Genomic DNA, 111,557 nt, shown 5'->3' with positions numbered 1-111,557 from the left:
GCGGTAGACGAAGCGGTGCGCTGCACCGAACTGTGGCTGAGCGACGGGCTCACCAAAGCCACTAACCGTCTGCACGCATTCAAAGCGCAGTAAGCGACTTTTTCGCTGCGCAGCCGGGATTTACGCCCGCCGCGAACCACTTGCGTGTATAATAGCGGGCAAAATCGTATTAACGTCGATGAGTTAATACTAACTCTTTGATTAACAAGTTATTAAGGTGATGTAAACCATGGGATTTAAATGCGGTATCGTTGGCTTACCTAACGTGGGTAAATCCACGCTGTTCAATGCGCTGACCAAAGCGGGTATTGAAGCGGCGAACTTCCCGTTCTGTACCATTGAACCGAACACCGGCGTGGTGCCGATGCCGGACCCGCGTCTGGATAAGCTGGCGGAAATCGTTAAACCGCAGCGTATTCTGCCGACCACCATGGAGTTCGTGGACATCGCAGGCCTGGTTAAGGGCGCGTCCAAAGGTGAAGGCCTGGGTAACCAGTTCCTGACCAACATCCGCGAAACCGAAGCTATCGGCCACGTGGTGCGCTGCTTTGAGAACGACAACATCATCCACGTGAATAACAAAGTCGATCCGGCTGAAGATATTGACGTCATCAATACCGAGCTGGCGCTTTCCGACCTTGATACCTGCGAGCGCGCTATTCACCGCGTGCAGAAGAAAGCCAAAGGCGGCGACAAAGACGCGAAAGCTGAACTGGCCGCGCTGGAAAAATGCCTGCCGCACCTGGAAAACGCCGGTATGCTGCGCTCTCTGCCGCTGACGGACGAAGACAAAGCGGCGATCCGCTACCTGAGCTTCCTGACCCTGAAGCCGACCATGTACATCGCTAACGTCAACGAAGACGGTTTCGAAAACAACCCGTATCTGGATCAGGTGCGTGAGATCGCGGCTAAAGAAGGTTCCGTGGTGGTTGCCGTCTGCGCCGCCGTGGAGTCTGACATCGCCGAACTGGACGATGCCGATCGCGACGAATTTATGGCCGAGCTGGGTCTGGAAGAGCCGGGTCTGAACCGCGTCATCCGCGCCGGTTACGAGCTGCTGAACCTGCAGACCTACTTCACCGCTGGCGTGAAAGAAGTCCGTGCCTGGACCATCCCGGTTGGCGCGACTGCCCCGCAGGCCGCCGGTAAGATCCACACCGATTTCGAGAAAGGCTTTATCCGCGCCCAGACCATCGCCTATGAAGACTTCATCACCTACAAAGGCGAGCAAGGCGCGAAAGAAGCCGGCAAGATGCGCGCTGAAGGTAAAGACTACATCGTAAAAGATGGCGACGTGATGAACTTCCTGTTTAACGTCTGATTACTTACCAACGATGACGACAATCCACGCTCCGGCGTGGATTTTTTTTGCTGCTTTACCGGTGATATCGGGTAAACCCTGCCTGTAACCACCCTCCAGTTAAATTCACTCCACCCACACCAGCAGCTTCCCCTGCACCAGTAACACTACCGTGCGCACCAGCAGCAGCGCGATGATCAGGTTGGTGAAGATAAACAGCGGAATGGCCAGAGCATGGAAGAACCCCGCCAGGCTGTGGTGCCCGAGGTGCAGCCCGGTGCTGGCGAGGGCCGAGACGCCGAACGAGAAGCTCCAGAACGAGGCGTTGAACGGCTGCGAGAGCATCCAGGGCATCAGGCGCAGCATAAACAGCAGCTGTAACAGGCCGTAGCCGAACAGCATTTTAGCGAATACGTCCGCCTCACCGCCGTTGACCGCCAGCCAGGCATTGCAGGCCACCAGCGCCGGGGCGAGCTGGATACCAAGCGAGGTGCGCAGCGGAACAGGAAGTTCCCCGGCGCTGCGCAGGCGCTGCAGGATCGCTGGCTCCAGGCTCAGCCAGGAGAACACCCCGGCCCCCAGGAACACATAACCGGCGTCGTGAAACCCGAGCGCGCCGCAGGCCATGGCGCTGATGAAGTTGTTCGCCACGGTCGGCAGATAAAGCCCTGGCGTGGTGGCCTCAGCCGGATGGCTGCCGCGCCACAGCCCGGCCGACTGCCAGGCGGCGTAACCGAGCTGAAGCGTCACCCCGAGGCCAAACAGCACCAGCGCCAGCGGCCGACACCAGGGGACCAACCCCATCGCCACCAGCAGAGTGGTGGCCGGAAACAGACTGATAAAACTGCTCTGTACCGGGTGGCGTAGTTCGCTCAGCACGCTACGAGGCCACCGCACGGCGCGGGTGATAAACGCCGCCGTCAGCAGGCTCCAGATCAGCATCGCCAGCAGCACAAAGCCGTCGCCGATATGCGGACTGACCGGCCATATTGTGCTGGCATAGCGCCAGGCGAAGCCCATGCCGATGATGCCCAACACCATGCCAAAATAGCCCGCCGGTAAATTCAGGTGCTTACTTGGGGTCGCCGACTCACTCATCACGTCTGTTTATCCTCTGTGCTGACTGCCTGATAGCCGCAGTATCATGCCATCAGACGGCGTGGCCGACTATGATCCTGACCCGCTGCGCTTGCACTCCTTTACAAATCGCGGCTTGCCCGATACCGGCGCGCTCACTATCCTCATGCCGATGACTATCCGGACCGGCACCACCCACCAGAAAAACCGACAGCTAAAAGCGCTGATGCTTTTGGTCGTCGCCTGCTGCGTGATGCTCATCTGCCTGACCCAACGCGCGTCCGTATTGCAGCAGATGCAGGTGAAAGCCGCAGCCATCGTGCAGGTTGCCAGCGGCGGGCAGGAGATCGCCCCCGACGCGCTGTCGCCATGCCAGCTCAGCGCCCACTCCCTGCTCTGCGCCCAGCCGCTCCATTTTGATACCGTGCTGCTGTTGCCGGGCCTGCTGATGCTGCTGCTCACAGCGCTGGTTATTGTCCCGGTGCGTATCAGGCCCGACGCGGTTCCCCGCCCTCCCTTACTGCGAATACACCTCAAAAACTGCGTGTTCCGTGAATGACTGACCAGGCCGTACCTGTTTAGTTAATCATTCACGGAGAAAATTTATGAAAATGCTGTTCAGAAGCCTGTGGCTTCTGCTGTTATGCCTGTCTGCCGGTGCGGCAGCGGCCCCCGGCTGGCTGCCGTCCCCCAATAATGCCCATGCGCAGGTCGCGGTGCGCGCGGACGCGCCGTCCAACGGTAAGGTGCGCCTGCTGCTTGACGTCACGCTGGATCAGGGCTGGAAAACCTACTGGCGTACACCCGGTGACGGCGGCGTTAAGCCTGCCATCGCCTGGGCTGACGGGTCGCAAACTCACTGGCACTGGCCGCGCCCGGTGCGCTTCGACGCCGCCAGCTTCAGTTCGGTGGGCTATCAGGATCGCGTCACTTTCCCGCTGGAAGTGGCCACCTCAGCCTCCGGTACCCTGCGCGGCACCCTGACGCTCGCCACCTGCAGTAATCTGTGTGTGGTCAGCGACCTGCCGCTGGCGGTGGCGCTCCCGACTGCGTCATCCGCCGACTTTGCTGACGACTGGCAGGCGGCAATGGCAACGGTGCCCGCTGAGCGCGGAGCCATTACGCTGCGCGACGTCACTACCGCCAGCGCAACGATAACTCTGAGCGCCACCTCGCCTGACGGCTGGCCGCAGCCGGATCTGTTCCCCGATAATCCGCCGGGCGTGACGCTGTCGGTGCCTGAACTGCATACCGATGGCAACAGGCTCACCGCGCGCTTTCGGGCAGCAGATGAACAGGGCGAACCGCTGCGCGCTGCCGCGCTGCCGCCCCTGTCGCTGGTGTTGAGCACTGGCAGCGGCAGCCAGCAGATGCAGGTGGATGTCAGTTCACCCCTCGCCTTCTGGCAGACGGTGGCGGTGGCCCTGCTCGGCGGGCTGATCCTGAACCTGATGCCGTGCGTGCTGCCGGTGATGGGGATGAAACTGGCGTCGGTGATGACGCTGGCCGGTACGCCGCGCCGCCTGGTCCGGCTGCGTTTTCTCGCCACCAGCGGCGGAATGCTGTTCTCCTTCCTGGTGCTCGCCGCGCTGATGACCGGGCTGCGCCTCTCCGGTGCGTGGGTGGGCTGGGGCTTCCAGTTTCAGCATCCGGCCTTTATCGCCACCATGGCGCTGGTCACCTGGCTGTTCTGCTTCAGCCTGGCGGGCATGTTTGAGCTGCGTCTGCCGTCAGGCCTGAGCACCCGGCTGGCAACCGCCGGCGGAACCGGCATCGGTGGCAGTTTCCTTGAAGGCGCGTTTGCGACTCTGCTGGCGACGCCCTGCACCGCGCCGTTCCTCGGGACTGCGGTGGCCTTCGCACTGGCCGCGCCGCTGCCGCAGCTGTGGGGTATCTTCATTACGCTCGGCGTCGGGATGAGCCTGCCGTGGCTGCTGGTCACCCTGTTCCCCGGCGTGGCGCGCTGGCTGCCGAAGCCGGGTCCGTGGATGAGTAAGCTGCGCGCGGCGCTGGTAGTGCTGATGCTGGGCTCCAGCCTGTGGCTGATGTCGTTGCTGATTGCGCCGTGGGGCGCACGTCCCGTGCTGCTCATCGGCGGCGCGATGGTGGCATTTTTCCTCTACCGCTGTGCCGCCCGGCTGCCGCGCCACCGGGAGTCACTGCGCAGTCTCGGATTCGGGGTAGCCTTCGCGGCGGCGGTGTATGCTTTTCTCGCGCCACCTCCGGCCGGTAAAGATGACGGCCCACTCGCCTGGCAGCCGCTCAGCCAGACGGCGCTGGATGACGCCGTGGCCGATGGCAAACGCGTGCTGGTGGATGTCACCGCCGACTGGTGCCTGAACTGCCGGGTTAACGAGCTGCTGGTGCTGCATCGCCCCGATGTGGTGGCGGCGCTGAATGCGCCGGACGTGGTGCTGCTTCAGGGTAACTGGAGCCAGCCGTCGCCGGAGATCGAGCGCTTCCTGCGCCGTCACGGTGCCAGCGGTATTCCCTTCAACGCCGTGTTTGGCCCTGATACGCCTGAGGGCAGCGTGATGTCGCCGCTGCTGAATAAAGATGATTTACTGAACGCCCTGGCCCGCGCCGGTGCGGCTTCACCTGGAGAAATAAAATAATGAAAAAGACACTTATGCTCGCCGCCCTGACGGCAACCCTCAGCGCCCAGGCGCAAACCACGCCGCTGCCGGAACCGATCAAACAAATCGAAAAACAGGGGATTGAGATTATCAAACCCTTTACCGCGCCGGACGGCACTCAGGGCTGGCTGGGGACATTCCAGGGCACCGGGGTGACCATGTACCTGACGCCGGATAAAAAACATGTTATCTCCGGCTACATGTACGACGCGGCGGGCAACAACCTCAGCGAGAAGATCATCAACGAAGAGATCTACCTGCCGGCCGGCCGCGAAATGTGGAAGCAGCTCAGCGCCGCACCGGGCATTAAGGAGGGCAGCGACAAGGCCAGCTGCCAGGTGGTGGTGTTTTCTGACCCGTTCTGCCCCTACTGCAATAAGTTCTGGCATCAGGCGCAGCCGTACATCAAGGATGGCAGCATCAGCACCACTACGCTGCTGGTGGGGGTGATCCGCCCGGACAGCGGGCAGTACGCCGCGGCAGTGCTTGCGTCCAGCGACCCGCAAAAGACCTGGCACGCGCTGGAATCCTCCAACGGCAAGGTAAAACCGGCGCTCAACAGCAACACCCCGCCGGCGATATTCCGGCAGATCCAGCATAACCAGCAGCTGATGGAAGCGCTGGGGGCCAACGGCACCCCGGCGATCTACTACCTCAACAAAGAGCGGGCGCTGCAGCAGATTGTCGGTCTGCCCAACGCCCAACAGATGCAGGATCTGGTGGCCTGTAAGTAATTCGCAGCCCCCACGTTGCGGCGTGGGGGTTCGGTTATACGCCGTCTGCCCGGTACGCGTCCTGCTCCAGCGGCTCCATTTCATTCAGGCGCTGACGCAGCGCGTCACGGATGTGAGTGAACGCCGTACTGCCCAGCGGCAGACGCAGCGGCGGATGGGGGCTATCGCTATGGGCAATGATAAGCGCCACCGTGCGCGCGGCATCCCCCTTGATGGCAAACTCCCCGGAAGCCAGCGCGCGCCGCATCTCGCCGGAAGCCGTCTGCTGATAGCACGCCAGCGGCTCAGCGTAATCCAGCCCGCTGGCAAACCCGGTGCTCGTCGGGCCAGGTTCAGCAAGGATAAAATCGATGCCGAAAGCCGCCACCTCCTGCGCCACCGCCTCAACAAAGCCCTCGATCCCCCACTTCGTGGCGTGATAGAGGCTGAAATTCGGATAAGCGATCTGCCCGCCCTCAGAAGAAATTTGCACAATCCGCCCGCCGCCCTGCTGACGCAGCCGGGGAATGACGGCGCGGATAAGCTGAATCGAGCCGGTGAGATTGGTGGCAAGCTGCCGCGCGATCTGCGCATCGCTCAGCTCTTCCGCCGCCCCGAACAGGCCGTATCCGGCATTGCTGATCACCACATCAATGCGCGCGCCACCCGCGAAAGCCTGCTCAACCCCGGTGCGAATCGCCGCGCTGTCGGTCACATCCATCAGGATCACCTGTAAGCGCGCGCCGTACCGGGCGCTGAGCGCGTCCAGCGCTCCCGGTTTACGCACCGTTGCGACCACGCTGTCGCCCCGCTGCAGCAGTTGCTGACAACACTCATAACCCAGACCGGAGGATGCCCCGGTAATCAGCCATCTTTTCATTGCTCGCTCCCGTTGATTAACTCTGTTTCAGCGTACAGCGCAATCGCTGATATGATAATGCCCACTAAATGGCCTGTATTAGTGGTGATATTTCATCAATGAAACGACCTTCGTGGAACGAAACGGTGATGTTTATTACCGTTGCCGAGCAGACGAATTTCCGCCGCGCCGCAGAACTTCTGGGGATGAAACCCTCTACGCTCAGCCACGCCATCAAGGGGCTGGAGGCGCTGCTGCAGGTGCGCCTGTTCCATCGCACCACCCGCAGCGTGTCGCTTACCGAGGCGGGCCAGCATCTTTATCAGCGTCTGGTTCCCCTGTTGCGCGATATGGACGACACATTGAGCAGCGTGACCTCAATGGGTAACCGCCCGGGCGGCACGCTGCGTATCAACGGCAGCGAGGCCGCGCTGCGCCTGCTGCTGGCGGACGTGGTGCCTGAATTTAGCCAGCGCTATCCCGGTATTGAGCTGGATCTGGTTGCCGATAATCAGCTGAGCGATGTGATAAAGGAGGGCTTTGACGCGGGCATCCGGCTCTATGAAGACATTCCTCAGGACATGGTGGCGGTGCGGCTGAGCGACAGCATTCGCTTTCTGGCCCTCGCCTCACCGGGCTACCTGCGGCAGGCCCCACCGCTTACCGTGCCGCAGGATCTGCTGCACCACGTCTGCATCCGCCAGCGTCTGCCGGGCGGTCGGCGTTACGCCTGGGAATTTATCAACGGCGATGCGGCCTTTTCTCTCGATGTGCCGGGATCCATCACCCTTAATAACAGTCAGCTGATGATTGAAGCCGCCTGCGCCGGGCTGGGCGTGATTTACGTGCCGGATCTCAGCGCCGGCCCCTGGCTTACGGAGGGTCGGCTGGTCAGCGTGCTGGATGACTGGAGCCTGACATCACGCGGGCTGTATCTCTATTTTCCTCACAACCGCCACCAGACGCAGAGCATGACGCTATTTCTCGATGCGCTGCGTGCCGGGCTTGCCCATAAACCGTAACCCTTTTTTGCTCCCCTTCCGCATCATCCCTCAGCCCGAATGCTGAGGGATCACTTCTGTGAGTCAGCCCACACTCCGCCATGAAACCGGTTGCACAGAATATATCCGTTGTTAGCATGAAACCGGTTTCACACACAACGTCACGCAACCGATAACTAAAACCAGAGGTGAATAACATGGCTGTTATCAGGGATTACAATAAGTTAGCCGGTGATATCCTGCGCGAGGCAGGAGGCGAGGAAAATATCGTCAGCTTTACCCGCTGTGCCACCCGTCTGCGCCTGGTATTGAATGAAACGCCTGCCACTGCCAAAAGCGCGGTACAGAATTTACCTGGAGTGATCGCCGTGGTGGAGAGCGGCGGACAGTTCCAGGTGGTCATCGGCACCCACGTCGCCGATGTGTTCAGCGCAATGTCTGGCCTGCTGGGAGAAAACCACAGCGGCGGCGAGAGCAAGCAGAAAACGCGCTGGCTGGATGCGGTGATCGCGACCATGTCGGCGGTGTTTGCTCCCATCGTCTATATCCTTGCCGCTGCCGGGATTTTGCAGGGGATACTGATCGTTGTCGGCCTGATTGACGAAGGCATCAAAACCTCCGGGGCGTACAGCATCCTTAACTTTATGTCCTGGACCCCGTTCGCGTTTCTGCCGGCGTTTATCGCCATCACCGCCGCGCGGCACTTCAAGTGCAACCCGTTTATCGCCCTGCTGTGCTGCTGCGCCCTGATCAACCCGGAGTGGACCGCGATGGCGGGCCGCATCGCCAATGGCGAAAGCATCAGCTTTCTGTTCTTCCCACTCTCCGAAACGGTTTATACCTCATCGGTGCTGCCGCCGCTGTTCCTGGTATGGGCGCTGTCGTGGCTGGAGAAGCGCGTGGAGCGCCTGCTGCCGGAGGTGATAAGCCCGCTGTTTACCCCGCTGGTGTGCTTTGTCATTATCGTGCCGCTGACGCTGATTGTGATTGGCCCGGTCACCAACTGGGTGGCGATGACCATTGCCGGTGGCTACAACGCGCTGTTTGACACTGCTCCGGCACTGGCGGCGGCGCTGATCGGCGGCGTATGGCAGATCATCGTCATCTTTGGCGTGCACTGGGGGATTACCCCGGTGATCATGGCCAACTTCGACACCCAGGGCTATGACTCCTTCCAGGCGTACCAGACCATCGCCGTGATCGGCCAGATGGCAGCGGTGTTCGGCGTGTTCCTGAAAACCCGCAACCGCGCCCTGAAAGCCACCTCGCTCTCCGCGGGCGTGACCGCAATCTTCGGTATCACCGAGCCTGCCATCTACGGCGTGACCCTGCGCTTCAAGAAGCCGTTTATCTGCGGCTGCATCGGCGGCGCAGTGGGTGCGGTGGTCGCCAGCCTGTTTGGTTCGCTCTACTACGCGTATGCGGCGCTGCCGGGGCTGTTCACGCTGGTGAATGCCATCAGCCCGGAGGCGCCGATGTCGTTTATCGGCGAGCTGGTGGGCAGCGCCACGGCCATTATTCTCACAATTGTTATGGTGCAGTTCGTGGGCTTTGACGATCCGGTAGAGGAAGAAACCCTGACGCCAGCGGAGCCGCAGCAACCGGCCGCCGCACCGATCGCTGCGCCTGCGGCGGCGACCTCCGGCCTGAGCCTGTTCAGCCCGCTCAACGGCGAGGTGATCGCGCTGGAAACGGTGAACGATGAGGCGTTCTCCGGGAAAGCGCTCGGCGATGGCCTCGCCATCCGCCCCAGCACGGGCCAGGTTGTGGCACCCTGCGATGTCAGGGTTGAGACCCTGATCGCCTCGCACCACGCCATTGGCCTGTCGTGCGACAATGGCGCGGAGCTGCTGATCCACGTCGGGCTGAACACCGTCGAGCTGCAGGGTCAGCATTTCCGGCCGCTGGTAAAAGAAGGCGATGTGGTGAAGGCCGGGACGCCGCTGCTGGAGTTTGACAGAGAGGCGATTGTGCAGGCCGGTTACGACCTCACCACCCCGGTGCTGGTGGTCAACAGCGACGATTTCCGGCTGACGAAGCTGCACGAGGCGGGCGATATTCGTCAGCAGATGCCGCTGATGCAGCTGGCATAGCCTCGACCGGTGACCCAGGGCGGGCGCAGCGCACAGCGTAGCGCGCCCGCCATTGGCGCACCGCACCGCCTGCACTATGATGTCCCCGCCGCGTCAGGCGCACTGCCCGGCGCGATGCGTCACTGTTACTGAGGATGTTATGGTCACAATACTGGACGTCGCCAGAAAAGCTGGCGTCTCAAAAGCCACGGTTTCCCGGGCGCTGAACGGCAAAGTGTTCGTCAGCGACGAGGTGAGAGCGCGCATCGACAAGGCGATTGCCGAAACGGGCTACCGCCCTAACCTGCTGGCGCGCAAGCTGGCGACCCGCGAATCTAACTCGGTGGGGCTGGTGATCACCAACCGCCTGTATAACGGCCCGTTCTTCTCCGGCATGATCTATCAGGCCGCCACCCTCAGCGAACGCAACCAGCGCCAGTTGATCCTCGCCGACGGCAAAAACAGCAGCCAGGATGAGCGCGACGCCATCGCCTTTCTCCAGCAGCTGCGCTGCGACGCCATCATGATCTACCCTAAGTTTCTCAGCGTTGAGGAGCTGGACACGCTGATCGATACCGCCAGCGTGCCGGTGGTGGTGATCAACCGCGAGCTTAATCGCCACCGCGCCAGTTCGGTATTCGTCGATCACCGGGAAGGCAGCCAGCGCATGACGCGCTACCTGATTAGCCAGGGCCATCAGCGCATCGCGTTTATCGCTGGCGCGCCCGATTCCCCCACCGGTGACAGCCGCCTTGCCGGTTATCAGGACGCGCTGCGCGAAGCCGGTATTGCCTGTGATGAGGCGCTGATCCTGCCGGGCAGCTGGACCACTGAAAGCGGCTACGAAGCCGGACGCATGCTGCTGGCAAGCGGTATTGCGGTGACCTGCGTGCTGGCCGCCAATGACGATATGGCCATCGGCGCGGCGAAAGCCATCAGCGAGTCCGGGCGCCGTATACCGCAGGATATCTCCCTTGCCGGATTCGATGATTCGATTATTGGCCGCTATTACACACCCGCGTTAACCACACTACACATTCCTATGGATGAGATGATCAGCGACGCGGTGCGCATTCTGTTGGCCACCGACGAACCCAGCAGCGCACGGCGTCATGAAGGCACGCTGATCCTGCGTGAATCGGTGGCGGTGATAAGCAAGACGGCACGCGAATAATTCACCGGAATTATTAATAAAGTCTGGCTTATCATTACCAGCCTGGACGTAAATTGACTGCCGCCATCGCCATTATTTTGCCGCCGCAATCCACAGGTCGCATTTAATGCTGTGCCGGGGCAATAACGGCATTGAATTGTCAATCAGGCTATGTAAAATCACGGCTATCATTTATTACCCGGGCGATAACGTGCTGGTTCAGCGGGAAACAATTCCTGATGAACGGCGGCGACAGCATCGACCGGGCTGATTCCCCGTCGTGGCATTTCTTGCGCCTCACTCCCGCACGCCACGGCAGTCGGGTTTACACCATCTATCCAGGGAAAGTCACGATGAAATTGCGTAATGTATTAGCACTTCTTATTGTTGCCAGCGTAGTCGGCTGTAAAGCGCCCGCGCCCAAAATGACCGACGATACCATTGTGACCAGTGAAATTAACGGCGTGACCCTCACGCACCGTTACGCCGTCAGCCCCCCGACGGAGTTCACCCCGGTTAATGCCAGCTACCGCGCGCTCTATCCCGGCTATGTGATGAGCAAGCCCGATTTCGGCGGCAAGGTGATCTCCCAGCTGGAAAACGGCCAGACCTACACCGTACTGGGTCAGGTGGAGCATAACTGGCTGGCAGTGGCCGAGCAGGATCAGGAGCAGCTTATTGGCTACGTGCCGCTGCGCGCGCTGGTGAAAAGCGAGTTGTATGCGCAGACCATCAAAAGCGACCGTCCGAAACCGCGTCGTGCCGCGAAGAAATCAACCTGCGTGGCGATCGACGGTGCCAGCAAAGCCTGTCAGAACGCCAACAGCGGTACCTGGATTATCGATTAAACACCACGCGCAATATCTGCATGGTACCGGGCGTTACCCGCTTCGCCTGGTGCCATGTTTCCGGGCCTCCCCGACCCCGGCGCATGAAATTTGCAGTATGTCTATCAGAAATAGCCCTGGAAAATTAGCGTGAAAATCGGTAAAACAAGCAGTTACCGGACGCTTATCCGCTTGTGCCCGGTAAATTCGACGCAACGGCACCGCTTTTCGGCATCACTCATTCAGGTTAAGAAGGATTTTTATGAAAGTCTGGCTTTCAGGTCTGGCGCTGCTCCTGGCATCTTCCAGCGTCTGGGCAGGGAATTACCGTATCGTGCAGTCACCTTCCCAGAAGCTGGACGTCTGGATCGACAACATCAGCGATAACACGCCGCAAAGCTGGTGCGCCGCCGAACTGCCGCTGCGAATCGTCGCCAACGGCGAACAGGACGCCACCATCTTAAACGCCTTTATGCCGCGTCTCGGGGCGCTGCTGGAAAGCCAGTGCGCCAGGCTGCAGCTGGTGAACTGGCAGCTGACCACCCCGCAGGACAAACCCATCGCCCAAGGAACCGCCACCAAAGCCAGCGAGTGGGAGATCACCATCGCCCCTGGCCCGGCACTGGAAACCAATAGCGGTGAGCGCGCCGAAGATCTCTCTCCCCTTGCCGATCGTACTCCGTGGCTGGAGTTCACCCTTAAAGACGGCTGCCATCTGCGCACCTTCTGGCAGGGCGATGCCAACACCTCAGCGCTGTTTATTCCTGACGGTAAGTGTGAAAAAGGCGGCTGGCTAAACGGGCGTAGTGAAGTGGTTCAGCGCGGCCAGCACGGTGAAAAGCGGCTGGAAATGACCTTCGTGCACGGCTTCCCGGTGGTGGGCCTGCGTCGCGATGCCAATGCCGATACCCTTCTTATCACCACCCTGAATAATGAACGCATGGTGGTGAGCAACGAGCACGCCCCGCAAAGCTGGATGATTCTGCCCTATAACCCTCAACTCAACGGCTGGCAATCCACCGGCACCGTGGCGGTAGAGGTCTCGCGCGACATGGCTCTCGACGAGCCGCGTTTGCAGGCGCGCCTGAACGAGGTACGCAAGTTCTGGTCAGCCTGGCTTGAGCCGGATATCACCATCACGCTGCTGCTGATTGATTCTCTGCACCCGCAGCTGCGCGATCCGGCGGTTGGCGCCTGGCGCGCGCAGAAATAAACCTGAACTTTCGTTATTATCGAGCAGAGATCTTTCACCATGACAAACAACGATATCACCCCGCGCATTCCCGATGCTCTGCCGCCCGGTTATCAGTTTGATGAGTTTGAAATCCAGGAAGTGGTTGATTCCACCAACGAAGGCATCGTCTACCGCGCCTGGGACCGGCATCTGGAGCGCCAGGTGGCGCTGCGGGAATTTATGCCCCGCGCGCTGACGGTGCGTAACGACGATATGAACCTGGTGCTGCGCAGCAAACAGGATACCGCCGCGTTCACCAGTGGACTGAACAACTTCGTGCAGGAAGCGCGCCAGCTGGCGCAGTTCAACCACCCTAACCTGATTCAGGTACTGCGCTTCTGGCTGATTAACGAAACCGCTTACGCCGCCACCCCTTTTTACAGCGGCATTACCCTGGCGGAGCTACACCAGCAGCAGCCTGAAACCATCGACGAAGCCTGGATCCGCCGCATGTTGCCGATGGTGTGCGGGGCGCTGGATACCCTGCACCAGGGCGATTACATTCACCGCGACATCACCCTGAAAAGCATTCAGATCCAGGACAGCGGCATTCCGCTGCTACTCAACTCCGGGGCCTCGCGCCGCAACCTGACCGGCATTGCCGATAACAGCAAAAGCCTGCTGCACCCCGGCTTCGCGCCGCTTGAGCAGTACACCGATGACCTGGAAAGCCAGATTGGTCCCTGGACCGATATCTATGCCCTGGGGGCGGTGCTCTATACCCTGATTACCGGCACCTGCCCGCCGGCCAGCGTCACGCGCAGCATTCAGGACACCTGCAAACCGCTGACCGAGCTGCAGCCGCAGGGTTACTCCACCGCGCTGTTAACCGCGGTGGATCGCGCCCTGGCGCTGAAGCCCGAAGATCGCCCGCAGTCAATCGCCGCCTTCGCCGAGCTGGCGGATATTACGCCGTCCGCCGCCAGCAGCGCGCCGGGCATTACCCGCCCGGGCACTATGCTGGTGCCGGTAGAGGAAGAAAAAACCGAGGTCGCGCAGCCTGCCTGGAAACGTTACCTGACGCCGCTGCAGATCGCTGCCGGCGTGCTGGTGGGTGTGATTGCCGGTGCGCTGATTTTTGGCGGTGGCAGCGCGCCTGAGCAGGCGGCCCCCCCGGCACCGGCACACCCCGCGTCTGCCCCGGCAGCGCCTGCTGCAGACAGCGCTGCCCCAGCCGATGAAGATCGCACGGCCCGGGTCTACGTGCGCATGTACGAGGGCGAACAGCTGATCGTCAATGATAAAGTTCAGAAGGTGGTGCCTGCCGCTAACGGCTACGGTTTTGTGCAGCTCGCTCCCGGCAACTACCAGATTGAACTGCGCAGCCGCAGCCAGTCGCGCAGCGTCAGGCTGACCATCGGCACACCGGGTACCTGGTTGCTCAATCCACAATCCTGACACGCTGATGTACGCTTACCATCCACGCTACGGCGTGGATTTTTTTCACAGGTTACGTGCAACCAGCACGCAAGTTGCAGAATAAGATACCTACTAACGCTACCGAACCTTTCGATATAACAGGGAGCGTCGTAGTTGTAAAAACTAAAAACGAAACGCAAGCCGGGAAAATTACAACGATACCAATTGTAGGCACAAACTTTTTTGTGTCGGGGGATATAATTTTTCCGGACCGCCATTGTGGAATGGCACCAGTAATGTCGTTACCAGTTCCGTTGGCTGTCAGCTAAGTAAGCGCAATATTCAGGTTCCGTTTGGTAATATCGACAGCACCAGTTTTCAGAATACTGGTTACACCACCAGCGCACACACGTTTTCTGTCGATCTCACCTGGCAGTAACGCCGCACCCAGTTGCAAATAATTCGCATTTACATTAGCGTAACGGCTTTCATCGGATGAAGGTGATGCGCATGAACTGGATCACGCTGGGATTACTGACCGGAACGCTGATGGCTTCGGGCGAAGCACTGGCCTGCGAGCCTTTGCCCATTACCGGCAAAAAACAGGGGCACTTTGATGCCAGCGGTAAACTTTGCTTTACCCTGCCGGTAGTCGCTGAGAACTACGTTACCGCTGAATTAAGCGGGGCCATCGACGCCGGGCTGCGGCGTGGGGAGCAGCCATATCGCGAGCTGCTGCGCCACGGGCCGTCAGAAGGTAATCATCAGTTGCTGTTCGCGCTACCGCAACAGCAGACCACAACCCTGCGCCTCTCCGGTAAGCCAAACCAGCCGTGGAGTCTGAGCTGGCATATCAGGGCCGCCACGCCCCTTGAGCGTCGCCAGACTCCGGCTCCGGTCAGCCCCACGTTGCAACGTCTCAGCGCCCGCCTCGCCGCCGGGGAAAGCAGCGAGGCGTTCTGGCGCAGCATAGCGACCCGGGGCACGCCGCTGATAGAGCCTTACGATGCGCGCCACAAGCGGGTGACCTTCCTGTGGCGCGGCGACCAGCGCAATGTCTACCTGTTTGGCTCCCCGGCGGGGGATCAGGTGCCGCTGTTTCGCCTTGCCGACAGCGACGTCTGGTTTCGCAGCTTCGTTGTCCCCGCCGATACGCTGATGCAGTACCGTTTTTCCCCCGACGTACCGGCAATACCCGACTCGCCCCTCGCGCAGCATCGCGCGATTCTGGTCAATGCCCAGGCCGATCCGCTCAACCCGCGCAGCGGCAAACCGGGTTCCCACGACCGCTGGAACCACGCGTCCTTACTCGATCTCACCCGGCAGCGCGACTGCACTGCCGCAGCGATGGCACATCCGCTGACCGCAGGCGCACTGACCCGCAGCCGCTTCTACAGCGACCGACTGGACAACGAGCGTGATATTCAGATCTATCGTCCGCATCGGGCCGCGGCATGGACGCTGATGCTGTTCGACGGCAACGTCTACCAGCAGGAGCAGCGCATCGTTAACGTGCTGGATGCGCTTATTGCCCGCGGCGAACTCCCTCCGGTCAATCTGGTGCTGATCGACAGCCTCGATCTGGCGCGCCGCGCTCAGGAGCTGACCCCGAACCCGGTATTTGCCGATGTGATGGCGCAGGAGCTGCGTCCCTGGCTGAGCGCCCGTGGGCTGCCCCTGCATGCCTCGCACACGATCCTTTCCGGTTCCAGCTACGGTGGCCTCGCCGCGGCATGGGTGGCCCTGCGCTATCCGCAACTGTTCGGCAACGTCCTGAGCCTCTCCGGATCTTACTGGTGGGCGCCGAAAGGTGAACCCGCCAGCTGGCTCACCCGGGAATACCAGCGTGCGCCACGCAAGCCGATACGCTTCTGGCTGCAGGCTGGCACGTTCGAGATCGACGGTCCAGACAACGGCATCTACCTGAACAATCTTGAATTTGAGCAGGTGCTGCGCAGCAAAGGCTACCCGGTCAGTTTTCATCCCACCGCCAGCGGACATGATTACAGCGGCTGGTGCGAGGCGCTGGTGACGGGCCTGCAGCATTTTAGCGCACCGCGCTGACAAAAATGGCGCAGCGCGCCCCCGCGTCGGCAAAATTCGTCTAAGGTTTTCATTGGGTTGATCGCAATCGCAGTGGGTTCGGCAACCCACCCGAAAAGGAGATTTATCGATGACTACACCCGTTTTGCGTCGTTCCACCTCGCTGCTGTTTGCCGTACAACTGGCTCTGGGTGGCGCGTTCTTTATGCTTTCCACGCCGACTGCGCTGGCACAGGAAGCCCAGGCACAGAGTCAACCGCAGCCGCCTGACGTGCTGCTCGGCCCACTCTTTACTGCGGTACAAAGTGCGAAGCTGTTCCCGGATCAGAAAACCTTTGCCGACGCGGTGCCAAAAAGCGATCCGCTGATGATTCTGGCCGACTATCGCATGCAGCGTAACCAGTCCGGCTTCGATCTGCGCCACTTCGTCAACGTCAACTTCACGCTCCCTGCCGAGGGCGAAAAGTATGTGCCGCCGGAAGGCCAGAACCTGCGCGAGCATATTGACGGCCTGTGGCCGGTGCTGACGCGCACCACCGATACCGCCGGCAAGTGGGATTCCCTGCTGCCGCTGCCGGAGTCCTACGTGGTGCCGGGTGGACGTTTCCGCGAGATCTATTACTGGGACAGCTACTTCACCATGCTGGGCCTTGCCGAAAGTGGGCGCTGGGACAATATCGAAGACATGGTGGCGAACTTCGCCCATGAGATCGATGCCTGGGGACACATCCCTAACGGCAACCGCAGCTACTACCTGAGCCGCTCCCAGCCGCCATTCTTCTCCTTTATGGTCGAACTGCTGGCGACCCACGATAAGGACGCGCTGAAAACATACCTGCCGCAGCTCAAAAAAGAGTATGCGTACTGGATGGAAGGCAGCGATGCGCTGGCTCCGGGCGAAGCGCACAAACGGGTGGTGAAGCTGAAGGATGGCTCGCTGCTGAACCGCTACTGGGACGATCGCGACACACCGCGCACCGAATCCTGGCTCGATGATGTCACCACCGCGAAAAACAACCCGGATCGCCCGGCCACCGAAATCTATCGCGATTTGCGTGCCGGAGCGGCCTCGGGCTGGGACTTCAGCTCGCGCTGGATGGATAATCCGCAGCAGCTGGGGTCGATACACACCACGCACATCGTGCCGGTGGATCTCAACGCCCTGCTCTATCAGCTGGAGAAAACCCTTGCCAGCGCCAGTACTGCGGCAGGCGACAGCGCGGGTGCTGCACGCTATAACGCGCTGGCGAATGACCGCCAGCGGGCAATTGAAGCCAACCTGTGGAACGACAAACAGGGGTGGTATGCGGATTACGATCTGCGCAAGCAGGCGGTACGCGATCAGCTGACGGCAGCCGCCCTGTATCCGCTCTACGTGAAAGCCGCTGCCCGGGATCGCGCCGACAAAGTAGCCGCCGCCACGCGGGCGCAGTTGCTGAAAGCCGGCGGGCTGGCAACCACCACCGTGAACAGCGGTCAGCAGTGGGATGCCCCGAACGGCTGGGCGCCGCTGCAGTGGGTGGCGACCGAAGGGCTCATCAACTACGGGCAGAAGGACCTGGCGATGGACGTCACCTGGCGCTTCCTGACCAACGTCCAGCACACCTACAACCGCGAGCACAAGCTGGTGGAGAAATATGATATCAGCTCTACCGGCACCGGTGGCGGCGGCGGTGAATACCCGCTGCAGGACGGCTTTGGCTGGACCAACGGCGTGACGCTGAAAATGCTCGATCTGCTGTGTGGCAAAGAGACGCCGTGCGACGAGGTGCCGGAAACCCGTCCGGGCAGCACGCCGAGCACGACACCAGCACAGGCGGCGCAGCCCGCTGCACAACCGCAAACTGCCGCCCCGGCTTCCGCGCAGTAACCCCTCCCCCTGCTACCATTTCTGGTAGCAGGGTTTTTACCCCTTTTTACGCTCTCGCCTGACGTGCTGCGGGATTGCAGTTAAATCCGCAGTAAATCAACGGCTTTACGCTTCGCGTTTCAAACATTCACCGCTTGAAACCAACAAACAATAACGATAATAATTCGCATTCTGTTTTCACTTCTGCGTCTGCGGCCCGGTTTCACCGTGCGGCGGGCCTGTTTTGCCACCTTGATTCCAGGGATATGAACATGACGAAGGCTTTTCAACTTAAGCGCCCGGTGCTGCTGTGTGCGCTGGCGCTGTCCACCAGCCAGGTTTTTGCGGCGGAAGATACCGTGGTGGTCACCGCCGCACCGGCGCAGACCGCTACCTCTCCCACTGAGGGATATACGGTAAAGAGCAGCACCGGTGCTACCAAAACTGACCAGCCGCTGATCACCACTGCCCAGTCGGTGTCGGTGGTGACGCGTCAGCAGATGGAAGATCAGGGTGCCAGCAACTTTAACGAAGCGCTAAGCTACACCCCCGGCGTGTTCAGCAACATCGGCGGCGGCGCGTCACGTTTCGACGCCATCGGCCTGCGCGGTTTCCACGGCGGCGACGTCGATAACCTGTTCCTCGACGGTATGCGCCTGATGAGCGATGGCGGCAGCCATAATATTTTGCAGATCGATCCGTGGTTTATTGAGCGCGTGGACGTAATCAAGGGTCCGTCCTCGTCGCTGTACGGTCAGACTATCCCCGGCGGGCTGGTCAACCTGACCTCAAAGCGCCCGCAGTTCCGCTCTGAAGGCCACTTCCGCCTCTCCGCCGGGACGCAGAACACGAAATCCGGTGCCTTCGACTATACCGATGCCATCAACGACCAGTGGGCCTTCCGCATCACCGGCATCACGCGCAATACCGATACCCAGTACGACAACACCCGGGAAGAGCGCTACGCCATCTCCCCGTCGCTGCTGTGGCAGCCGAGCGAAGACACCAGCCTGCTGCTGCGCGCCTACCTGCAGAAAGATCCCTCCGGCGGCTATCACGGTTCGGCGCCGATCGAAGGGGCGCTGTATGCCCGTAACGGCCACAAGCTGCCCAACAGCTACAACGAAGGCGACCGCCTCGATGGCTACCAGCGCCGCGAACAGCTTTACAGCGTCGAGTTCAATCACCGCTTCGACGACGTCTGGTCGTTACACTCCAGCGGGAGCTACACCCACAGCAACGCGAATCTCGCCCAGGTGTACCGGAAAGGCTGGGACGGCGACAGTAATCTGCTGAACCGCGGCTACGTTGGCTCGCAGGACTCGCTCGATGCATGGTCCACCGATAACCGTCTGCAGGCCGATTTCGCTACCGGCGAGGTGAAGCACACCGTGACGCTGGGTGCGGAATATCACCGCTTCCGTAATGATATTCTTAGCACCGTAGGCAGCGCCGCGCTTCTGAACCCGTTCACCGGCGAAGCCACGCAAACGGGTCACGTCATCAACGATGCCTATACCAACGACAACAACCGCCGCTACTACCAGGCCGGGGTTTATCTGCAGGACGATCTGGAGTGGAACCGCTGGCACGTCGCGCTCTCCGGGCGCTACGATCGGGTGGTGTCGAAGCAGGTAAGCAATACCTTTAACACCGCATATCGCCGTTCAGACGATAAGGTCAGCGGCCGTGCATCGGTGCTCTACGCCTTTGAGAACGGCCTGTCGCCGTACCTGAGCTACAGCCAGGCGCTGACGCCGTCGATCCTGCAAAGCGCCACCGGCGAACTGCTGCAGCCGAGCACCGCCGAGCAGTACGAAGCCGGCCTGAAGTATCAGCCGCCAGGCACCAGTGATATGTACAGCATCGCCATCTTCGATCTCACCCAGGAAGATGTCTCCCAGCGTGATGAGAACGTAGAGCCAGCCACTTACTACGCGGCCGGGGACGTGCACTCCCAGGGCGTGGAGCTGGAAGCGCGCAACCAGATCACCCCGCGTCTGAGCACCATTGCGGGCTACACCTGGAACCGCGTCAAGTTTGAAAATTCGCTCGGCGGCAAAGACGGCAATACGCCGCTGATGACGCCGGATCAGATGGCCTCGTTCTGGGCGCACTATCAGTTCGACTACGGCATCAGCGCCGGCGCCGGGGTGCGTTACATCGGTAAACAGTGGGCGGAGGATCAGAACAGCAACCGTATCGGGTCAGTGACGCTGATGGATGCGATGGTGAAAGCGGATCTTGGCGCGTGGAACAGCGCCCTGAAAGGGGCGTTCGTGCAGGTTAATGCCAATAACCTCACCGACCGCGAGTACGTGTCGGGCTGCTACACCACTAACTGCTACTGGGGTGCCGAACGCACGGTAGTGGCAACCGTCGGCTACGACTTCTGATCAAAACGGCGTATTCGTGTTTCAGGGCGGGTAAGCCTGCGCCCCAGCTCCCCATACGAAAGTGGGCGCGCTGCGCTTACCCACCCTACGCATTAATGACCGAAGGCACGGTAGTGGCAACCGTCAGGGATGACGGGTGATAAAAAAAAACGGCCCAGCAGGGCCGTTTTCTTGTAAATGACGACTTAGTTGCGGCGCAGCAGTCGGAACACTGCCAGTACCACAATGGCACCAACAACCGCCACCATAAAGCTGCCTAAGTTGAAGCCGGTGACATCGCCGCCAATGCCGAAGAACGTGGCGAGCCAGCCGCCGACAACCGCACCCACGATACCGAGAATGATGGTCAGAATGAAACCGCCACCGTCACGGCCAGGCATGATGAATTTAGCGATAATACCTGCGATCAGGCCGAATACAATCCACGCCAGGATACCCATGTTTAACGTCCTCTTTTGTTGTGATTCCGGATGGCGTCTCAGACCAGACGCTGAGGCCGCCGTGAAGTAAGTATAGGCAAGGAATTGAAAAAGGTGAGGAATATCACGAATTGATATTAAGTGGGGCTACAAAAAAGTTAAGTAGTTTGTATTAAGTTTTCTGCTTCAGTGCCGATAACTGGCGCTGAGATTCTTTTTAAATTCTGGCGAGGCTTCTGGTGTGAGCAATTACAATGAGCAGTTTTTAAAACAACATCCCCTTGCCATATCAGGCGTGCTGCGGGATCTGCAAAAGCAGCAGGTTCCGGTGCGGCTGTCCTGGAGCGGCGGTCAGCTGATCAGCCGTATCCTTGATGCCAGCAGCGAACGGCTGGTGCTCGATTTTGGCAGCCAGACCTGGGAAAATCAGAGCATTCTACGTGCGGAACACATTGATGTTGGGGCTGAAACCGACGGCGCGAAGGTCGAATTTGCCCTTTCCGCTGTGGAGGCCGGGGAGTATCAGGGGCTACCGGCGTTTATTACCCCGTTGCCCGCCTCGCTGTGGTTCGTTCAGCGCCGCGAATTTTTCCGTATCAGCGCCCCGGTGCAACCCGCCTGCCACTGTACCGCCGTGATGCCGGACGGCAGCCGCCTGCGCTTTCGCGTGTCTGATATCTCGGTTGGCGGTATGGGGGCGCTGGTAGAAGGGGAAATGCCGGAGAATCTGACCGAAGGCATGATGTTTCCGCACTGTGAGGTCGATCTGCTGGATCGCGGGAAATACCATTTCGATATGCAACTGCTCACGCTCTCCAGCCGCACCTTTGTGGACAGCAAGAACCACACCGTCAGCACGCCCCGTCTGAGCTTCCGTTTCCTGAACGTGAACCCGGCGACGGAGCGTGAACTGCAGCGCATTATCTTCTCGCTGGAACGCGCGGCCCATGAGAAGGCCAGCCGCGTTCGCTGATCACATCGCTGCCATCGCCTGCTGGACCTTCCACAGATAACGTGGTGCCTGCGGCGATGGATGATTGTCTACCACGTGCTGGTAAAACTCCTGCGGACTGAGGTCGTTGATCTTCTCAATGGCCGCTTTGCGATCGGACGAGAAGGTGCGCAGCAGCGCGCCCGCGCCGTTTACATAGGACACCACCAGCGCATACTGCATGGTCTGCGGATCTTCAATCCCCGCCAGGATGCCATGCTCCAGCACGCTCAGATACGCGGTGCCAATAGCGATATTGCGCTGCGGATCTTTCAGCTCGCGGGTCGAAGGCTGTCCGGCCCATCCCATATGGCGATAGACCTCTTTTCCGGCGGTTGAGGCTTTAATCTGCATCAGACCGACCGCATTCGATGCGCTTACCAGCTCGGGTTTGCCCCCCGATTCGACGGCGATAATCGCCGTGATCAGGCGCGGGCTGACGCCGTACTCCTCGCCTGCCTGCTCGCTGAACGGCATCCACTGCAGTGCCCGGCTGGTCGGCGCCTGGGCCTGCCACGGCACACTTTTATAGTCCGGCTTGCTGCTACAGCCCGCCAGCAGCAACATCAGAACAATGATTCCACTAAACTTCACGCTTACTCCCTCATCACATCAGATAAACAGGCCCGCACAACATACTGCCTGGTGCCGCTGCGCCGCAAGGGCACGCGCTCCCAAAATGCCCAGACAGCGAAGCGGCTGGGCAGAAGTATAACCGGCGGATGACAAGCCGGACGCGACGCGGCATCATATTTCCCTCTTACCACTACGCAGGGAGTTGCCATGTCCGTATTTCATTTGATTGCCCCGTCAGGCTACTGCCTGCAACAGCTGGCTGCCCAGCGCGGCGTGGCGCGTCTGGAGGCGGAAGGCCATCGGGTGGAGCATCAGACAGCGATCGCGCGTCGCCACCAGCGTTTTGCCGGAACCGATGCCGAACGGCTGGCGGATCTCAATGCACTCGCTACACTTCCCTGCGCGGTGGATATTGTTATGCCGGTGCGCGGTGGCTATGGCATGAGCCGGCTGCTGGATGGCGTGGACTATGATGCTCTGCTGGCGCGTCAGGCGGCCGATCCGCTGCTTATCTGCGGTCACAGCGACTTTACCGCCTTCCAGCTGGCGCTGCTGGCTAAAGGGAATGCCATTACCTTCAGCGGGCCGATGCTGGCGGGAAATTTCGGCGCGGAGACTCTCGATGCCTTCACCCGGCACCACTTCTGGCTGGCGCTGCGCGAGCCGACCTTTACCCTTGCGTGGCAGGGCAGCGGCCCGGCCTGTACGGTCAGCGGCCAGGTGTGGGGCGGCAATCTGGCGATGATCGCCTCGCTGATGGGCACGCCGTGGATGCCGGCGATCGAGGGCGGCATTCTGGTGGTGGAAGATATCAACGAGCACCCGTTCCGCGTGGAACGCATGCTGCTCCAGCTGCTCTACGCCGGGGTGCTGGACAAGCAGCGCGCGCTGGTGCTGGGCAGCTTCAGCGGTTCGTCACCGAACGACTACGACGCGGGTTATGATTTCAATGAGATGTGTGCCGGGCTGCGGGCGCGGCTGCCAATCCCGGTGATTAGCGGTCTGGCGTTTGGACACGAGCCGCAGACGGTGACGCTGCCGCTCGGGGCGCAGGGCCATTTAGCCCATGACGGGGAGCAGACCACCCTTACCCTGACCGGCCATCCGGTGCTGCGCTGAGTGAAAAATCATATTCACCACGCTTATTGAACAATCACCTCGTTGATAATTGTGGTATACCCATAATGGTGCAGACCACGCGCGCCGCGCTGCCGCGGGTCTGATCACACCGGGTATCAGGTTTTACATTTGCTTTGAGGAGATGATGCACTTTGGACGCAGGGGCGGTCGTTAGTTTATTTATCATGGGTTCGGTACTGGTAACCTTCAGTATTCTTTTGAGTTCGTTTTCATCCCGTCTCGGTATCCCTATTCTGGTCATCTTTCTCGCCATCGGCATGCTGGCGGGTGAAGACGGTATCGGCGGTATTCCGTTCGATAACTACCCTTTCGCCTACCTGGTGAGTAACCTCGCGCTTGCGGTGATCCTGCTGGATGGCGGGATGCGCACCCAGGCCAGCTCCTTCCGGGTCGCCCTCGGTCCGGCGCTGTCGCTGGCCACCGTCGGCGTGCTTATTACCTCCGGTCTGACCGGGTTGGCCGCGGCGTGGCTGTTCAATCTGCCGATTATCGAAGGGCTGCTGATCGGCGCTATCGTCGGCTCGACCGATGCGGCAGCGGTCTTCTCGCTGCTGGGCGGCAAAGGCCTCAACGAGCGCGTCGGCGCGACGCTTGAGATCGAATCCGGCAGCAACGACCCGATGGCGGTCTTTCTCACCATCACGCTTATCGAAATGATCAAGCTGCATCACGTTCAGCTCGACTGGATGTTCGTGGTGCACATCATTCAGCAGTTTGGCCTGGGGATCGCGCTGGGGCTTGGCGGCGGCTATCTGATGCTGCAGACCATCAACCGCATCGACCTGCCGCAGGGGCTATACCCCCTGCTGGCGCTGAGCGGCGGTATTCTGGTATTTGCCGTTACCACCGCGCTGGAAGGCAGCGGCATTCTCGCGGTTTACCTGTGTGGTTTTATGCTGGGGAATCGCCCGATCCGCAACCGCTTCGGCATTCTGCAGACCTTCGACGGTATGGCCTGGCTGGCGCAGATTGGCATGTTCCTGGTGCTGGGCCTGCTGGTCACGCCCTCGGATCTGCTGCCGATTGCTCTCCCGGCCATTCTGCTTTCGGCCTGCATGATTTTCATCGCCCGTCCGCTGTCGGTGTTTGCGTCCCTGCTGCCGTTCCGCGGCTTCAACCTGCGCGAGCGCATCTTCATCAGCTGGGTGGGTCTGCGCGGTGCAGTGCCGATCATTCTTGCCGTCTTCCCGATGATGGCCGGTCTGGAGAATTCGCGCCTGTTCTTCAACGTCGCCTTCTTTGTGGTGCTGGTCTCGCTGCTGTTGCAGGGGACGTCCCTCGGCTGGGCGGCGAAGCGTGCAAAAGTGGTGGTGCCGCCGGTGGGCCGCCCGGTTTCGCGCGTCGGGCTGGATATTCACCCGGAAAACCCGTGGGAGCAGTTTGTTTATCAGCTCAGCGCCGACAAGTGGTGCGTGGGCGCCGCTCTGCGCGACCTGCATATGCCCGCAGATACGCGTATTGCCGCGCTGTTCCGGGATAATACCCTGCTGCACCCCACCGGCAGCACCCGGCTGCAGGAAGGGGATGTGCTGTGCGTGATTGGCCGCGAGCGTGACCTGCCAGCGCTCGGCAAGCTGTTCAGCCAGTCGCCGCCGGTAGCGCTGGATCAGCGCTTCTTCGGCGACTTTATTCTTGAAGCCAGCGCACGGTTTGCGGATATCGCGGTGATCTACGGTCTCGATCTGGATGAGGGCTTTGATACCCAGCAGACACTGGGCGAAATGGTGCAGCGCAAACTCGGGGCCGCACCGGTGGTGGGCGACCAGATTGAGTTTGCCGGGATGATCTGGACCGTAGCAGAGAAGGAAAATAACGACGTGCGCAAGGTCGGCGTGCGCACCCCGGAAGACGAGGCGGAGTGATCCGCCCCGGCCAAAAGTTACAACGTCACGACGGGCACGCGTGGGGCCAGGGCGCACATCAGCTCATACCCCACGGTGCCGCTGGCGACCGCCACGTCGTCAATTCTAATCTCCTCGCCCCAGAGTTCTACCGGACTGCCAATTCCCGCCTGCGGGCACGGCGTCAGATCCACGGCCAGCATATCCATCGACACCGTCCCGACAATCCCGGTTTTCACTCCCTCCACCAGCACCGGGGTGCCGTCCGGGGCATGACGCGGATAGCCGTCAGCATAGCCCCCCGCCACGATACCGATGCGCTGCTCGCCCTGTGCCCGGAAACGGCTACCGTAGCCGACGCAGGCCCCGGCCTGCAGGGTCTGAATACCGATAATTTCGCTCTTCAGGGTCATGACCGGTTTCAGGCCGCTGGCGGCAATATCCTGCCACTGCCCGCTCGGCGAGGCGCCATAGAGAATAATGCCCGGACGCACCCAGTCAAAATGGGTCTCAGGATGCCAGAGCGTGGCGGCAGAGTTCGCCAGCGAACGGCGGCACGCCAGCCCCTCGGCGGCCTGCTCAATGCGCTTCATCGGTTCGATAATGCCGTCCGGCTTTTCAGCATCGGCAAAATGCGCCATTAACGTCAGCTCGCCGACGTTGGGAATCGCCCGCAGCTGCTGCCAGATGCTGTGTACCCGCTCCGGGGCGAAACCGAGTCGGTTCATGCCGCTGTTCATCTTCAGGTAGACGTCGATGGGATCGTGCAGCTTCGCACTGGCCAGGGCTTTCACCTGCCAGTTGCTGTGCAGGCTGGTGGTGAGCCGGTATTTGTCGAACAGTTCCAGCTCATCGGCATGGAAAAAGCCTTCCAGCATCAGGATCGGCCCTTTCCAGCCGCGCTCGCGCAGCAGAATAGCCTCTTCAAGATTAAGCAGCGCGAAACCGTCGGTGGCGCCGAGAGCGCTCCAGACGCGATCCAGCCCGTGACCGTAAGCGTTGGCTTTCACCACCGACCAGACCCGCGCCCCGGACGCGGCGCGGCGGATAAGCTGTAAATTCTGGCGCAGCGCCTCGAGGTTCAGGCTCGCCGTAATAGGACGTGACATGACAGCTCCTTGTTACTGATGCGCGCCGTGCCACTCCCGGGCGGTCTGCGGCGTAAAGCGGGCGTCGTAACGCGCCACCGAGAGATCCTCAAACGGAATAGCCGGGGTGCGCCCGGAAATAACGTCGCTGAGCATCTGACCTGAACCGCAGGCCATGGTCCAGCCGAGAGTGCCGTGGCCGGTGTTAAGCCAGAGATTTTTAAACGGCGTGCGGCCAACGATGGGCGTGCCGTCCGGCGTCATGGGGCGCAGGCCGGTCCAGAAGCTAGCCTGCTCGATATGCCCGCCGCGCGGATAGAGATCGCGCACCACCATCTCCAGGGTTTCGCGGCGCGGTTTCAGCAGATCGGTGTTGAAGCCGACGATCTCCGCCATGCCGCCGACGCGAATACGGTTATCGAAGCGGGTAATGGCGATTTTGTAGGTTTCATCCAGTACCGTCGAGACCGGCGCACCGCTCTCGTCGGCGATGGGAATCGTGAGCGAGTAACCTTTCAGCGGATAGACCGGAATATCCACCAGCCCCCTGAGCATGGCGGTTGAATAGGAGCCGAACGCCATCACGTAGCCATCGGCCTTAATCACCTCATCGCCGCACTTCACACCGTAGATGTTATGTCCTTCGTACAGCAGGCGATCCACCGGCGTGTTGTAGCGAAATACCACGCCGGCGTCCTGCGCCATACGCGCCAGGCGCTGGGTAAACAGCTGGCAGTCGCCGGTTTCATCGTTGGGCAGACGCAGGCCGCCGGTCAGCTTGTTCGCCACAGCCCCCAGCGCCGGTTCGGCTTCGGCCAGGCGATGCGACTCCAGCAGCTGCCACGGCACCCCGGCCTCCTCCAGCACGGCGATATCCTTTGCCGCGTTTTCAAACTGTTGCGCGGTGCGGAACAGCTGTAACGTGCCGCCCTGCCGCCCTTCGTATTCGATGCCGGTCTCGCTGCGCAGCGTTTTCAGGCAGTCGCGGCTGTATTCCGCGAGGCGCACCATGCGCCCTTTATTCTCCTGATAGTGGCGCATGTCGCAGTTGCGCAGCATCTGCCACATCCATTTCAGCTGGAAGGCGCTGCCGTCGAGGCCGATAGCCAGCGGGGCATGGCGCTGGAACATCCATTTGATCGCCTTCAGCGGTACGCCTGGCGCTGCCCACGGGGCCGCATAGCCCGGTGAGATCTGCCCGGCGTTGGCCGCGCTGGTCTCCAGCGCCGATCCTTCCGCGCGGTCAATCACCGTAACCTCATGACCTGCCTGATTCAAATACCAGGCGGTGGTCACGCCGACCACCCCACTTCCCAGCACCACTACACGCATATCGACTCCGCTTCGAGGTAAAGAATAATCTTCTGATTACAAATTGATAACTCAGTTGAAAATGTTATTCAACATACGGCTTTTTTATGGTGACTTGCCTCACACATCGCTGCACCGGTGCGGGATGGCTGGTTTCAGGATCTCCTTCTGCACTTCAATTTTCCGTAGCGTAAAACTCTGCCGGAAGCGGCAGAAGCGGCGCATTTCAAATGCGAAATCGCAAACAAAAAATTTTTGCTGCACGCGCTAACTGGACGCCGTGTTCTATGCTTGTGAATGAGGCTCTTACCTGAAAAAGAGCCCGTGACAATGAGGGCGCGCTAATGGCTACAGTAACTGATTACAGTATGAAGGATGCCACCCGACTGAGCGACGGACCCGACTGGACGTTCGAGCTGCTTGATGACTATCTGGCGGAGATTGACCGCGTGGCGAAACTCTACCGTCTCGACACCTATCCGCATCAGATTGAAGTCATCACTTCCGAGCAGATGATGGACGCCTACTCCAGCGTAGGGATGCCAATCAACTATACCCACTGGTCATTCGGTAAAAAGTTCATTGAGACCGAGCGGCTGTACAAGCACGGCCAGCAGGGGCTGGCGTACGAAATCGTTATTAACTCTAACCCCTGTATCGCTTACCTGATGGAGGAGAACACCATTACCATGCAGGCGCTGGTAATGGCGCATGCCTGCTACGGGCACAACTCCTTCTTTAAGAATAACTACCTGTTCCGCAGCTGGACCGACGCCAGCTCCATCGTCGATTATCTGATTTTTGCCCGCAACTACATCACCGAGTGCGAGGAGCGCTACGGGGTTGAGGAAGTGGAGAAGCTGCTCGATTCCTGCCACGCCCTGATGAACTACGGAGTCGATCGCTACAAGCGGCCGCAGAAAATATCCCTGCAGGAGGAAAAAGCGCGCCAGAAAAGCCGCGAGGAGTATCTCCAGAGCCAGGTGAACATGCTGTGGCGCACCCTGCCGAAACGCGATGAGGAGAAGACCGTTGCCGAAGCGCGGCGTTATCCCGCCGAGCCCCAGGAGAATCTGCTTTACTTTATGGAGAAAAACGCCCCGCTGCTCGAATCCTGGCAGCGTGAGATCCTGCGCATCGTGCGCAAGGTAAGTCAGTATTTCTATCCGCAGAAGCAGACCCAGGTGATGAACGAGGGCTGGGCCACCTTCTGGCACTACACCATTCTCAATCACCTGTATGACGAGGGGAAGGTCACCGACCGCTTTATGCTGGAGTTTCTCCACAGCCACACTAACGTGGTATTTCAGCCGCCCTATAACAGCCCGTGGTACAGCGGTATTAACCCTTACGCCCTCGGCTTTGCCATGTTCCAGGACATCAAGCGTATCTGTCAGTCACCGACCGACGAGGACCGGTACTGGTTCCCGGAAATCGCCGGCAGCGACTGGCTGGAGACGCTGCATTTTGCGATGCGGGATTTCAAAGACGAAAGCTTTATCAGCCAGTTCCTGTCGCCGAAAATCATGCGCGATTTCCGCTTCTTTACCGTGATGGATGACGATCGCCAGAACTACCTGGAGATCTCGGCGATTCATAACGAAGACGGTTACCGCGAGATCCGCAACAAGCTGTCGTCGCAGTACAACCTCAGCAACCTGGAACCCAATATTCAGGTGTGGAATGTGGACCTGCGCGGCGACCGCTCACTCACTCTGCGCTACATTCCGCAGAACCGTGCGCCACTGGACAAGGGCCGTCGCGAGGTGCTGAAGCATGTGCATCGCCTGTGGGGATTTGACGTGATTCTGGAGCAGCAGAACGACGATGGCAGCGTGGAACTGCTGGAGCGCTGCCCGCCGCGGCTGAATACGTTGTAGCCCGGCGCGATGCAGTACAAAGGCCATCGAACAGTTCAGCTCGTAGGGTGGGTAAGCGTAGCGCACCCACCTTTGAAAACGGCGTTGCGGCGGGTGCGCAGGCTTACCCGCCCTACAAAGCTGTAGCCCGGCATGTTGCAGTAACAAGGCCATCGAACAGTTCAGCTCGTAGGGTGGGTAAGCGTAGCGCACCCACCTTTGAAAATGCAGCTGCGGCGGGTGCGCAGGCTTACCCGCCCTACAAGGCTGTAGCCCGGCACGATGCAGTAAAAAGGCCACCCTGGGGTGGCCTTTTATTTAGCGGCTGTGCATCGCCAGATCGCCGGGTAGCGACTTCTGCATGCGGTGCCAGATCTCGCCACTCTCGTGGCCGTAGCGGCGCACGGTTTCATACACCTGGTCGTGCAGGCCGTCGCGGCACAGCGTGCCAAGCTTGTGGTAAAAGCCGAGCGCCAGGCTGCGGGCTTCCGGGTTCGCGAAGTAGTGGCGACCAATGCGGGTATACAGCCCTTTCATGCCGTTTAAAATCAGCCCGTAAATCGGATTGCCGGAGGCGAACGCCAGGCCGCGGAAGATGTTGTAGTCGAGCAGCGCGAAGGCATCGGCGTGATCTTCCACTTCATCGGCGGTGGCCAGCACCTTCTGCGCCTCTTCCGGATGCTGACGGAAGGCGGTGCGAATAAAGATGGTGGAGATGTTCGTCCGCACCGACAGCAGGTTATCGATAAGCTGCGGCACGCTTTCGTGGTCGAGACGCGCCAGGGTTTCCAGGATGTTGAGGCCGGAAGTTTCCCAGAAGTTATTCACCTTTGTCGGCTTGCCGTGCTGGATGGTCAACCAGCCATCACGGGCGAGGCGCTGCAATACTTCACGGAGCGTCGTGCGGGTAACACCAATCAGTTCAGAGAGTTCACGTTCAGCAGGCAGGATCGATCCCGGGGGGAAGCGGCTGTTCCAGATGCTTTCGATAATATACTCTTCCGCGAAACCCGCAGGGCTTTGCGCCTTAATCACCATAGAGAGATTTCCATTACATTGCTTTAGCAAATTCACTCATCATACCAGAGCCCCGGACCCGCAGATAGCCGCTGCGGGGGCCAAAAAGGGGATCGTTCTTCGATTTTTGTCAATGAATGTCAGCGTAATGCAGATTTGCGTCTTGCCTGACAGGCGCACGTCCTCTAGGCTCAGCCGTTACGTACTTCTTTTCATGGAACCCGCAAGGGAAACGCGTGTGGATATCTCATTTGGTCGTGCTCTGTATCGCAACTTCCTCGGCCAGTCGCCCGACTGGTACAAACTGACGCTGCTGGCTTTTCTGGTTATTAACCCACTGGTATTCCTCGTCAGCCCCTTTATCGCCGGCTGGCTGCTGGTGGTGGGGTTTATTTTCACCCTCGGGATGGCGCTCAAATGCTATCCGCTGCTGCCCGGCGGGCTGCTGGCGATTGAAGCGGTCGCCATCGGTATGACCAGCGCCGACCATGTGCGCGAGGAGATCGCGAATAACCTCGAAGTGGTGCTGCTGCTGATCTTTATGGTGGCGGGCATCTGGTTTATGAAACAGCTGCTGCTGTTGATTTTCACCCGACTGCTGCTGACCATTCGCTCGAAAACCCTGCTGTCGCTGGCGTTCTGCGGTGCGGCGGCGTTTCTCTCTGCCTTCCTGGATGCCCTCACCGTGGTGGCGGTGGTCATTAGCGTCGCGCTGGGTTTCTATGGCATTTACCATCGCGTCGCTTCGCGCGGCGACGAACCGGGTGAACTGCATGACGATTCCGGCCTCGCCCATGACAGCCGCGAGACGCTTGATAAATTTCGCGCCTTTTTACGCAGCCTGATGATGCATGCCGGCGTGGGTACCGCGCTTGGCGGCGTAGTCACCATGGTCGGCGAGCCGCAGAACCTGCTGATCGCCCGCACCGTTGACTGGTCGTTTGGCGAGTTTATGCTGCGCGTCGCTCCGGTGAGCATGCCGGTGCTGGTCCTGGGCCTGTTGACCTGCGTACTGCTGGAGAAGAGTCATCGCTTCGGTTACGGCGAGCCGCTGCCGGAGAAGGTGCGCCATATTCTGCGCGATTACGAACAGGATGCCAGCGCCAGACGCACCCGCCAGGAGCGCCTCAACCTGGTGGTTCAGGGGCTTATCGGCGTCTGGGTGATTATCGCCCTCGCCCTGCACCTGGCCGAAGTCGGGCTGATTGGCCTGTCGGTAATTATTCTCGCCACCTCGCTGTGCGGCGTTACCGATGAACACACCATTGGCAAAGCCTTTACCGAGTCGCTGCCCTTTACTGCCCTGCTCACCGTGTTCTTTGCTGTCGTGGCGGTGATCATCGATCAGCAGCTGTTCGCGCCGATTATCGGCTACGTGCTGCAGGCGGAGCCGCAGTCTCAGCTGTCGCTGTTCTACCTGTTCAACGGCCTGCTGTCGTCGGTTTCCGATAACGTGTTTGTCGGCACGGTCTATATCAACGAGGCGAAACATGCGTTTGAACAGGGCATCATTTCGCTGGAGCAGTACCACCTGCTGGCGGTCGCGATTAACACCGGCACTAACCTGCCTTCGGTAGCGACGCCCAACGGCCAGGCGGCGTTCCTGTTCCTGCTGACCTCCTCGCTGGCACCGCTGATCCGGCTCTCCTACGGGCGAATGGTGTGGATGGCGCTGCCCTACACCATAGTGCTCACCCTCACCGGCTGGCTGTGCGTGGAGTACACGCTGGTGCCGTTTACCGACTGGCTGCTCGCCAGCGGTCTTATCGCGAAATAACGCCTGCTCCTGGCATATCGGGTGAATACCGCCCGATATGCCGCTTCACGTCAATAAACTCCCGTTTCGTCAGATATTTTTTGGCTGCCAGGTGGCGGCAGAGCGGTTTTCGTTTACACTGCCGCTTTACCGCATAATGCAGGGAAATCAGATTATGTTGCGATATTTGAATCAGTGCTCGCGCGGACGTGGCGCCTGGCTTTTAATGGCCCTGACGGCGTTTGCCCTGGAGATGGTGGCGTTGTGGTTCCAGCACGTCATGCTGCTGAAGCCGTGCGTGCTGTGTATCTATGAGCGCTGCGCGCTGTTCGGCGTGATGGGTGCGGGCCTGCTGGGTGCCATCGCCCCGAAATCACCGCTGCGCTATGGGGCTATCGCCCTGTGGATTTACAGCGCCTGGGAAGGCTTACGGCTCTCGTATGAGCACACCATGCTGCAGCTGCACCCGTCGCCGTTTGCCGTCTGCCCGTTCGCGGCAAAATTCCCCACCTGGCTGCCGCTCGACAAATGGCTGCCGCAGGTGTTTGTCGCTTCCGGCGACTGCTCGGTGCGCCAGTGGGAGTTTCTCTCTCTGGAAATGCCGCAGTGGTTGATCGGTATTTTCGCCGCTTACATGCTGGTCGCGCTGCTGGTGTTGATAGCCCAGCCGTTCAAACCGAAACGTCGCGATCTGTTTGGTCGCTAAGCAGAACGCGCCTCAGGGCGCGTTTTTTGTCTCTGCCGCCTGGCTTGTCTGGCGCAGGCTTTTCTATACTTAGCCTGTGTCCGGCAACTGAGGAGGAATGAATGCACTATTTTCTGATGCAGGTAGAGAAAGACAATCCGAACGATGCGCCGGAATCCGGCGATAAACAACCGCTTCCGACGAAAAAGTAGTAAAAAAAGGTCGCTTCGGCGACCTTTTTTATCTCCTGTGGCCAGGATACGCTTCAGCAGTTAACTTACCGGGGCGTCCAGCACGCGGTGGATCACCGCAGAAAGCTCGTTGATTTCAAACTTGGCGACGTAAGCATCCGCGCCCACTTTACGCACGTGCTCTTCGTTAGCACTTCCCGACAACGAGGAGTGGATCACCACCGGAATGCGCTTCAGTTTGTCGTCCAGCTTGATGTTGCGCGTCAGGGTAAAACCATCCATTTCCGGCATTTCCAGATCGGTCAGCACCATAGCGATTTTATCGCCAATCGGTTTACCCTCCGCCTGCGCTTCCTTCGCCATCAGCTTGATCTTCTCCCACGCCTCCAGCCCGGTGTTGTGCATCAGCGCCGGAATGCCCATGCTCTTCAGCCCCTGCTCCAGCATGGTACGGGCGACTTTCGAATCCTCTGCCACGATGGCCACCGCGCCCGGTTTGATGTTGAAGGTGCGATCCTTCACCTCTTTCATCGGCACGTCGCGGGCCGACGGAATGATGTCATACAGGATCTGTTCCACGTCCAGCACCATCGCCAGTTCGTTGGCCTGCTGGTCATCATCGAGACAGGCGATGCTGGTGATATTGCGGGTGCTCATCGCCGACTCGGCCGGATGCACCTGGTTCCAGTTGAGGCGCACGATATTGTCCACCGCTTCCACGGCGAACGCCTGAGTGCTGCGCGCATATTCGGTGACCAGCAGCAGGTTCAGGCCGGTGGTGGGCGTGCAGCCCGCAACCGCAGGCAGATCGATAACCGGGATAATCTGATCGCGGATGCTCACCACGCCCAGCAACGGGGATTTCATGCCCGCCGCGCGGGTGATGGTTGGCATCGGGACAATTTCGCGCAGCTTAAAGACGTTGATGCCAAACAGCTCTGACTTGTCAGAGTGCAGCGCGGTGCCCAGGCGAAACAGCAGCAGCTCAAACTTATTTGACAGGGCGAGGTTCGCCCTCTCATCAATCTCTTTCTGAAAGTTATCCACTTTTCCCTCCACGGTATGCGGGTCGTTGTTAGCTCATGAGGCGTCAGGAATGATGGTTAACGGAATATCCACATCGCTGTCAGACACGTGCGCTACAAAAAATTGTTCTGAAGAAGTTATCGACAGCGGAAGGAAAAAATACAGGTCAGGGTGAAAGAGTTTTTTGGTTACGAAGCATTTAACGCGGAAATAACCGGAATGAAAAAATAAGCCGCACGTTTATTAAGGAATTCTCGCGTGCGGCTGTTACTGCCTGCAAGCCAGCCAGGCTGACTTAAGGCGGCGATTAATAAGAGGCGGCTTCGCCCAGCGGACGGGTTTTAAACCGGCGATGCACCCAGAGATACTGTTCCGGGGCGCGCAGAATTTCATCTTCAATTTTTTTATTGATGTACCCTGCTGCCGCCTGCTCGTTACCCGACGGGTAATCGGTAAGCATATCGCCGATATAGAGACGATAGCCGGCGTTATCTTTACGCCGAATCATGGTGATGGTCAGCATCGCCGCGCCGGAGAGGCGTGAGATAACGAAGGTGCCGTTCGTGGTGGCGGTATTCTGCATTGCGAAGAACGGCGCAAACACGCTGCCCTTGCGGCCATAATCCTGATCCGGCGCGAACCATACCGCCTCGCCCTTCTTCAGCGCGCTGACCAGGCCTTTCAGATTACGGCGGTCGATCATGGCTTTATTAGAACGCAGGCGACCCCGGGTCTGCACAAACTCCAGCACCGGGTTGTTGTGCGGGCGATAGGTCGCCATCATCGGACGACATAAGCCCATCACTCGGCCGCCCAGCTCCAGCGACATAAAGTGCACGCCGACCACCATCACGCCTTTGCCCTGATCGAGGGCGCGCTGCAGGTTGGCAAAGCCTTCTACGTCAAAGTGCTTGTGCAGCCGGGCATCGCTCCAGAACCAGGCCATGCCGGTTTCGATCAGCGCCATGCCAAGCGAGGTAAAGTTATCGGTCAGCAGCGTGCTGCGCGAGAAGTTATCCATCGCCGGAAAGCACAATTCCAGGTTGCGGTTGGCAACGTACTCACGTTTTTTCAGGAACGGGCGCGCCAGGCGGCCCAGAGTGCGGCCAAGTTTTACCAGCAGCGGATAAGGCAGCTGCACCAGCAACCAGAGAATGGTTACGCCAGTCCAGGTCATCCAGTGGCGCGGATGTAAAAATTCAGTTTTAAAATTTTGAGGCATTCAGTGTCATCTACCAGCAATAAAAAAGTGGTAGCGGCTGTGGTCACAAATAATGAGCCACACGGCGCTACGTTATTACGAGTTATTAACAGCCATCAGGTATAGAAAGGGTGTTATTACCGCGGAAGAGAATGTTTCTGACAAAGAGGAAAGGCAGAAGCGACTGCAGCGACGGTTTCGCAACGAGTGCTTACGATGCACTGAAGCGCATTAAATAGATACTCTTTTTTCGTAAACCAATCAAAAGAGTATGTCCGGGTGTGAACCAGTGATTCACACCAGCGGATTACTCCTGTTTTAGTGGTGTGCGGCGCGCCACTCGTCAACCATCTCCTGACTGACATCATCTTTATAACAGAGCGGTGCTTCGCCTCCGGCGCGGCTCCACGCGCTGCGCTTGCCGCAGGAACTGCCGTTGCGCGCCCGGTTATACGGGCACGGACAGTTGCCATCGTACCCGGCAATCGAGTCCGCAATAATTTCTTCTTTTATCTGGTTATCCGACGGGCGGCTACCCTTTGCTAACGCCGCATCGCTGAACATTAATCCAATTACCACAAACACAACAACGCCTGACGCCCTGATGTTCATCATGGTTATCCTGTAGAGAGGGGAACCGCCACGGTAGCACGCCATCATGCGGTGAATATTGATTCACGGCAATAATGAAATAGCGTGTCGTGGCTGCGGGCAATACATATATATTGCGAATATTAATTAGCGATCGTTAGCGGGTAAAAAATAATATTTATCAGGCTAATTAATTTGCGGGTAATAACCAGAACCGGGGCGACGCTTATCGGGCCCCCTCAAGGGTTTACTGTGCCCAGTCTGGCTTATTCAAAATATGGTCCTGCCAGTCGCGGACTTCCGATTCACGCACTGCAATATGGCGCACCGAGATACGCTCGCCGTGCATCGCGGCTTTGGAGCCGGCAATCAGCGGGTGCCAGGCTGGCAGCGGTTTGCCTTCTGCCAGCAGACGATAGGCGCAGGTATGCGGTAACCACTCGAAGGTCGGCAGGTTTTCGCGCGTCAGTTTGATGCAGTCCGGCTCGTAGTCGAAGCGGCGCTCATAGTTGCGGCACTGGCAGGTTTTGATATTGAGCTGGCTGCAGGCAACGTTGGTGAAATAGATCTCATCGCTGTCTTCATCCATCAGCTTATGCAGGCAGCACTGGCCGCAGCCGTCGCACAGGGATTCCCACTCTGCGTCACTCATATCATCCAGGGTTTTGCTCTGCCAGAACGGGATGTCAGCCATATCGTTTACCACATCTTATTGCACGGACGTCCGCGCTGCAGGCGGACAAAAAGGAGGCGAATTCTATCAGCTGCACGGCCCGCACGCAAAGCGGGCCGGGAGGGAGGTGCGTTTACAGCACCCGGGTGGTGACGGATTCGCCGTTAAGGCTGACCACCAGCTCATCGCCGCTTGCCAGCGGGCCGACGCCTTCCGGCGTACCGGTCAGGATCACATCCCCGGCGCGCAGGGTGAAAAAGCGGCTCATATAGGCAATAAGCGGCACGATCTTATGGATCATCTCCGCGGTGCTGCCCTGCTGACGGGTTTCGCCATTCACGCTCAGCGCCAGCGTCGCGTTCTGCGGGTCGCCGTCAAAGGCCGCGGCGGGAATAAAGCCGGAGATCGGGCAGGAGTTATCGAAACCTTTGGCCTTTTCCCAGGGCCGACCCGCCTTTTTCAGCGCGCCCTGCAGATCGCGCAGGGTCAGATCCAGCGCCACGCCGTAACCGGCAATCGCCTGGCTGACGTGTTCTTCCGTTGCCTGACGCAGCGTAGCGCCAATCAGCACCGCCAGCTCCACTTCGTGATGAACGGAGCCCAGCCCCTGGGGCAGCGAGAGCGGCTGATGAAGATCGCAGAGCGCCGTTTCCGGTTTGATAAACAGCACCGGCTCCTCCGGCGTCGCGCTGCCCATCTCCTGAATGTGCTTGGCATAGTTGCTGCCAACGCACACCACCTTGCTGACCGGAAAATCAAGCAGAGCGCCCTGCCAGTTATGATGCTGATACATATCCTTCCCCTGTCGTCATTTAGAAAAAACACTATCCGCGTCCGGCCGGGCTGCTGTCAATCGCTGAGAATGGCGTCGGCCATCGTACCGATGCTGATAGCGAAGTACCACGAGCGGTTCCAGTGCATCAGCGTGCGGAAGTTGGGATACACCATAAAAGCACGCTGCTGACCATCTTCCGGCAGAATAATCCAGGCCTGCCGGTCAATCGCGGGTAACGGGCTCCCGTCGGCCTGGGTTACGCCGGCGGTGCGCCAGGCGCTAACGGTTTTCCCCTGGCCGTTGTCGGTGCCAGCCTCGGTTTTATCGAAGCCCTGTGGAAGCCGCACTTCGCGTCCCCACCCTTCCCCCGTCTGCCAGCCCTCTTCCGCCAGATAGTTGGCCGTCGAGGCGAACACATCGTCGAGATTGTTCCAGATATCGATCCGGCCATCGCCATCCCCGTCCGCGCCGTAGCGCAGATAGGAGCTGGGCATAAACTGGTTCTGCCCCATTGCGCCAGCCCACGAGCCTTTCATCTGGTCAGCAGTGATTTCACCTTTATCCACCATTTTCAGGGCAGCGATCAGCTCCCCGGAAAAGAATGCCTCGCGCCGCCCTTCGAAGGCCATGGTGGCCAGCGCCGAGAAGACATCCTCTTTACCCTGAATTTTACCGAAGCGGCTCTCCATCGCCCACAGCGCCACGATGTAGTTAGCCTGTACGCCGTACTCCCGGCTGATGCGCTGCAGAGCGTGGCGATGCTCGTGCGCCATACGCCGGGCGTCACGCACTTTCTCAGGGGTAATGACCCGGGTGAGATAATCATCAAGCAGAATTTTATTTTCGAGCTGACCGCGGTCGGATTTGATTACCCGGTCAACAAAATGAATATTGTCGAAGGCGGCAGTGAGGGTCGCGTCGCTGATGCCTGCGGCGCGCGCTTTACTTTTCAGGGTCTCGACGTAGGCCGGAAACTCAGCGGGGTTACGGCCCGTCTCTGCCAGACGCTGGGTGGTGGCGGGCTCAGGAGCCGGGGCGGTAGCAGCGGGCTGCGCCGCACAGAGGCCAGAGAAAAAAACAGTACCGGCAACGAGGCCTGGGGCGAGGTATTTCATGCGCTTTCCTGAACGTTTGCACCATAGCATCTGGTTAATTTAGCCAGGAAAGCGCCGGGATGTGCAGCAAATACTATTTATTGTTTTGTAACTTTAAATGTTCTTTCAGCAAATTTTCCGGCGGCGGCGGTATTTGCAAATAATATCCCTGGGCGTTGAGCATTTCTTTCACTTTACTCAAATCGGCGTGGGCTAATTTTTTCTTACCGTCCAGCGGCAATAACATCGTCAGAATCGGCTGACCAAAACTTTCCATCAGTTCCGCCGGCACACGAGAGAAATCGTCTCTTTTTTCAACATACAGATAGGTCTGATCGCGTTTGTTACTTCGGTAGATCGCACAAAACATATTTTTACTCGAATTTGTCCGGATGGTGACTTGCCTCAATATAATAGTGACTATAACATGCCTGATAGTCTTCGGAATATCATCCAGTGATGGGTGATTCAAACTGAATTGAGTAAGGCCAGGATGTCAAACACGCCGATTGAGCTTAAAGGAAGTAGTTTCACCTTATCTGTGGTTCATTTGCATGATGCAAAACCCGAGGTAATCCGTCAGGCTCTGGAAGACAAAATTGCCCAAGCGCCCGCTTTTTTGAAAAATGCGCCGGTGGTACTGAATGTTTCACAGCTCAATGGCGAAGCAGACTGGACGCAGCTGCAGCACATCATCGCGCAAAGCGGTCTGCGCGTGGTGGGCATCAGCGGCTGTAAAGACGAACGCCTCAAATCAGCGATCGCCCGGGCGGGCCTGCCGTTGCTGACAGAAGGCAAAGAGAAAGCCCCCCGTGCTGCGAAGGCCCCCGAGACCGACGCCCCCTCTCCCGCTGCGCCTGTTGTTACTCCGGTCACAAAATCACGCTTAATTGACGCTCCGGTACGTTCCGGTCAGCGCATTTATGCCCCACACTGTGATTTGATTGTGACCAGTCACGTCAGCGCCGGTGCCGAACTGATTGCCGATGGCAATATCCATATTTACGGTCACATGCGCGGGCGCGCCCTTGCTGGCGCAAGCGGAGACAGGGACGCACAAATATTTTGTACCCACCTGGCGGCGGAGCTGGTCTCTATTGCGGGTGAATACTGGCTGAGCGATCAAATCCCGGCCGAATTTTATGACAAAGCAGCGCGGTTGAAACTGACTGACGGCGTGCTTACTGTCGACACATTGAGTTAAGCCCTTTTTAACAAGGAACACCTTTATGGCACGCATTATTGTTGTTACATCGGGTAAAGGAGGCGTTGGCAAGACCACCTCCAGCGCGGCCATCGCTACGGGTCTGGCCCAGAAGGGTAAGAAAACCGTGGTTATCGATTTCGATATCGGTTTGCGTAACCTTGACCTGATCATGGGCTGTGAACGCCGCGTGGTTTACGACTTCGTTAACGTGATTCAGGGCGACGCCACCTTAAACCAGGCGCTGATCAAAGATAAGCGTACCGACAACCTGTTTATTCTCCCGGCTTCGCAAACGCGCGACAAAGACGCCCTGACCCGCGACGGTGTGGAAAAGGTGCTGGATGAACTGCAGACCATGGATTTTGATTTCATCGTCTGTGACTCCCCGGCGGGCATCGAAACCGGCGCGCTGATGGCGCTCTACTTCGCTGACGAGGCCATCATCACTACCAACCCGGAAGTGTCATCGGTGCGTGACTCCGACCGCATTCTCGGCATTCTGGCTTCAAAATCGCGCCGCGCCGAACGTGGCCAGGACGCGATTAAAGAGCACCTGCTGCTGACGCGTTACAACCCGGGCCGCGTGAGCAAAGGCGATATGCTGAGCATGGAAGACGTGCTGGAAATCCTGCGTATTCCGCTGGTTGGCGTCATTCCTGAAGATCAGTCCGTGCTGCGCGCCTCCAACCAGGGCGAGCCGGTTATTCTGGATTCCGATGCTGATGCCGGCAAAGCCTATGCCGACACCGTTGACCGTCTTCTGGGAGAAGAACGCCCTTTCCGCTTCATTGAAGAAGAAAAGAAAGGATTCCTCAAACGCCTGTTCGGAGGATAAGTTATGGCATTACTCGACTTTTTTCTCTCCAGAAAAAAGACCACCGCAAATATCGCGAAAGAGCGATTGCAGATTATTGTTGCCGAGCGTCGTCGTAGCGATGCCGAACCGCATTATTTGCCGCAGCTGAAGCGGGATATTCTGGAAGTGATCTGTAAATATGTACAGATAGATCCGGAAATGGTCACCGTCCAGCTCGAACAAAAAGGCGACGATATCTCGATTCTGGAACTCAACGTTACGTTGCCGGAAGCCGAAGAGACAAAATAATCGCAATCAATCACCACCTCCCAAGGAGGTGGTTTAAGGGTGACAATAAAAAACCCAGGGCATGCCCTGGGTTATTTTTTTAGCCATTTTGCCGTCAGCGCAAATTATTTAGCGCATACACAGCCAGACCCCTGTAATTATATCCAGCCCATTCAGGCGTCATTCAGCACGGTTTTTAACGGCTCAGCTAATAATTCTCCGCGCCAGCCGCTAATCAGTTCCGGCATATTATTTTGCGCTTTCAGCTTCCAGTGCCAGTTCAGCAGCTGGTTAATCTGACGACGCGATGCAAGTAATTCCGCGCTAACGCCCTTCTCTTCCCCTACCTGTTGTACCAGCGCTTTAATCGCTTTGAAGATTTTGCGATAGCCGGGCATATCCACCAGATTTGCCAGCGGCTCGGGCAGCGCCTCTTCCGGCAAGGCCTGCGCCTGAGCGACCATATCCACCAGCGCCTTACCGTGGAAGCGGATTTCGCTGCCGGAGAGGCCGAGGCTGCTCAGCTCACCGAGGCTCGACGGCAGATATCGCGCCACCTGCCAGAGATTCTCTTCGCGCACCACGAAGTTCACCGCCATATCGCGCTCGCGGGCATGGCGCAGCCGCCAGGCGGCCAGCAGCCTCAGGCAGGCGAGCTGACGGGGGCGCAGCTGCCAGGCGTTACCAATCTCACGCCACGCGTCGTCTGGCGTCAGCACTTCACTGCGGCGTTTGATCATCAGACGGCACTCATCAAGCGCCGCGGGCAGCCAGCCTGCTGCTTCGGTTTTTGCCACCAACTTGTTGGCGATGGGCAGCAGATACCAGACGTCTGCGGCAGCGTAGTCGCACTGACGCTGGGTCAGCGGGCGCGCCAGCCAGTCGGTGCGGGACTCGCTCTTATCGAGTTTTACGCCGGTCCAGGTTTCAACCATCGTGGCGAAACCGCAGGAGAGCGCTTCACCAGTAAACGACGCCAGGATCTGGGTATCGATCATCGGCTCCGGCATCACGCCAAAGCGCGAGGAGAACACTTCAAGATCCTCACTGCCCGCGTGCAGGAATTTGGTCACGGCGCTATCGGTCAGCAGCGCTTTGAACGGCGCCCAGTCGGTGATGGGCAGCGGGTCGATCAGCGCCAGCTGCTCGCCGTCAAACACCTGAATCAGGCCCAGCTGCGGATAGTAGGTGCGGGTGCGAACGAATTCGGTATCCAGGGCGATGGCGGGTGACTGACGCACGGCATCACACAGAGTGCGCAGCGCGTCGTCGGTGGTGATCATCTGATAATTCAAATTACATTCTCTTTGGTTTGCGCCCATAAAAAACGCCGGCTTAGCCGGCGTCAGGCGACGTAATCAACGCTCAGGGGGTATTGTTGCCTGGCTTTGTCGCTTCGTCACGTAATTCTCGCCGCAAAATTTTGCCGACGTTGGATTTCGGCAGCTCATCGCGGAACTCTACCAGCTTCGGCACTTTGTAGCCGGTAAGGTGGCGGCGACAGAACGCGATCAGCGCCTCGGCGGTGAGAGCCTCGTCTTTTTTGACCACGAAAATCTTCACCGTCTCGCCGCTGACGCCGGACGGCACGCCGACCGCCGCGACTTCACGCACGCCGCTGTGCTGCATCACCACGTCTTCAATCTCATTCGGGTAGACGTTGAAGCCGGAAACCAGAATCATATCTTTTTTGCGATCGACGATGCGCAGGAAGCCCTCGTCGTCCATCACCGCGATATCACCGGTGCGCAGCCAGCCGTCCTGAATGATCTCGTCGGTGGCATCCGGACGCTGCCAGTAACCGAGCATCACCTGCGGGCCGCGCACGCACAGCTCACCCGGCTCGCCGTGCGGCACTTCGTTGCCCGCATCATCAATCAGCTTCGCCTCGGTGGACGGCACCGGCAGACCAATGCTGCCGCTGTGGTAGTCGATGTCGTGCGGGTTAACGCTCACCAGCGGCGAACATTCGGTCAGGCCGTAGCCTTCCAGCAGGAACTGGCCGGTAAGCTTCACCCAACGATCGGCGACCGCCTGATGCACCGGCATACCGCCGCCGGCGGAGAGGTTCAGCGTAGAGAAGTCCAGCGCCTGGAACTCTTTATTATTCAGCAGCGCATTGAACAGGGTATTCACGCCGGTCATGGCGGTGAACGGATATTTCGCCAGCTCTTTGACCAGGCCGGGAATGTCGCGCGGATTGGTGATCAGCAGGTTGTTACCGCCCAGCTCGATAAACAGCAGGCAGTTCATGGTCAGGGCAAAGATGTGATAGAGCGGCAGCGCGGTGACTACCAGCTCTTTACCGCGATGCAGCAGCGGGCCGTAGGTGGCATTCACCTGCTCCAGGTTGGCAAGCATGTTGCGGTGGGTGAGCATCGCCCCTTTCGCCACCCCGGTGGTGCCACCGGTATACTGCAGAAACGCGAGGTCGTCACCGAGCAGTTCCGGCTTCACGTACTGCATGCGGTAACCCGCCTGCAGCGCGCTGCGAAACGAAATCGCGTCCGGCAGATGGTACTTCGGCACCAGCCGCTTGATGTATTTGACGACGAAGTTCACCAGCGTGCCTTTAGCACTGGAGAGCTGATCCCCCATGCGGGTCAGGATCACGTGTCGAACCTGGGTCTTAGCGACCACCTTCTCCAGGGTATGCGCGAAGTTGGACACGATGACGATCGCGCTGGCCCCGCTGTCGTTGAGCTGGTGCTCCAGCTCGCGCGGGGTATAGAGCGGGTTAACGTTCACCACCGTCATACCGGCGCGCAGAATACCGAACAGCGCCACCGGGTACTGCAGCAGGTTGGGCATCATCAGCGCTACGCGATCGCCCTTCTGCAGACCCAGACCGTGCTGAAGATAAGCGGCAAAGGCACGGCTGCGCTCTTCAAGCTTGCGGAAGGTCATCACCTCACCCATGTTCATAAACGCGGGCTGATCGGCATAGCGCGCGGTAGCGTGCTCAAACATTTCAACAAGCGACTGATAGCGGTCGGGGTTGATTTCGGCCGGTACGTCGGATGGATAGCGGTTAAGCCATACCTTATTCACTACTTCACCTCTGAAATTGCTGTTTGTCGTCATCACAACCCCAACCAAATAAACAAGCCGTTAACATTATATTAACTCAGCGTACCAGTTTATTAATTAACCCGATGTCAGGTTGCGAAGCGCGTCACTAATTATTTTTATGATGTTGTACAAACAAAGAGACAGCGGACCGGCCGCTGTCTCTTTACTTGCTAAATCAAGATGTTATTCAACAACGTTCTGGATCACCGCCGGGCCGGGGTTGTACCAGCCCCACCCGCCATAACCATAGCCGCCGCGCCAGGGATGCGGCCCCCACAACCAGGGATCCATCGGCTGCGGCGGCATCATCACCTGCTGGGTGACGCGCCAGCGTTTGTAACCCTGGGCTTGCATCACCAGGAATTTATACGGCGTGTTGCCGATTTTTCCTTCTGCGGTGCCGGTGATCGGCCCCACGACGGTGACCAGCTGATTGCGGAAATCCACCGGGTCGAGGAAGCCGGTAACCTCGGCATAGATACGCCCGCGGGACGGCTCGTTAAGGGTCGGGCGCGCACCTTCGTCCAGGCGCACGGTGGCGATCTCCAGCCGGGTTTTCCCCTGCTGATTTTCCACCGCCATCACCTTGCCGCCGAAGCGCGCTTCCTGGCCGACAAACAGCTCAGGCGCGTTCATCACTCGCGCTAAATCCTGCTGCGGGGTCGGGCTGGTGCCTTTGATGGCATCAGGCACGGTAACGCAGCCGGAAAGCAGCGTCGCCGCTGCGAGAAGACAACCTGCCAGTAGCTTATGGCTTGCCATGTGCAACTCCTTAATTCCGCCCGGGGGCGATGAGCAATTACTCTCTGCCTTGAAGTTTCTTCCACGCCACTTCATTACGCAGGTAGACCGGCTCGGTCTGATCCACCGCGGTGGTCAGCCCCTGGGCCAGTTTAGATGCCGCCAGCGGCAGCATATCTTGCGCCTGCGGGAGCAGCATGTCGCCGTCGCGCAGCGTGATGCCGCACCCGTCGGCCATGTCAGGCCACGCCTGCCATCCTGTGCCAACTATAGCCCATTCACCGTCAAGTAACGTCAGGCGCGCGGTCACCGCTTCCGGCTTGAGCACCGCTTCGGTTTCTTCCCCGTGCCAGTGGCCGTTTTCATCGCGCTGGTACTCTGCCCAATAGACTTCACCCATGCGGGCATCAATGGCAGCCAGCACGCGAGTGGCCCCGGTCTTGCGCCACGCACCTTCGGCCATGGTCGCAAGCGTAGAGACACCGATCATCGGCAGCGACGCGCCGAATGCCAGCCCCTGGGCGATCCCGATCCCGATACGCACGCCGGTGAAACTTCCCGGTCCGCGCCCGAAGGCCAGGGCATCAATATCAGACAGTGAAACACCCGCCTGGTTCAGCACATCGCGCACCATTGGCAGAATGCGCTGCGTGTGTTCCCGGGGGCAGAGTTCGAAGTGGGCGTGGGTGGTGCCGTTGTCCAGCAGCGCAACGGAACAGGCTTCCGTCGCAGTATCAATTGCCAGAATTCGCATGAGATAAGCGCTCTCGCAGTCAGCTAAAGAAAAAGTGGCGCGGATAGTACCACATTCCGCGCCACATTACCTGGCTTCGCGCTTGCCGAGAAACGCAACTGCCTGATTAATATCCCGGGTGCGCGGCGCGGGCGGCAGGCTGGCGAGAAATACCGCGCCATAGGGGCGCATCACCAGACGGTTATCGCAGATCACCAGCACGCCGCGATCGTCGGTATCGCGAATGAGACGGCCAACGCCCTGTTTCAGGGTGATCACCGCATCCGGCAGCTGCACATCGGCAAAAGGATCGCCGCCGCGCAATCGGCAATCTTCCATGCGCGCTTTCAGCAGCGGATCGTCCGGCGAGGTAAAGGGCAGCTTGTCGATAATCACCAGCGACAGCGCATCGCCGCGCACGTCCACCCCTTCCCAGAAGCTGCTGGTTGCTACCAGCAGCGCGTTACCGGCGCTGACGAACTGGTCCAGCAGCTGGCTTTTGCTGGTCTCCCCCTGCATCAGCACCGGTAGCGTCATGGTAGCGCGGAACTGTTCGGCAAGATCGCGCATCATGGCGTGGGAGGTACAGAGCATAAAGCAGCGCCCGTTGTTGGCCTCAATCAGCGGCCTGAGCATCTGTGCCAGCTGACGCCCTGCTCCAGGCCGGTTGGTTTCCGGCAGGTTGCGCGGGACGCAGAGCAGCGCCTGGCTGGCATAGTCGAACGGGCTGGGCAGTAGCAGGGTCTGCGCCTCGTCCACCCCGATACGGCTGGTGAAGTGGTGCAGCTCATCGTTCACCGACAGCGTCGCCGAGGTAAAAATCCAGCTGCCGGGCTGGCGGGCCATGACGTCCTTGAACTTCTCCGCCACGGTGAGCGGCGTCAGCGCCAGGGTAAAGTGACGGGCGTTGCACTCGTACCAGTAGCTGTACCCCGGCTGGTTGATCTCTTTCAGCCGTTTCAGGCGGCCACGGTAGATCGTCGCGCGCTCAAAGGCGCTGTCGAGCATCGCCGAGCGACCCAGCGAGAGCTTCGCCACGTCGTAGCACAGCTCCAGAGCGTCATCGAGCAGCAGCAGCGCCCGGCTGATATTCGGGTCGGCCAGCAGCTCGCGCAGGTTGCCGCGAAAACCGGGGTCGCCAAGCTGGAGCCGGAAATCCTGGGCGCTCTGCGCCAGGCGGTCGGCACACTTCTGAAGCTGCTGGGTGTCTTTCAGTTCAGTGCGGTATGCGATGGTAATGTCTTTGGCGAGATCGAGCAGCTGGCGGCTGGAGATGGACTGGCCGAAGTACTGGCTGGCGATGTCCGGTACCTGGTGGGCTTCGTCGAAGATCATGACCTCGGCTTCGGGGATCAGCTCAGCGAAGCCGGTCTCCTTCACCACCATATCGGCGAGAAACAGGTGATGGTTGACCACCACCACGTCGGCATCCATCGCTTTTTTACGCGCTTTGACCACGAAACAGTCTTTATACAGCGGGCAGTCGCTGCCGAGGCAGTTGTCGTTGGTGCTGGTGACCAGCGGCCAGGCCTGGGAGTCTTCGGCAACGCTGGCGCAGGTGCTGATGTCGCCGTCCACCGTCTGGTTGGCCCAGCTGCGCAGGATCACCACATCGCTCAGGGTCTGTACCGGCAGGTCGCCGCCGGCGATGGTTTGCTGCTCCAGGCGCTCCAGGCACAGGTAGTTGGAGCGGCCTTTCAGCAGCGCCAGCTTGCCTTTAAATTCAAGGGCGCGGGCGACGGTAGGCAGATCGCGGCTGTAGAGCTGATCCTGCAGGGCTTTGGAGCCGGTAGAGATGATGACTTTTTTGCCCGCGCGCAGCGCCGGAGCGAGATAGGCGTAGGTTTTCCCGGTGCCGGTACCAGCCTCGACCACCAGCGGCTCGCCGCGTGCAATGGCCCCGGATACCGCTTCTGCCATCTGACGCTGTGGCTCACGCGGTTTAAAACCGGGAATCGCTTTTGCGAGTTGCCCGTCGACTGCGAAATCGTCCGTCACACTACCCCCTGTGGAAATTGCCAGTGATTATGTCAGGGCAGCCCGATTTTAGCCAGCCGAAGAGATGACGCGCGCTGCACAATATGGCAGGCTTGCAGACCATTGATGACAACAGAAAAAGGAAACAGCGATGACAATCGTGCGTATCGATCCCGCAGATCGTTGGTCTGACGCGGTGATCCACAATCAGACTCTCTACTACACCGGCGTGCCGGAAAATCTGGATGCTGATGCTTATGAACAAACCCGGAATACCCTGGCGCAGATCGACACGCTGTTAACCGCGCAGGGCAGCGACAAATCACGCATTCTCGATGCCACCATTTTCCTTGCCGACGGGGACGACTTCGTGCTGATGAACAAAGCCTGGGATGAGTGGGTGGTGGCAGGCTCCGCGCCGGTGCGCTGCACCGTGCAGGCCCGCCTGATGAACCCGCGCTATAAGGTGGAAATCAAAATAATCGCCGCCGTGTAATGGCCTGCCGCTACCGGGTGACGGTGGCGGCCCGGGCGTTACTCCTCGTCCTCATCCTCAAAACGCGCGACCACGCGCTCGCCGGTATGATTCTCACGCAGCTCCTGCGCGACCAGGGCAATGGCTTCACCGCTACTCATGCCCTGGGTCATCAGATCATGAATTCGCTCTACAGCCTGCTGCTGCTGTTCATGGGTAAGTGAAGGTAAACCTGCAAACATGATTGACTCCTGATACATTGGCGGGCTGTTATTATTTCATGTCCCCTGCGGGGTTACCAGCCGTGACCGCCACCGCAGGCTTTCAGGTTAGCGTGAATGACTACCGTATCGAACCACACTCTCTCGCGTCTCTCCCTGCCCTGGGAACCTGACGCCGCTGCGCGCTATTTTGCGCCGCTGGCCCATCAGCCCTGGGCGATGCTGCTCCACTCGGGTTATGCCGATCATCCCCACAATCGTTTCGACATACTGGTGGCCCAGCCGCGCGTCACGCTGCAGACCCGTGGTGGGGTGACGACTATAGCCAGTGCCACCGGCGTGCGCGAAGAGCAAGCCGATCCGCTGGCACTGTTACGGCAGGCGCTGGACGCCATGAACTGGCCCGGCGAGGCCGACCCGGCGTTGCCGTTTACCGGGGGTGCGATGGGGCTGTTTGGCTACGACTTAGGCCGCCGCTTCGAATCGCTGCCTGAGCAGGCCGAGGCCGACGTGCAGACGCCGGATATGGCGGTGGGCATTTATGACTGGGCGCTGATTGTCGACCACCATTTGCAGAAAGTGACGCTGGTCAGTCGCAGCGACGTGCACGCCCGGCTGGCATGGCTTGAAGCGCAAACCGCGCCGGCGGCTGCCCCGCTGCGTCTGACCACCCCGTGGCAGGCGAACATGACCCGCGCCGAATATGGCGATAAATTTCGCCAGGTGCAGGCGTTTCTCGCCAGCGGCGACTGTTATCAGGTGAACCTTGCCCAACGTTTCAGCGCCGGGTACACCGGGGACGAGTGGCAGGTGTTTGTTCAGCTCAACGCCGCGAACCGCGCGCCGTTCAGCGCCTTTCTGCGTCTGCCGGAGCAGACGATACTCAGCCTGTCGCCGGAGCGCTTTATTCACCTCGCCGAGCGCCGCATCGAAACCCGCCCAATCAAAGGCACGCTGCCGCGGCTGGCTGATGCAGAAGCCGATGCGGCGCAGGCGCAACGTCTGGCGGCATCACCGAAAGATCGCGCTGAAAACCTGATGATTGTCGACCTGATGCGCAACGACATCGGGCGCGTCGCCACACCTGGCAGCGTGCGGGTGCCGGAGCTGTTTGTGGTGGAACCTTTCCCGGCGGTGCATCATCTGGTGAGTACCATCACCGGCGAACTGCCCGCCGATCGCCATGCCACCGACCTGCTGCGCGCCTGTTTCCCCGGCGGCTCCATTACCGGCGCGCCAAAAGTGCGGGCGATGGAGATCATCGAAGCGCTGGAGCCGCAGCGGCGCAACGCCTGGTGCGGCAGCATCGGCTACATCAGCGCCTGCGGCACCATGGATACCAGCATCACCATCCGCACCCTTACCGCCGCGGCGGGCACGCTCTACTGCTCAGCCGGAGGCGGGATCGTGGCCGACAGCGAGGAAGCAGCGGAATATCAGGAAACCTTTGATAAAGTTAACCGTATCTTACGCAATCTGGAGTTGTGCGATGGATCTGACGCTTGATACTTTTTTATCCCGTTTTCAGCTACTGCGTCCGGCCCCCGGGCGCGGCGCGCTAAACCAGCGCCAGGCCGCGGTACTGGTGCCGGTAGTGCGTCGCCCCGAGCCCGGGCTGCTGCTGACCCAGCGCTCGGCACGGCTGCGTAAACACGCCGGTCAGGTGGCGTTTCCCGGCGGCGCGGTGGATGCCAGCGACGCTTCGCTGATTGCCGCCGCGCTGCGTGAGGCCGAAGAAGAAGTGGCGATCCCACCGGAGTGCGTCGAGGTGATTGGCATTCTGCCGCCGGTGGACAGCGTCACCGGTTTTCAGGTCACGCCGGTAGTGGGCATTATTCCGCCCGATCTGCACTATCACGCCAGCGAAGATGAAGTGGCGGCGGTGTTTGAAATGCCGCTGGCCGAGGCGCTCAACCTCGGGCGCTACCATCCGCTGGATATTCATCGGCGCGGCAATGCACATCGGGTCTGGCTGTCGTGGTATCAGCATTACTTTGTCTGGGGTATGACGGCGGGGATCATTCGCGAGCTGGCGCTTCAGCTCGGGCTGCGCCCGGAAGGCGAGGTCTGAGCGCGGGCCAGGCGTGAAATCTGTGCGCTGCCCCCAGTTGTTTACATCATAGCCAGGCTATACTTCAGAGATAAATGCTGCAAAACAGCGCCTTAAGTAAAATAGTATATTAGCGTTTTTTGCTTTATCGATTAGTTTAATTCATGTGAATAGTTGCCTTCCGGAACCAATAACCTCTTACACTAGCCGCTGATCTAACATCGTCATCGCGACAACCCGATGACCCTGGCAGGAGTTTAAACGTGATTAGTATATTCGACATGTTCAAGGTGGGCATTGGCCCCTCCTCTTCCCACACCGTCGGGCCGATGAAGGCCGGGAAGCAGTTCGTCGATGATCTGGTCGAAAAAGGCATTCTGCATGACGTGACCCGCCTCGCGGTTGACGTCTACGGTTCCCTCTCGCTCACCGGTAAAGGCCACCACACCGATATCGCTATTATTATGGGTCTGGCCGGCAACGAGCCTGCGACCGTCGATATCGACGCCATTCCGGCTTTCATTCGCGATGTGGAAACGCGCGAGCGCCTGCTGCTGGCCCAGGGTCAGCACGAGGTCGATTTCCCGAAAGACAACGGCATGCGTTTCAGCAGCGATAACCTGTCGCTGCACGAAAACGGTATGCAGATCCACGCCTTCAGCGGCGACGAGCTGCTCTACAGCAAAACCTACTACTCCATCGGCGGCGGATTTATCGTTGATGAAGAGCACTTCGGCAAAGACGTGGTGGGTGAAGTGCAGGTGCCTTACGCGTTCAGCTCCGCCAAAGAGATGCTCGGCTTCTGCAAAGAGACCGGGCTGTCGCTCTCCGGCATGGTGATGCAGAACGAACTGGCGCTGCACAGCAAAAGCGAGATCGAGGCTTACTTCGCTGACGTATGGCAGACCATGCGCGCCTGTATCGACCGCGGTATGAATACCGAAGGCGTGCTGCCAGGCCCACTGCGCGTGCCGCGTCGCGCCTCGGCGCTGCGCCGTCTGCTGGTGTCGAGCGATAAGCTCTCCAACGATCCGATGATCGTAGTGGACTGGGTGAACATGTTTGCGCTGGCGGTGAATGAAGAGAACGCCGCAGGTGGTCGCGTGGTAACCGCCCCGACCAACGGTGCCTGCGGGATCGTGCCGGCAGTGCTGGCCTACTACGATCACTTTATCGAGCCGGTCAGCCCGGACATCTACATCCGCTACTTCCTCGCGGCGGGCGCTATCGGCGCGCTGTACAAAATGAACGCGTCCATCTCCGGTGCTGAAGTGGGTTGCCAGGGCGAAGTGGGCGTGGCCTGTTCAATGGCCGCAGCCGGGCTTGCCGAGCTGCTGGGTGCCAGCCCGGAGCAGGTGTGCGTCGCCGCAGAAATCGGCATGGAGCACAACCTCGGTCTGACCTGCGATCCGGTCGCCGGCCAGGTGCAGGTGCCGTGCATCGAGCGTAACGCTATCGCCTCGGTAAAAGCGATCAACGCTGCGCGCATGGCGATGCGCCGCACCAGCGAGCCGCGCGTATCGCTGGATAAGGTTATCGAAACCATGTACGAGACCGGCAAAGACATGAATGCCAAATACCGCGAAACCTCGCGCGGTGGCCTCGCCATCAAGGTCCAGTGTGACTGATTAAAAAAAGCGCCGCTAAGCGGCGCTTTTTTATTTCTCCGGCATCATTTTCCGCCGTGCTGGCAGGCAGAACGCATCCACCTGCCGGACACAGCGGTCATGCTATGCCGCTACGATTACTCTTCTTCATCTTCGTGCAGCGGTTTATCGCGGGTAATGCGCACCAGATCGACGCGGTAGTCGTTCGCTTCGACGATGGTGATATGCAGCGGCGCGACGTGGATTACGTCCCCGGCGTGCGGGATTCGTCCGTTAGCCGCGATCACCAGCCCGGCGACCGTCGCAATATCTTCATCTTCATCCACCAGATGATCGACATCCAGCTGCTGCTGAATGGCATGCAGGTCGGTGGACCCTTTTACCAGCCAGCCGTCGCCATCATGTATGATTTCCGGGGTTTCATCCGCATCCGGGAACTCACCGGCAATCGCTTCCAGCACGTCCAGCGGCGTCACCAGGCCCTGCACCACACCAAACTCGTTATTAACGATAACGAAGCTGCCGCGCGCGCGACGCAGCACGCCAAGCAGGTTGATCGGGTCGAGAGTCTCCGGGACCACGATGGCCGGCGAGGCGGAGGCAATAGCCGCCACATCGACGTTATCATCCAGGGCCACCAGCAGCTCTTTCGCACGCACGATACCGATCACTTCATCCAGTTCGCCGCGACACACCGGAAACAGGCTGTGCGGTGACGAGAGCAGCTGCTGACGAATTTCGTCCACGCTCAGGCTGGCGTCTACCCAACTGATTTCGCCGCGCGGGGTCATGATGCTGCGCAGTGAACGCTGAGCCAGCGTAAGCACGCCGTTGATCATGTAGCGCTCTTCTTCGGCGAAGGCCTCAGCCGGAACCGGCACCATCGCGTTGCTGTTGCTGTCCGGCTCGCTCTGCTGGGCAGACTTACGACGATTGCCCATCAGACGCAGGATCGCATCCGCAGTACGGGCGCGCAGCGGCTGGGAGGACTGATGGCGCAGGAAGTTGCGACGCGCAATCTGGTTAAACACTTCAATGATGATGGAGAAGCCAATCGCCGCGTAGAGGTAGCCTTTCGGAATATGGAAACCGAAGCCTTCCGCCACCAGACTCAGACCAATCATCAGCAGGAAGCTCAGACAGAGCACCACCACCGTCGGATGCTGGTTCACGAAGCGAGTCAGCGGTTTGGAGGCCAGCAGCATAACGGCCATCGCGATAACTACCGCCGCCATCATGACCGGCAGATGGTTCACCATGCCCACCGCGGTAATGACCGCATCGAGGGAGAACACTGCATCCAGGATCACGATCTGCACAACCACCACCCAGAAGCTGGCGTAGCCCTTGCCGTGCGATTCGTCGTGCTGGCGGTTCTCAAGCCGTTCGTGAAGCTCGGTGGTGGCCTTGAACAGCAGGAAGATACCCCCGACCAGCATGATCAGGTCACGCCCTGAGAAGGTGAAGTCCCAGACGGTGAATAACGGACGCGTTAGCGTCACCATCCACGAAATCAGCGATAACAGGCCGAGACGCATAATCAGCGCCAGCGACAGACCGATGAGACGCGCTTTGTCGCGCTGCTTCGGCGGCAGCTTATCGGCCAGAATGGCGATAAATACCAGGTTATCGATACCGAGAACAATTTCCAGAACGACAAGCGTTAACAGCCCCGCCCAGATTTGGGGGTCCATCAAGAATTCCATGACAAGCTCCTGCTTAAGGAATGACTAAACGGCACCACGGCATCTGCGGGCGCTGAACTGAAAAGGATAGATGAGACTGGGCGATGTTCGCCGCAAAACGTGGCCGGAAACGGCATTGAAATGAAAAGACGTCGGTGACGGTCCATACGGTGGGCTGCTGCCCGCTACTCCTGTTAATTAATCAGACGCGTACCTTAGCAAAGGGACTTATCTTTTTGCAAAGCTTTACCAGACTTTGCAATTTTTATGCAACGCTCACCCCGTAATTTTCAGGGGGTATTTGCAGCGTAGTTCGATGACTAAATTACGGAACTGCATCACATTCTTTATTTTTTCACGCTCTAAAATTATTCGCGGTAACAGGTTCTTATACATACTCAACGTTATCTGAATCGTTTCACTCCGGTGTGCGGTTCACAATACGCGTCAGCAGGCGCGTATTCACGATAAGAAAGGAGGTAGCAAGTGACCATTGCTATTGTGATAGGCACACATGGCTGGGCGGCTGAGCAGTTGCTTAAGACCGCGGAAATGCTATTAGGCGAACAGGAAAATGTAGGCTGGATCGATTTCGTGCCGGGTGAAAACGCCGAGACGCTGATCGAAAAATACCACGCGCAGCTTGAGAAACTCGATACCCAACAGGGCGTTCTGTTTCTGGTCGATACCTGGGGAGGCAGTCCGTTTAATGCCGCCAGCAGGATCGTGGTTGATAAAGAACAGTATGAAGTCATTGCCGGGGTGAATATCCCTATGCTGGTTGAAACCCTGATGGCGCGCGATGACAACCCGTCGTTAGCGGAGCTGGTGGCGGTAGCGGTAGAAACCGGACGCGAAGGCGTCAGAGCGCTGAAGGCTAAAGCGCCGGAAAAAGCCGCTGCGCCTGCTGCTGTCGCAAGTACTACGCCCCACCCTGCCGCGCCCGCGAAACCGATGGGGCCGGAAGACTACATGGTTATCGGCCTGGCGCGAATCGATGACCGTCTGATCCACGGCCAGGTCGCTACGCGCTGGACCAAGGAAACCAACGTAACCCGCATCATCGTGGTCAGTGATGAAGTGGCAGCGGACACGGTACGTAAAACCCTGCTTACTCAGGTTGCCCCTCCCGGCGTCACCGCCCACGTGGTGGACGTTGCCAAAATGATCCGCGTTTACAATAACCCGAAATACGCCCGCGAGCGCGTGATGCTGCTGTTTACCAACCCGACTGACGTTGAACGCGTGGTCGAGGGCGGTGTGAACATCAAATCCGTGAATATCGGCGGCATGGCGTTTCGCCAGGGGAAAACCCAGGTTAACAACGCGATTTCCGTCGACAGCGCCGATATCGAGGCCTTCCGCAAGCTCAATGCGCGCGGTATCGAGCTGGAAGCTCGCAAAGTCTCTAACGATCCGAAACTGAAAATGATGGATTTGATCGCCAAAGTCGCGCCGTAACGCGCCGCTGAAATCCTCACTGACATCTGATTTTTTCACAGGAGAAGTACAATGGAGATAACCATTCTTCAGATTGTGCTGGTGTTTATCGTGGCCTGTATTGCCGGTATGGAATCGGTGCTCGATGAATTCCAGTTTCACCGCCCACTGGTGGCCTGTACCCTGGTCGGCGCCGTGCTCGGTGATATGAAAACCGGCATCATTATCGGCGGTACGCTGGAGATGATTGCGCTGGGCTGGATGAACATCGGTGCGGCGGTTGCCCCCGATGCCGCGCTGGCGTCGATTATTTCCACCATTCTGGTCATCGCCGGTAATCAGGGCATCGGCTCCGGCATCGCGCTGGCGATCCCGCTGGCTGCCGCAGGCCAGGTACTGACCATCATCGTGCGTACCATCACTGTAGGCTTCCAGCATGCGGCAGATAAGGCGGCCGACAGCGGCAACCTGACGGCGCTGTCGTGGATCCACGTCTCCTCCCTGTTCCTGCAGGCGATGCGTATTGCTATTCCGGCGGTGATTGTGGCGATTTCGGTGGGCACCAGCGAAGTGCAGAGCATGCTGAACGCCATCCCTGAAGTGGTAACCAGCGGTCTGAACATTGCCGGGGGCATGATTGTGGTGGTCGGTTACGCGATGGTCATCAATATGATGCGCGCCGGCTATCTGATGCCGTTCTTCTATCTTGGCTTCGTTACCGCGGCGTTTACCGACTTCAACCTGGTGGCGCTGGGCGTGATTGGCGCAGTGATGGCGGTGCTTTATATCCAGCTTAGCCCGAAATACAACCGTACCGCTGGCGGTCCTGCACAGGCTGCGGGTTCCAACGATCTTGATAACGAACTGGATTAACAGGTGAGCGACATGGTTGATATCACAAAAACAACGACTGAGAAAAAACTGACCCAGGGCGATATTCGCAGCGTGTTCCTGCGCTCCAACCTGTTCCAGGGCTCATGGAACTTCGAAAGGATGCAGGCGCTGGGCTTCTGTTTCTCGATGGTGCCGGTTATTAAACGCCTGTATCCGGAAAACAACGAGGCGCGCCGTCAGGCAATCAAACGCCACCTGGAGTTTTTCAACACGCATCCTTACGTTGCCGCGCCGGTGCTCGGCGTGACGCTGGCGATGGAAGAGCAGCGCGCGAACGGCGCCCAGATAGACGACGGGGCCATCAACGGCATCAAAGTCGGTTTGATGGGGCCGCTGGCCGGCGTGGGCGACCCGATTTTCTGGGGCACCGTGCGTCCGGTGTTTGCCGCGCTGGGTGCGGGGATCGCCATGAGCGGCAGCCTGCTGGGTCCGCTGCTGTTCTTCATCCTGTTTAACGCGGTACGTCTGGCAACGCGCTATTACGGCGTGGCCTACGGGTATCGCAAAGGCGTGGACATCGTGAAGGACATGGGCGGCGGCTTCCTGCAAAAACTGACCGAGGGGGCGTCAATTCTCGGCCTGTTTGTCATGGGGGCGCTGGTCAACAAGTGGACACACGTTAACATTCCGCTGGTGGTATCACGGATCACCGACCAGACCGGCGCGGAAAAAGTGACTACCGTGCAGACCATTCTCGACCAGCTGATGCCGGGCCTGGTGCCGCTGCTACTGACCTTCGCCTGTATGTGGCTGCTGCGCCGTAAGGTTAACCCGCTGTGGATCATCGTCGGCTTCTTTGTTATTGGTATTGCCGGTTACGCGGTTGGCCTGCTGGGCCTGTAAGACTGTGAGTGATAACCGGGGGCCTGCCCCCGGTTTTTTTATGCGAGAGAGAGTATGACGCTGACGGATATGGTTCTGGTGGGATGCATTGTGGCCCTGCTCGGCTGGGCAATTTACGATGAGGCAGTCCTCGAGCGACGCCGCGGAAAAACGCTGCTTGCCGTTGCACTGTTGCGCCGCGGGCGCGCGGACAGCCTGATTTTTACTGGTCTGATTGCCATTCTTATCTACAACAATATCGCCGCTCAGGGCGCGGTTCACACCACCTGGCTGCTCGGCGCGCTGGCGCTGATCGCTATTTATCTTTTCTGGCTACGCACCCCTAAAATACGCTTTAAAGCGCAGGGCTTTTTCTTTGCCGGAAACTGGACGGAATATAACCACATTAAGGCTATGAATTTGTCTGAGGATGGCGTACTGGTAATGGAATTAGCGCGCCGACGCCTGCTTATTCGGGTAAGAAATATTGACGACCTGGAAAATATATATAATTTTATGATTAAAAATCAATAGATTAAAGATATAGCAATGTCTATATTTGCCGCATTTTCCGCCAGCGGGATTTATAGCCAGAGCTATATTTCCGGCGATTGTTACGGCTATTTTAAAATCAATAACGGGTCAGTGGCGATAAATGTAACGCATTCCCATTGTGCTAAAAATAATACAGTTTGTGTGTTGTTAAGACTTTCCTAAATATGGTACTGTTCTGCCCGTCGTTGGGGAGTAGCCGATCTCCTTCCCCGGAGATGTACGTGTCAACATACTCGTTGCAAAACGTGGCGCGTACGGACTGAACACCGGTTCAGTCAGGCGAGACCATAGGCACAATTACTGCTGATTACTGGGGGCAGTGGTTGTGTATATGGAAATTCCCGGTCAGGACGTTTCAATGAATCTTTCCGCTACCCTGCTGCTCGCTTTTGGCATGTCAATGGACGCTTTCGCCGCGTCGATTGGTAAGGGTGCCACGCAACGCCAGCCTAAGTTCTCTGATGCCCTGCGTACCGGTCTGATTTTTGGCGCTATCGAAGCACTGACGCCGCTGGTGGGATGGGGGCTGGGCACCCTGGCGAACAAAGTGATCCTCGACTGGAACCACTGGATCGCCTTTATCCTGCTGGTATTTCTTGGCGCGCGCATGGTGCTGGAAGGGCTGCGCGGTAACACCGATGAGGAACCCTGCCGCCGTCACAGCTTCTGGCTGCTGGTTACCACCGCCTTCGCGACCAGCCTTGATGCAATGGCCGTCGGGGTCGGGCTGGCGTTTCTGCAGGTCAATATTCTCTGGACGGCGCTGGCTATTGGCGGGGCGACGCTCATCATGTCTACTCTCGGGATCATGATTGGTCGCTTTATCGGGCCGCTGCTCGGGAAACGCGCCGAGATCCTCGGCGGCGTGGTGCTGATCGGCATCGGCTGCCAGATCCTGTGGAGCGCAATTGGCGGCTAGTCGCGTCGCCAGAGGCTGATGCAAAAATCGGTTTCACAGCTGAAAGCCTCCGCGGCCGCCAGCTGCTCCCACACTTCCGGACGCGCTCGCCAGGCGAAAGGCGTCATCTGTAACAGCGCCACCGCCTCACTCCCCGCAAGCTGCATCTCATACCCCAGCGATATCGGCTCCACCAGCGTGAAGCCGTCCAGCTGCTCCTTGCCTGGCTCGTGAAGTTTTACCTCGTCGTAGATCAATCCCTTGAGCTGGACCAGATGGCGTGGGCCAGGCGTGGCGGTGATCGTCCAGCCGCCGGATTTCACCACCCGCGCCAGCTCCTGCGCTTTACAGGGCGCATAGATACGCACCACCGCATCAAACAGGGCATCGGCAAACGGCAGACGATGGCTGGACGCGACACAAAACGTGGCATTGCGATAGCGTTTCGCGGCATAGCGAATGGCAACTTTTGCGACATCAAGGCCAAATGCTTCGCCGCCCCGGCTGCGGATAACCTCTGCAAAAGCGTGGGTGTAGTACCCTTCCCCACAGCCAATATCCAGCAGTGCCTGCGCTGGCTGCGGCAAATGCGCTTCCAGCAGAGCGGTAATCCGATCGCGCAGCGGCTGATAATGACCGGCATCCAGAAACGCGCGACGCGCCTGCATCATTTCGCTGCTGTCCCCCGGATCGCGGGAGCGTTTATGCTGAACGGGCAGCAAATTCACGTAGCCCTCTTTCGCCTGGTCAAACTGATGCCCCTGCGGACAGCGATAGTGTTTATCCTGCGCCTGTAAGGGGGCATGGCAGAGTGGACAGAGGAAAGACATAGAAGCTCCGGTGGGTGCAAAAGCCGGAAGTGTACCGTTAATACGGCGCGGAGGGAAAGCCTGGCGCGGCGGTCAGAAATGAAAAAGCCCCGCGCGATGGCAGGGCTTTACCTGAACAGCGAACGCCGAAGCGTTACGCTGCGTCAGTGAAATCAGATAGCGGTAACGTTAACAGCCGCCGGGCCTTTCTGGCCGTCCTGAATTTCGAACTCTACGTTCTGGCCTTCAGCCAGGGTTTTGAAGCCGTTACCCTGGATTGCAGAGAAGTGTACGAATACGTCTTTGCTGCCATCAGCCGGAGTGATGAAGCCAAAACCTTTGGATTCGTTGAACCACTTAACTTGACCTTTAATCTTTGCCATTTTGCAATTTCCTTAGATTGTTTTCTTTGCCCGCAGGCATAACTGAGATGAAACAGAGACATTACTGCTTGAGGCACTAATATAAGGTTCGGCAGAGAAGCGGTATTCAACGACGTGTTTACTCAGGACTTCTTTACTGAAAATGCCACACATAAACAGAACTGTACCTCGTTTGACCCAAAAACGTTATCACATACATCTTAAATAATGGCAAGCCATTTTTAAGCGCGTATCGATCTGCCGCACAGATTCATAACCGGGGAGTTAATGCATGAAATTTTATGCGATTAATCCTAAGCATGAACTGGACAAAACGAGCATTACGCTTCGCTTGATGCGTCGCATTTTCGGGTACTTTTTTACCATAGCTCAAAGACTTCACTTCGTCCAGGCACAAGTGCAATTTGTCAGACGTATCTTATCTAAAGTTAGCATTTTTTGAGCATAGTTATGCGCAAACGCGCCGGGCGTGGCATTCAGCAGAGTTATCTTTGTTAAGTGGTATTTAAATTAAATGTACAAGTGAATAGAAGCTGTACAAATTAACGTTCGGCTGCACCATAATAATGACGAGAAAATGACACTGCATCATAACGAGGCAATTTTCTTTTTGCGTGCCGAATACGAATGAAATAATAAGACGTTTTTTTAATCTTCGAATGAAACAGTCATAATTAAAAACTATTTTTAAAAGGCTAAAAACTCGCCAATACGCAGCGGAATAAAATTGCTGATCTTTTCCCCTCTGGCCTGTAACTCATCCAGCAACTCCTGCGGCGGCATATCAAGCGACTCGTCAGCCAGCTCGAATACGCCCCAGTGAATGGGCACCGCCTTCGGACGTCCTAACTGCTGCCAGAGCTGCACTGCCTGCTGGGGGTCCATATGGTGATTGCTCATAAACCAGCGAGGCGCATAGGCACCGGCGGGCAGCGCCGCCACGTTGATAGCACCCAGCCGCGCCGGGATCTCCAGCAGCGTCTCGGTATAGCCGGTGTCGCCGCTGAACCAGAAGCGCACGTCGCCATGCTCAATCACCCAGCCGCACCACAGCGAGCGGTTGCGATCCCACAGCGTGCGCATGCTCCAGTGCTGCGCCGGTACAGCGTGCAGCCGGATATCGCCGAGCGCCCCCTGCTGCCACCAGTCAAGCTCGGTAACGTGACGAAAACCACGGCGGCTGAACCAGGCCTTAAGCCCAAGCGGCACCAGCACCTCTACCTCCGGAAAGCGACGGCGCAGCTGACGCAGGGTGCGGCTGTCGAGGTGATCGTAGTGGTTATGGGAAATCAGGATAGCATCGAGGCGGGGAAGATCAGCGAGATTTAGCGGGACCGGCGTTTTGCGCTGCGGCCCGGCAAAGGAAACCGGCGAGGCGCGCTTCGAAAACACCGGGTCGATAAGCAGATAGCGCCCGGCCAGACGCAACAGCAACGAAGCGTGACCCAGCCACCACAGGCCGTCCCCCTCCTGCTGCAGATCGACCGGCTGCCACCAGCGCCGGATGAACGCCGCATAGCCCGCCGCAGGTGCCAGCGGCAGGCCTTTAGCTTTGCGCTCGTTCTGCCAGCGCTTCAGATCGCCCGGCTGGTGTTCAGACCCACTGGTATTGCGAAATCCTTCTGGAGCGTGATGCGGGAGGGAGGCGTCGTACCAGGGGTTTTTCCAGACCATATAGGACTCGTGACCAGAGAGAATTAACGTTCGGCGACCAGGCGGATAAAATCGTCGTCGTCCTGCACGACGGCAGGCGCGGGCGCTGCAACGGGTTCAACGTCAGGCTCGTTAGCTTCGCACAGACGGCGCAACAGCGCATTCTGCCGTTTTTGCTGTTCGAGCAACGCTTCCAGCAATTCAATTTGTTCGTTGGTTCGGGAGCTGGCGCGATTAACGAAGAACCACACCACCAGACCTGTCAGCAGCACTACCAGGGAAACGAGAAGCGAGGATAAGCTCAGCATCCCGGAATTGATCATCTCATTCATCTTACCACCTCACTAAAGCGCGCTATCTTACCACTTGCGGCCGGCAAGGGAGCAACGTGTTACCAGGGAATAAATTTGTTGATCGCACAAATACCCGTGAAAAATTGTACATCCTGATCGCATATCACGTTGAGCATCTGCGTCCATAACAGCAGCGCTACCACCACGATGGCCAGGAGAACAATCCATCTGATCTTTTTCACTACCTACTCCGTCCGGGAACCATATCGTGCATCCTGGCATACTAACCTTAAACCAAAGGTCACTATAACCTTATGTCCGCAATTAAGACTAATCACGTGGCATCATGCCGGAGAAGATGAGTATAAAGGCCAAAAATGATTTTAAAAGAGGCATTTATGCGATTGATAATTCGAACCGGGATACTGCTGGCGCTGATCTGGCTGGCGATGCTGTTCAGCGGTTACGGCGTGCTGATCGGCAGCCAGGAGAACGTTGCCGGGCTGGGCTTACAGTGTAAATATCTCACCGCGCGGCAGGTGGTGACAGCGCAATACATTCACAGCGACAGCGGCGTGATTGGTCTGAGTGATTGCCCGGTGCTGCGTCAGAGTGGAAAAGCGATCGATCGCGGATAGTAAAAAACCGCAGCCTGAGCGCTGCGGTATGATTATCAGAACGGGTACTCGTTGTAGCCCATCTGCTCAGAGATTTTACGCGCTGCCTGGTGCAGCATCTCTACATATTCGTGCAGACGTTCTTCAGAGAAACGCAGCGTCGGGAAGGAGATGCTCAGCCCGGCAATCACCACGCCGAAACGGTCAAACACCGGTACGCCGATACAGCGCAGCCCCTCTTCCTGCTCTTCGTTATCTTCCCCATAACCCTGCTTACGCACGTCGCCCAGCACCGGCAGCAGCTCTTCCATACTGGCCAGGGTGCGCGGGGTGCTGCGCTTGTACTCGATGCTGGTGAGGATTTCTTTCACCTCTTCCGGGTCGCGCCACGCCAGCAGCACTTTACCGATGGCGGTGCTGTAGAGCGGGTTGCGGCGACCGATGCGCGAATACATGCGCAGGTTGTACATGGAATCGATTTTATGGATGTAGACGATGCTGTCTTCATCCAGCGCACCCAGATGGATAGTCTCTTTCGTCAGACGAGAAAGCTCACGCATCTGGATGTCAGCGCTGCGGATCAGATCGACGTTCTGCAGTGCGCGGGCGCCCAGCTCGAACAGTTTAAGGGTCAGCGAATACTTTTCAGATTCACCTTCCTGCGCTACATAGCCCAGGGATTTCATGGTCTGCAAAAAGCGGTATACCGTGCTTTTTGACATCATGACACGCTGCGAAAGCTCGGTGATGCCAATTTCACGCTCTTCCCCGAGCGCCTGCAAAATGCCGAAAACTTTCAGCACCGAAGAGACAGAATCAGGCTGTTTATCCAGATCTGCGATTGCCATTGATCACCTCGATCGCATTTGTTTTATAAAAATCAGAACTGGTTTTTATTATAAATTCACAATGACCCGTGCCGCAATGAATCTCTCCTTAATCGTTACGAATCTGCGACATATCCCTGAATTATTGATGCTAATATAGTTTCACCCTGAATCACCTTTCCGGCGTTTCCCTGTATGACGACAAAAGTTGTTGACGGCCTGCCCGTCCCGCAGCGCTATGGCGCGATCCTGACGATTATTATTGGCCTGATGATGGCCGTGATTGATGGCTCGATCGCTAACGTGGCGCTGCCGACCATTGCCAGCGATCTCAATGCAACGCCGGCGCGCTCCATCTGGATTGTCAACGCCTACCAGATTGCTATCGTGATTTCGCTGCTGCCGCTCTCCTTTTTGGGTGAGATGGTGGGCTATCGCCGGGTCTACAAATGGGGGCTGGGAATTTTTAGCCTCACCTCGCTGCTGTGCGCCGTCTCTCCTTCGCTGGAAGTGCTGACGTTTGCCCGCGTGGCGCAGGGATTTGGCGGCGCGGCGCTGATGAGTGTGAACGTCGCGCTAATCCGGCTTATCTACCCCCAGCGCCAGCTCGGGCGTGGCATGGCGATCAACTCCTTTATCGTCGCCGTCTCCTCTGCCGCCGGGCCGACCCTCGCGGCAGCGATCCTTGCCGTGGCCTCCTGGCAGTGGCTGTTTCTGATTAATATTCCGATGGGGATTGTGGCCCTGCTGCTGGCGCTGCGCTTCCTGCCCGCCAATCAGCATACCTCCCAGGCCCGGCGTTTCGATGTGCGCAGCGCGGTGATGAACGCCCTCACCTTCGGCCTGCTGATCACGGCGCTGAGCAGCTTCTCGCAGGGTGACTCGCTGCTGCTGGTGGGTGCCGAACTGCTCGGCGTGCTGATGATCGGCTTCTTCTTTGTGCGTCGCCAGCTGGAGCTGCCGGTGCCGATGCTGCCGTTAGATCTGCTGCGCATCCCGCTGTTTTCCCTGTCGGTCGGCACCTCTGTTTGCTCGTTTTGCGCGCAGATGCTGGCGCTGGTGTCGCTGCCGTTTTTCCTGCAGAGCGTGCTTGGGCGTAGCGAAGTGGAGACCGGGCTGCTGTTGACGCCCTGGCCGCTCGCTACCATGGCGCTGTCGCCGCTCGCCGGTGCGCTGATCGGCCGCGTCCACGCCGGGCTGCTTGGTTCTGCCGGGATGATCCTGATGGCGGCTGGGCTGTTCGCCCTCGCGATGCTCCCGGCTCAGCCATCGGACATCGACATCATCTGGCGCATGGCGCTGTGCGGAGCTGGCTTCGGCCTGTTCCAGTCGCCAAATAATCACACCATGATTGCCTCCGCCCCGCCGCAGCGCAGCGGTGGGGCCAGCGGGATGCTCGGCACCGCCCGTCTGCTGGGCCAGAGTAGCGGTGCGGCGCTGGTGGCCCTGATGTTCACCCGCTTCGGCGACGGCGGTACCCACGCCTCGCTGATCTGCGCCGGCACTCTCGCCGTTCTCGCCGCGCTGGTGAGTGGCTTGCGGGTGCAGAGCAAGCCGGTTTCGCAGGCATAAAAAAAGCGCGCCCTGCGGCGCGCTTTTTCACTTCTGGCTGGCGGTTACTTGATATACTCCCCGCTGCGCAGCGCTTCGATACGCTTATCCAGCGGTGGGTGCGTCATGAACATTTCGCTCAGCGACTTCGACTTACCGTTGATGCAGAACGCCATCATGCTGCTGGCTTCCTGCGGCTCGTAGCTGGTTTTCAGACGCTGCAGCGCGGCAATCATCTTCTCGCGGCCGACCAGTTTCGCGGAACCGGCATCAGCGTGGAACTCACGGTGACGGGAGAACCACATGGTGATGATGCTCGCCAGAATACCAAACACCAGTTCCAGCACCGTGGCGACAGCAAAGTAGATCCACGGGTTACCGTTGCTCTCTTCGCCTTCTTCGCGGTTGCCGCCGAGGAACCCGGCCGCCACCTGCGCGATGATACGCGAGATGAAGATCACGAAGGTGTTCACCACGCCCTGAATCAGGGTCATGGTCACCATGTCGCCGTTGGCGATGTGGCTGATCTCGTGGGCGATAACCGCTTCCGCTTCGTCACGGCTCATGTTCTGTAGCAGCCCGGTGCTGACGGCCACCAGCGAAGCGTCGCGGCGGGCGCCGGTCGCGAAGGCGTTAATGTCCGGCGCATGATAGATAGCCACCTGCGGCATCGCGATCCCGGCCTGGCGCGACTGCTGAGCGACGGTATCCATCAGCCAGCGTTCGGTTTCGTTGCGCGGCTGCTCAATCACTTCCCCGCCCACGGAGCGCAGCGCCATGGATTTGGACATCCAGAGTGAAATGAAGGAGCCACCAAAACCAAACAGCGCGGCCATGATCAACAGACCCGGTACACTGCTCGATTGAATTCCTGTCAGGCTGAGCACCAGCCCGAACACGACCATCACCGCAATGTTGGTCAGCAGGAAAAGCCCGATTCGCATCATAATATTCTTTTACCTCGGTTTAACAAAACGCATTACGCGATACCCACATCGTATGGGCCTGGCGGCTATTTTCAAGTATCGGAACGCGGTAAGTCACCAGAAAGACAGAACTTTACACTTGGAGGGCTTTCACTGACGCGGTAAAAGAGATGTAAAAAAACAGGCACAATTTCTTGTGCCTGTTGGGGAGTTACTTCGCGACGGGTTGCGCAGCGGGCTGTGACTTGTCGAGGTGCGCCAGATCGAGCGCAATGCGTACCGTCTCGTCAAGATACGGGTCCGGCTCCTGATAATCCTTCGGCAGATCGTCGAGTTTTTTCAGCAGCGGTTTGCCTTCGCGCTTGAAGCGATCGTTGATCCGCGCCAGACGAATCGCATCATCTTCGTTGTTCTCTTTCTCACGCTGAGCGAGATTGAGGGAGATGATATTGCGCTTCTCTTTCATGGCGTTGAAACGCGCGATGTCCTTGATGATGTACTGGAACTCGGCATCCTTCGCGATACGTTCTTCATGCTGCTTCAGCAGCTGAGGCCCGAACGGCTTGAGATCGCCGGCTTTGACAAAGGTCGCGGCGTTAATGCTGTCCCAGGGGAGCGCATTGTCTTCGAACTTCTCACCGGTTTCCGTCTCTTCGTTGCCGGTCGGCATCAGCATATCCGGCGTCACGCCTTTACGCTGGGTACTGCCGCCGTTAACGCGATAGAACTTCTGGATGGTGTACTGTACAGAACCCAGCGCCGGCCACTCAGGACGCAGCATCTGATCGTAGATGCGGTTGAGCGAGCGGTACTGCTGCACGGTGCCTTTCCCGAAGGTCGGTTCGCCGACAATCAGCGCGCGGCCGTAGTCCTGCATCGCGGCGGCGAAAATTTCCGATGCCGAGGCGCTGAAGCGGTCAACCATCACCACCAGCGGGCCTTTATAATAAACAATGCCATCGTTGTCGCTGTCTTCGCGCACTTTGCCATTATTATCACGCACCTGAACAATCGGGCCGCCCGGAATAAACAGGCCGGAGAGCGAAACCGCTTCGGTCAGCGCCCCGCCACCGTTGGTGCGCAGGTCGATGATCACGCTGCTGACGTTCTGTTTTTCCAGCTTCTGCAGCTGCACCTTCACGTCATCGGTCAGGCCAACGTAGAAGCCAGGGATATCCAGCACGCCGACTTTCTCTTTGCCGACGGTTTTCACCGACATCTTCACGGCGCGGTCCTCAAGGCGGATGCGCTCGCGAGTCAGGGTGACCACGCGGGTTTTGGTGCCTTTACCGGCCGGTAACACTTCCAGCCTGACCTTGCTGCCTTTCGGCCCTTTGATCAGCGCCACGACGTCATCGAGACGCCAGCCGATCACGTCCACGGTCGGCTGCCCGGTCTGGCCGACGCCAACGATGCGATCGCCTACGGCAATGGCTTTGCTTTTCGCCGCCGGACCGCCTGCCACCATCGAATTAATCACGGTGTAGTCGTCGTCCATCTGCAGCACCGCGCCGATACCTTCGAGCGACAGGCTCATTTCGGTATTGAACTGCTCGGTGTTGCGCGGGGAAAGGTAGTTGGTGTGCGGGTCGATCTCATGGGCAAACGCGGTCATCGCCAGCGAGAACACGTCTTCGCTGTTGCTCTGCGCCAGGCGGCGAATCGCAAACTTATAGCGACGGGTGAGGGTATCGCGAATTTCCTGATCGGTTTTCCCGGTGAGTTTGAGGCTCAGCTGGTCAAACTTCACCTTCTCGTCCCAGAGTTTATTCAGCTCGGCCTGGTCTTTCGGCCAGGGCGCTTTACTGCGGTCGGCGTTGAAGGTGTCATTACCGGTGAAATCCATCGGGCGCGCCAGCACGTTTAATGCGTACTGGAAACGCTCGAAGCGGCGCTGCTGCGCCAGGTTATAGAGATCGTAGAAAACGGTGAGTTTTCCGGTGCGCAGTTCGTCGCCCAGCTCGCCCTTCTTCGCGGCAAACTTCTGCACGTCGCCCGCCAGCAGCACGTTATGGCTGTAATCCAGCAGGTTCAGATAGCGATCGAAAATCTTTGCCGAGAACGCCGCGTCCAGATCGAACTGGCGATAGTGCGAGCGGGTAAAACGCGAGGTCACGCGCTCGCTCACTGTTGCATGCTGCGGCTCTTCGCTCAGGACCGGGATCTGAGATGCCTTTGTGATCTCTTCTACGGCGAGCGCATGGCCTGCAAACGCAAGCAGGCCAGCAACGGCAGTGAGCTTAAAAAAGGTGTTCATGCCCAGGTTGACCTCCGTTTCAGAACAACAGGTGTTCTGCTCGTACAATCATCGACATACCAGAAGTCAGCTGTACCCGGACGCCATCTTTGGTGATTTCCAGCACAGTGGCGTCCATCGCATTATTGCCTGCTTTAACTTTGATGGGCTGGCCCACGTTAAGTGCAGTAATGTCAGAAACGGGAGTATGACGCTCTTCACGCGGTGCGCGCGGCGCTTTGGCTGCAGGCTTGTCGGCGCGGGGCTGACGTTCTGCGCCCTCTTTACGACGCGGCGCAGAGGCCGGGCGCGGTTTGCGCTCGCGGCGCGGCGCGCTGTCGGCCTCGCCTTCGCCTGCCGCCGCGGCAGCTTCACGTTTTTTCGCCTGCTGCTGCGCGCGCTGAGCGGCAACACGGGCTTTGGCTTCCTCAAGCTGCTGGCGGGCGTGCTCTACGTGCTGCTCTTCCAGCTCACCACACGGGTTGCCGTCGAGATCGACACGGGTCGCGCCGGCTTTGATACCGTACAGGTAGCGCCAGCTTGAGGTATAAAGACGGAGTGCGGAGCGAAGCTGAGTTTTGCTGAGATTCATTTCTCCCTCAACACGCGTCACTAAGTCCTGAAAGATTCCAACTTTCAGCGGGCGTGCTTCGCCTTCTGCGCTAAAACAGCGTGGAAAACGCTCGGCCAGAAAGGCGATAACTTCTTTACTGCTATTCAACTTAGGTTGATTTTCCATGAAATTTCCTGATTACAACGGATATAGCCAACAAGCCGCAGGCATGAACAGGCGTCATTATAATGACGCCATCGGTAAATGCCACGTTATCCGTTGTTTATCATGCGCTATGCGCAAAGAATTTTTTATAATCGGTGGCGCTGAGGAGGGTTTCCAGATGCCCCACCAGCTCACGTAACCCCTGTTCGTCCGCCTCGTCAAAGCGGCCAAACACGGTGCTGTCGATGTCCAGTACGCCGATAACCTGGCCATTCACCTTCACCGGCAGCACGATTTCGGCATTGCTGGCGGCGTCACAGGCGATGTGACCGTCAAAGGCATGGACGTCTGCGATGCGTTGTACCTGGTCCTGCGCCACGGCAGTACCGCATACGCCTTTCCCCACCGGAATGCGCACGCAGGCGATACGGCCCTGGAACGGACCGAGCACCAGGGTATCGCCTTCCAGCAGATAGAAACCCGCCCAGTTCACGCCGTCGAGACGTTCAAACAGCAGCGCGCTGGTATTGGCAAGCGTTGCCAGGAAACTGGTTTCCCCTGCCATCAACGCAGAAAAGTCACGGTTTAAATCCCTGTAGAATTCTGTTTTGTTCATTATGTAATCGCTTCGTTGTCTTACTTACTGTCATCCGCCGTTAAAATAAGCATTAAATGCGTTTATCCTCAAGGCGAATCATTTCATGAGTTAATATACTTTCATTCTATTATCTTTTTTTAACATCTATGGCACTGAAATCGCGAACTATAAAACTGGATAAAAAACTCACCGTTCGCGCTATCGGCGACGCCCTGCCGGGGGCACATTATCAGCGTTGTCCGCAATGCGATATGCTTTTCACGTTGCCGGTGCTCAAACCCCACCAGAATGCCTGGTGTCCGCGCTGCGATGCGAAGATCCGCGACGGGCGCGACTGGTCGCTGACGCGGCTGGCGGCAATGGCGTTTGCCATGCTGCTGCTGATGCCCTTCGCGTACAGCGAACCGCTGCTGCGCCTGTACCTGCTCGGCACGCGCATCGATGCCAACGTGCTGCAGGGCATCTGGCAGATGACGCGTCAGGGCGACACCCTCACCGCGGCAATGGTACTGTTCTGCGCTGTCGGCGCGCCGGTCACCCTGGTGGGCTCGATTGCTTATCTGTGGTTCGGCAATATTCTCGGCATGAACCTGAGGCCGGTGCTGCTGATGCTGGAGCGGCTCAGAGAGTGGGTGATGCTTGATATTTACCTCGTGGGCATTGGCGTGGCCTCCATCAAGGTGAAAGAGTACGCCTTCATGCAGCCAGGCCCTGGCCTGTTCGCGTTTGTCATTCTGGTGATCCTCAGTGTGCTGACGCTGATCCACCTTAACGTTGAACAATTGTGGGAGCGTTACTACCCGCAGCGCCCGGCCCGGCGCGCGCAGGAGGGGCTGGAGGTGTGCCTCGGCTGCCACTATACCGGCCTGGCGGACAGCCGCGGACGCTGCCGCCGCTGCCATATTCCGCTGCGCCACCGCCGTCGCCACAGTCTGCAAAAGAGCTGGGCGGCGCTGATTGCCTCGCTGATTTTCCTGATCCCGGCTAACCTGCTGCCCATCTCGGTGATTTACATCAACGGCGCACGTCAGGAAGACACCATTATGTCGGGGATCATGTCGCTGGCGAGCAGCAATATCGCCGTCGCCGCGGTGGTGTTTATCGCCAGTATTCTGGTGCCGTTCACCAAAGTGCTGGTGCTGCTGACGTTACTTATCAGCATTCATTTCAAATGCCAGCAGGGCTTGCGCACCCGCATTCTGCTGCTGCGGTTTGTGACCTGGATTGGACGCTGGTCGATGCTCGACCTGTTTGTGATCGCACTCACCATGTCGCTGGTCAATCGCGATCAGCTGCTGGCTTTTACTATGGGGCCCGCTGCGTTTTATTTCGGCGCAGCGGTAATATTGACTATTCTTGCAGTGGAATGGCTGGACAGCCGCTTACTTTGGGACGCACATGAGTCAGGAAACGCCCGCTTCGACGACTGAAGCGAAAGTAAAAACAAAACGCCGCATCTCCCCCTTCTGGCTGCTGCCGGTTATCGCGTTGCTGATTGCCGGCTGGCTGATCTGGACCAGCTATGAAGATCGCGGTGCCACCATCACCATCGACTTCGTCAGCGCTGACGGCATTGTCCCGGGGCGCACCCCTATACGCTATCAGGGCGTGGAGGTGGGGATGGTGCAGGAAATTCGCCTGAGTGACGACCTGAATAAAATTAAGGTCACCGCCAGCATTAAAGCCACCATGAAAGAGGCGCTGCGCAGCGAAACCCAGTTCTGGCTGGTGACGCCGAAAGCGTCGCTGGCGGGGGTATCCGGACTGGACGCGCTGGTGGGCGGGAACTATATCGGCATGATGCCCGGTAAAGGCGAAGCCCAGGATCACTTCACCGCGCTGGATACCCAGCCGAAATATCGTCTGAGCAACGGTGACCTGATGATCCATCTTCATGCGCCTGACCTTGGGTCGCTGAACAGCGGCTCGCTGGTTTACTTCCGCAAAATTCCGGTCGGTCGCGTCTACGATTACGCCATCAACAAAAGCAAACAGGGCGTCACCATCGACGTGCTGATCGAGCGCCGCTTCACGAACCTGGTAAAAAAAGGCAGCCGCTTCTGGAACGTCTCCGGGGTGAAAGCCAACGTTGGCCTGAGCGGTGCGCAGGTGGAGCTGGAGAGCCTGGCGGCGCTGGTGAACGGCGCTATCGCCTTCGACTCCCCCGATGCCTCCGAACCGGCGGATCAGGAAGATGAGTTTGGCCTGTATGAAGATCTGGCGCACAGTCAGCGCGGCGTGATCGTCAAGCTCGATCTGCCCGGCGGCGAAGGGCTGAAAGAAGGCTCTACGGTGCTGATGTATCAGGGCCTCGAAGTGGGCCAGCTCAGCAAGCTGACGCTTAATCCGGGCGGTGCGGTCACTGGCGAGATGACGGTCGATCCTGGCGTAGTGAACCTGCTGCGCGACAAAACCCGCATTGAGCTGCGCAGCCCGAAACTGACGCTGGATAACCCGAATGTCAGCTCGCTGCTCACCGGCAGCACTTTCGAGCTGGTGCCGGGCGAAGGCGATCCGCGCAACCACTTTGTGGTGCTGCCAGCGGACAAAACGCCGCTCCAGCAGCCAGGCGTGCAAACCGTGACGCTGACCGCGCCGGAGAGCTACGGAATCGATAAAGGGCAGCCGGTGATCCTCCACGGCATCAAGGTGGGTCAGGTGATTGAGCGTAATCTCTCTGCCAAAGGCGTGAGCTTCGCCGTGGCCATCGATCCGAAATACCGCGAGCTGGTGACCGGAGACAGTAAATTCGTGGTCAACAGCCGTATCGACGTCAAAGTCGGTCTCGACGGCGTAGAGTTCCTCGGGGCCAGCGCCAGCGAGTGGGTCAGCGGCGGCGTGCGCATTTTGCCAGGTAGCAAAGGCGCGCTGAAAGCCTCCTACCCGCTGTTCGCCAATATGGAAAAAGCGCTGGAGAACAGCCTGAGCGACCTGCCGACCACCACCCTCACCCTGACGGCAGACAGCCTGCCGGATGTGCAGGCCGGGTCGGTGGTGCTGTACCGCAAATTCCAGGTGGGCGAGATTATCACTGTGCGTCCTCGCGCTAACGCCTTTGATATTGACGTGCATATCAAACCGGAGTACCGCAACCTGCTGACACCGGGCAGCGTCTTCTGGTCCGAAGGCGGCGCGAAGGTGCAGCTCAACGGCGGCGGTCTTACCGTGCAGGCGTCCCCGCTGTCACGCGCGCTGCGCGGGGCGATCAGCTTCGACACCCTGCCCGGTGCCGGGGCGAACCAGACTAAAAACGGCAAGCGCATTCTCTACGCCTCTGAAACCTCAGCCCGCGCCGTGGGCAGCCAGATCACCCTGCGTTCGTTCGATGCCGGCAAGCTCTCCTCGGGAATGCCGATCCGCTATCTGGGTATCGATATCGGCCAGGTGGATACCCTGAAGCTCATCACCGAGCGTAACGAAGTGCAGGCCACGGCGGTGCTCTATCCGGAATACGTGCGCACCTTCGCCCGCGCCGGAACACGTTTCTCGGTGGTGACGCCGAAGATCTCCGCCGCCGGGGTCGATCACCTTGACACCATTCTGCAGCCCTACATCAACGTGGAGCCGGGCCGCGGTGAAGCGCGCCGCAGCTTTGAGCTGCAGGAAGCGACCATCACCGACTCGCGCTATCTCGACGGCCTGAGCCTGGTGGTGGAAGTCCCGGAAGCCGGTTCGCTGGCGATTGGCACCCCGGTGCTGTTCCGCGGTATTGAAGTTGGCACCGTCACCGGCATGACGCTGGGTAACCTGTCGGATCGCGTAATGGTGGCGCTGCGCATCAGCAAGCGCTATCAGCATCTGGTGCGCAACAACTCGGTGTTCTGGCTGGCGTCCGGCTACAGCCTTGACTTCGGCCTGACCGGAGGCGTGGTGAAAACCGGCACCTTTAACCAGTTTATTCGCGGCGGCATCGCCTTTGCCACGCCGCCAAGCACGCCGCTGGCACCGAAAGCGCAGGAGGGGAAACACTTCCTGCTGCAGGAGGGCGAGCCAAAAGAGTGGCGTGAATGGGGCACCGCCCTGCCGCGCTAAGCGACATCAGACAAGGGCGTACCTGCGGGTACGCCCTTTTTTTATCCCCGACGCCGGCGCGCCACGTCCGGCAAGCTGTGGTACACTGCGCGCCCATTTTTCCTGTTGCCGGGGCCAGCCGTGGAATCCTCCCGTACCGCTTATCTACCAGACGCCTTCCTTGACCTGATGCGCGAGGCGATGCCGTCCGCCTTATCAATGGATGACTTTATCGCCGCCTGCCAGCGCCCGCTGCGCCGCAGCCTGCGCGTCAACACGCTGAAAATCAGCGTCACGGATTTCCTCGCGCTGGTCGCGCCTTACGGCTGGCAGTTAACGCCGATCCCCTGGTGTGCGGAAGGCTTCTGGATTGAACGCGACGATGAAGCCCTGCCGCTCGGCAGCACCGCCGAGCATTTGAGCGGCCTGTTCTACATTCAGGAAGCCAGCTCAATGTTACCGGTCGCCGCCCTGTTCGATGGCTGCCCGCAGCCGGAGCGCGTGATGGACGTCGCCGCTGCCCCCGGTTCAAAAACCACCCAGATGGCGGCGCGCATGAATAATCGCGGTGCCATCCTGGCGAACGAGTACTCCGCCAGCCGCGTGAAGGTGCTGCACGCCAATATCAGCCGCTGCGGCATCAGCAACGTGGCGCTCACCCATTTTGACGGCCGGGTGTTCGGCACCGCGCTGCCGGAGACCTTCGACGCCATTCTGCTGGATGCGCCCTGCTCCGGCGAAGGCGTGGTGCGTAAAGATCCCGACGCGCTTCGCAACTGGTCGGTGGTCAGCAATCTGGAGATCGCCGCCACCCAGCACGACCTGATGGAGAGCGCCTTCCACGCCCTGAAGCCCGGTGGCACGCTGGTTTACTCCACCTGCACCCTCAACCGCGATGAAAACGAAGCCGTCTGCCGCTGGCTGCTGGAGCGCTTCCCCGGCGCGGTGGAGATTGAGCCGCTGGGCGATCTGTTCCCCAATGCGCGCGCTGCCCTGACGGACGAAGGGTTCCTGCACATCTTCCCGCAGATTTATGACTGTGAGGGCTTTTTCGTTGCGCGCCTGCGCAAAACCGCTGCGGTAGAGCCGCCTGCGCCGCCGACGTGGAAGGTGGGGAATTTCCCGTTCAAGCCGCTGCATGGCCGCGCCGCAGACGACATCATCCGTGCCGCCGCCGCTTCCGGCCTGACGTGGGACAGCGCACTGACGCTGTGGCAGCGCGACAAAGAGATCTGGCTGTTCCCGGAGGCCATCGTGCCGCTGATCGGCAAAGTGCGCTTCTCGCGCCTCGGCATGCGCCTGGCGCAGGCGCACAACAAAGGGTATCGCTTTGAGCATGAAGCGGTGATCGCCCTCGCGGGTATTGCCAACCCGCTGGCGTTCGAGCTGTCGCTGCATGATGCCGAAGAGTGGTATCGTGGTCGCGATGTCTACCCGGAGCGGCTTCCCGCTCACGACGAGGTGATTGTCACCTTCCAGGGGCAGCCGCTGGGGCTGGCGCGCAAAATTGGTTCGCGGCTGAAAAACAGCTACCCGCGCGAGCTGGTACGCGACGGCAAGCTGTTCGCCAGCGGAAACGCCGGGCAATAATTTATCGCTCTCCATTTGACACATCGCGCAGCCTTTACCAGGCTAAAAGATGGGCGGCCTGACTGGTCATACCACAAGCGAACCGACAAATGGAGAGCGTTATGACAAAAACCAGCGTAAAAATTGGCACCTTTGAAATTGATGATGCCGAACTGCAGGGCAACGACCCTGGTGAACGAACGTTAATCATTCCCTGCAAATCCGACCCGGATCTGTGCATGCAGCTCGACGCCTGGGACGCGGAAACCAGCATTCCCGCCGTGCTCAACGGTGAACACTCCGTCCTCTACCGTAAACACTACGATCATTCTGCCGATGCCTGGGTCATGCGTCTTGCCTGATCCCGAAAACCCGTCGCCTGAGACGGGTTATTTAGTCTGAACTTTCCCCATACCGCTGCCCTTCCCCTACACTTACTGACAAACAGGTTGATGTTGAGGGTGGGATGTTCGCACTGGTTCTTTTTGTTTGTTATCTGGATGGCGGGTGCGATGACATCGTTGTCGATGTTTTCAACACCGAGCAGCAGTGCGTGAAGGCAATGGATGTCCAGCGCATGCGTCACGGCGGCTGCTATCCGGTAGAAGATTTTATTGATGGTTTCTGGCGTCCGGCCCAGGAGTACAGCGATTTTTAATCTCTTACCCGCATAAGGCGGTTACATCACCGCCCTGTCTTCGGGTATTCCATACTGTGCATTTACTGATACGTAAAACTGACGTTCACCGCGGCGGCAAACTGGCCGGAGGTGGGATTGCCTTTTGGCGAGAACATACGCGCAGACAACGGGAACGTCGCGCTGTGGGTCGCCGTATCGATGGTTTGCGTCATGGTGCTGTCATTCTGATACGTAGTAGCACGATCGCGGCTGGCGAGTCGCAGCGCAATGCCGGTTGCATCTGCCGTATTTTTAAACGCGGTGCCATCCTCGGCATCAGGCGTGCCACTGAAGGTGGCCGTTGCCCCTACGGTTGCCGCAGGACAGTTTGTCAGCAGCAACTCGAAGTCAGCCCACTCCCCACCCGCACCAGCGGTTTTCATCTCGCTGGCGCGTCCCTGGCCCAGTTCAACAGTTTTATTAACGGTATCGGTGTCTACGGTGCAGGGGCGAGCGAGAAGGCGTCCGGAGATATTCATTTCTTCTGCGTTAACATATTGAGCGCCAGCCAGATTTAACAACCCCATGCCAATGAGAATGATTTTCATAATAACGAGATATCCTGAATTATTGGTAAGTGAAGCTAACAGTGACGCTAGCATGCACAGTTCCGGGAGTAGCGTTGCCGGTATAGGTACCGATCTGCACTTCCATCGGCCATGACACTGTGTGATCGGCCTTCACCAGCTGTGTTAATTTATCCCCATTCTTTAGTGCGCCACCTACCCAAGGCGCCTGGCTTCCTTTAAGCGCGATACCGACATTTTGTGCTGTGCCTGTATTTTTGAACATAGGTATCCAGTCATTAGATGCATCATTAACCCCATTGAATGTAGCAACAACAGAAGTCGTACCTTGAGGACAATCTTTTAACGCTAATGGGAATGTAGTATATGCAATCGTTTTTCGCGGCTCGTATAATTCGTCTGCATAATAATCGCCTAAATCCACTGTTAATTTTGAAACGTCAGAATCAAACGTACAGGGCGATGCCAATACGGTTGCCGTCAAAGACATACTACTGTCAGAGGCGTAACCCGGCAGGGATATAAGCGACCCGAACGCTATCGCAGTTATTAGTGTACTAATCATTTTTAACTTTAATTTAGCTGTTATCATAAAAGCATGCCGAAATAGCGTTCTGGTCACTTTTTCACTCCAGTGGTAAACATTACTGATAAGTCAAGTTCGCGGTAACTACTGTCTGAACCGTTCCTGGCGTCACGCCACCATTGGTAGTAATCGTACGCGCAGATAAAGGAATCTCAGTCGCCCCAGTCGTAATATCCACAATATAGCTTTTACCATTGGATAAAATCAGCGCTCCACCTTTGCTGTCGAGTTGCACTGCGATATTTTTTGCGGTACCGCTATTTTTATAATAGGCCGGATCGTCACTATCTTCAGTGCCGTTAAAGGTCGCGGTTACCCTACTGGTACCAGCCGGGCAATCTGTAAGAGAGATGTTAAAATCCACCCATTTTGACGTCGCCCCGGCAGATTGAAGATCTTTCGTCTGTAAACCATTACCATCATCTAGCGCAATAGTTTTAGTAATGCTTTCGCTACTTACAGTACAGGGCGATGCCACTACGGATGCCGTAAAAGTCATCGTGCTGTCAACTGCGTTGCTGATTGAGGAATAAAACAAGCAAGAACTCATTAGTGATAATATAATTTTATTAAGTTCCATGACTGAACCTCTTGGCGTAATAAATCACTCTTTAAATACAAGCCAATTTGATTAAAAAAATGGCAGTTTACCTTTTACTGATAAGTAAAATTAGCCGTTACCACAAACTGGATGCTGCCTGGCGTCACGCCACCTTTTGTCGTAACAGTGCGAGCGGCCAGCTTAAATTCAGCGGCACCATCAATCACATCCGTGCTGAAACTTTTGCCGTTAGATAAAATTATCCCGCCTCCCGTTTTATCCAACTCAAGCGCAATGTTTTCAGCAGAGCCAGCATTTTTATAATAAGCGGAATTATCCGCATCTTCTGTGCCACTTGCTGTAATTGTCGCGCTGCGAGTCCCGGCCGGGCAACTCGTGAGATTTATAGTAAAGTCAACCCATGGTGTCGTTGAGCCAGCAGTCTGTAAATTTTTTGACTGAAAACCATTGCCGTCATCAAGAGCAATGGTTTTCGTGATACTGTCGCTGGAAACTTCACAGGGTGCAGCAATAATATTTCCTGTGACATTAACCGAAACCGGATCTGCTACCGCAGGTAATGTGATTGATAAAATAACCAATCCCATACATAAGGATTTCATTAGCTGGTTGAGTTGTTTTATTTTCATCATAACGTTTCGTTTGCAATTAACACCATTACTGATAAGTAATATTTAACGTGGCCGAAGCATTGGCTTTACCAGGCATAACCGTCGTTTTCGTCTGATAATAACGCGCAGTAAGAGGAAACGTTTCCTGACCACCAGCTGATTTTTTTAGAACAATATTTTTATTTAACTCAAGCGGCACATCATTATAAATTAACTGAATTCCAATTCCATCCGCCACGCCAGCGTCACCATAACCTGTAGGTGCCAGCACACTTGAAACATTGACATCTGGGTTTTGGGTGCCGCTAAGGGAGACATTTATATTAGCATCAGCATCACAATTCAGTCCGAGATTTTGTGTATTTTCAGTAGATACAGGCGTAGCACCAATAGTTGAACCAAAGGTATTAGCAGGTATATCTCCAATGTTAAAATTTAATGCTGAAGTTGTAAGTGAACAAGCCAACACAGTGAATTTTCCAGATAAATTAATAGGGATATCCGCTCCCCATGAGTCGACAGCATTGGTGGTCATATTGATTAAGGCAGCAGCAGCATAAGCGACCTGGCCTGAAACATTTCCTGACGCTATTTCACCAATTTTAATGAACTTCACATAGGGCTTCAGATGCAAATCAAACTGACCAACAGGATACCATCCATTAAACATAATCCACCCTGGACCACTAACAGCAATAGGACTGTACAATAACCAACTTTCATAGCCTTCCCCATTCCCCCCTACCAATATTCCAAGCCCAGGTAGATTCGTTTTATATACAATCCCACCTTCAGAAGTTAGTTCGGAATGAGTTAAATATTCCCTCATGCCGATAAGAGCTTTTTGATTGTCAGCATGGCACGTATACGCAGTTTTTTCCTCACCATAAATTTTAGTTGATAATGCAGATCCAATAGCCACATCTCTTTGGATAATCACCTCACCAAAATCTATATTCCACGGACCCGCCTTTGCCTCGCACGTTCCTGCATGTGCATTTAAAGATAAGAAGATAGCCGAGACAAAAAAAATTGACTGCAACAAACATGCGCGGCGAATACTAGACATAATCTCTCTCAAAATTTATTAAAACTAAAACGAAACAAAATACTATCGGCAAGTTTCTGACATCGGAATTACACTCTCTTTCTGAGCGTGGCTGGAGCTTTTTAACGTCGCCTGGCAGTGAGTTGATGATTTATCTCCCCAGAAAACATTAAGATCTTGATCTCCGTTAATGCCCGTCAAATAAACCTGCCCCGCATCTCCGACAATAAAGCCCTGCCCCTGCTGCCCGTCGATATTCACAATCGCGCCGAACGGCACCGGCTGGCCATTCGCCTGGGTCAGCGTCATCAGCACGCGCATACCAACACTGGCAACATACTCAGCGCGTACTACCGCCCCGCGAGTAGGAACCACAGTGCGGCTGGTTAGTTCGAGTTCAACATCATCCGGCAGAGATGACGGGTCAAGCGTGACGTCATTTTTACGGTACGGCGAGACATTACTCACCACAGTAAAACCGCGGAAGTCGGTTTTCGCACCGGTTTGATTCTGAATGCTTACCCCCTTCGCCCCTGGCGCTTTGATCAGCACGTTGGTTTCCGACAGCGGCTGCGACAGCGTAACGCCGTCGGCATGGGCGAGAATACCGCCCTGGAGACCATAATTCAGGCGCTTGCTGGATTTGTCATAGCCATAGCCTGCGGTAACTTCCCCGTAAGTCCCTTTGTAATCGCCGTTAAGGCTACCGGTATTGCCGGTGCCATTGCTGCCGTAGCCTTCCTGCACGTTCCAGCTCAGAGCGTTGTTCTCCAGCGCCATACCGCTGATGCCAACGGAGTGGGTGGTGCCACTGTTCTTGCTGTTGTTCATGCTATAGCTGGCCCAGGTATTCGGCAGGAATCTCTCCAGCGGGATACTGAGGTTGAGCGCCACCATCTGATCTTTGTCGTAGCTGGTGCTGTTGCCGTAGTTACCTGCGCTGCCGTTTTTACTCAGGGTATAGCTCAGGCCATAGCTGATTCCTTTCCAGGAGTTGTTATAACTCGCGGACCAGGACTCCATGCTCTTGTCTGAGTTCCAGTAATCTTCGCGTACCGCGCTCAGAGACAACGCCCCAAAGCTGCCGCCCAGCGACTGGCTTACCGTCAACTCAGCACGGTTGCGGCGGCGGTTCGCCATAATGTTGTTATCGCCATATCCGTCGAGTACTTCCTGCATGCTGTAGTAGCCGCGCGTTGAGTAGCGGTAGCCAGCAATGGAAAAGTTGGTCCCGGTGTCGGCAAAGTTTTTGCTGTAGCGCATGCGCCAGGACTGGCCGGTACTTTTTTCTTCGTTAGCGAGCTCTGCATTTGCCTGAGTAACATCCACAGAAAATGCCCCAACCTGCCCCATATTTTTACCAAAACCCAGCGCCAGCGAATGATAGCGGCTTGAAGCCTGTACGCCTCCGTAAAGCGTGATGCCGTGCGAGATCCCGTAGATGCCGGTCGCCTGGGCGAACTGCGTTTTCTCAACGGTGCTGTCATAGGAGCGATACTGCCCCCCGGTTACCGAGTACTTCAGGTGCCCTTCACGCTGCAGCACCGGAAGAGAGGCAAACGCCACGGTAAACTTTTGCTCGCTGCCGTCGGCTTCTTTAACGGTGACGTTCAGGTCACCCGCGCCACCGGTCGGATACATATCGGTGATTTCAAATGCCCCTGGCGCGACATAGCTCTGGTAGATCACGTAGCCGTTCTGGCGGATCACCACCTGGGCGTTAGTGCGGGCGATGCCGCGTACCACCGGGGCGTAGCCCTTCAGCGAATCCGGCAGCATGTCGTCGTCCGACGCCAGCTGGCCGCCACGGAACGGGACGCTGTCGAATACGTCCGACGGCGATGAGCTGTCTCCCAGCGTCAGTTGGGATTTCAGCGGCACAATATTACGCTGGGCGTAGGTGTAGACCGTATCCCACTTATCCTCGCCGTTGCTGTCGCGATTCCAGGTAGTGTAATTGCGCAGCCGCCACGGACCGACGTTAATCCCCGGACGCAGGTTGGCATACTGGCTGTTGGTGTTTTGCCCGCCATTACGCGGACGGTTGCTGGAGCCACTGATGCTGTAGTTCATCATCAGGGCATTAATGCCATTATCCCACAACGCCGGGTCCACATAGCCGCGCGCCTGTGGCGACATTGCCGCCTGGGGAATGCTCAGCACCAGTTTCAGGGCGTTGAAGTGAAAATCGTAGCTGGCGTTCGGGATGGCGCTCAGGTTTGCACAAGCCTCCGCCTCACCCAGCTCGGGAAACAGATCGGTTTTCACACCGTAGCTTTGCAACAGAGCCACCGTCAGGCAGGGCTCCAGCACGTCTTCTCCGGCCGCGTTTTTAACGCTTTTAAACTCGACGTTGCGGCTGTCTACCTGTTGATCGTTGATCAAAACGTCAACCTGATAGGTGCCTGGTGCCTGAGATCCCTCTTCAAATGCCGACAGATCGGTACCGCCCGATGTCTGCGCACCCGCTTCCAGTAATTCCGGGTTAAAGTAATCACGTGCAAGGGCGTGTCCACTTCCGGATAACGCCAGCGCAATAAAGCACGCAACACGCGATGGGCGCACTGCGAATTGCTGTTTTACTTTTTTCATTCTGGAAACACTCCTGAGTCAGAGGGCTCGCTCATTCCCTGAGCGGCAATTAGCATTAAAACGAAGCGTTATGCGCGGCACCCGGTGCGCCGTAATCATTAATAATTTTGAAGGTCAGTGAACCGCCATTGGTGCCTGCTGGCAGGTTGAAGCGCGCGGTTGCGCCCGGCGCGACATAAGTCACGTCGTCCAGAGTTTTACCGTTCATACTGATGCTATTGAAATTGATGTAATAGGCTGACGGGTTAGTTACCTGCACGCTGTTACCGGCACGGCTCCAGCGCAGGGTGTTCGCCTCTTCTTCTGGTGAACTGTTTTTCAGCGCTGCCGGGCGATAAATAAGTTTGATACGGGTTTTAACGGCTACCTGCAGGGTATTCGCATTTTCATTACGCGCCGCTGACGGAATAGCTTTAATATTCAGCCAGAACATCGACTCTTTATTTTCCGGCAAATTACCTGCCCGAACAATACGCATAATATTCTGCTGATTATTATCCAGACGATAGAGCGGCGGAGTAATAATAAAAGGAGCTTTCTCAGCGCCACCGGTTTGTGTCTCTACCCAGGACTGAATAAGATAAGGCACGTTGTCCGGATTATTGACACTCAGAGAAGCTTCTTTCTTATTTCCGTCATAAATAACGCGCGTACCGCCAATTACCACGCCAGCCTGAGCGGCAGACAAACCTGATGCAAGCACCAGCCCTGCAATTAACGTTTTGCTAAAGAATTTCATGTCATACCTCGATAAATACGGAGCCGTATTACGGCCCCGGTAATTTTCCGGAGTGGAAAATCAGTTGTAATTGATAGAGAAAGTTGCCACCGCGTTGGCTTTACCCGCTACCACAGTGTCAGAGGTTGAACGATAGGCGGCATAGAAATCCAGTTTGTTTTCCGTGTCGGCGGCCAGCGTATAGCTGTAATCGTTCACTGCATTCAGACCCAGATCGGCTTTATCGGCAGTCATCAGGGCAATAGCAACGCCAGTCGCCACGCCGGTTTCATCCGTGAGCGCCAGCAGGGAAGAATCGGTGGCATCGTGGGTGCCATCAAACTTCACCTGCGCGGCGGTAACTGCAGCCGGGCAATCTTTCAGAGTCATGGTAAATTTCGTTGTTGAAGCATCGTCGCCAGTTGCAGAGAAGGAAGACTTAGCAACTTTACCCAGGCTGACGCTCAGTGAATCGCTGGAGCCAATATCAACTGTGCATGCTTCGTCAATAATTTCACCGGTAAAATTCACAGTACCTTCAGCGGCAAATACGGAAGATGCAGACATCGCAGCCAGCGTTGCGAATGCAACAGCAATAACATTTTTTTTCATCAAAATATCCTTAAAAGAAAATAATTCCGGTAAAAACTGAACATATTGATTTTTACCTTTGAGTCATGCTCCTTATGAAGCACACCGGGCTGCCTGATATCGCAGGGCAAAATTCGCTAATTTTTGCTTTCAACTATATGACCTAAGGATTATCAAAAGTTGAAATTCAATTACTAGCCAGATTCGACTCATTGATATTGGGTAGCGCCGTTGCTGGAGCGAATTTTGATATAACATCTGGCTTGAGACAACTGCTTTTTAGTCCACAAATAGACCAGAAGATTCTTTATCGGTGGCTTTCCTGACATCATAATCCGGCCAAATATTCACCACGGTAATAAAAGGTTATTTATGGAGTTGTTCCAACGATGAGCACGCTAAAAACACGACGTCCTGAACGCGGTCTGGATAAAGAATCCAATAAACCTGTCAAAGATATTAATTTATTAATGCAGCACCTTTCTCCGGAATGCAATAAATCATTAACACAAAAACGGAAGTCGCTTAACTTTATTAAAGGTCAGGAAAATCAATGTTTTTTATTACTTAAAGGCAGCGTGGCACTTTATCGCAGCAGCGATAGCATCATTCTTAACTCAGAAAATGCCCCCTTTATATTTGGCTTTGGCAATCAGGTGGGTGTCTCACAACACCTGTATTTACGTACCCAGGAAGATTCGCTCATCGGCATGCTCCCTTTTACCGATGCCCGGCGAATTATCCGCGCACATAATCTCTGGGAAAGTTACGTTAATTTGTTGATCTATAATGCAAGTAAGATTTATGCCCACTGCCTGTCGATCTCGCAGCTCTCCTCCTACGAGATAATCAAAAATCAGCTGGTACAACTGGACGGAGAGCCTCCGTCCATCAAACAAAATATCACCGCAGCGAATTATATTCTGTCCCGCACCTTTCTCTCGCGCAGTGGAGTGATGCGTATCCTCTCCCGCCTTAAGGCCGATGGTCACATCACAGCGGAACGTGGAATTTTGCTTGCTATCAACCATTTACCTGATAAATATTAACCTCTCAGCTACCCGGCGCGCTGCCGGGTGCTTACGCTGTAAGCAAATATATAACTGTGCTATATATTGTTTACTTCCCCTTTCGGCGATGATGCTATGACCACGCAAACCCAGTCGTTGATGGCGATGAAAAAGTCGCAGAATACTTACGCAAGCGATCTTATTGAAAAGCTTAGCGAGTTTCTGACTTTCAGGACTTATCCAGCGCGTAGCCGCTTCACCTTTTCCGGGCATAATAAGCAGCGCTGCTATCTTTTTCGCAGCGGTCAGATCTCTGGTTTTTACAAGGAAACCCGTACACAGATTGACCGAATCAATACTCCGTGGATTGCCGGGGTGGCGTTTCCCGACCAGGAGCTGCTGGAATTAATCTTTGTTGCGGAAACGGAGTGTGAAGTCGCTACCCTCACCCAGGACGAGGTGATGGCGCTTATTCACAAAACAGACAGCTGGCAGCTGTATGCCGGGTTTTTGCAGGTGCTCTCGACCAAACTTCTCATCCATATGAGTCAGGTTGCCGCTCCTGATACCTTTTCGATGGTATGCAATCAGCTGTTGGAATTAATCAATGAGCCTGAGACGATCCGCACCAGCGTAAAAGTGGAAGAGTACATACGCAGCCGTACGCAGCTGTCGCGCAGCGGGGTATTTAAAGTGCTGTCGCGCCTGAAGGAGGTCAACGCTATCGTGATTGAGAAAGGCATGTTGATTGCCGTTAACGAACTGCCTGACAAAATGCCCTGAGGCAAGTCTCATCAGATGATGAAGATGACGTACGGTGATTCTTAGGTGTCGCTAATTTCCGGCGGTAAAAGATATCGCCGGTGCGCCTGGTAATGCTAACAGGCGCATCCCTGTTAATTAATCAATACCACCGCCGGCAGCGTGCCGTGCAGGTGCTTACGCAGTTCGGCATTCTCTTCCAGCAGATACTCCAGGCTCTGCGCCATCGCTTCGATCAGCTCCTGAGCGATCTTACTTTCGAACTTCGCCACCGTTGGGGCGGTATTAATAAGCTGACCGATTGTTAATTGATTCATGTGTAACCTCCATATCCGCTTTATGGGTTCACCGCGTCTGATAAACAATGTACCGCGTTCATTAACGGTTTTATCCGCACAGAAAACGGCAAAAAAGCACTCTATTCAAATTTATCCTTTAGGACAATTCCCCATTGCGGGCTGATAGCTAATATTCCTTTTTCTTAGTAAATAATATATATCGATTTGTAATCAATGAGTTACGAATAGTTTATTTTGCCGTAAATATATCGTTCCCGTTAAGGTTGTTAATCATGACAGGCGCACCTTTATGGGGCGAAGAATATATTTCCTCCAGGATTAATCCTAACTGGTGTATTATACCCGCTCCCCGCGTCAGGTAATGGCGCAGTAGATCCTTCTGAGTTCAGAGGCTATCCGCATGTCATGGCACTATTTTAAACACACGTATTTGATCAAATTCTGGGCTCCCATGCCCGCTGTTATCGCCGCTGGCGTTCTCTCTACTTACTATTTTGGTCTGACCGGTACCTTCTGGGCCGTCACCGGCGAGTTTACCCGCTGGGGTGGACAGCTGCTGCAGCTGGCCGGCGTGCATACGGGGGAGTGGGGCTATTTCAAACTCATTCATCTCGAAGGCAGCCCGCTGACCCGCATCGACGGCATGATGATCATCGGCATGTTCGGCGGCTGTTTTGCTGCGGCGCTGTGGGCCAACAACGTTAAGCTGCGCCTGCCCCGCAGCCGGATCCGCATCGCCCAGGCGGTAGTCGGTGGCATTATTGCCGGCTTCGGCGCCCGTCTGGCAATGGGCTGCAACCTCGCCGCGTTCTTCACCGGCATTCCGCAGTTCTCGCTGCACGCGTGGTTTTTTGCCGTCGCGACCGCGGTCGGTACCTGGTTTGGCGCACGCTTTACCCTGCTGCCGATGTTTCGCCTGCCGGTGAAGCTGGAAAAAGTCTCCGCTGCCTCGTCGCCAACGCAGCAGGTCGATCGCGCTCGCCGCCGCTTCCGGCTGGGCATCGCGGTGTTCGTCGCCATCGTTGGCTGGGCGCTGCTCACCGCGTTCCAGCAACCGAAGCTCGGGCTGGCGATGCTGTGCGGCGTCGGTTTCGGGCTGCTTATTGAGCGCGCTCAGATCTGCTTCACCTCGGCCTTCCGCGACATGTGGATCACCGGGCGCACCCATATGGCAAAGGCGATCGTGTTCGGTATGGCGGTCAGCGCCATTGGCATCTACAGCTATGTGCAGCTCGGCGTGGAAGCAAAAATTATGTGGGCTGGCCCTAACGCCGTCATCGGCGGCCTGCTGTTTGGCTTTGGTATTGTACTGGCCGGCGGATGTGAAACCGGCTGGATGTACCGCGCAGTAGAGGGCCAGGTACACTTCTGGTGGGTTGGTCTGGGGAACGTGATTGGCTCTACGCTGCTGGCGTACTACTGGGACGACCTCGCACCCTCGCTTGCCACCGGCTGGGATAAAGTCAATCTGCTGAACACCTTTGGCCCGCTGGGCGGGCTGTTGATGACCTATGGGCTGTTGCTTACCGCCCTGCTGCTGATTGCGGGCTGGGAGAAATACTTCTTCCGCCGCCGTAACTCTCTTCAGACTCTCAAGGAGCCAGTATGACCACACACGTACCCGATTACCGTCTGGATATGCAGGGGGAATCCTGCCCCTACCCCGCTGTTGCCATGCTGGAGCAGATGCCGCAGCTGGCGCGCGGCGAAATCCTCGAAGTGATCAGCGACTGCGCCCAGTCGATCAATAACATTCCTCAGGATGCCCGCAATCACGGCTATACCGTGCTGGACATTCAGCAGGACGGGCCGGTGCTGCGTTTTCTGATCCAGAAGTAAATACCGCACCGGTCAGGCCGCTCACTGGAGCGGCTTTTTTTTGGCTATTTTTTGCCAAAGTAAAACGATCGGTTTACTTTTAATGAATGGACAAACGACAAGACATTCTCAACGCCGCTGAGCGGCTGTTCTACGCCAACGGCTTTCACGCCACCAGCACCGACGTACTCTGCCGCGAGGCCGGGGTATCGACGCGCACCTTTTACCGCTACTTCCCGTCCCGCGACCATCTCACCGAAGCCGTGATGGATGCCCGCCAGCAGCGTTTTTTCGCCGATCTGCTGCCGCCTGATAATCCGCACGCCATCCCGCATCTGTTTGCCGTGCTGGCGCACTGGATGCAGGTGCAGGGTGCCGAAGGCTGCTTTTTTCTCAAGGTCTGGGGGGAATATGCCCAGCAGGATGCGCGTCTCTCTGCTCACGCCCTCGATTTTCGCTATGGGCTGCGCCGCTACCTTAGCGCCTGTATCCCGGTAGCCGCCGCCAGGGACGCAGTCTGGATGCTGTTTGAGGGCGCTATCACCGCCGGGCTGATCGTTGGCCCGCATGCCGCGCACCAGGCGGCTGCCACCGCTGCGCTGGTGCTGCGCCATAGCGGAGAAGACCATGAGAAATGATCTCGCCCTGAGCCTCACCGGCTTCTTGCTGATTGCCGTCACCTATGGCCTGGCACGTTTCTCCTGGGGGCTGATGCTGCCGGACATCGCGCAGGACGTCCCTTTCTCCCCGCGTATTGCCGGGATTATCGCCGCGTGCAGCTTTGTGGCTTTCTGTCTCGCCTCGCTGAGCGCTTCCCGGGTAACGGCTCGTTTTGGCCCGCGCCTGACCGGCATCACGGCAACGCTGTTCGCCGCCGCCGGACTGCTGCTGCTTGCCAGCGCCGCCTCACCAGGAATGCTGGCCGCCGGGCTGTTTATCGCCGGACTCAGCTCCGGCCTCGCCTCCCCCTCGCTTGCTGCGGCGGTTAGCCGCTGCATCAGTGCTGCCCGTCAGCCGCAGGTCAATACGGTGATCAATGCCGGCACCGGCGGCGGAATTATCCTCTCCGTGCCGGTGCTGATGCTGCTCCCCGGCGGCTGGCGCAGCGCGTGCGTGGTGTTCGCCGTTATCGCCCTGCTCTGCCTGATCCCACTCCTGCGCTGGCTACCCGGACGCAGCGATACGCCCGCCTCGCCTGACGCCGGGATTATTTCCCGGTTGCGTCAGCCGGTGATGCGCCGTCTGGCGACGATTGCCCTGGTCAGCGGTATCGCCAGCGCCGCCTGGTGGAGCTTCGGCCCCGAGGTACTGCGTCAACATGTGCGGGTAGATGACCAGGCGGCCAGCTTGCTGTGGCTGGTGAGCGGCGGGGCCGGCGTGCTTGGCGTTTTCACCGGCCCGGCAGCGGCGCGCTTCGGCCTGACGGGCATCTATCGCGTTGCCCAACTGGCAATGGCGCTCCCGCTGCTGGCGCTGGCCTTTACTCAGGGCTTTAACGGCTGGCTGATCCCGGCGGTGGCCCTGTGCGGGGCGGGTTACATTACGCTTTCCGGGGTGCTGCTGGTGCACGGGGCCAACGCCGCGCCTGATGCGCCTGCGTCCGGCGTGGGGCTGGCGTTCTTTATGCTGGCGGTGGGTCAGGTCATCGGATCGATGCTGTTCGGGCTACTGTATAACGATGCGGGCGCAGCGACGGCGCTAATAGCGTTCTGTGTGCTGGGGCTGGGTCTTGCGGGAATAACGCCTGAGCGAAGCGCGGCGCGGTTATCCGGGAAATCGCCGGAGAAAGAAATTTAACATTCAGCTGAAAAATCCCTGGACGCATACACCGCGGTATATGGTATGGTTTATCGCAGCCGGTGGCCGTTCGGAATGGGTTTACGGGAAGCGCCCTCCGTACTGGAAAGGCCTCAGGCAACAGATAAAAAAAGACCGAAAACGATTCCTGTTTACGTCCCACCCCGATTTATCCTTTTCAAATCATCAAGTTAACTCCAAATTCACCCATTAATTAACATCCCAACACTTACCGTTACGCTCTTTCAAGATCAAACTCTTGCCACTCTATTCGAGTATCCGACGAGTGGAGTTCGGGATGTTAAGGTAAGCTACAATTCTTATCGCTGCGTCGAAGGCAAAGCCTATTTCACTTATTCTGCCCATATTAGCCTCCTAAATTATTACTGTATTCATATACAGTGGCTTTACTAATGAAGGGAATCGATACGAAGCGGCCTAACATTTCAGTGCGCGCCGGTGGGCTTGGCGTGGATGTCTATCGCCGAAAATAACGCCCGACAGCTTTGTGCGAGGAGCGGACGTCGCAAAGTTTGTTTCGTGAATATGGCAAATTCTTCTTGAGCAGAGGTGGCAGCCCTACGGAGTGACATTTGTCATTACTCTCCGAAAGGTAGTTATTTACCTTCGTTTTTACGATAAATGTCTGGTCGATTGATTTGCCAGACAAAGTCTGGTCGGTTCGACGGGTGATACCCAAGTTTCTGATACAGCCAGGGCGCGCTGTCGGTGACCAGCATTATCCGTCGCAGGCGTGACATTAACGGATGGGCGTGACAGCATTCAATCAGCCAACGACCGAGGCCACTTTTCTGATAATCGTTCAGCACGTAGACGTCGCACAAATAACCAAACGTGGCATAGTCTGTGACCAGACGGGCGAAGCCGATTTGTTTTGTTCCATCAAGAAGCGCAAAGCAAAGGCTGTTCTGGACGGATATTCTAACCGTTTCAGCATCAATATCAGGAGCCCAGGACGATTGCGAGAGGTAACTGTGAATGGCTTCCAGCTGAAAAAAGCCAGGATCGGTTGTGACAGTAAACTTATCCTTTGTAAAACTCAGATGCTGATTATTCACTGAAGGTATCCTTTTGCACTCAGTTGTGATGAGACAAGCCATAATGCTGAGGGCTGGTTTCTATATTGCGCCACACTCAGGATGCTTTTTCATGTACTGTCATGATGAAAACCAATGGGCTTTCTCCACAGTTCTCATAGAAATGAGGAACGTCCGTTCTGGCCGTTGCCGAACACCCCATCTTTACAAGATACAGATGGTCCTGTACACCCAGAGTAAGCGTGCCCTCTTTAACATAAAATAGCTCCAGCGTTCCTTCCGTGTGGCCAGGGGAAGCAAACTTCTCCCCCGGCAGCATTTCCCACATCCAGAGCTCGGTCATATCAGGGCCACCCGACCCTGCCAGCAACCTTGCGCGCCCACCCTTCTCACCTTTCCACAACTCCGGGATCTCATCTTCAGCAATGAGATGCACGGTCGGTTTGGCGCTGACATCCACAAAATCAGCCACCGAAACGCCCATCGCGGCAGCCAGGCGGCATAACAGGGCTATGCTGGGATTTGCACGGCATCCCTCAATCTCAACTAGCGCTCCTTTGCTTACGCCCGTCCGACGGGAAAGTTCATCGAGTGATATTTTCTTTTGCTTACGATACAGCTTAATCCGCTGAGATACGGCTTCATTCACGGTGCTGACGATAGAACTCACATCGGTCATTAAATTGACTTTTTTGGTCACTGGTCATTATCATATAATAAATTGGTCATTACAGGATTATCTCGTGTTAACAGTCTCTCCGTCAATTACCCCTGAAATTTACCGCATTGCTCCCGGTTTTCGGGCACTCAGTATCTTCGTAAAAGCTGCGCCAGTGCTTAACCCAGATACTGGAGAAACGGCGCTGCGGGAAGCCTGTGAAGCGGTTCTGGCTGGTGAACCTCAATGGGCTGAAACTCATCTGACCGCATGGGCCGACGTTTTTCAGAAATTTGGTGCTAAACCTAAACGCACCCCTTGCTCAGCGGATGCTTTACGTAAGCGCGTATTACGTGACGGAACGATGCCGTCACTCGATCCCATCGTTGATCTTTATAATGCCGTTAGCCTCCGCTACGCCGTTCCGGTTGGCGGGGAGAATATCTCTGCCTATCAGGGGCCTCCGCGTCTGACTGTAGCAAAAGGCACCGAGCCTTTTGATACTGTTAAAGAGGGGGAGAGCGCCGTTGAATATCCTTCACAAGGCGAGGTTATCTGGTGTGATGATACCGGCGTGACCTGCCGTCGCTGGAACTGGCGACAGGGGATCAGAACCCGCTTAGGCGTGGAAGCTCAGCAAATGTGGTTTATTCTTGAGAGTCTGCCGCAGATGCCGCTGGAGGCGCTTCACGATGCCGGGAAGATGCTGACCGAAGGCCTTGAAAAAATGATGCCTGGTCTGTGGTTTGGAGTTGCTCTCATCGAAGAACAACAGCAGTAATATCATTCATGAGAAACGCTTATGGGTCCGCTTTTCGCTCAAAGCGGACATTAACACATCATAATTCAGCACCTGGGCACTCGCCTGATGACGCACCGCTAAAAAAAGTGTTGAACATCTGCTCTGTGCCAATAGCGGACGTTGTTAGGCTCATGCAGTATGGATTCACGAAGAACAGACGTTATATTTTGTCCTGATTGACACGGGATGAAAGCTCCTGATGGCTCTCTTTTCGCTCGCTGTAACGATCCGCAAGATAACCGGTTTGTCCCTTAAGCAGCAGTGTGATTTTAAACAGCTCCTCGGCTACATCGACGATGCGGTCATACCATGACGAAGGTTTCATTCGGCCGTTTTCGTCGAACTCTTGCCATGCCTTGGCTACGGAAGACTGGTTGGGGATCGTAAACATCCGCATCCAGCGGCCCAGAATACGCATCTGGTTCACTGCATTGAAGGACTGGGAACCACCGCAGACCTGCATTACCGCAAGTGTTTTGCCCTGCGAAGGACGAACCGCGCCTTCACTTAAGGGTATCCAGTCAATCTGCGCCTTCATAACTGCGCTCATAGCCCCGTGCCGTTCCGGAGAACTCCACACCATCCCGTCACACCATCTGACCAGGCCGCGTAGCTCGGTGACTTTAGGGTGCGTGTCCGGCGCATCATCCGGCAGGGGTAAACCGGAGGGGTTAAAGAGTTTTACCTCCGCGCCCATCGCCGTCAGCAGGCGACCAGCTTCTTCCGCGGCAAAACGGCTGTAGGAGCGCTCTCTTACTGAGCCATACAGGATCAGAATCCGTGGCGGCTCCTGCAGGTGCAGGCGTTCCGTGATGTGTTGATCAAAGCATTCGGTGTTCAGGGCAGGAAATTGTTCCATTTTTCTCCTCCGGAGAGAACAGGTGATTTTAAAATTGATACATATGATTTAACATATATGTATTCTAAAGGGAACGGAGTGATAAATGCTACAACCTGTTCAGCTTTTCAAAATCCTCTCGGATGAAACACGGCTTGCCATCGTCATGCTTCTCCGGGAGTCCGGTGAACTGTGCGTCTGCGATATCTGCGCGGCCACCTCCGAATCGCAGCCAAAAATCTCGCGACATATGGCTATCCTTCGCGATGCTGGGCTGGTTCTTGACCGTCGTGAAGGCAAATGGATCCACTATCGTCTGTCACCCCACATACCGGCGTGGGCAGCTGAGACAATCACAACGTCCTGGCAGTGTATGCGGGAGGATGTGCGTGAATGGCTGGATAAATCAGCCTGCACCTCCTGCTGAGGTAGGAAAACATATTTACATAATCATATATGATGGAGTCTGAGATGCTTTTGGCAGGGAGTATATTTTTTCTGACGCTGGTACTGGTGATCTGGCAACCCGGAGGCCTGAGTATTGGCTGGAGCGCGAGTATCGGCGCTGTGCTGGCGCTGGGAGCCGGTGTCATCCATGTCGCTGATATTCCCGTTGTCTGGAATATCGTCTGGAACGCGACAGCGGCATTTATTGCGGTCATCATCATCAGCCTGCTGCTCGATGAGTCCGGCTTCTTTGAATGGGCCGCACTGCACGTCTCCCGCTGGGGTAACGGACGTGGCCGCCTGCTGTTCACCTGGATAGTCTTGCTCGGTGCCGCTGTTGCTGCGTTGTTTGCCAATGACGGCGCCGCGCTGATCCTGACGCCGATTGTGATTGCGATGCTGCTCGCACTGGGGTTCAGCCAGGGCACGACACTGGCCTTTGTCATGGCTGCAGGATTTATTGCAGATACGGCCAGCCTGCCGCTCATTGTTTCTAACCTGGTTAATATCGTCTCGGCGGACTTCTTCGGTCTGGGCTTTACGCAGTACGCTTCCGTTATGATCCCCGTGGATGCGGCAGCGATTGCGGCCACGCTGATCATGCTGCATTTCTTCTTCCGCAGGGATATTCCGGCAACGTATGACGTTTCGCTGCTGAAGAAGCCTTCCAGTGCAATCAAGGATCCGGCAACCTTCAGGGCGGGCTGGATTGTCCTGTTATTGCTGCTTGTCGGTTTCTTTGTTCTGGAGCCGCTGGGGATCCCGGTCAGTGCAATAGCGGCGGCTGGCGCAGCAGTGCTGTTTGTGGTGGCGAAACGAGGCCATGCCATCAACACCGGGAAAGTCCTGCGCGGTGCGCCATGGCAGATCGTTATTTTCTCGCTGGGCATGTACCTCGTGGTCTATGGCCTGCGCAATGCAGGGCTCACGGAGTACCTGTCTGGTGTGCTGAATCTGCTGGCAGACAAGGGGTTATGGGCAGCGACGTTCGGCACCGGCTTCCTGACGGCATTTCTCTCATCAGTGATGAACAATATGCCGACGGTGCTGATTGGCGCGCTGTCGATTGACGGTAGTACGGCGACTGGCGTCGTCAAAGAGGCAATGATTTATGCCAATGTGATTGGCTGTGATTTAGGCCCGAAAATCACCCCGATAGGCAGTCTGGCAACCCTGCTGTGGCTGCATGTGCTTGCCCGGAAAAATATGACGATCACCTGGGGATATTACTTCCGTACCGGCATTGTCATGACTGTGCCCGTGCTTTTTGTCACCCTGGCCGCTCTGGCGTGGCGGCTCTCTGTCACTTTGTAATGAGATACTGATATGAGCAATATTACCATCTATCACAACCCGGCCTGTGGCACCTCACGCAACACGCTGGAGATGATCCGTAACAGCGGCAACGAACCGATGATAATTCATTATCTCGATACGCCACCGACCCGTGATGAGCTGATTAATCTTATTTCAGATATGGGAATTACGGTGCGTGCATTACTGCGTAAGAATGTTGAGCCTTATGAACACCTGGGTCTTAATGAAGAGAAATTTAGTGATGAGCAGTTGATTGATTTCATGCTTCAACATCCGATCCTGATTAATCGGCCGATTGTCGTTACGCCGCTTGGCACTCGTCTTTGCCGCCCTTCAGAAATAGTGCTGGATATTCTACCGGAAGGCCAGAAAGGAGCGTTTACCAAAGAGGATGGCGAGAAGGTCATTGACGAAACGGGGAAGCGGGTTAATTAATCTACCCACTTCAAAATATCGGACGCCTGTTTACGCTATGCGGGCGTCCGCTTTTCGCTCAAAGCGGACATTAATCAGCTTTTACAGGGCTGGGAGTATCATTCACTTCTCAGCGCTGGTCGGTGCGCTGGGCCAGACTGGATCAAGCGGAAACGTATGTTGCTGTGGAACATCGCGAAGCGCCTGGCGGTAAGCCGCCCACGCCTCTTTATCCGTGGGCGCGTCCGGCATCATTGCCCAGTCACACTCGGCGATCCGGCGGTCACGCTCGGCGCGAATTTCCTCCGCCTTAATTTCTGCCAGCTTGTCCTGATTGATTTTAATCATTGCCCGCTACCTCACGATACGTTCCGCCAATGCCGCTCGGCTCACCCAGTGCAGCCTCGTCCAACTCCCAGGCTTCCTGGGGAATATCCAGCGGCAGAACGGCTTCATTAACTAACCAGAATGGCAGACCTGCCGGCACGTCTTTCTGACCGATTTCCAGGACAGTAAGTCCGCAATCTGCGGGTGATAAAACGGCTACGCCATACTCTGACTGATAAATAATCTTCATTAAATTGCTCCCTTACCAAAGATGGCTACCGTTGTGGCTACTGAGTTAGACCAGTCGCGACCGTCTCCGGCTACGCGGGTTTTAACCCTGACGCCATTCACCGATCGAACATTTATTTCTTCAATGACAGCACCTGCAGAGTCGCTGGCACCATGAGCTATCATGCCCGCAACGCCATAATTAGTGTCCGCCATAGGCCTGCCGAAGTTGATCTGGTAGATACCTCCGCCCAGGTACGCGACCGATGAAATATTGTGGCTCCCCATAATGGGAAGTGCATTATTAGCGCCTGATGAACGGCCATCAAACCACACCCAGGCGCTGACATATCCCTGTGAAAGGTTTGTCACAAAAGTAGCCCCATTAAGGTTTGGTATATCAATGGTTTTTACAGTCTGCTGCGAGCCGCTGGCGTCCGTTATTTCAATAGCTGCCCATGCTTCGCCACCGACACGCTGCTTCGCCACCAGCGCCGCTTTAGCGCTCACTGCGCCTTCAACGCGAATTTCAGACTGCACGCGCCCACCTTCCAGCAAAGAGTTTGCTGGCTGGCCGGCTGCGTAGCTGTTCATGACACCGAATGATGTATTCGCGGCGACGAACGCGCCGGAAGCACGGATTACCCAGACGCCGACAAAAGCGCGAGTACGAATTTCAAACGGGCTACGCCCATAAATCGGATTGGAATCGTTAAGGCTAAATGAAACTATACCGAATCTTGGTTTAGCGGTGCCCTCAAGGATTGACGATGTATTTGAAACTGAGCTTTGCCTGAACACCCCTGCCCCGTTCATTGTGTTAGAACTAAGCGGAGGGGATGCAGAAACGGTACCAGTTGCGTTAGGTGCGCCGTCCATGTGAATGCTTCCGGCACCGCCAGCGCCTCCATCGCCGCGACCATACAGACTTTTAATGGAGTCATCGCCAGCAAAGCCGTTAACCCCATCCTTCTGGACGCCGTTAAAGTCCGGTACGCGGAAGGTAACTGCACCATCACCATCGGAATACTTCGCGCGCTGCCCTACGTCGCCGCGCCACACCGAATCCGTGATGACACCAATCATCTGCGCGTAAGCCCAAAGATCAGGCCAGTCCTCGCGGTTGAGCAACTGACCATCTGCCGCCACTTCATACTGCGGAATGTAGTTACGGCTGTCATGCAGGCGCTTTGCGCCAATACAGAAATTCATTACGCCGGTTTGCGTCGGACCTGTTGCCCCGCCCATGTTCTGCGCCTGCTGCAACGTCACGGCGTCGTTAGGGTTTACCGCCGGGGCACTTAGTGGCAGCGGCTTTTCATCCAGCAAGTTTTGCAGTGCCTGCGCCTTATTTTCAACATCAGCTAGGTTCTCGGCTTTAAGCAGCGCGTTTGCCGGGTTCGACGCGGCGGCACGGTCTGCTTCCTCTTTAGCACGGTCAGCCTGCGCGGTGGCGAGGCCAACTTGCTCTGCGCCGCGTATTTCTGCATCGTCGGCCGCCCGCTCTGCCCGTTCTGCCTCGGCGGTGGCATCAGTGGCTTTCTGGCTCGCCGTGCCGGCGCTGTCCGATGCGGCTTGTTCATGCTGAGCGGCTGCCTGCGCTGATGCGGCTGCTTCTGCGGTCTTACTCTCAACAACGCCCCGGTCCGCTGCCACGGTGGCTTTGTCAGCGGCCACGGCATTTTGTGACTGCCGGATCTGGTCTGCAATTTTCTGCGCCTGTGCCAGGTCCACTGTCTTAAGCAAATCAACAATCTTCAGCCAGCTGGGGCCGGTGAACTGAGAGCCATCCTTCAGCGTTACCGTGATGTCATCGCTCACGCTGAAAACCTGCTGCCAGTTATCTTTGTCCAGGTTCTGCCCGCGCAGCGCTTCGACTGTTTGCGTTGCCAGCGCCGCCGTAATGAGGCTTTGCGCTTCGCGCGGCACTTCACTCCAGGCCAGTCCGCTTTGCGTTGGCCCGGTGAACTTACTGATGAGCGTCAGCTGCGTATCGCTGGTGATAGATTTGACCGTCAGCGTGTAGGGTGTGCCGCCGATACTCATCACAATAAAGTCACCGGCCTTCATTGCAGTGAAGGTGGTGCCAGTCCCTTTTACGGCGTCAGATTTGTTCGTAAGCGCGAGAGTTCCTGCCGACATGGCAATCTCCTGATAATAAATAGCCCGCCTGAGCGGTGTGTTTTGTGGAATTGATAATCAAATATCAGAGTGAGGTTTATGAATTGATATAATTCTGTGAATCCTAAATAAGCGAGTAAATTACCGTGCGCAGAATATTACTAATTGCAATAATCCCCGTGGCATTAATTTCAGGTTGTTCATCCACTGAACGCCCTTATAATTTCGTGATGGATTATCCTGTGGAAGCATCAAGACTATCCCTTTCAGGAAAACTGGTTGCAGAGCTGAACTGTGATAAACATTCCCTGAAATTAATCAGCGACACAAGCAATGGCATATTTTCCCGGCATGTTAAAAACCGCGTTAATAGTTTGTGTTATGGAAAGAAGGGTACGAGAAACATCACCTATCTTTTCAACGCACCCCGCACGCCAGCATATAACATGATTGCCACACAGCCGCAGCGCACGCCAGAGTTTCAGATGCCGACAAACTGAGCCAGGGGGATTCGGAGCCCCCTGCTCTGGAATGTCTCCGCCCATGTTTTCTGCTTCAGAGTGATGTAGCGCCCCTGCAATTGCGAGCCTGTCCAGCGAAAGACAATCCCGGAGTAACCAAGAATAAGGTTTTCATCACCGCCGTAGCTGAGGTTGCCGGGGCAGTTATTGACCAGTATCCACGGGTTAAAATCCAGCGGCATGGAGATGATGTTATTCTGGAAGTCGAACCCGGCAGGCACGTCAAAGAATTTCACAATGCGCGGCATACGTGAGGCAGAAAGCGCACTCCAGACAAGATTCCCGTTTCTGTCGAAAACATCCATGTATCCGCTGTCAACAGGGATATTACGCGCCGTCCGGATCATCCTGCCGCAGTTTTGCTCAACAATATCCGCGCCGGGAAACCCATATCGACCGGCATTAAACTGAAGCCATCGCAAGCGGCCATCATTCCAGAATGCCTGGGGAGAATACCCCAGCGTGCTCCCATCACCGAATGGACTGTTAATCCGATAAAACCCCCGGTCAGTTATATTCGTCATGGCTCGCGAATCGTAAAACATCGTTGACCGGTTTTCGGAGTCAATGAGTAACTTGCCATCTTCGTTATAAACTTCAAACCCGCTCATTCGAAATTATATACCTCAATGGTTAATGTATTTGAAAGCCCCCCGGTTGAACCATGCATTAAAAAAGCATTAAAGCCCCCATTGTATGCGCGGCAAAAATACTCATTCGGGTTCCTGAGAGAGGCTGACGTAATGACCACCACCGTGCCACTTTGAGTGGCACCACTGAAGGCAACATTTTTGGAGGTCTCTGTCGGGCCTAACGTCACCGTTATGCTCCCCATAAAACGCAGGTTGTAGTCAGTCAGATCCACTGCCACTCGTCCCTGCGCGTCCCAGCATTGCAGCCCTTGTGCCATTACCACAGCCCCATTCTGAGTCGTAACACGTTATTGCTGTCGAAGATGCGCACGAGCGTGCTGGTGATAATCATCCTGCCGCCGCCGGCCACACCGTTAATTTCCAGCGTGCCGTTTTTATCAAGCCGCCAGCCCTGTGAGCCGGAAACGAAATTATTCGACTGGATGAAGTTCCCAATTTTGGCGTTGGTTATTGTGCCGTCCTGAATGAAGGCCGAACTGATAAACACCTGGCCGTTGACCACGGCGAACGGTGAATACTGCGTGGTGCCGCTCCCGCTCATCAGCACGAACTGATTAGCGTTGAACGCAACCCGCGTGGCCACAGGCTTCCCGGCCTCTGCGATGGCCGCAACAGACATGCCCGCCAGATATTCGATATTGTTAATCTTCACGCCAACTTTCAGCGTGTGGATTGCCGATGAGCCGTTGGAATCCACCAGGGCGGTAAGTTTCTCCTGCACCTGAGCGGAAACATCGCCTATCTGTGCCCGGACATCCGTTTCCAGATCCGCAAGCCCCTTATCGACTTCTGCGATTGTGGTTTTAACCGTCAGTATTTCTGCCCGCACCTCGCCCAGCTGCCGCCACTGGTGATCCACTGTGGCATTATTGGCAAGCGCGTTCTGCAGCGCCGCCTCAATGCTGTTATCAAGGCTGCTGGTCAGGCGCTCCCCGTCCTGCGATGTCAGGAAATCGCCGGCGATGTCGCCCAGGTAATCATCGGCGTTATCGTTGGCCATCCCTCTGACCCAAGCAGTCCAATCGGACTGGTTACCGATTCGGTCCACCAGCCGCGCCCGGTACCAGAACTCCTGCCCGGCTCTCAGGCCAAGCTGGACATAGCTATGCTGCGGATATGGAACCCCGGCCAATAACATAGCGTCATCACCGTTACCGTTAAGGGAATATTGGAGTTCTGTTTGGAGGGTATCTCCAGTATCTGCTGGAAAAGCCCAGTCGATCTGGATCCCCCAATTTATTGGGCTGGTTCGAAGTCCCACTGGCACAGGCACTTCTCCCTGACGGCCCTTCAGGTGCGTTAAAGTGGACGTTGCCCAGAGGCTGGATGCGCCGCCGGTATTGATGGCGCGGACACGCACCAGGTAATCGCCCTCGAAAATACCAGACACTTCGACATTACGAAGGCCCGTCTCCGGCAGATTTATCCATTCGTTATCGCCTCGCTTCCATTGCGCCTGATAAGCAATCACATCCGCCTGTGGCTTGCCATTAATGTCCAGAGGCGCATTCCAGGAGGCAGTGAGAGTAGCCACGCGCTGGCCTTGGCGAACCGCATCATAGCTAGACACGATAATATTGGTGGGCTGATTTACGATCCCTGTCGGAATCAGGCTGATCGGCGGCGTGTCCAGTCGGGCGTTGTTATCAACTGCATCATATTTCGAAGCGTTGTATTCGGCACCGGTAATGGTGAACGTGTTTTCTTCATCGTTGAAAGTCAGATTTGTAACCCGGAAGTACTGCAGGCGCAACTGGCCAGCATCAATCACGAATATGGCATTCGGGAGAGGTGAGGAAGTGAACGGAGAAGACACGATCAGCTGCGTGCCGTTTACGGCCTGAATCACCCGACTTTCAACGGTGCCGCCCTTCGTGCGGATCATCAGCGTATCGCCCGCAACCGCGCTGGTGCCGCGATCGGTACTCACAGCTTTAAGCCCTGCGTTGTACCCGGTAATGCGCCCGCCGTATACGCGTCCCGACAGGCGCTCATCGGCGAAAGCAAACACCGTTCCCGGCACGTAGACAAAGCCATCAAGTCCAGTCTGTAGAGTGATGATACGGTCGAGGGAGTTGGAATAAACCGCCCATCCGCCGCGCCGCTGCGCCTCGCTCTCGCGCGTACAGCCGATCGCAGTAATTTGCGTCTGCTTGAACTTAAACTGCTTTACCAGATCCGGGAACATCACTGCCGTGGTGCGGTCTTGATAATGGTTGTCCGGGTCGCTGAAGTTGATCAGTGCACTGGAGAAGCGGGTCTTTTCACTGCCGCTCGAGTAGACCGGTTTCCCAACCACCGAGGCGCGGGTAAGGATCTGCAGTTTCGACGTGTCCGCCGGCATGTCAGAGACAACGTTAAACATGTTGTTGCCCCAGAATGTCATGCCGTTGAAGCCAGCAGCGATGTCCTTGATTACCTGCCAGGCGTCAGCCTGCGACTGAATGTATACGTCAAACATGAAGCGCGGCTCTGTACCGCTGCCGCCTTTACCATCGGGCACCTTCTGGTCACAACGCTGAGCAATACGGTAGAGCTCCCACTTATCCAGCATATCCGCAGTGACCCGGCGACCAAGTCCAAAACGCGGCTCGGTCAGAACGTCGAACCAGATCCAGGCCGGGTTGTTCGACCATCCCCACTTGAACGTGCCGTTCCAGGTCCCGCTATAGGTACGAGCTATTGGATCGTAATTTGAAGGGATGTGGATGATGCGCCCCTTCGGCTTGCAGGAAATCTTCGGGATATTGTTGAACGACTTGGCATTGAACGACACATACAGGAGTGCCGTATGCGGATAGCGCAAGCGTGCATCTATCACTTCAGTAATAGCCTGTACCTGAGTTTTATTCTGCAGCAGCTGGCTGGCGCTGTCAGCGGTATCACGTACCACCCGTATCTGCCAGCCGGTGCTGGCTTTAGGAAGATTGATACGGTGGGTCAGTTCATAAAGCGAACTGAGCTTCTGCGTCACAGTTTTAGTCATGACTGTTGAGTAAGCGCCCCCATCAACGGCCAGATCAATATGATATTTGACTGAGGAGCCAACAATATCGGCGTCCTTTTCTTGCTGCTGCAGGCCAGGGATGCCAATGCGCACGAGCACCGCATCGATCTGGGTATTGCTTAGCGCGCGGGTCCATGGAGTAGCTTTTGTCAGCGATACACCAATCGTGGTTTCATTTTCTACGGCGGGGAAGCCGGGGATCGGCGTCTGGGTCTGTGTACCCGGACGAAAGTCCCAAGAGACGCTCTCAAAGTTCATTGAACCGTCGGCATTGCCCAGCGGTGTGCCGTCGAGAAAAATGCGGGTCGCATCCAGACCACCAGCAAATTCACCTTCCCCGAGCGCCAGCAGCATGCGGCAGCGAGCCATTGATTGGGCACTATCCGGCTGTTCTACGGGCGTGTGCTGCTTCTGGCTGCCGCCCTTTGCACCAGTAATCGTTGCCATATTGCTTCCATAAAAAAAGCACCCGATTGGGTGCTAATTGAAAAGTGAAAAGGCTTCAGATGTCCTCGGCCACGATCCCCGCGCTGATGATGGCGCCACCGATTTCGCGCTCGCCATAGAGCAGCGCTACCGGATTGCCCATTGCCAGGGTATTGACTGTGCCACCGAAAGCATAGCTCGGCTTGTTGTCAGGGTCTTCTCGCCCCTGTAGCCCTTTAGGTTGGGGTGAAAGCATCTGATAGATACCACCAGCCATCATTGACGCACCCGACATGATAAGTCCCGCACCAAACGTCAGGCCGACACCGGTCCAGCCGGTTGCTACCCCTACAATTACGCCGGCAACCACCATTACCGCACCCAAAATGGTCTGAAACATGCCCGCCTTCTTAGCCCCTTCCATAACAGGCGCAATTCGAATGTCGCTATCGCCTGCCAAATCCTTAAAATCCTGGACATCGATGTTGCGTTTCCCACGAAACACCGCGAATGTCATGCCGTTTTTCTTGGCGTTCATCAGGTAATCTTCCAGCCCGTCAAAATTGATGCACAAGGCTTTTACCGCTTCGGCAGACGTTTGAACAGCCAACTTGTGAACGCGCCCAAACCGGGCGCCCAGCGCGCCGTAAAGACGTATTGTGGTTAAACGCGCCATAGCTTTAACTCCCGTGGCAGGTCTTTGTGGCGAACGCAAATCATCGTTCGGTCTTTGAAATAGCCGCGTGTATACGGCGTGATGCAGGATGGCTGCCCGTACAGGTGGTGCAGAAGATCACCTTCTTCGGTAATTATTCCCGCGTGATTCCATTTGGCAGATTCAACCTGCATGATGACCATGCAACCGGGCGCGGGATCGCACTCGATAAAGCCTTCTTTTTCCCAATTTTCGAAATAGAGATCATCCAGGTATTGGCTTTCCCACCACGGGTAATCCACTCGGAAATCGTTCAGCATGACGCCCTGAATGGCGTGCCAGTCCATGATGAGTCCCCAGCAGTCGTGGGAACCGAGGATAAACGGGCGGCCAATAAGCGGCACCGCGTCGGGCATGATTTCGGCGTATTCATCGCAATCTGGGGCATAAATGCCCCAAATTACACCTGAGTTGTTGCACTGCTGGCGATCCAGATCGGATGGAATAGGCCGGGCACCGTCGCCTGGATGGGAATGAATGACACGGATAATAGTGCCGGTATCTTCGGCGTTCGCCCAGTATTGACCATCAATGCGAAAATGTTCGGAGGGGTTTTCATGTGTGTTGGGTATGGGGATATAGAGCTGCCGACGGCCTGACTGAATGACGAAGCCGCAGCTCTCGTGTGGAGACTCCTCCAGCGCATGCGCGCGGATAGCCGTCATAATAATTTTGTTCATTGATGCGTCCGTTTATCGGGTAAAAAGAACCGTTGCTGGGAAGCCACCAAAATCGAGGATTGCTGCGTTAGGTTCAGCCAACCCGGCGCTAAAGCGCTTTCGGCAATCGCTAAGACAGCCACCGCAGACATCGAGGGCTGGATCGCTAACAGAATTGCCCTTGGCGTCAAAGTACGCCTTGCCGTTATAGGTGCACCCGTCTCCACTTCGGTATTGCCCGCGCAGTGCCCATTCACACAATGAGGTAATTTGCCTTGTAGGGATCACCTGGTTCTGCAGATCTGCCGGACTGCTGAGGGACCAAGAAACGACCTCGTCGTCCTCAGATGTTTTCGTATCGAGCCAGAAAGTCTGACGCGTGAACATCGTTGGATCGGCAGTGGAATTGACTCCTTCAGGGAAGTTCACCGCATCCAGATAAACCGCGTAGGTGTCGATGATGCTCACCTTGGCGTTCACCATATCTTTGAACTGCAGGCAAAGTGCTGTGATATGCCCATCAAGGTTTGAGACGCTTAGCGATGGTTCTGCCGCCTGATCAGTTGAGAGCGAAAGGCCAGTTATCTGAAACGGCCAGTAGTCATAAACCTCACCACCGAATACGATCGATTTCGGCCCCAGTTTGTTTTCGTCGCCCTGCGCCGCATCTATTTCAGCCGGCGAGTGCGGGAAAGGTGAATAGTGAAAACGGTGGATCCCGCCGCTGAATTCTGAGGCATCCACTTCAACCAGACGAATAGTGCCACCCGGTGACAGCATGGCGGCAGTATCAATTAAAGCTGTCATTAGTGACCTCAGGCATAGGCGCCGTAAGCACGCTTAATAGTGAAAGTTAGCTCGGCGAACTTGCTGCTAATCTGGTTCTTGCGCACCGAGTCGGCTACCACGCGATAAAGCCCCTTAACTTCGCCGGGCGGCGTGATAATGAACGCTTTTACTGTATGCGCCAGGAGGAAATTACGGATTCTATCCACCTCGGTCTCGGTGCCGGTATGCTTCATCGGAACCTGGATAGCAGTGGAGTTGATACCGTTATCGGACACTTGCTCGTAACCATCCCCGAACTGTGCCGTCCGTACCGATTGGCTGTATTCAATGGGCCCAGCGCCAAGTTGGGAGGACCAGTTGTAAGTTTCAACCATCATATTTGCTCCATAAAAAAACCCAGCCGGAGCTGGGTTACATTAATAAAAAAATTAGTTACGCGAATGGTTCGACCGAAGAAATACGGTAAGAATATGGGCCGTGCTGAGCACCGTCTTCATCAGTTTCGTTATAGGTAATGATGCCACCTACGCTCAGAGGTCTATCAAGCACATCAAGCGTGGCTGTATTTTTCTCGATGGTTGACCCCCAATCCAGCAGCGCAAGCCCATCGCCAAAATCTTCCATGACGAAAGGATATCGCTTGATACCTGATTGTTCGTGATTTTCGACACAGCCATAGCCAAAAGCATCGCTGTCATAATTAAGCTTCTTATCATCAAGAACAGGAGAGACAAAGGAAATACTGGATTTCCCATCCTCAACCCACAACGCAGTAACTTTAATAGACGCCATTCCACCCTCAATAATCAGTTAATTCAAATAGATAGAGTATCATTATCCGTATAAAAAGTTATGCGATGCAAGTCTATTATTAGATAATCTAGACTGCTGAGGCCCCTAATTGCTTGAATGATTATTCCCCATAAATAGCGAGGCTATATATAGGTAAACATAGCTATCAGGCAAGGTGATTCGCCAGTAGATATGTGAATTAGTCAAGCAGCATTAGGAACATGCCCTTGCTTTTGGCAAAATCAAGGAAGCTTTTAATACTCATTACTTTCGGTCCGCCCACTAAACTGGTAAGGGAAAAAATGAATTACATTCTTGCGGCAACAATTTTCATTTCGCTATCTGCCCCAGCCCTCGCTCTTGATGCCGATGATTTTAGTGAGCTTGAAGGTTATACCGTTACCGCAATCACCCGTGTCGATGGGGATTTTGAGGGGTGTGAATATGATAAAAAGATCAAGCTACAAAATGGCTGGGTGCTCTCATGCCAGACATATAACTATCACTACGCTTATGCACCAACAGTGGCCGTTTTAACTAACGATGCAGGAAGGGGTTATCTCATCAAGGCAATTATTGATGATGATATTTATGATATGCAGCCTATCGCAAAATGAAGAAGCCTACTTCTGAAGTGGACACATTCCGGTTTGGAACAACCAATTCTTGAGCTAGCATCATCAGTGGTTCATCAGACGAATAGTCCATCATTCAGGTTCGCACCTGTAGATGCTAGCCTTAGGTGTTTCATCACCACCAGCCTTGCCAATCACATCATCATCCCGTTGATTCACTTGCTTTGGCATATGATAACCAAGGGATGAGGCAAACTCTATCGGCCTTTAGTGAAGTTGTAGATCATGCCGCCAGGCTTAAGGTGCCGTTGTACCACTTGCAATGCGGCATTCTGCATCTCATCAGCTAGCGCGCGCCCCATTGCATCGCCAGAACTGGACGTGTGGGCCGTTGCCGAACCACCAGCGTCAACGTTAACAGTAGTGTTAATGACGGGAGCTACTCCCCCTCCACCCTGAGCTCTCACTCCGAGACGGCCTGCAGAGTCACGCGTCAGAGGCATTATTGCTTCTGCACCGGCTTCAGCAAACACGCCCCCTTTCGCAAACTTCGATGCGCCCTGGAAGGTAAAATACTGAGGTGAGTCGTAGACACCATTCACATACTTACTAAGCCCGGGCGAATCATATACCCCGCCTTTAGCATTGAAAGTAACCCCTGCAGCTGCATTCGTATAAGCTCCGCCTGGTGTACTCCCCCCGCTACTGCCGCTGCCGCCGCTAATCCACCCCATAGCCGCCTGCACCGCATGAGCAACCAGGAGCCGGTTTACGACCTCCGCGATCATCTTTAGCATCGACATGCCGAATGATTTGATTGAGGCTTTACCCGTAATCATCAGATCTGTCAGCATGCCAGATAAACCATTTAGTGCTGAACTGGCAACATTATTCACCGCGCTGTAGGTATTGGTGGCGACTTCCAGGTATTCATTCCAACCGTTTTTTGCTCCGGCCTTCCAGTCGCTTCGCAGTCGGTCCTCTTCAGAGTAATAATTTTTTAATGCCTTGAGCTCCTTTTCATAGCCAGCGTCATCGAGCTTTCCTCCGCTATTTATCCACCCTTGCCGGAGCTGTGCCTCTTCGCGCATACGCTGAGCCTGACGACCACTGAGGCCCGCGCTACCACGCAATGCATCTGCCTTTTCCGACATCTGCGTCACGTATTTATTAGCCTGCTGCGCCAGGCCATTAATCTTCTGCTGAGCCTCAATTTCTTTATTCTTATGGTCCACCACTTTTGCGGCATTCAGAATAGCTTCACGGCTGGCAAGCAGAGCGTTTTCCTGAGTCGTTAAGGCTCGAGTTTTTGCAGCCTGGTCGAGCTCGGCAAAGCGTGATTGCTGCTTGCTGAGTTCTGTATTTTTGGCCTGAGTCTCCCCGGTCTTGCGTAGGGTCTCGAGAGTTTCAGTTAACGTCCTGGCCTGAGCCTGGTAGGTTTCAACTGTGCGTTCACCATCATCAACCTTAACCGATGGCGTTTTAGGTGTTTTGGGGTCCTTGTAGCGCTCGTTAAATTGCGCGAGATGCCTGTCAGCCTCCATCTGAGTTATATAACCCGCCTTCACAGCTTTGGCGTATTTCTCGGCTTCTTCAGTTCTCTTTTGAGCGTTAGTTGCCAACGATTTTTCGCTGGCATTCATCTGCAGACGAAATTTAAGTTGCTCATCATTGAACTGCTTGGCTTTGGCTGAGTTTTCTTGTTGAAGGCTGATTAACTGCTGTAGGCCAGCCTTCGTAACCTCAACAGTAGGAATCTGGGGCTTTGCTGCTTCACGGGTCACATAATCCCATCCGGGCAGCTCACTCCCACCTGTGCGGATTCCCTGTTCCTTAAGCCCGACAGTTGGGGTGGCTTTCAGATCATCCAGCGAAAGCTTGTATTTACCGACCTTGTCGATTAGGTCATCCCACCAGCCCCCGGTGAGTCGAAGTGAAGAAACGGAAGCATCACCAAAACTCTTTTGAGAGTTTGCGAGCTGGTCGATGATAGCCTTAGTCGCACCAGCAGTATCGCCTGCATCTGTCAGAGCTTTCACTTGCTCATACAAAGCTAAGGTAGCGAAGTGATATTGCTCGTTCAGGCCAATAAGCGCCTGAACTGGATCCTTACCAATACGTTCAAACTGTTTCAGTAGTTCATCGACACTTTGCCCGGTTGTTTTGGACATCAGCAGGGCTGTATTAGAAAACTGAGCTATCTGGTCTGCTGATGCCCCCATAGCCGTAGCTTTAGTAACAACATCAACGGCTGCGGACTTACTGACATCCCTGGCAGAGGCTAACTGACGGGAAAGTGATTGCAAGCCTTCTGCACTTTTTCCTGAGATGTTGCCAGTCTTGGCCAAAGCCTGGTTTAACGCAGAGACCTGCTTATTGTTTTCGTATGCCTGATATGCCACGTACGCGAAACCGCCGGCAACGGCAGCCAGACCAATAGTCACCGGATTCAAAAGCCCTAACAGTCCGGTAATGTAGGACGTTACCCCAGAGATTGCCCCTTTTACACCGCCGAACTGGTCTTTGATCTGGCCGCCCTGCTGCAGCAGAATCAGGAAGGGAGACTGACCGCCCGCCAGCTGCGTAGCAATATCCGTAAACTGGGCCGGGAGCGTGCGCATGGCGGCGCTGTACTGGCCCACGGAGATACCGGCGCGTCGGGCCGCTGCCTCCTGGCGTGATAACGCTTCAGGCAGTACGTCAGCGACGCTTGAGAGACGCTCACGCGTCTGGTTCAGGATTGCGTTGTAGTGCTCGAACTGAGCTCCGTTGATGCGTCCAGCCTCGAGATGAGCCACCAGCTGTGCATGCTGTTCATCAAGAGAGTTGAATGCGCGGATCGTCGGGTCGATGGAGCCCAGCAGGTTCTTCAGCGCGGCAGACTGTTTTTCAGCGGCCTGGGTTGCTGCCAGTTCGGCCTGGGCGCGCGCTGCGGCCTCGCCGGTATCGGTCAGCTTTAGTCGGGTCTCGTCGAGAATTTTGTTGTAGTGCTGAAAATCATCGGTATCCAGGAAGCCTTTGGTCTGGAAGTTTCTCAGCGCGGCCTGCTGTTCATCCAGCCGGTTCAGCGCCTTGTTTACCGGGTCAATATTCTCTAACAGCCCCTTGAGGGCGGTCTGCTGCTCCTTGAGCCCTTCACTGCCCTGCTTCGCAGATTCAGCACCAGCGCGGAACACACTGTTAAGATCATCTGCTTTTTCAACTGCCCCAGCCGCGGCCTGGCCGAGTTTATCCAGTTCATTGCTGGCTGTCTTTAGGTCGGAAACATCGGCCCGCAAAGTAATCGAGGCGATCTGGTCAGTCATTATTTCGTCTCCTTATGCATTACCTTGAGAGCCTCGCTTTCCATAATCTGAAGGTCAGCCATGCAGGCCGCCGCATCCTCAACCCCGTGCAAATCGAACATCCAGGGGAGAACGTTGTAATCAAGGCCGGTCGCCCCGCTCGCGCCGACACGCCACTGGGTCGCCAGTGAGGAAAAGATGGTGAAGGACTTCCATACCGACGGCAGGATCCACACTTCCTCCTCCACGTCCTCAGGCGTTAAACCAAAAGCGGCTAACTCCGCGAGAGTCGGCCCTGGCGTATACAACGCTGCGGCGACCTGCCTCAGTTTTTTTCGCGCATCCCCATCAGCTCTTTGGTGTAGGCCAGGCCGATGCTATCGAACGCGCGCGGGTAGTTCTTGAGAAGTACGATCACGTTTTCACGATTAAAATCGTCCGGCAGTGCCCAGCCCTCAACGATTTCCAGGAAGTAGTCAGCCTGAGGCTCGATAGCGAGCTTTTTACTTTCTGCGGCCTTTTGCAGCTTATCGTCCATGGCGCGCAGCTCATCCAGCGTCTTATGGCGGAAAGTGAGGGTTAGCTTGCCGTCCTCTGCGCCGGCGCGCGGGATGCTTGCGGTCACTGAAAAGGTTGGGTTCGGGATAAGGGAAAACTTGGTCATTTCGGTTCCTTGGTAAAGAAAAACCCGCCGGAGCGGGTTCATTTATGTAGTGGAAAGAGCCCGGCTGGTTAGCTGACCGTGACGGTGCACGCAGCCGAGGTGATGATCTTGCCTGTGGCATCGGTGACTTCGCAGGTGTAAACGCCAGCATCGCCGGACGTAACAGCCGGGATGTTCAGCGTCGAGGAGGTTTTGCCCGCGATGGCCGCGCCGTCCTTCTTCCACACGTAGGTGTAAGGCGCCGAGCCGCCCTGCATTACGACCGCTAAATCCAGGGCGTCACCTGCATCGACGGATTGAGTCGCCGGGAGATCAGACAGGAACGCCAGTGGCAGCACGGAAGAATCGACGATCGGGTAAATCTGCATGTCCGATTCGAAGCTCATGCGTGCCTCGTTGCTCTCTACGGCGTTAATTTCAGTGCGTGGCACGCGCTGGAACGACACTTTGGCAGAGTAATAACGATCCGCTTTACCGCGGGGATTATGGAACCAGACCGCTGTGGTGTCGCTGGAATCGTCCAGAACGATAAGACGCTTATAGATGGCCAGTTGCGGGTCATGGGCGAAGGTGTAGACCTGAACGACAGCGTTTTTAAACGTCGGGATAGTACGGGCCTTATCATCCTCCAGGAACTGTACACTGATGGTCTGCTGGTCGCCGCCCTCAGTGGACAGAGTCATTACCTGCGGCATGGTGATCCACGAGTCAATTTTTCGCAGCGTGCCCGCACCGGTACCGGCCGGGAATTTAGTAGCGTCGCTGGTATCGAACTCCTCCAGCACGATCTTAGTGCCGGTTACGGATTTAACTCGCAGCACCATATTGTCGAGTTTAAGCCACCCGGAACTCACCTGGACAACATCCCCTGCCTGGATGCCGACTGCCGATGCAACGGTCAGTTCGCATTCCGTCGCGTTGGAGGCTGCGGTAAAGGTAATAGGAGCCTGATAGGTTCTGGCCACGTTCACACGCGAGCCGTTAGGGATTGCGAATGCCATAGCACTCTCCTGAATTTGGATAAGAAAAAACCCGCCGGGCGGCGGGTCAGTAATCAGCGCGGTACTGCATGCTGACGGGGATGGTGTAGGTTATGGATCCGCTGGAACCGTTAGGCGCAGAGGTTGGTCGGTCCTGTACAGGCTGGCGCACCTGCGGCGGCCCGTTGATATATACCGTCAGGTCAGCTTCCACCAGCGGTAATCCCTCCGGAAAGGCATCGGCGATGGACTGGGCCAGCCCTCTCGCCTGGGTAACACCTGACCCAGCAGGAACGATGATGTTTGCCTGTAGGATCCCCTGGTAGGTGCGCATCTGACCGGCAAGGTCCTGGCCTATTGTCTGCGCCGGCAAAACATAAATCCGGGCGTATGTGGCATCAGGCGGGTCAAACGTGATGTTAGGCCAGGCGACAGGCAAGCCGAGCGACGCAGCGATAACTGCTACCCGGCTCTCCAGCAGTTCAACAATTCGCATAGACTGGTCACCGACCATTGCGCACCTCGCTCATCGCTTCGCGAAAATACTGGGCCGCATCAATAGCTGTCAGCCCTACCATTCCTCCCGGAGCCTGATTTGAGTGCCCGTTCTCCAGCGCCTGGGCATATGGTAGGTTATTGGTGAAGTAAATAGTGTCCACCTGCCCGACTCTGAATACCTCGAGTACCGCCAGTCCGCGGGAATTAGAGCCCTGACCGGAGGCATCCGGCGTATCGTTCGTCTCTGTCGGCTGGCTATCGAACCCCACATACCAGTTATTCTTGAACCGACCGCCGACATAACCCCCTGGCTTTTTGATGTCCATTGAGTCGTTGACGCGCAGACCGCGCCTAAGCCGCCCGGCTCTGGTGAGATTGGCCGGATCCTCACGTAACGCCGCGTTGTGCTCCCGCACCGCGGTGTTGTAAGCCGACGCCGTCTGGTTCATCTGCCATATTTCCGGCTGCCCGACGGGCGACATATCCACCAGCCGACCGAGAATCTTGATACCTGTCCGGCGCACAACCTGGTCCATCTCCTGCTTTGAACCCTCCACAACCAGTTGAATGGCAGCCAGAAACGGCTGGTTTGCAGAACTGGTCATACTCAGGTCCTCAGCTGAATGTTGTAGGAGATAAGCACATCTGCCGGCTTTATGGGATTAGGCTGCACCACCCGCCACGTCTTACCGTCAATTTCGATGTGATCGCCGATTCGCACTTCCGTTTCAAACGTGGCCGCCAGTTTCTTATCGCCCGTAGCAACCAGTGAACCGTCGATTTCACGCGTGGAGTATTCGGTGATAACGCCGGTAACGGACGCTGTAATAGGCTCGGTGATAACCTCTTTCCCGTACTGATCGCGGGTGGTAGTACCTCCGCGAGTCAGTTGGTAGGCTTTGCCGTTCTCCGTCAGCAGCCGCGTTGCCGTAGCGCGCATGCGGCGATAGTCGATTGCCATGCTACCCCCTTTCGATCCGGACCTGGTTGCCGCCCACCACAAGCCCACGCAGCGAGGAATAGAACCAGGGGAATGTTGGAGTGGCCTTATTCGTTCCCGGCTCGTACTGTACAGAGACGGCCCCCTGTACGCTCTCAGCTATGACCGCGCCGCCACCGGAGACCGACGGCGTGAGGTCAATCTCCTGCGACTCGATAGCCAGGCGGCATTGCGCATCAACCAGGCGCTGCGGGATGGTGTCAGCCGGTAGATCAACGCCATCGAAACGTACGCCCGAGCGCGGCCACGACAGGGGCTGCAATGTACTGGCTCGCTGCCCGCGCCAGCTCTTTCCTTCCAGATAGTCCATTGCCTGCATCAACATCTGGCCGCACTCGCCGTCATCGGCAGGTACGGTATACCCGCGCCCGGTCGCGAACGCGCGCAGGTCAACTACGCTGACGTAGCTGTTGAAATCAGGCGAATGAGGATCGGCAACCAGCATGGTTACTCCTCCAGACGCCAGTCCAGCGCCAGCCAATTATCCACTTCATCAGGATGAACATCTGCACGTAGCGGGCCGCCATGGAATTCTGGAGTGTCACGGACCATGACCACCAGCTCAACACCCTGCTGTTCCTGCTGCTGTTCCTGCTGCTGTTCCTGCTGCTGTTCCTGCTGCTGTTCCTGCTGCTGTTCCTGCTGCTGTTCCTGCTGCTGTTCCTGCTGGGCAGGGTTTTTATCAGCGGCCTGCTGAGCTGCAAGCTTTTCCGCTTCACGCTGAGCGCGCTGCTCTCTGGTTAATCCGGCCATTGGGCCTCCTGAAAAACAAAGGGGCC

At 56.8% G+C, this 111,557-nt stretch carries 116 protein-coding genes, 2 pseudogenes and 1 riboswitch (1 of these 119 running past the window's edge); of the genes and pseudogenes, 53 read left to right on the top strand and 65 right to left on the bottom strand.

Annotated features, from left to right (window positions below; all coding sequences use genetic code 11):
- Positions 1 to 93: the final stretch of an aminoacyl-tRNA hydrolase gene (pth, locus tag ET34_RS0115540; RefSeq protein WP_031523586.1), read on the top strand. It extends 492 nt beyond the left edge of the window; only the last 93 of its 585 coding nucleotides appear in the window; its start codon lies off the left edge, out of view; the stop codon is at positions 91 to 93.
- 136 nt (positions 94 to 229) lie between these two features.
- Positions 230 to 1,321, top strand: a complete 1,092-nt coding sequence (ychF, locus tag ET34_RS0115535; RefSeq protein WP_031523584.1) for a redox-regulated ATPase YchF — start codon at positions 230 to 232, stop codon at positions 1,319 to 1,321.
- Positions 1,322 to 1,426: 105 nt separating this feature from the next.
- Here the strand turns inward: ychF and tehA are convergent, their stop codons facing one another.
- Complete coding sequence (tehA, locus tag ET34_RS0115530; RefSeq protein ID WP_031523583.1) at positions 1,427 to 2,398, bottom strand: dicarboxylate transporter/tellurite-resistance protein TehA; 972 nt, start codon at positions 2,396 to 2,398, stop codon at positions 1,427 to 1,429.
- 46 nt (positions 2,399 to 2,444) lie between these two features.
- On the opposite strand from tehA, the gene ET34_RS0115525 reads away from it, so the two are divergent.
- From ET34_RS0115525 to dsbG, 3 genes are read left to right on the top strand one after another with little or no spacing between them, the layout of a single operon-like run.
- Complete coding sequence (locus ET34_RS0115525; protein ID WP_051640556.1) at positions 2,445 to 2,936, top strand: hypothetical protein; 492 nt, start codon at positions 2,445 to 2,447, stop codon at positions 2,934 to 2,936.
- Positions 2,937 to 2,982: 46 nt separating this feature from the next.
- The gene (locus ET34_RS0115520; RefSeq protein WP_031523579.1) at positions 2,983 to 4,992 is read left to right on the top strand and encodes a protein-disulfide reductase DsbD family protein; all 2,010 of its coding nucleotides are present in this window, start codon (positions 2,983 to 2,985) and stop codon (positions 4,990 to 4,992) included.
- Positions 4,992 to 5,747, top strand: a complete 756-nt coding sequence (gene dsbG / locus ET34_RS0115515) for a thiol:disulfide interchange protein DsbG (RefSeq protein ID WP_031523576.1) — start codon at positions 4,992 to 4,994, stop codon at positions 5,745 to 5,747. Before ET34_RS0115520 ends, dsbG begins: the two co-directional genes overlap by 1 nt.
- A 34-nt stretch (positions 5,748 to 5,781) precedes the next feature.
- Here the strand turns inward: dsbG and ET34_RS0115510 are convergent, their stop codons facing one another.
- Positions 5,782 to 6,606: an SDR family oxidoreductase gene (locus ET34_RS0115510; RefSeq protein WP_031523574.1), complete on the bottom strand. Its 825-nt coding sequence runs from the start codon at positions 6,604 to 6,606 to the stop codon at positions 5,782 to 5,784.
- Positions 6,607 to 6,704: 98 nt separating this feature from the next.
- Here ET34_RS0115510 and ET34_RS0115505 point away from each other — a divergent pair, with 98 nt between their 5' ends.
- The 9 genes from ET34_RS0115505 to ET34_RS0115465 all read left to right on the top strand — a co-directional run bounded on the left by ET34_RS0115505 (position 6,705) and on the right by ET34_RS0115465 (position 20,519).
- Entirely contained in the window at positions 6,705 to 7,607 is a 903-nt protein-coding gene (locus tag ET34_RS0115505; protein WP_031523572.1) for a LysR family transcriptional regulator, read from the top strand.
- A gap of 176 nt (positions 7,608 to 7,783) precedes the next feature.
- A complete protein-coding gene (locus ET34_RS0115500) occupies positions 7,784 to 9,679 on the top strand; it encodes a beta-glucoside-specific PTS transporter subunit IIABC (protein ID WP_031523571.1) in 1,896 nt (631 codons plus the stop codon).
- A gap of 139 nt (positions 9,680 to 9,818) precedes the next feature.
- The gene (locus tag ET34_RS0115495) at positions 9,819 to 10,832 is read left to right on the top strand and encodes a LacI family DNA-binding transcriptional regulator (protein WP_031523569.1); all 1,014 of its coding nucleotides are present in this window, start codon (positions 9,819 to 9,821) and stop codon (positions 10,830 to 10,832) included.
- A gap of 332 nt (positions 10,833 to 11,164) precedes the next feature.
- Positions 11,165 to 11,659, top strand: coding sequence for an SH3 domain-containing protein (locus tag ET34_RS0115490; protein WP_031523567.1), 495 nt, complete (start codon positions 11,165 to 11,167; stop codon positions 11,657 to 11,659).
- 241 nt (positions 11,660 to 11,900) lie between these two features.
- Entirely contained in the window at positions 11,901 to 12,851 is a 951-nt protein-coding gene (locus tag ET34_RS0115485) for a hypothetical protein (RefSeq protein ID WP_031523565.1), read from the top strand.
- 39 nt (positions 12,852 to 12,890) lie between these two features.
- Positions 12,891 to 14,270 carry a serine/threonine protein kinase gene (locus tag ET34_RS0115480; protein ID WP_031523564.1) on the top strand — a complete coding sequence of 460 codons (1,380 nt, stop codon included), beginning with the start codon at positions 12,891 to 12,893 and terminating at the stop codon, positions 14,268 to 14,270.
- 471 nt (positions 14,271 to 14,741) lie between these two features.
- Positions 14,742 to 16,295: an alpha/beta hydrolase-fold protein gene (locus tag ET34_RS0115475; RefSeq protein ID WP_152548405.1), complete on the top strand. Its 1,554-nt coding sequence runs from the start codon at positions 14,742 to 14,744 to the stop codon at positions 16,293 to 16,295.
- Between the two features lie 109 nt (positions 16,296 to 16,404).
- Positions 16,405 to 18,144, top strand: a complete 1,740-nt coding sequence (locus ET34_RS0115470; RefSeq protein WP_031523560.1) for an alpha,alpha-trehalase — start codon at positions 16,405 to 16,407, stop codon at positions 18,142 to 18,144.
- A 251-nt stretch (positions 18,145 to 18,395) separates the two neighbouring features.
- The gene (locus tag ET34_RS0115465; RefSeq protein WP_031523558.1) at positions 18,396 to 20,519 is read left to right on the top strand and encodes a TonB-dependent siderophore receptor; all 2,124 of its coding nucleotides are present in this window, start codon (positions 18,396 to 18,398) and stop codon (positions 20,517 to 20,519) included.
- 185 nt (positions 20,520 to 20,704) lie between these two features.
- On the opposite strand, the gene ET34_RS0115460 is transcribed toward ET34_RS0115465, so the two are convergent.
- On the bottom strand, positions 20,705 to 20,959 hold the full coding sequence (locus ET34_RS0115460; RefSeq protein ID WP_031523556.1) for a GlsB/YeaQ/YmgE family stress response membrane protein: 255 nt from the start codon (positions 20,957 to 20,959) through the stop codon (positions 20,705 to 20,707).
- A gap of 220 nt (positions 20,960 to 21,179) precedes the next feature.
- On the opposite strand from ET34_RS0115460, the gene ycgR reads away from it, so the two are divergent.
- A complete protein-coding gene (gene ycgR, locus ET34_RS0115455) occupies positions 21,180 to 21,911 on the top strand; it encodes a flagellar brake protein YcgR (RefSeq protein WP_031523553.1) in 732 nt (243 codons plus the stop codon).
- Here ycgR and emtA read toward each other — a convergent pair whose 3' ends face one another.
- Positions 21,912 to 22,523 (bottom strand): membrane-bound lytic murein transglycosylase EmtA, encoded by a 612-nt coding sequence (gene emtA / locus ET34_RS0115450; protein ID WP_072002043.1) that lies wholly within the window; start codon positions 22,521 to 22,523, stop codon positions 21,912 to 21,914.
- A 189-nt stretch (positions 22,524 to 22,712) separates the two neighbouring features.
- Here emtA and ldcA point away from each other — a divergent pair, with 189 nt between their 5' ends.
- Together ldcA and ET34_RS0115440 are read left to right on the top strand one after the other, a co-directional pair.
- A complete protein-coding gene (ldcA, locus tag ET34_RS0115445) occupies positions 22,713 to 23,624 on the top strand; it encodes a muramoyltetrapeptide carboxypeptidase (RefSeq protein WP_031523549.1) in 912 nt (303 codons plus the stop codon).
- A 152-nt stretch (positions 23,625 to 23,776) separates the two neighbouring features.
- Positions 23,777 to 25,489 (top strand): annotated as a pseudogene (locus ET34_RS0115440) (potassium/proton antiporter); the annotation flags it as partial.
- Here the strand turns inward: ET34_RS0115440 and ET34_RS23250 are convergent.
- The 3 genes and pseudogenes from ET34_RS23250 to ET34_RS0115430 form a co-directional block, all read right to left on the bottom strand.
- Positions 25,442 to 25,564, bottom strand: a pseudogene (locus ET34_RS23250) (hypothetical protein); the annotation flags it as partial. The pseudogenes ET34_RS0115440 and ET34_RS23250 sit on opposite strands and share 48 nt — an antisense overlap.
- Positions 25,525 to 26,595: a catabolic alanine racemase DadX gene (gene dadX / locus ET34_RS0115435; RefSeq protein WP_031523544.1), complete on the bottom strand. Its 1,071-nt coding sequence runs from the start codon at positions 26,593 to 26,595 to the stop codon at positions 25,525 to 25,527. The gene dadX and the pseudogene ET34_RS23250, both read right to left, overlap by 40 nt.
- A 12-nt stretch (positions 26,596 to 26,607) precedes the next feature.
- Positions 26,608 to 27,906 carry a D-amino acid dehydrogenase gene (locus tag ET34_RS0115430; protein ID WP_031523542.1) on the bottom strand — a complete coding sequence of 433 codons (1,299 nt, stop codon included), beginning with the start codon at positions 27,904 to 27,906 and terminating at the stop codon, positions 26,608 to 26,610.
- 323 nt (positions 27,907 to 28,229) lie between these two features.
- Between ET34_RS0115430 and ET34_RS0115425 the strand changes: the two genes are divergently transcribed.
- Positions 28,230 to 29,765: a SpoVR family protein gene (locus ET34_RS0115425; protein WP_031523540.1), complete on the top strand. Its 1,536-nt coding sequence runs from the start codon at positions 28,230 to 28,232 to the stop codon at positions 29,763 to 29,765.
- Positions 29,766 to 30,062: 297 nt separating this feature from the next.
- Here the strand turns inward: ET34_RS0115425 and fadR are convergent, their stop codons facing one another.
- Entirely contained in the window at positions 30,063 to 30,782 is a 720-nt protein-coding gene (gene fadR, locus ET34_RS0115420) for a fatty acid metabolism transcriptional regulator FadR (protein WP_031523538.1), read from the bottom strand.
- Between the two features lie 217 nt (positions 30,783 to 30,999).
- Between fadR and nhaB the strand changes: the two genes are divergently transcribed.
- The 3 genes from nhaB (at position 31,000) to ET34_RS23225 (ending at position 33,414) form a co-directional block, all read left to right on the top strand.
- Entirely contained in the window at positions 31,000 to 32,538 is a 1,539-nt protein-coding gene (gene nhaB, locus ET34_RS0115415; RefSeq protein WP_031523536.1) for a sodium/proton antiporter NhaB, read from the top strand.
- A 154-nt stretch (positions 32,539 to 32,692) separates the two neighbouring features.
- Positions 32,693 to 33,223, top strand: a complete 531-nt coding sequence (dsbB, locus tag ET34_RS0115410) for a disulfide bond formation protein DsbB (protein WP_031523534.1) — start codon at positions 32,693 to 32,695, stop codon at positions 33,221 to 33,223.
- A gap of 101 nt (positions 33,224 to 33,324) precedes the next feature.
- Positions 33,325 to 33,414 carry a hypothetical protein gene (locus tag ET34_RS23225; RefSeq protein ID WP_413783770.1) on the top strand — a complete coding sequence of 30 codons (90 nt, stop codon included), beginning with the start codon at positions 33,325 to 33,327 and terminating at the stop codon, positions 33,412 to 33,414.
- Between the two features lie 60 nt (positions 33,415 to 33,474).
- On the opposite strand, the gene ET34_RS0115400 is transcribed toward ET34_RS23225, so the two are convergent.
- From ET34_RS0115400 to ET34_RS0115370, 7 genes are all read right to left on the bottom strand, one after another.
- On the bottom strand, positions 33,475 to 34,440 hold the full coding sequence (locus ET34_RS0115400; RefSeq protein WP_031523532.1) for a chemotaxis protein: 966 nt from the start codon (positions 34,438 to 34,440) through the stop codon (positions 33,475 to 33,477).
- A gap of 286 nt (positions 34,441 to 34,726) precedes the next feature.
- Complete coding sequence (lpxP, locus tag ET34_RS0115395; RefSeq protein ID WP_031523530.1) at positions 34,727 to 35,641, bottom strand: kdo(2)-lipid IV(A) palmitoleoyltransferase; 915 nt, start codon at positions 35,639 to 35,641, stop codon at positions 34,727 to 34,729.
- Positions 35,642 to 35,938: 297 nt separating this feature from the next.
- Complete coding sequence (locus tag ET34_RS0115390) at positions 35,939 to 36,232, bottom strand: hypothetical protein (RefSeq protein WP_031523528.1); 294 nt, start codon at positions 36,230 to 36,232, stop codon at positions 35,939 to 35,941.
- Between the two features lie 226 nt (positions 36,233 to 36,458).
- Positions 36,459 to 36,905 (bottom strand): YcgN family cysteine cluster protein, encoded by a 447-nt coding sequence (locus ET34_RS0115385; RefSeq protein WP_031523526.1) that lies wholly within the window; start codon positions 36,903 to 36,905, stop codon positions 36,459 to 36,461.
- Positions 36,906 to 37,017: 112 nt separating this feature from the next.
- Positions 37,018 to 37,677 (bottom strand): fumarylacetoacetate hydrolase family protein, encoded by a 660-nt coding sequence (locus tag ET34_RS0115380; protein WP_031523524.1) that lies wholly within the window; start codon positions 37,675 to 37,677, stop codon positions 37,018 to 37,020.
- A gap of 56 nt (positions 37,678 to 37,733) precedes the next feature.
- Positions 37,734 to 38,774 carry a lytic murein transglycosylase gene (locus ET34_RS0115375; RefSeq protein ID WP_031523523.1) on the bottom strand — a complete coding sequence of 347 codons (1,041 nt, stop codon included), beginning with the start codon at positions 38,772 to 38,774 and terminating at the stop codon, positions 37,734 to 37,736.
- 73 nt (positions 38,775 to 38,847) lie between these two features.
- The gene (locus tag ET34_RS0115370) at positions 38,848 to 39,123 is read right to left on the bottom strand and encodes a YcgL domain-containing protein (protein ID WP_031523521.1); all 276 of its coding nucleotides are present in this window, start codon (positions 39,121 to 39,123) and stop codon (positions 38,848 to 38,850) included.
- Positions 39,124 to 39,246: 123 nt separating this feature from the next.
- On the opposite strand from ET34_RS0115370, the gene minC reads away from it, so the two are divergent.
- From minC to minE, 3 genes are read left to right on the top strand one after another with little or no spacing between them, the layout of a single operon-like run.
- Positions 39,247 to 39,957 carry a septum site-determining protein MinC gene (minC, locus tag ET34_RS0115365; RefSeq protein ID WP_031523519.1) on the top strand — a complete coding sequence of 237 codons (711 nt, stop codon included), beginning with the start codon at positions 39,247 to 39,249 and terminating at the stop codon, positions 39,955 to 39,957.
- 25 nt (positions 39,958 to 39,982) lie between these two features.
- Positions 39,983 to 40,795, top strand: coding sequence for a septum site-determining protein MinD (minD, locus tag ET34_RS0115360; protein WP_031523517.1), 813 nt, complete (start codon positions 39,983 to 39,985; stop codon positions 40,793 to 40,795).
- Positions 40,796 to 40,798: 3 nt separating this feature from the next.
- Complete coding sequence (gene minE, locus ET34_RS0115355) at positions 40,799 to 41,065, top strand: cell division topological specificity factor MinE (protein ID WP_031523515.1); 267 nt, start codon at positions 40,799 to 40,801, stop codon at positions 41,063 to 41,065.
- A gap of 152 nt (positions 41,066 to 41,217) precedes the next feature.
- Here the strand turns inward: minE and rnd are convergent, their stop codons facing one another.
- From rnd to ET34_RS0115330, 5 genes are all read right to left on the bottom strand, one after another.
- Positions 41,218 to 42,339, bottom strand: a complete 1,122-nt coding sequence (gene rnd / locus ET34_RS0115350) for a ribonuclease D (RefSeq protein ID WP_031523513.1) — start codon at positions 42,337 to 42,339, stop codon at positions 41,218 to 41,220.
- 70 nt (positions 42,340 to 42,409) lie between these two features.
- Entirely contained in the window at positions 42,410 to 44,095 is a 1,686-nt protein-coding gene (gene fadD / locus ET34_RS0115345; RefSeq protein WP_035891536.1) for a long-chain-fatty-acid--CoA ligase FadD, read from the bottom strand.
- Positions 44,096 to 44,299: 204 nt separating this feature from the next.
- On the bottom strand, positions 44,300 to 44,878 hold the full coding sequence (locus tag ET34_RS0115340) for a Slp/YeaY family lipoprotein (RefSeq protein WP_031523509.1): 579 nt from the start codon (positions 44,876 to 44,878) through the stop codon (positions 44,300 to 44,302).
- Between the two features lie 37 nt (positions 44,879 to 44,915).
- Complete coding sequence (gene tsaB, locus ET34_RS0115335; protein ID WP_031523506.1) at positions 44,916 to 45,611, bottom strand: tRNA (adenosine(37)-N6)-threonylcarbamoyltransferase complex dimerization subunit type 1 TsaB; 696 nt, start codon at positions 45,609 to 45,611, stop codon at positions 44,916 to 44,918.
- Between the two features lie 66 nt (positions 45,612 to 45,677).
- The gene (locus ET34_RS0115330) at positions 45,678 to 47,588 is read right to left on the bottom strand and encodes an ATP-dependent DNA helicase (protein WP_031523504.1); all 1,911 of its coding nucleotides are present in this window, start codon (positions 47,586 to 47,588) and stop codon (positions 45,678 to 45,680) included.
- 130 nt (positions 47,589 to 47,718) lie between these two features.
- Between ET34_RS0115330 and ET34_RS0115325 the strand changes: the two genes are divergently transcribed.
- A complete protein-coding gene (locus ET34_RS0115325; protein ID WP_031523502.1) occupies positions 47,719 to 48,063 on the top strand; it encodes a RidA family protein in 345 nt (114 codons plus the stop codon).
- Between the two features lie 38 nt (positions 48,064 to 48,101).
- Here ET34_RS0115325 and ET34_RS21060 read toward each other — a convergent pair whose 3' ends face one another.
- Positions 48,102 to 48,284 carry a YoaH family protein gene (locus ET34_RS21060; protein ID WP_035891534.1) on the bottom strand — a complete coding sequence of 61 codons (183 nt, stop codon included), beginning with the start codon at positions 48,282 to 48,284 and terminating at the stop codon, positions 48,102 to 48,104.
- Between the two features lie 96 nt (positions 48,285 to 48,380).
- Here ET34_RS21060 and pabB point away from each other — a divergent pair, with 96 nt between their 5' ends.
- The 3 genes from pabB to sdaA all read left to right on the top strand — a co-directional run bounded on the left by pabB (position 48,381) and on the right by sdaA (position 51,941).
- Entirely contained in the window at positions 48,381 to 49,769 is a 1,389-nt protein-coding gene (pabB, locus tag ET34_RS0115315) for an aminodeoxychorismate synthase component 1 (protein ID WP_031523498.1), read from the top strand.
- Positions 49,753 to 50,334 (top strand): CoA pyrophosphatase, encoded by a 582-nt coding sequence (locus tag ET34_RS0115310; RefSeq protein WP_031523495.1) that lies wholly within the window; start codon positions 49,753 to 49,755, stop codon positions 50,332 to 50,334. The genes pabB and ET34_RS0115310 overlap by 17 nt, the downstream gene beginning before the upstream one ends.
- A 242-nt stretch (positions 50,335 to 50,576) precedes the next feature.
- Positions 50,577 to 51,941, top strand: a complete 1,365-nt coding sequence (sdaA, locus tag ET34_RS0115305; RefSeq protein WP_031523494.1) for an L-serine ammonia-lyase — start codon at positions 50,577 to 50,579, stop codon at positions 51,939 to 51,941.
- Between the two features lie 116 nt (positions 51,942 to 52,057).
- On the opposite strand, the gene yoaE is transcribed toward sdaA, so the two are convergent.
- Both yoaE and ET34_RS23220 read right to left on the bottom strand, forming a co-directional pair.
- Complete coding sequence (gene yoaE / locus ET34_RS0115300) at positions 52,058 to 53,626, bottom strand: CNNM family cation transport protein YoaE (RefSeq protein ID WP_031523493.1); 1,569 nt, start codon at positions 53,624 to 53,626, stop codon at positions 52,058 to 52,060.
- Complete coding sequence (locus ET34_RS23220; protein WP_413783773.1) at positions 53,614 to 53,742, bottom strand: hypothetical protein; 129 nt, start codon at positions 53,740 to 53,742, stop codon at positions 53,614 to 53,616. Before ET34_RS23220 ends, yoaE begins: the two co-directional genes overlap by 13 nt.
- A gap of 349 nt (positions 53,743 to 54,091) precedes the next feature.
- Between ET34_RS23220 and manX the strand changes: the two genes are divergently transcribed.
- The 5 genes from manX (at position 54,092) to mntP (ending at position 58,235) form a co-directional block, all read left to right on the top strand.
- Positions 54,092 to 55,066, top strand: a complete 975-nt coding sequence (gene manX / locus ET34_RS0115295) for a PTS mannose transporter subunit IIAB (RefSeq protein ID WP_031523492.1) — start codon at positions 54,092 to 54,094, stop codon at positions 55,064 to 55,066.
- Between the two features lie 51 nt (positions 55,067 to 55,117).
- Complete coding sequence (locus ET34_RS0115290) at positions 55,118 to 55,918, top strand: PTS mannose/fructose/sorbose transporter subunit IIC (protein WP_031523490.1); 801 nt, start codon at positions 55,118 to 55,120, stop codon at positions 55,916 to 55,918.
- 12 nt (positions 55,919 to 55,930) lie between these two features.
- Positions 55,931 to 56,782 carry a PTS mannose transporter subunit IID gene (locus tag ET34_RS0115285; protein ID WP_031523488.1) on the top strand — a complete coding sequence of 284 codons (852 nt, stop codon included), beginning with the start codon at positions 55,931 to 55,933 and terminating at the stop codon, positions 56,780 to 56,782.
- Between the two features lie 54 nt (positions 56,783 to 56,836).
- On the top strand, positions 56,837 to 57,295 hold the full coding sequence (locus ET34_RS0115280) for a DUF986 family protein (protein WP_031523486.1): 459 nt from the start codon (positions 56,837 to 56,839) through the stop codon (positions 57,293 to 57,295).
- Positions 57,296 to 57,491: 196 nt separating this feature from the next.
- Positions 57,492 to 57,593, top strand: a riboswitch (yybP-ykoY riboswitch).
- 81 nt (positions 57,594 to 57,674) lie between these two features.
- A complete protein-coding gene (mntP, locus tag ET34_RS0115275; protein ID WP_031523484.1) occupies positions 57,675 to 58,235 on the top strand; it encodes a manganese efflux pump MntP in 561 nt (186 codons plus the stop codon).
- Here mntP and rlmA read toward each other — a convergent pair.
- The 6 genes from rlmA to mgrB all read right to left on the bottom strand — a co-directional run bounded on the left by rlmA (position 58,232) and on the right by mgrB (position 61,594).
- A complete protein-coding gene (rlmA, locus tag ET34_RS0115270; protein ID WP_031523483.1) occupies positions 58,232 to 59,044 on the bottom strand; it encodes a 23S rRNA (guanine(745)-N(1))-methyltransferase in 813 nt (270 codons plus the stop codon). The genes mntP and rlmA overlap by 4 nt on opposite strands.
- A 152-nt stretch (positions 59,045 to 59,196) precedes the next feature.
- On the bottom strand, positions 59,197 to 59,406 hold the full coding sequence (gene cspE, locus ET34_RS0115265; protein WP_001062678.1) for a transcription antiterminator/RNA stability regulator CspE: 210 nt from the start codon (positions 59,404 to 59,406) through the stop codon (positions 59,197 to 59,199).
- Positions 59,407 to 59,418: 12 nt separating this feature from the next.
- Positions 59,419 to 59,559 (bottom strand): DUF2627 domain-containing protein, encoded by a 141-nt coding sequence (locus ET34_RS22000; RefSeq protein WP_072002041.1) that lies wholly within the window; start codon positions 59,557 to 59,559, stop codon positions 59,419 to 59,421.
- 534 nt (positions 59,560 to 60,093) lie between these two features.
- Positions 60,094 to 61,080 carry an MBL fold metallo-hydrolase gene (locus ET34_RS0115255; protein WP_031523481.1) on the bottom strand — a complete coding sequence of 329 codons (987 nt, stop codon included), beginning with the start codon at positions 61,078 to 61,080 and terminating at the stop codon, positions 60,094 to 60,096.
- A gap of 23 nt (positions 61,081 to 61,103) precedes the next feature.
- Positions 61,104 to 61,391: a YebO family protein gene (locus tag ET34_RS0115250; RefSeq protein WP_031523479.1), complete on the bottom strand. Its 288-nt coding sequence runs from the start codon at positions 61,389 to 61,391 to the stop codon at positions 61,104 to 61,106.
- A gap of 59 nt (positions 61,392 to 61,450) precedes the next feature.
- Positions 61,451 to 61,594 (bottom strand): PhoP/PhoQ regulatory lipoprotein MgrB, encoded by a 144-nt coding sequence (mgrB, locus tag ET34_RS0115245; protein WP_031523477.1) that lies wholly within the window; start codon positions 61,592 to 61,594, stop codon positions 61,451 to 61,453.
- A 156-nt stretch (positions 61,595 to 61,750) separates the two neighbouring features.
- Between mgrB and ET34_RS0115240 the strand changes: the two genes are divergently transcribed.
- On the top strand, positions 61,751 to 61,990 hold the full coding sequence (locus tag ET34_RS0115240; RefSeq protein ID WP_031523476.1) for a YobH family protein: 240 nt from the start codon (positions 61,751 to 61,753) through the stop codon (positions 61,988 to 61,990).
- Between the two features lie 35 nt (positions 61,991 to 62,025).
- On the opposite strand, the gene kdgR is transcribed toward ET34_RS0115240, so the two are convergent.
- Positions 62,026 to 62,817 carry a DNA-binding transcriptional regulator KdgR gene (gene kdgR / locus ET34_RS0115235; RefSeq protein WP_031523474.1) on the bottom strand — a complete coding sequence of 264 codons (792 nt, stop codon included), beginning with the start codon at positions 62,815 to 62,817 and terminating at the stop codon, positions 62,026 to 62,028.
- Between the two features lie 174 nt (positions 62,818 to 62,991).
- Here kdgR and ET34_RS0115230 point away from each other — a divergent pair, with 174 nt between their 5' ends.
- On the top strand, positions 62,992 to 64,368 hold the full coding sequence (locus tag ET34_RS0115230) for an MFS transporter (RefSeq protein WP_031523473.1): 1,377 nt from the start codon (positions 62,992 to 62,994) through the stop codon (positions 64,366 to 64,368).
- 44 nt (positions 64,369 to 64,412) lie between these two features.
- Here ET34_RS0115230 and htpX read toward each other — a convergent pair whose 3' ends face one another.
- The 4 genes from htpX to ET34_RS0115210 form a co-directional block, all read right to left on the bottom strand.
- The gene (htpX, locus tag ET34_RS0115225) at positions 64,413 to 65,294 is read right to left on the bottom strand and encodes a protease HtpX (protein WP_031523471.1); all 882 of its coding nucleotides are present in this window, start codon (positions 65,292 to 65,294) and stop codon (positions 64,413 to 64,415) included.
- A 190-nt stretch (positions 65,295 to 65,484) separates the two neighbouring features.
- Positions 65,485 to 67,530: a carboxy terminal-processing peptidase gene (prc, locus tag ET34_RS0115220; RefSeq protein ID WP_031523469.1), complete on the bottom strand. Its 2,046-nt coding sequence runs from the start codon at positions 67,528 to 67,530 to the stop codon at positions 65,485 to 65,487.
- 19 nt (positions 67,531 to 67,549) lie between these two features.
- Positions 67,550 to 68,248 (bottom strand): RNA chaperone ProQ, encoded by a 699-nt coding sequence (proQ, locus tag ET34_RS0115215; protein WP_031523468.1) that lies wholly within the window; start codon positions 68,246 to 68,248, stop codon positions 67,550 to 67,552.
- A 100-nt stretch (positions 68,249 to 68,348) separates the two neighbouring features.
- Positions 68,349 to 68,843, bottom strand: a complete 495-nt coding sequence (locus ET34_RS0115210) for a GAF domain-containing protein (RefSeq protein WP_031523466.1) — start codon at positions 68,841 to 68,843, stop codon at positions 68,349 to 68,351.
- Positions 68,844 to 68,971: 128 nt separating this feature from the next.
- Between ET34_RS0115210 and yebS the strand changes: the two genes are divergently transcribed.
- From yebS to ET34_RS0115185, 5 genes are all read left to right on the top strand, one after another.
- Positions 68,972 to 70,255 carry a membrane integrity lipid transport subunit YebS gene (gene yebS / locus ET34_RS0115205; RefSeq protein WP_031523464.1) on the top strand — a complete coding sequence of 428 codons (1,284 nt, stop codon included), beginning with the start codon at positions 68,972 to 68,974 and terminating at the stop codon, positions 70,253 to 70,255.
- Positions 70,224 to 72,857, top strand: coding sequence for a PqiB family protein (locus ET34_RS0115200; protein WP_031523463.1), 2,634 nt, complete (start codon positions 70,224 to 70,226; stop codon positions 72,855 to 72,857). Before yebS ends, ET34_RS0115200 begins: the two co-directional genes overlap by 32 nt.
- A 120-nt stretch (positions 72,858 to 72,977) precedes the next feature.
- A complete protein-coding gene (gene rsmF / locus ET34_RS0115195) occupies positions 72,978 to 74,426 on the top strand; it encodes a 16S rRNA (cytosine(1407)-C(5))-methyltransferase RsmF (protein ID WP_031523461.1) in 1,449 nt (482 codons plus the stop codon).
- A gap of 101 nt (positions 74,427 to 74,527) precedes the next feature.
- Entirely contained in the window at positions 74,528 to 74,767 is a 240-nt protein-coding gene (locus ET34_RS0115190) for a YebV family protein (RefSeq protein ID WP_031523459.1), read from the top strand.
- Between the two features lie 104 nt (positions 74,768 to 74,871).
- Positions 74,872 to 75,063 (top strand): YdfD/YebW family protein, encoded by a 192-nt coding sequence (locus tag ET34_RS0115185; RefSeq protein ID WP_024547418.1) that lies wholly within the window; start codon positions 74,872 to 74,874, stop codon positions 75,061 to 75,063.
- 62 nt (positions 75,064 to 75,125) lie between these two features.
- Here the strand turns inward: ET34_RS0115185 and ET34_RS0115180 are convergent, their stop codons facing one another.
- The 8 genes from ET34_RS0115180 to ET34_RS0115150 all read right to left on the bottom strand — a co-directional run bounded on the left by ET34_RS0115180 (position 75,126) and on the right by ET34_RS0115150 (position 82,340).
- Positions 75,126 to 75,632 carry a fimbrial protein gene (locus ET34_RS0115180; protein WP_035891527.1) on the bottom strand — a complete coding sequence of 169 codons (507 nt, stop codon included), beginning with the start codon at positions 75,630 to 75,632 and terminating at the stop codon, positions 75,126 to 75,128.
- 19 nt (positions 75,633 to 75,651) lie between these two features.
- On the bottom strand, positions 75,652 to 76,233 hold the full coding sequence (locus ET34_RS21990) for a fimbrial protein (RefSeq protein WP_081826945.1): 582 nt from the start codon (positions 76,231 to 76,233) through the stop codon (positions 75,652 to 75,654).
- A 22-nt stretch (positions 76,234 to 76,255) separates the two neighbouring features.
- Entirely contained in the window at positions 76,256 to 76,777 is a 522-nt protein-coding gene (locus ET34_RS21055) for a fimbrial protein (RefSeq protein ID WP_035891522.1), read from the bottom strand.
- 74 nt (positions 76,778 to 76,851) lie between these two features.
- Complete coding sequence (locus tag ET34_RS0115170; protein ID WP_051640555.1) at positions 76,852 to 77,391, bottom strand: fimbrial protein; 540 nt, start codon at positions 77,389 to 77,391, stop codon at positions 76,852 to 76,854.
- A gap of 25 nt (positions 77,392 to 77,416) precedes the next feature.
- Positions 77,417 to 78,439, bottom strand: coding sequence for a fimbrial protein (locus ET34_RS21985; RefSeq protein WP_031523451.1), 1,023 nt, complete (start codon positions 78,437 to 78,439; stop codon positions 77,417 to 77,419).
- Positions 78,440 to 78,481: 42 nt separating this feature from the next.
- Positions 78,482 to 81,010 (bottom strand): fimbria/pilus outer membrane usher protein, encoded by a 2,529-nt coding sequence (locus tag ET34_RS0115160; RefSeq protein ID WP_081826944.1) that lies wholly within the window; start codon positions 81,008 to 81,010, stop codon positions 78,482 to 78,484.
- A gap of 55 nt (positions 81,011 to 81,065) precedes the next feature.
- Positions 81,066 to 81,749 carry a fimbrial biogenesis chaperone gene (locus ET34_RS0115155; protein ID WP_031523448.1) on the bottom strand — a complete coding sequence of 228 codons (684 nt, stop codon included), beginning with the start codon at positions 81,747 to 81,749 and terminating at the stop codon, positions 81,066 to 81,068.
- A 60-nt stretch (positions 81,750 to 81,809) separates the two neighbouring features.
- Positions 81,810 to 82,340 (bottom strand): fimbrial protein, encoded by a 531-nt coding sequence (locus ET34_RS0115150; RefSeq protein WP_031523446.1) that lies wholly within the window; start codon positions 82,338 to 82,340, stop codon positions 81,810 to 81,812.
- 368 nt (positions 82,341 to 82,708) lie between these two features.
- On the opposite strand from ET34_RS0115150, the gene ET34_RS0115145 reads away from it, so the two are divergent.
- Both ET34_RS0115145 and ET34_RS21305 read left to right on the top strand, forming a co-directional pair.
- Positions 82,709 to 83,368, top strand: a complete 660-nt coding sequence (locus ET34_RS0115145; RefSeq protein WP_031523444.1) for a helix-turn-helix domain-containing protein — start codon at positions 82,709 to 82,711, stop codon at positions 83,366 to 83,368.
- Between the two features lie 96 nt (positions 83,369 to 83,464).
- The gene (locus tag ET34_RS21305) at positions 83,465 to 84,112 is read left to right on the top strand and encodes a helix-turn-helix domain-containing protein (protein ID WP_081826943.1); all 648 of its coding nucleotides are present in this window, start codon (positions 83,465 to 83,467) and stop codon (positions 84,110 to 84,112) included.
- Positions 84,113 to 84,225: 113 nt separating this feature from the next.
- On the opposite strand, the gene ET34_RS0115135 is transcribed toward ET34_RS21305, so the two are convergent.
- A complete protein-coding gene (locus ET34_RS0115135) occupies positions 84,226 to 84,408 on the bottom strand; it encodes a hypothetical protein (RefSeq protein ID WP_031523440.1) in 183 nt (60 codons plus the stop codon).
- 382 nt (positions 84,409 to 84,790) lie between these two features.
- On the opposite strand from ET34_RS0115135, the gene yedE reads away from it, so the two are divergent.
- The 4 genes from yedE to ET34_RS0115115 all read left to right on the top strand — a co-directional run bounded on the left by yedE (position 84,791) and on the right by ET34_RS0115115 (position 88,005).
- The gene (gene yedE / locus ET34_RS0115130) at positions 84,791 to 85,999 is read left to right on the top strand and encodes a selenium metabolism membrane protein YedE/FdhT (protein WP_031523439.1); all 1,209 of its coding nucleotides are present in this window, start codon (positions 84,791 to 84,793) and stop codon (positions 85,997 to 85,999) included.
- A complete protein-coding gene (yedF, locus tag ET34_RS0115125; RefSeq protein WP_031523437.1) occupies positions 85,996 to 86,229 on the top strand; it encodes a sulfurtransferase-like selenium metabolism protein YedF in 234 nt (77 codons plus the stop codon). Before yedE ends, yedF begins: the two co-directional genes overlap by 4 nt.
- Before the next feature lie 86 nt (positions 86,230 to 86,315).
- The gene (locus ET34_RS0115120) at positions 86,316 to 86,846 is read left to right on the top strand and encodes a TetR/AcrR family transcriptional regulator (protein ID WP_031523435.1); all 531 of its coding nucleotides are present in this window, start codon (positions 86,316 to 86,318) and stop codon (positions 86,844 to 86,846) included.
- Positions 86,836 to 88,005 carry an MFS transporter gene (locus tag ET34_RS0115115; protein WP_031523433.1) on the top strand — a complete coding sequence of 390 codons (1,170 nt, stop codon included), beginning with the start codon at positions 86,836 to 86,838 and terminating at the stop codon, positions 88,003 to 88,005. Before ET34_RS0115120 ends, ET34_RS0115115 begins: the two co-directional genes overlap by 11 nt.
- A 617-nt stretch (positions 88,006 to 88,622) precedes the next feature.
- Here ET34_RS0115115 and ET34_RS21980 read toward each other — a convergent pair.
- Together ET34_RS21980 and ET34_RS0115105 are read right to left on the bottom strand one after the other, a co-directional pair.
- Positions 88,623 to 89,084 carry a GNAT family N-acetyltransferase gene (locus ET34_RS21980; RefSeq protein ID WP_072002038.1) on the bottom strand — a complete coding sequence of 154 codons (462 nt, stop codon included), beginning with the start codon at positions 89,082 to 89,084 and terminating at the stop codon, positions 88,623 to 88,625.
- 76 nt (positions 89,085 to 89,160) lie between these two features.
- Positions 89,161 to 89,763 carry a helix-turn-helix domain-containing protein gene (locus tag ET34_RS0115105; RefSeq protein WP_031523430.1) on the bottom strand — a complete coding sequence of 201 codons (603 nt, stop codon included), beginning with the start codon at positions 89,761 to 89,763 and terminating at the stop codon, positions 89,161 to 89,163.
- Positions 89,764 to 89,806: 43 nt separating this feature from the next.
- Between ET34_RS0115105 and ET34_RS0115100 the strand changes: the two genes are divergently transcribed.
- Entirely contained in the window at positions 89,807 to 90,502 is a 696-nt protein-coding gene (locus tag ET34_RS0115100; protein WP_031523428.1) for a B3/B4 domain-containing protein, read from the top strand.
- Between the two features lie 181 nt (positions 90,503 to 90,683).
- Here ET34_RS0115100 and arsH read toward each other — a convergent pair whose 3' ends face one another.
- Positions 90,684 to 91,382, bottom strand: a complete 699-nt coding sequence (gene arsH / locus ET34_RS0115095) for an arsenical resistance protein ArsH (protein ID WP_031523426.1) — start codon at positions 91,380 to 91,382, stop codon at positions 90,684 to 90,686.
- A gap of 85 nt (positions 91,383 to 91,467) precedes the next feature.
- Between arsH and ET34_RS21975 the strand changes: the two genes are divergently transcribed.
- The 3 genes from ET34_RS21975 to arsC are packed head-to-tail and all read left to right on the top strand — an operon-like array spanning position 91,468 to position 93,560.
- The gene (locus ET34_RS21975; RefSeq protein WP_072002037.1) at positions 91,468 to 91,788 is read left to right on the top strand and encodes a transcriptional regulator; all 321 of its coding nucleotides are present in this window, start codon (positions 91,468 to 91,470) and stop codon (positions 91,786 to 91,788) included.
- A gap of 44 nt (positions 91,789 to 91,832) precedes the next feature.
- Positions 91,833 to 93,122, top strand: a complete 1,290-nt coding sequence (locus tag ET34_RS0115085) for an arsenic transporter (RefSeq protein ID WP_031523424.1) — start codon at positions 91,833 to 91,835, stop codon at positions 93,120 to 93,122.
- 12 nt (positions 93,123 to 93,134) lie between these two features.
- Positions 93,135 to 93,560, top strand: coding sequence for a glutaredoxin-dependent arsenate reductase (gene arsC / locus ET34_RS0115080; RefSeq protein WP_031523422.1), 426 nt, complete (start codon positions 93,135 to 93,137; stop codon positions 93,558 to 93,560).
- A 102-nt stretch (positions 93,561 to 93,662) separates the two neighbouring features.
- Here the strand turns inward: arsC and ET34_RS0115075 are convergent, their stop codons facing one another.
- From ET34_RS0115075 to ET34_RS23215, 3 genes are read right to left on the bottom strand one after another with little or no spacing between them, the layout of a single operon-like run.
- Positions 93,663 to 93,887, bottom strand: coding sequence for a tail fiber assembly protein (locus ET34_RS0115075; protein ID WP_031523421.1), 225 nt, complete (start codon positions 93,885 to 93,887; stop codon positions 93,663 to 93,665).
- Positions 93,880 to 94,116: a hypothetical protein gene (locus ET34_RS0115070; RefSeq protein WP_051640552.1), complete on the bottom strand. Its 237-nt coding sequence runs from the start codon at positions 94,114 to 94,116 to the stop codon at positions 93,880 to 93,882. Before ET34_RS0115070 ends, ET34_RS0115075 begins: the two co-directional genes overlap by 8 nt.
- On the bottom strand, positions 94,116 to 96,236 hold the full coding sequence (locus ET34_RS23215) for a hypothetical protein (RefSeq protein ID WP_051640551.1): 2,121 nt from the start codon (positions 96,234 to 96,236) through the stop codon (positions 94,116 to 94,118). Before ET34_RS23215 ends, ET34_RS0115070 begins: the two co-directional genes overlap by 1 nt.
- A 221-nt stretch (positions 96,237 to 96,457) precedes the next feature.
- Between ET34_RS23215 and ET34_RS22580 the strand changes: the two genes are divergently transcribed.
- The gene (locus tag ET34_RS22580) at positions 96,458 to 96,715 is read left to right on the top strand and encodes a hypothetical protein (protein WP_152548402.1); all 258 of its coding nucleotides are present in this window, start codon (positions 96,458 to 96,460) and stop codon (positions 96,713 to 96,715) included.
- Here ET34_RS22580 and ET34_RS0115060 read toward each other — a convergent pair.
- From ET34_RS0115060 to ET34_RS0115025, 8 genes are read right to left on the bottom strand one after another with little or no spacing between them, the layout of a single operon-like run.
- Positions 96,697 to 97,347 (bottom strand): hypothetical protein, encoded by a 651-nt coding sequence (locus ET34_RS0115060; protein ID WP_031523415.1) that lies wholly within the window; start codon positions 97,345 to 97,347, stop codon positions 96,697 to 96,699. The genes ET34_RS22580 and ET34_RS0115060 overlap by 19 nt on opposite strands.
- Positions 97,344 to 97,646 (bottom strand): hypothetical protein, encoded by a 303-nt coding sequence (locus tag ET34_RS0115055; RefSeq protein ID WP_236633880.1) that lies wholly within the window; start codon positions 97,644 to 97,646, stop codon positions 97,344 to 97,346. Before ET34_RS0115055 ends, ET34_RS0115060 begins: the two co-directional genes overlap by 4 nt.
- Positions 97,646 to 100,843 carry a TipJ family phage tail tip protein gene (locus tag ET34_RS0115050; RefSeq protein ID WP_031523411.1) on the bottom strand — a complete coding sequence of 1,066 codons (3,198 nt, stop codon included), beginning with the start codon at positions 100,841 to 100,843 and terminating at the stop codon, positions 97,646 to 97,648. Before ET34_RS0115050 ends, ET34_RS0115055 begins: the two co-directional genes overlap by 1 nt.
- A 55-nt stretch (positions 100,844 to 100,898) precedes the next feature.
- Complete coding sequence (locus tag ET34_RS0115045) at positions 100,899 to 101,498, bottom strand: tail assembly protein (RefSeq protein WP_031523409.1); 600 nt, start codon at positions 101,496 to 101,498, stop codon at positions 100,899 to 100,901.
- A complete protein-coding gene (locus ET34_RS0115040) occupies positions 101,486 to 102,217 on the bottom strand; it encodes a C40 family peptidase (RefSeq protein WP_031523407.1) in 732 nt (243 codons plus the stop codon). The genes ET34_RS0115045 and ET34_RS0115040 overlap by 13 nt, the downstream gene beginning before the upstream one ends.
- Positions 102,218 to 102,229: 12 nt before the next feature.
- Entirely contained in the window at positions 102,230 to 103,003 is a 774-nt protein-coding gene (locus ET34_RS0115035) for a phage minor tail protein L (RefSeq protein WP_031523405.1), read from the bottom strand.
- Positions 103,004 to 103,011: 8 nt separating this feature from the next.
- Positions 103,012 to 103,362: a phage tail protein gene (locus ET34_RS0115030; protein WP_031523404.1), complete on the bottom strand. Its 351-nt coding sequence runs from the start codon at positions 103,360 to 103,362 to the stop codon at positions 103,012 to 103,014.
- Positions 103,363 to 103,417: 55 nt separating this feature from the next.
- Complete coding sequence (locus tag ET34_RS0115025; RefSeq protein ID WP_031523403.1) at positions 103,418 to 103,777, bottom strand: hypothetical protein; 360 nt, start codon at positions 103,775 to 103,777, stop codon at positions 103,418 to 103,420.
- A gap of 302 nt (positions 103,778 to 104,079) precedes the next feature.
- Between ET34_RS0115025 and ET34_RS0115020 the strand changes: the two genes are divergently transcribed.
- On the top strand, positions 104,080 to 104,394 hold the full coding sequence (locus ET34_RS0115020) for a hypothetical protein (protein ID WP_152548401.1): 315 nt from the start codon (positions 104,080 to 104,082) through the stop codon (positions 104,392 to 104,394).
- Between the two features lie 215 nt (positions 104,395 to 104,609).
- Here the strand turns inward: ET34_RS0115020 and ET34_RS0115015 are convergent, their stop codons facing one another.
- From ET34_RS0115015 to ET34_RS0114975, 8 genes are all read right to left on the bottom strand, one after another.
- Complete coding sequence (locus tag ET34_RS0115015; RefSeq protein ID WP_031523401.1) at positions 104,610 to 107,657, bottom strand: phage tail tape measure protein; 3,048 nt, start codon at positions 107,655 to 107,657, stop codon at positions 104,610 to 104,612.
- A complete protein-coding gene (locus tag ET34_RS0115010; protein ID WP_031523400.1) occupies positions 107,657 to 107,944 on the bottom strand; it encodes a DUF1799 domain-containing protein in 288 nt (95 codons plus the stop codon). The genes ET34_RS0115015 and ET34_RS0115010 overlap by 1 nt, the downstream gene beginning before the upstream one ends.
- 17 nt (positions 107,945 to 107,961) lie before the next feature.
- A complete protein-coding gene (locus tag ET34_RS0115005) occupies positions 107,962 to 108,300 on the bottom strand; it encodes a phage tail assembly chaperone (RefSeq protein ID WP_031523399.1) in 339 nt (112 codons plus the stop codon).
- 68 nt (positions 108,301 to 108,368) lie between these two features.
- The gene (locus ET34_RS21040; protein WP_035891506.1) at positions 108,369 to 109,301 is read right to left on the bottom strand and encodes a phage tail tube protein; all 933 of its coding nucleotides are present in this window, start codon (positions 109,299 to 109,301) and stop codon (positions 108,369 to 108,371) included.
- 46 nt (positions 109,302 to 109,347) lie between these two features.
- Positions 109,348 to 109,776 carry a phage tail terminator-like protein gene (locus ET34_RS0114990; protein WP_236633877.1) on the bottom strand — a complete coding sequence of 143 codons (429 nt, stop codon included), beginning with the start codon at positions 109,774 to 109,776 and terminating at the stop codon, positions 109,348 to 109,350.
- Positions 109,777 to 109,783: 7 nt separating this feature from the next.
- The gene (locus tag ET34_RS0114985) at positions 109,784 to 110,383 is read right to left on the bottom strand and encodes a hypothetical protein (protein ID WP_031523396.1); all 600 of its coding nucleotides are present in this window, start codon (positions 110,381 to 110,383) and stop codon (positions 109,784 to 109,786) included.
- A gap of 2 nt (positions 110,384 to 110,385) precedes the next feature.
- Positions 110,386 to 110,739, bottom strand: coding sequence for a hypothetical protein (locus ET34_RS0114980; protein WP_031523394.1), 354 nt, complete (start codon positions 110,737 to 110,739; stop codon positions 110,386 to 110,388).
- Between the two features lies 1 nt (position 110,740).
- A complete protein-coding gene (locus ET34_RS0114975) occupies positions 110,741 to 111,223 on the bottom strand; it encodes a DnaT-like ssDNA-binding protein (RefSeq protein ID WP_031523392.1) in 483 nt (160 codons plus the stop codon).
- 80 nt (positions 111,224 to 111,303) lie between these two features.
- Here ET34_RS0114975 and ET34_RS22700 point away from each other — a divergent pair, with 80 nt between their 5' ends.
- The gene (locus ET34_RS22700; protein WP_031523390.1) at positions 111,304 to 111,522 is read left to right on the top strand and encodes a hypothetical protein; all 219 of its coding nucleotides are present in this window, start codon (positions 111,304 to 111,306) and stop codon (positions 111,520 to 111,522) included.
- Positions 111,523 to 111,557: the final 35 nt, after the last annotated feature.

Source organism: Siccibacter colletis, from assembly GCF_000696575.1.
Classification (GTDB): Bacteria; Pseudomonadota; Gammaproteobacteria; order Enterobacterales; family Enterobacteriaceae; genus Siccibacter; species Siccibacter colletis.
Note: the sequence above shows the minus strand (reverse complement) of the source record. Positions and strands in the feature narration are given on the sequence as shown.

What these genes read in the sequence shown, in the direction of transcription:
- ychF (WP_031523584.1), top strand. Translation starts at nt 230, where the DNA reads ATGGGATTTAAATGCGGTATCGTTGGCTTACCTAACGTGGGTAAATCC.
- tehA (WP_031523583.1), bottom strand. Translation starts at nt 2,398, where the DNA reads ATGAGTGAGTCGGCGACCCCAAGTAAGCACCTGAATTTACCGGCGGGC.
- ET34_RS0115525 (WP_051640556.1), top strand. Translation starts at nt 2,445, where the DNA reads ATGCCATCAGACGGCGTGGCCGACTATGATCCTGACCCGCTGCGCTTG.
- ET34_RS0115520 (WP_031523579.1), top strand. Translation starts at nt 2,983, where the DNA reads ATGAAAATGCTGTTCAGAAGCCTGTGGCTTCTGCTGTTATGCCTGTCT.
- dsbG (WP_031523576.1), top strand. Translation starts at nt 4,992, where the DNA reads ATGAAAAAGACACTTATGCTCGCCGCCCTGACGGCAACCCTCAGCGCC.
- ET34_RS0115510 (WP_031523574.1), bottom strand. Translation starts at nt 6,606, where the DNA reads ATGAAAAGATGGCTGATTACCGGGGCATCCTCCGGTCTGGGTTATGAG.
- ET34_RS0115505 (WP_031523572.1), top strand. Translation starts at nt 6,705, where the DNA reads ATGAAACGACCTTCGTGGAACGAAACGGTGATGTTTATTACCGTTGCC.
- ET34_RS0115500 (WP_031523571.1), top strand. Translation starts at nt 7,784, where the DNA reads ATGGCTGTTATCAGGGATTACAATAAGTTAGCCGGTGATATCCTGCGC.
- ET34_RS0115495 (WP_031523569.1), top strand. Translation starts at nt 9,819, where the DNA reads ATGGTCACAATACTGGACGTCGCCAGAAAAGCTGGCGTCTCAAAAGCC.
- ET34_RS0115490 (WP_031523567.1), top strand. Translation starts at nt 11,165, where the DNA reads ATGAAATTGCGTAATGTATTAGCACTTCTTATTGTTGCCAGCGTAGTC.
- ET34_RS0115485 (WP_031523565.1), top strand. Translation starts at nt 11,901, where the DNA reads ATGAAAGTCTGGCTTTCAGGTCTGGCGCTGCTCCTGGCATCTTCCAGC.
- ET34_RS0115480 (WP_031523564.1), top strand. Translation starts at nt 12,891, where the DNA reads ATGACAAACAACGATATCACCCCGCGCATTCCCGATGCTCTGCCGCCC.
- ET34_RS0115475 (WP_152548405.1), top strand. Translation starts at nt 14,742, where the DNA reads ATGAACTGGATCACGCTGGGATTACTGACCGGAACGCTGATGGCTTCG.
- ET34_RS0115470 (WP_031523560.1), top strand. Translation starts at nt 16,405, where the DNA reads ATGACTACACCCGTTTTGCGTCGTTCCACCTCGCTGCTGTTTGCCGTA.
- ET34_RS0115465 (WP_031523558.1), top strand. Translation starts at nt 18,396, where the DNA reads ATGACGAAGGCTTTTCAACTTAAGCGCCCGGTGCTGCTGTGTGCGCTG.
- ET34_RS0115460 (WP_031523556.1), bottom strand. Translation starts at nt 20,959, where the DNA reads ATGGGTATCCTGGCGTGGATTGTATTCGGCCTGATCGCAGGTATTATC.
- ldcA (WP_031523549.1), top strand. Translation starts at nt 22,713, where the DNA reads ATGTCCGTATTTCATTTGATTGCCCCGTCAGGCTACTGCCTGCAACAG.
- dadX (WP_031523544.1), bottom strand. Translation starts at nt 26,595, where the DNA reads ATGTCACGTCCTATTACGGCGAGCCTGAACCTCGAGGCGCTGCGCCAG.
- ET34_RS0115430 (WP_031523542.1), bottom strand. Translation starts at nt 27,906, where the DNA reads ATGCGTGTAGTGGTGCTGGGAAGTGGGGTGGTCGGCGTGACCACCGCC.
- ET34_RS0115425 (WP_031523540.1), top strand. Translation starts at nt 28,230, where the DNA reads ATGGCTACAGTAACTGATTACAGTATGAAGGATGCCACCCGACTGAGC.
- fadR (WP_031523538.1), bottom strand. Translation starts at nt 30,782, where the DNA reads ATGGTGATTAAGGCGCAAAGCCCTGCGGGTTTCGCGGAAGAGTATATT.
- dsbB (WP_031523534.1), top strand. Translation starts at nt 32,693, where the DNA reads ATGTTGCGATATTTGAATCAGTGCTCGCGCGGACGTGGCGCCTGGCTT.
- ET34_RS23225 (WP_413783770.1), top strand. Translation starts at nt 33,325, where the DNA reads ATGCACTATTTTCTGATGCAGGTAGAGAAAGACAATCCGAACGATGCG.
- lpxP (WP_031523530.1), bottom strand. Translation starts at nt 35,641, where the DNA reads ATGCCTCAAAATTTTAAAACTGAATTTTTACATCCGCGCCACTGGATG.
- ET34_RS0115390 (WP_031523528.1), bottom strand. Translation starts at nt 36,232, where the DNA reads ATGAACATCAGGGCGTCAGGCGTTGTTGTGTTTGTGGTAATTGGATTA.
- ET34_RS0115385 (WP_031523526.1), bottom strand. Translation starts at nt 36,905, where the DNA reads ATGGCTGACATCCCGTTCTGGCAGAGCAAAACCCTGGATGATATGAGT.
- ET34_RS0115380 (WP_031523524.1), bottom strand. Translation starts at nt 37,677, where the DNA reads ATGTATCAGCATCATAACTGGCAGGGCGCTCTGCTTGATTTTCCGGTC.
- ET34_RS0115375 (WP_031523523.1), bottom strand. Translation starts at nt 38,774, where the DNA reads ATGAAATACCTCGCCCCAGGCCTCGTTGCCGGTACTGTTTTTTTCTCT.
- ET34_RS0115370 (WP_031523521.1), bottom strand. Translation starts at nt 39,123, where the DNA reads ATGTTTTGTGCGATCTACCGAAGTAACAAACGCGATCAGACCTATCTG.
- minC (WP_031523519.1), top strand. Translation starts at nt 39,247, where the DNA reads ATGTCAAACACGCCGATTGAGCTTAAAGGAAGTAGTTTCACCTTATCT.
- minD (WP_031523517.1), top strand. Translation starts at nt 39,983, where the DNA reads ATGGCACGCATTATTGTTGTTACATCGGGTAAAGGAGGCGTTGGCAAG.
- minE (WP_031523515.1), top strand. Translation starts at nt 40,799, where the DNA reads ATGGCATTACTCGACTTTTTTCTCTCCAGAAAAAAGACCACCGCAAAT.
- ET34_RS0115340 (WP_031523509.1), bottom strand. Translation starts at nt 44,878, where the DNA reads ATGGCAAGCCATAAGCTACTGGCAGGTTGTCTTCTCGCAGCGGCGACG.
- tsaB (WP_031523506.1), bottom strand. Translation starts at nt 45,611, where the DNA reads ATGCGAATTCTGGCAATTGATACTGCGACGGAAGCCTGTTCCGTTGCG.
- ET34_RS0115325 (WP_031523502.1), top strand. Translation starts at nt 47,719, where the DNA reads ATGACAATCGTGCGTATCGATCCCGCAGATCGTTGGTCTGACGCGGTG.
- ET34_RS21060 (WP_035891534.1), bottom strand. Translation starts at nt 48,284, where the DNA reads ATGTTTGCAGGTTTACCTTCACTTACCCATGAACAGCAGCAGCAGGCT.
- pabB (WP_031523498.1), top strand. Translation starts at nt 48,381, where the DNA reads ATGACTACCGTATCGAACCACACTCTCTCGCGTCTCTCCCTGCCCTGG.
- ET34_RS0115310 (WP_031523495.1), top strand. Translation starts at nt 49,753, where the DNA reads ATGGATCTGACGCTTGATACTTTTTTATCCCGTTTTCAGCTACTGCGT.
- yoaE (WP_031523493.1), bottom strand. Translation starts at nt 53,626, where the DNA reads ATGGAATTCTTGATGGACCCCCAAATCTGGGCGGGGCTGTTAACGCTT.
- ET34_RS23220 (WP_413783773.1), bottom strand. Translation starts at nt 53,742, where the DNA reads ATGCCGTTTCCGGCCACGTTTTGCGGCGAACATCGCCCAGTCTCATCT.
- ET34_RS0115290 (WP_031523490.1), top strand. Translation starts at nt 55,118, where the DNA reads ATGGAGATAACCATTCTTCAGATTGTGCTGGTGTTTATCGTGGCCTGT.
- ET34_RS0115285 (WP_031523488.1), top strand. Translation starts at nt 55,931, where the DNA reads ATGGTTGATATCACAAAAACAACGACTGAGAAAAAACTGACCCAGGGC.
- ET34_RS0115280 (WP_031523486.1), top strand. Translation starts at nt 56,837, where the DNA reads ATGACGCTGACGGATATGGTTCTGGTGGGATGCATTGTGGCCCTGCTC.
- mntP (WP_031523484.1), top strand. Translation starts at nt 57,675, where the DNA reads ATGAATCTTTCCGCTACCCTGCTGCTCGCTTTTGGCATGTCAATGGAC.
- rlmA (WP_031523483.1), bottom strand. Translation starts at nt 59,044, where the DNA reads ATGTCTTTCCTCTGTCCACTCTGCCATGCCCCCTTACAGGCGCAGGAT.
- cspE (WP_001062678.1), bottom strand. Translation starts at nt 59,406, where the DNA reads ATGGCAAAGATTAAAGGTCAAGTTAAGTGGTTCAACGAATCCAAAGGT.
- ET34_RS22000 (WP_072002041.1), bottom strand. Translation starts at nt 59,559, where the DNA reads ATGTGTGGCATTTTCAGTAAAGAAGTCCTGAGTAAACACGTCGTTGAA.
- ET34_RS0115255 (WP_031523481.1), bottom strand. Translation starts at nt 61,080, where the DNA reads ATGGTCTGGAAAAACCCCTGGTACGACGCCTCCCTCCCGCATCACGCT.
- ET34_RS0115250 (WP_031523479.1), bottom strand. Translation starts at nt 61,391, where the DNA reads ATGAATGAGATGATCAATTCCGGGATGCTGAGCTTATCCTCGCTTCTC.
- ET34_RS0115240 (WP_031523476.1), top strand. Translation starts at nt 61,751, where the DNA reads ATGCGATTGATAATTCGAACCGGGATACTGCTGGCGCTGATCTGGCTG.
- kdgR (WP_031523474.1), bottom strand. Translation starts at nt 62,817, where the DNA reads ATGGCAATCGCAGATCTGGATAAACAGCCTGATTCTGTCTCTTCGGTG.
- ET34_RS0115230 (WP_031523473.1), top strand. Translation starts at nt 62,992, where the DNA reads ATGACGACAAAAGTTGTTGACGGCCTGCCCGTCCCGCAGCGCTATGGC.
- htpX (WP_031523471.1), bottom strand. Translation starts at nt 65,294, where the DNA reads ATGATGCGAATCGGGCTTTTCCTGCTGACCAACATTGCGGTGATGGTC.
- prc (WP_031523469.1), bottom strand. Translation starts at nt 67,530, where the DNA reads ATGAACACCTTTTTTAAGCTCACTGCCGTTGCTGGCCTGCTTGCGTTT.
- proQ (WP_031523468.1), bottom strand. Translation starts at nt 68,248, where the DNA reads ATGGAAAATCAACCTAAGTTGAATAGCAGTAAAGAAGTTATCGCCTTT.
- ET34_RS0115210 (WP_031523466.1), bottom strand. Translation starts at nt 68,843, where the DNA reads ATGAACAAAACAGAATTCTACAGGGATTTAAACCGTGACTTTTCTGCG.
- yebS (WP_031523464.1), top strand. Translation starts at nt 68,972, where the DNA reads ATGGCACTGAAATCGCGAACTATAAAACTGGATAAAAAACTCACCGTT.
- ET34_RS0115200 (WP_031523463.1), top strand. Translation starts at nt 70,224, where the DNA reads ATGAGTCAGGAAACGCCCGCTTCGACGACTGAAGCGAAAGTAAAAACA.
- ET34_RS0115190 (WP_031523459.1), top strand. Translation starts at nt 74,528, where the DNA reads ATGACAAAAACCAGCGTAAAAATTGGCACCTTTGAAATTGATGATGCC.
- ET34_RS0115185 (WP_024547418.1), top strand. Translation starts at nt 74,872, where the DNA reads ATGTTCGCACTGGTTCTTTTTGTTTGTTATCTGGATGGCGGGTGCGAT.
- ET34_RS0115180 (WP_035891527.1), bottom strand. Translation starts at nt 75,632, where the DNA reads ATGAAAATCATTCTCATTGGCATGGGGTTGTTAAATCTGGCTGGCGCT.
- ET34_RS21055 (WP_035891522.1), bottom strand. Translation starts at nt 76,777, where the DNA reads ATGGAACTTAATAAAATTATATTATCACTAATGAGTTCTTGCTTGTTT.
- ET34_RS0115170 (WP_051640555.1), bottom strand. Translation starts at nt 77,391, where the DNA reads ATGATGAAAATAAAACAACTCAACCAGCTAATGAAATCCTTATGTATG.
- ET34_RS21985 (WP_031523451.1), bottom strand. Translation starts at nt 78,439, where the DNA reads ATGTCTAGTATTCGCCGCGCATGTTTGTTGCAGTCAATTTTTTTTGTC.
- ET34_RS0115160 (WP_081826944.1), bottom strand. Translation starts at nt 81,010, where the DNA reads ATGAAAAAAGTAAAACAGCAATTCGCAGTGCGCCCATCGCGTGTTGCG.
- ET34_RS0115155 (WP_031523448.1), bottom strand. Translation starts at nt 81,749, where the DNA reads ATGAAATTCTTTAGCAAAACGTTAATTGCAGGGCTGGTGCTTGCATCA.
- ET34_RS0115150 (WP_031523446.1), bottom strand. Translation starts at nt 82,340, where the DNA reads ATGAAAAAAAATGTTATTGCTGTTGCATTCGCAACGCTGGCTGCGATG.
- ET34_RS0115145 (WP_031523444.1), top strand. Translation starts at nt 82,709, where the DNA reads ATGAGCACGCTAAAAACACGACGTCCTGAACGCGGTCTGGATAAAGAA.
- ET34_RS21305 (WP_081826943.1), top strand. Translation starts at nt 83,465, where the DNA reads ATGACCACGCAAACCCAGTCGTTGATGGCGATGAAAAAGTCGCAGAAT.
- ET34_RS0115135 (WP_031523440.1), bottom strand. Translation starts at nt 84,408, where the DNA reads ATGAATCAATTAACAATCGGTCAGCTTATTAATACCGCCCCAACGGTG.
- yedE (WP_031523439.1), top strand. Translation starts at nt 84,791, where the DNA reads ATGTCATGGCACTATTTTAAACACACGTATTTGATCAAATTCTGGGCT.
- yedF (WP_031523437.1), top strand. Translation starts at nt 85,996, where the DNA reads ATGACCACACACGTACCCGATTACCGTCTGGATATGCAGGGGGAATCC.
- ET34_RS0115120 (WP_031523435.1), top strand. Translation starts at nt 86,316, where the DNA reads ATGGACAAACGACAAGACATTCTCAACGCCGCTGAGCGGCTGTTCTAC.
- ET34_RS0115115 (WP_031523433.1), top strand. Translation starts at nt 86,836, where the DNA reads ATGAGAAATGATCTCGCCCTGAGCCTCACCGGCTTCTTGCTGATTGCC.
- arsH (WP_031523426.1), bottom strand. Translation starts at nt 91,382, where the DNA reads ATGGAACAATTTCCTGCCCTGAACACCGAATGCTTTGATCAACACATC.
- ET34_RS21975 (WP_072002037.1), top strand. Translation starts at nt 91,468, where the DNA reads ATGCTACAACCTGTTCAGCTTTTCAAAATCCTCTCGGATGAAACACGG.
- ET34_RS0115085 (WP_031523424.1), top strand. Translation starts at nt 91,833, where the DNA reads ATGCTTTTGGCAGGGAGTATATTTTTTCTGACGCTGGTACTGGTGATC.
- arsC (WP_031523422.1), top strand. Translation starts at nt 93,135, where the DNA reads ATGAGCAATATTACCATCTATCACAACCCGGCCTGTGGCACCTCACGC.
- ET34_RS0115075 (WP_031523421.1), bottom strand. Translation starts at nt 93,887, where the DNA reads ATGATTAAAATCAATCAGGACAAGCTGGCAGAAATTAAGGCGGAGGAA.
- ET34_RS0115070 (WP_051640552.1), bottom strand. Translation starts at nt 94,116, where the DNA reads ATGAAGATTATTTATCAGTCAGAGTATGGCGTAGCCGTTTTATCACCC.
- ET34_RS23215 (WP_051640551.1), bottom strand. Translation starts at nt 96,236, where the DNA reads ATGTCGGCAGGAACTCTCGCGCTTACGAACAAATCTGACGCCGTAAAA.
- ET34_RS0115060 (WP_031523415.1), bottom strand. Translation starts at nt 97,347, where the DNA reads ATGAGCGGGTTTGAAGTTTATAACGAAGATGGCAAGTTACTCATTGAC.
- ET34_RS0115055 (WP_236633880.1), bottom strand. Translation starts at nt 97,646, where the DNA reads ATGGCACAAGGGCTGCAATGCTGGGACGCGCAGGGACGAGTGGCAGTG.
- ET34_RS0115050 (WP_031523411.1), bottom strand. Translation starts at nt 100,843, where the DNA reads ATGGCAACGATTACTGGTGCAAAGGGCGGCAGCCAGAAGCAGCACACG.
- ET34_RS0115045 (WP_031523409.1), bottom strand. Translation starts at nt 101,498, where the DNA reads ATGGCGCGTTTAACCACAATACGTCTTTACGGCGCGCTGGGCGCCCGG.
- ET34_RS0115040 (WP_031523407.1), bottom strand. Translation starts at nt 102,217, where the DNA reads ATGAACAAAATTATTATGACGGCTATCCGCGCGCATGCGCTGGAGGAG.
- ET34_RS0115035 (WP_031523405.1), bottom strand. Translation starts at nt 103,003, where the DNA reads ATGACAGCTTTAATTGATACTGCCGCCATGCTGTCACCGGGTGGCACT.
- ET34_RS0115030 (WP_031523404.1), bottom strand. Translation starts at nt 103,362, where the DNA reads ATGATGGTTGAAACTTACAACTGGTCCTCCCAACTTGGCGCTGGGCCC.
- ET34_RS0115025 (WP_031523403.1), bottom strand. Translation starts at nt 103,777, where the DNA reads ATGGCGTCTATTAAAGTTACTGCGTTGTGGGTTGAGGATGGGAAATCC.
- ET34_RS0115020 (WP_152548401.1), top strand. Translation starts at nt 104,080, where the DNA reads ATGAATTACATTCTTGCGGCAACAATTTTCATTTCGCTATCTGCCCCA.
- ET34_RS0115015 (WP_031523401.1), bottom strand. Translation starts at nt 107,657, where the DNA reads ATGACTGACCAGATCGCCTCGATTACTTTGCGGGCCGATGTTTCCGAC.
- ET34_RS0115005 (WP_031523399.1), bottom strand. Translation starts at nt 108,300, where the DNA reads ATGACCAAGTTTTCCCTTATCCCGAACCCAACCTTTTCAGTGACCGCA.
- ET34_RS21040 (WP_035891506.1), bottom strand. Translation starts at nt 109,301, where the DNA reads ATGGCATTCGCAATCCCTAACGGCTCGCGTGTGAACGTGGCCAGAACC.
- ET34_RS0114990 (WP_236633877.1), bottom strand. Translation starts at nt 109,776, where the DNA reads ATGCGAATTGTTGAACTGCTGGAGAGCCGGGTAGCAGTTATCGCTGCG.
- ET34_RS0114985 (WP_031523396.1), bottom strand. Translation starts at nt 110,383, where the DNA reads ATGACCAGTTCTGCAAACCAGCCGTTTCTGGCTGCCATTCAACTGGTT.
- ET34_RS0114980 (WP_031523394.1), bottom strand. Translation starts at nt 110,739, where the DNA reads ATGGCAATCGACTATCGCCGCATGCGCGCTACGGCAACGCGGCTGCTG.
- ET34_RS0114975 (WP_031523392.1), bottom strand. Translation starts at nt 111,223, where the DNA reads ATGCTGGTTGCCGATCCTCATTCGCCTGATTTCAACAGCTACGTCAGC.
- ET34_RS22700 (WP_031523390.1), top strand. Translation starts at nt 111,304, where the DNA reads ATGGAATTCTGGAGTGTCACGGACCATGACCACCAGCTCAACACCCTG.